This window comes from Burkholderia sp. SCN-KJ, assembly GCF_024656005.1.
Classification (GTDB): Bacteria; Pseudomonadota; Gammaproteobacteria; order Burkholderiales; family Burkholderiaceae; genus Burkholderia.
In genome coordinates this window covers 1-115,343 of the sequence record NZ_JANKOG010000023.1, presented here as the reverse complement: position 1 = coordinate 115,343, position 115,343 = coordinate 1, and the positions used below count along the sequence as shown (strand labels likewise).

Annotated in this window: 90 protein-coding genes and 21 pseudogenes (1 of these 111 running past the window's edge); 57 read left to right on the top strand and 54 right to left on the bottom strand. The window is 59.4% G+C overall.

Annotated features, from left to right (window positions below):
* The 5 genes from NQV17_RS29995 to NQV17_RS29975 all read left to right on the top strand — a co-directional run.
* Window positions 1-1,765, top strand: partial view of an efflux RND transporter permease subunit gene (locus tag NQV17_RS29995; RefSeq protein ID WP_257775056.1) — the 3' portion only. The gene continues 1,430 nt to the left of window position 1, outside the view; only the last 1,765 of its 3,195 coding nucleotides appear in the window; its start codon lies off the left edge, out of view; its stop codon occupies window positions 1,763-1,765.
* 7 nt (window positions 1,766-1,772) lie between these two features.
* Complete coding sequence (locus tag NQV17_RS29990; RefSeq protein WP_257775055.1) at window positions 1,773-3,305, top strand: efflux transporter outer membrane subunit; 1,533 nt, start codon at window positions 1,773-1,775, stop codon at window positions 3,303-3,305.
* 5 nt (window positions 3,306-3,310) lie between these two features.
* The gene (locus tag NQV17_RS29985; protein WP_257775054.1) at window positions 3,311-4,285 is read left to right on the top strand and encodes an AraC family transcriptional regulator; all 975 of its coding nucleotides are present in this window, start codon (window positions 3,311-3,313) and stop codon (window positions 4,283-4,285) included.
* Window positions 4,286-4,612: 327 nt separating this feature from the next.
* A complete protein-coding gene (locus NQV17_RS29980) occupies window positions 4,613-4,771 on the top strand; it encodes a hypothetical protein (protein ID WP_257775053.1) in 159 nt (52 codons plus the stop codon).
* A gap of 337 nt (window positions 4,772-5,108) precedes the next feature.
* The gene (locus NQV17_RS29975; RefSeq protein ID WP_257775052.1) at window positions 5,109-5,381 is read left to right on the top strand and encodes a hypothetical protein; all 273 of its coding nucleotides are present in this window, start codon (window positions 5,109-5,111) and stop codon (window positions 5,379-5,381) included.
* A 21-nt stretch (window positions 5,382-5,402) separates the two neighbouring features.
* Here NQV17_RS29975 and NQV17_RS29970 read toward each other — a convergent pair whose 3' ends face one another.
* Both NQV17_RS29970 and NQV17_RS38160 read right to left on the bottom strand, forming a co-directional pair.
* The gene (locus tag NQV17_RS29970; RefSeq protein WP_257775051.1) at window positions 5,403-6,431 is read right to left on the bottom strand and encodes a hypothetical protein; all 1,029 of its coding nucleotides are present in this window, start codon (window positions 6,429-6,431) and stop codon (window positions 5,403-5,405) included.
* A 315-nt stretch (window positions 6,432-6,746) separates the two neighbouring features.
* Window positions 6,747-6,968: pseudogene (locus NQV17_RS38160) on the bottom strand (glutathione S-transferase); the annotation flags it as partial.
* A 1,211-nt stretch (window positions 6,969-8,179) separates the two neighbouring features.
* On the opposite strand from NQV17_RS38160, the gene NQV17_RS29960 reads away from it, so the two are divergent.
* Window positions 8,180-8,680, top strand: coding sequence for a pyridoxamine 5'-phosphate oxidase family protein (locus tag NQV17_RS29960; protein WP_257775050.1), 501 nt, complete (start codon window positions 8,180-8,182; stop codon window positions 8,678-8,680).
* Window positions 8,647-9,359 (top strand): annotated as a pseudogene (locus NQV17_RS29955) (IS3 family transposase); the annotation flags it as partial. The gene NQV17_RS29960 and the pseudogene NQV17_RS29955, both read left to right, overlap by 34 nt.
* 555 nt (window positions 9,360-9,914) lie before the next feature.
* Here the strand turns inward: NQV17_RS29955 and NQV17_RS29950 are convergent.
* The 12 genes and pseudogenes from NQV17_RS29950 to NQV17_RS29895 all read right to left on the bottom strand — a co-directional run bounded on the left by NQV17_RS29950 (window position 9,915) and on the right by NQV17_RS29895 (window position 26,244).
* Window positions 9,915-10,220 (bottom strand): carboxymuconolactone decarboxylase family protein, encoded by a 306-nt coding sequence (locus NQV17_RS29950; protein WP_257775049.1) that lies wholly within the window; start codon window positions 10,218-10,220, stop codon window positions 9,915-9,917.
* 1,886 nt (window positions 10,221-12,106) lie between these two features.
* A complete protein-coding gene (locus tag NQV17_RS29945; RefSeq protein WP_257775048.1) occupies window positions 12,107-13,018 on the bottom strand; it encodes a copper resistance D family protein in 912 nt (303 codons plus the stop codon).
* The gene (locus NQV17_RS29940; RefSeq protein WP_257775047.1) at window positions 13,018-13,392 is read right to left on the bottom strand and encodes a copper resistance protein CopC; all 375 of its coding nucleotides are present in this window, start codon (window positions 13,390-13,392) and stop codon (window positions 13,018-13,020) included. The genes NQV17_RS29945 and NQV17_RS29940 overlap by 1 nt, the downstream gene beginning before the upstream one ends.
* Window positions 13,393-13,394: 2 nt before the next feature.
* Window positions 13,395-14,327, bottom strand: a complete 933-nt coding sequence (locus NQV17_RS29935) for a hypothetical protein (protein WP_257775046.1) — start codon at window positions 14,325-14,327, stop codon at window positions 13,395-13,397.
* Window positions 14,328-14,432: 105 nt separating this feature from the next.
* On the bottom strand, window positions 14,433-14,789 hold the full coding sequence (locus NQV17_RS29930; RefSeq protein WP_257775067.1) for a DUF2946 domain-containing protein: 357 nt from the start codon (window positions 14,787-14,789) through the stop codon (window positions 14,433-14,435).
* A gap of 217 nt (window positions 14,790-15,006) precedes the next feature.
* Window positions 15,007-16,187 (bottom strand): annotated as a pseudogene (locus tag NQV17_RS29925) (IS3 family transposase).
* A gap of 810 nt (window positions 16,188-16,997) precedes the next feature.
* A complete protein-coding gene (locus NQV17_RS29920) occupies window positions 16,998-18,653 on the bottom strand; it encodes an MFS transporter (RefSeq protein WP_257775045.1) in 1,656 nt (551 codons plus the stop codon).
* A gap of 47 nt (window positions 18,654-18,700) precedes the next feature.
* Window positions 18,701-20,179: an aldehyde dehydrogenase gene (locus tag NQV17_RS29915; RefSeq protein ID WP_257775044.1), complete on the bottom strand. Its 1,479-nt coding sequence runs from the start codon at window positions 20,177-20,179 to the stop codon at window positions 18,701-18,703.
* A 73-nt stretch (window positions 20,180-20,252) separates the two neighbouring features.
* Window positions 20,253-21,860: a GMC family oxidoreductase gene (locus NQV17_RS29910; protein ID WP_257775043.1), complete on the bottom strand. Its 1,608-nt coding sequence runs from the start codon at window positions 21,858-21,860 to the stop codon at window positions 20,253-20,255.
* Between the two features lie 157 nt (window positions 21,861-22,017).
* Window positions 22,018-23,691: a dihydroxy-acid dehydratase gene (locus NQV17_RS29905; RefSeq protein ID WP_257775042.1), complete on the bottom strand. Its 1,674-nt coding sequence runs from the start codon at window positions 23,689-23,691 to the stop codon at window positions 22,018-22,020.
* A gap of 37 nt (window positions 23,692-23,728) precedes the next feature.
* The gene (locus NQV17_RS29900) at window positions 23,729-25,105 is read right to left on the bottom strand and encodes an FAD-dependent oxidoreductase (RefSeq protein WP_257775041.1); all 1,377 of its coding nucleotides are present in this window, start codon (window positions 25,103-25,105) and stop codon (window positions 23,729-23,731) included.
* 119 nt (window positions 25,106-25,224) lie between these two features.
* Complete coding sequence (locus tag NQV17_RS29895; protein WP_257775040.1) at window positions 25,225-26,244, bottom strand: LacI family DNA-binding transcriptional regulator; 1,020 nt, start codon at window positions 26,242-26,244, stop codon at window positions 25,225-25,227.
* A 201-nt stretch (window positions 26,245-26,445) separates the two neighbouring features.
* On the opposite strand from NQV17_RS29895, the pseudogene NQV17_RS38155 reads away from it, so the two are divergent.
* The 4 genes and pseudogenes from NQV17_RS38155 to NQV17_RS29875 all read left to right on the top strand — a co-directional run bounded on the left by NQV17_RS38155 (window position 26,446) and on the right by NQV17_RS29875 (window position 30,284).
* Window positions 26,446-27,234, top strand: a pseudogene (locus NQV17_RS38155) (IS5 family transposase).
* Between the two features lie 104 nt (window positions 27,235-27,338).
* The gene (locus NQV17_RS29885) at window positions 27,339-27,557 is read left to right on the top strand and encodes a hypothetical protein (RefSeq protein ID WP_257775038.1); all 219 of its coding nucleotides are present in this window, start codon (window positions 27,339-27,341) and stop codon (window positions 27,555-27,557) included.
* Window positions 27,558-27,648: 91 nt separating this feature from the next.
* Complete coding sequence (locus tag NQV17_RS29880; protein ID WP_257775037.1) at window positions 27,649-27,909, top strand: hypothetical protein; 261 nt, start codon at window positions 27,649-27,651, stop codon at window positions 27,907-27,909.
* 605 nt (window positions 27,910-28,514) lie between these two features.
* On the top strand, window positions 28,515-30,284 hold the full coding sequence (locus tag NQV17_RS29875; RefSeq protein WP_257775036.1) for a bifunctional diguanylate cyclase/phosphodiesterase: 1,770 nt from the start codon (window positions 28,515-28,517) through the stop codon (window positions 30,282-30,284).
* Between the two features lie 1,200 nt (window positions 30,285-31,484).
* Here the strand turns inward: NQV17_RS29875 and NQV17_RS29870 are convergent.
* Complete coding sequence (locus NQV17_RS29870) at window positions 31,485-32,468, bottom strand: AraC family transcriptional regulator (protein WP_257775035.1); 984 nt, start codon at window positions 32,466-32,468, stop codon at window positions 31,485-31,487.
* A 141-nt stretch (window positions 32,469-32,609) separates the two neighbouring features.
* Between NQV17_RS29870 and NQV17_RS29865 the strand changes: the two genes are divergently transcribed.
* From NQV17_RS29865 to NQV17_RS29850, 4 genes are all read left to right on the top strand, one after another.
* Window positions 32,610-33,134, top strand: a complete 525-nt coding sequence (locus NQV17_RS29865; RefSeq protein ID WP_257775034.1) for a DUF4142 domain-containing protein — start codon at window positions 32,610-32,612, stop codon at window positions 33,132-33,134.
* 26 nt (window positions 33,135-33,160) lie between these two features.
* Window positions 33,161-33,493 (top strand): cupredoxin family copper-binding protein, encoded by a 333-nt coding sequence (locus tag NQV17_RS29860; RefSeq protein WP_257775033.1) that lies wholly within the window; start codon window positions 33,161-33,163, stop codon window positions 33,491-33,493.
* Window positions 33,494-33,580: 87 nt separating this feature from the next.
* Entirely contained in the window at window positions 33,581-33,961 is a 381-nt protein-coding gene (locus tag NQV17_RS29855) for a copper resistance protein CopC (RefSeq protein ID WP_308237279.1), read from the top strand.
* Between the two features lie 2 nt (window positions 33,962-33,963).
* Complete coding sequence (locus NQV17_RS29850; protein ID WP_257775032.1) at window positions 33,964-34,851, top strand: copper resistance D family protein; 888 nt, start codon at window positions 33,964-33,966, stop codon at window positions 34,849-34,851.
* 77 nt (window positions 34,852-34,928) lie between these two features.
* Here the strand turns inward: NQV17_RS29850 and merB are convergent.
* From merB to NQV17_RS29825, 6 genes and pseudogenes are all read right to left on the bottom strand, one after another.
* Window positions 34,929-35,060 (bottom strand): annotated as a pseudogene (gene merB / locus NQV17_RS38150) (organomercurial lyase); the annotation flags it as partial.
* 30 nt (window positions 35,061-35,090) lie between these two features.
* Window positions 35,091-35,297 carry a hypothetical protein gene (locus NQV17_RS29845; RefSeq protein ID WP_257775031.1) on the bottom strand — a complete coding sequence of 69 codons (207 nt, stop codon included), beginning with the start codon at window positions 35,295-35,297 and terminating at the stop codon, window positions 35,091-35,093.
* 58 nt (window positions 35,298-35,355) lie between these two features.
* Window positions 35,356-36,639 (bottom strand): annotated as a pseudogene (locus NQV17_RS29840) (mercury(II) reductase).
* Window positions 36,624-37,052 (bottom strand): annotated as a pseudogene (gene merC, locus NQV17_RS29835) (organomercurial transporter MerC). Before merC ends, NQV17_RS29840 begins: the two co-directional pseudogenes overlap by 16 nt.
* 25 nt (window positions 37,053-37,077) lie before the next feature.
* A pseudogene (gene merP, locus NQV17_RS29830) lies at window positions 37,078-37,359 on the bottom strand (mercury resistance system periplasmic binding protein MerP); the annotation flags it as partial.
* A 19-nt stretch (window positions 37,360-37,378) separates the two neighbouring features.
* Window positions 37,379-37,730: pseudogene (locus tag NQV17_RS29825) on the bottom strand (mercuric ion transporter MerT).
* A gap of 71 nt (window positions 37,731-37,801) precedes the next feature.
* Between NQV17_RS29825 and NQV17_RS29820 the strand changes: the two are divergent.
* Window positions 37,802-38,212 carry a MerR family DNA-binding protein gene (locus NQV17_RS29820; RefSeq protein WP_257775065.1) on the top strand — a complete coding sequence of 137 codons (411 nt, stop codon included), beginning with the start codon at window positions 37,802-37,804 and terminating at the stop codon, window positions 38,210-38,212.
* 372 nt (window positions 38,213-38,584) lie between these two features.
* On the opposite strand, the gene NQV17_RS29815 is transcribed toward NQV17_RS29820, so the two are convergent.
* Window positions 38,585-39,112, bottom strand: coding sequence for a hypothetical protein (locus NQV17_RS29815; protein ID WP_257775030.1), 528 nt, complete (start codon window positions 39,110-39,112; stop codon window positions 38,585-38,587).
* A 2,221-nt stretch (window positions 39,113-41,333) separates the two neighbouring features.
* Between NQV17_RS29815 and NQV17_RS29810 the strand changes: the two genes are divergently transcribed.
* From NQV17_RS29810 to NQV17_RS29800, 3 genes are all read left to right on the top strand, one after another.
* The gene (locus NQV17_RS29810; protein WP_257775029.1) at window positions 41,334-41,948 is read left to right on the top strand and encodes an H-NS histone family protein; all 615 of its coding nucleotides are present in this window, start codon (window positions 41,334-41,336) and stop codon (window positions 41,946-41,948) included.
* 358 nt (window positions 41,949-42,306) lie between these two features.
* Complete coding sequence (locus tag NQV17_RS38145; protein WP_374692773.1) at window positions 42,307-42,468, top strand: SET domain-containing protein-lysine N-methyltransferase; 162 nt, start codon at window positions 42,307-42,309, stop codon at window positions 42,466-42,468.
* Window positions 42,469-42,474: 6 nt separating this feature from the next.
* Entirely contained in the window at window positions 42,475-42,843 is a 369-nt protein-coding gene (locus NQV17_RS29800; RefSeq protein ID WP_257775027.1) for a DUF3331 domain-containing protein, read from the top strand.
* A 556-nt stretch (window positions 42,844-43,399) separates the two neighbouring features.
* Here NQV17_RS29800 and NQV17_RS29795 read toward each other — a convergent pair.
* On the bottom strand, window positions 43,400-43,678 hold the full coding sequence (locus tag NQV17_RS29795; protein WP_374692775.1) for an HU family DNA-binding protein: 279 nt from the start codon (window positions 43,676-43,678) through the stop codon (window positions 43,400-43,402).
* Window positions 43,679-44,446: 768 nt separating this feature from the next.
* Between NQV17_RS29795 and NQV17_RS29790 the strand changes: the two are divergent.
* Window positions 44,447-44,693: pseudogene (locus tag NQV17_RS29790) on the top strand (ProQ/FINO family protein); the annotation flags it as partial.
* A 71-nt stretch (window positions 44,694-44,764) separates the two neighbouring features.
* Here NQV17_RS29790 and NQV17_RS29785 read toward each other — a convergent pair.
* On the bottom strand, window positions 44,765-45,124 hold the full coding sequence (locus tag NQV17_RS29785) for a BON domain-containing protein (RefSeq protein ID WP_257775025.1): 360 nt from the start codon (window positions 45,122-45,124) through the stop codon (window positions 44,765-44,767).
* Window positions 45,125-45,559: 435 nt separating this feature from the next.
* Entirely contained in the window at window positions 45,560-45,706 is a 147-nt protein-coding gene (locus NQV17_RS29780; protein WP_257775024.1) for a hypothetical protein, read from the bottom strand.
* Between the two features lie 200 nt (window positions 45,707-45,906).
* Between NQV17_RS29780 and NQV17_RS29775 the strand changes: the two are divergent.
* From NQV17_RS29775 to NQV17_RS38140, 3 genes and pseudogenes are all read left to right on the top strand, one after another.
* Window positions 45,907-46,465 (top strand): annotated as a pseudogene (locus NQV17_RS29775) (recombinase family protein).
* Window positions 46,347-46,736 carry a DUF4158 domain-containing protein gene (locus NQV17_RS29770; protein ID WP_257775023.1) on the top strand — a complete coding sequence of 130 codons (390 nt, stop codon included), beginning with the start codon at window positions 46,347-46,349 and terminating at the stop codon, window positions 46,734-46,736. The pseudogene NQV17_RS29775 and the gene NQV17_RS29770 overlap by 119 nt, the downstream one beginning before the upstream one ends.
* 21 nt (window positions 46,737-46,757) lie before the next feature.
* Window positions 46,758-47,342 (top strand): Tn3 family transposase, encoded by a 585-nt coding sequence (locus NQV17_RS38140; RefSeq protein ID WP_374692772.1) that lies wholly within the window; start codon window positions 46,758-46,760, stop codon window positions 47,340-47,342.
* Window positions 47,343-47,431: 89 nt separating this feature from the next.
* On the opposite strand, the pseudogene NQV17_RS29755 reads toward NQV17_RS38140, so the two are convergent.
* Both NQV17_RS29755 and NQV17_RS29750 read right to left on the bottom strand, forming a co-directional pair.
* Window positions 47,432-47,916, bottom strand: a pseudogene (locus NQV17_RS29755) (transposase); the annotation flags it as partial.
* Between the two features lie 416 nt (window positions 47,917-48,332).
* A complete protein-coding gene (locus NQV17_RS29750; protein WP_257775022.1) occupies window positions 48,333-48,818 on the bottom strand; it encodes an EamA family transporter in 486 nt (161 codons plus the stop codon).
* 264 nt (window positions 48,819-49,082) lie between these two features.
* Here NQV17_RS29750 and NQV17_RS29745 point away from each other — a divergent pair, with 264 nt between their 5' ends.
* The gene (locus tag NQV17_RS29745) at window positions 49,083-49,973 is read left to right on the top strand and encodes an IclR family transcriptional regulator (RefSeq protein ID WP_257775021.1); all 891 of its coding nucleotides are present in this window, start codon (window positions 49,083-49,085) and stop codon (window positions 49,971-49,973) included.
* A 172-nt stretch (window positions 49,974-50,145) separates the two neighbouring features.
* Here NQV17_RS29745 and NQV17_RS38135 read toward each other — a convergent pair whose 3' ends face one another.
* The 9 genes from NQV17_RS38135 to NQV17_RS29705 form a co-directional block, all read right to left on the bottom strand.
* Window positions 50,146-50,301: a hypothetical protein gene (locus tag NQV17_RS38135; RefSeq protein ID WP_374692771.1), complete on the bottom strand. Its 156-nt coding sequence runs from the start codon at window positions 50,299-50,301 to the stop codon at window positions 50,146-50,148.
* A 266-nt stretch (window positions 50,302-50,567) separates the two neighbouring features.
* A complete protein-coding gene (locus NQV17_RS29735; RefSeq protein ID WP_257775019.1) occupies window positions 50,568-50,903 on the bottom strand; it encodes an NIPSNAP family protein in 336 nt (111 codons plus the stop codon).
* 70 nt (window positions 50,904-50,973) lie between these two features.
* Window positions 50,974-51,264, bottom strand: a complete 291-nt coding sequence (locus NQV17_RS38130) for an FAD-binding protein (protein ID WP_374692774.1) — start codon at window positions 51,262-51,264, stop codon at window positions 50,974-50,976.
* 13 nt (window positions 51,265-51,277) lie between these two features.
* Window positions 51,278-52,042: an FAD-binding protein gene (locus NQV17_RS38125; RefSeq protein WP_374692770.1), complete on the bottom strand. Its 765-nt coding sequence runs from the start codon at window positions 52,040-52,042 to the stop codon at window positions 51,278-51,280.
* A gap of 110 nt (window positions 52,043-52,152) precedes the next feature.
* Window positions 52,153-52,554 carry a cupin domain-containing protein gene (locus NQV17_RS29725; RefSeq protein WP_257775017.1) on the bottom strand — a complete coding sequence of 134 codons (402 nt, stop codon included), beginning with the start codon at window positions 52,552-52,554 and terminating at the stop codon, window positions 52,153-52,155.
* A gap of 33 nt (window positions 52,555-52,587) precedes the next feature.
* Complete coding sequence (locus NQV17_RS29720; protein WP_257775015.1) at window positions 52,588-53,433, bottom strand: YunC family protein; 846 nt, start codon at window positions 53,431-53,433, stop codon at window positions 52,588-52,590.
* 47 nt (window positions 53,434-53,480) lie between these two features.
* Window positions 53,481-54,167: an EthD family reductase gene (locus NQV17_RS29715; protein WP_257775014.1), complete on the bottom strand. Its 687-nt coding sequence runs from the start codon at window positions 54,165-54,167 to the stop codon at window positions 53,481-53,483.
* Window positions 54,168-54,199: 32 nt separating this feature from the next.
* On the bottom strand, window positions 54,200-55,102 hold the full coding sequence (locus tag NQV17_RS29710; RefSeq protein WP_257775013.1) for a fumarylacetoacetate hydrolase family protein: 903 nt from the start codon (window positions 55,100-55,102) through the stop codon (window positions 54,200-54,202).
* Between the two features lie 41 nt (window positions 55,103-55,143).
* The gene (locus NQV17_RS29705) at window positions 55,144-56,490 is read right to left on the bottom strand and encodes an MFS transporter (protein ID WP_257775011.1); all 1,347 of its coding nucleotides are present in this window, start codon (window positions 56,488-56,490) and stop codon (window positions 55,144-55,146) included.
* Window positions 56,491-57,233: 743 nt separating this feature from the next.
* On the opposite strand from NQV17_RS29705, the gene NQV17_RS29700 reads away from it, so the two are divergent.
* On the top strand, window positions 57,234-57,749 hold the full coding sequence (locus NQV17_RS29700; RefSeq protein ID WP_257775010.1) for a nuclear transport factor 2 family protein: 516 nt from the start codon (window positions 57,234-57,236) through the stop codon (window positions 57,747-57,749).
* A gap of 97 nt (window positions 57,750-57,846) precedes the next feature.
* Here NQV17_RS29700 and NQV17_RS29695 read toward each other — a convergent pair whose 3' ends face one another.
* From NQV17_RS29695 to NQV17_RS29675, 5 genes are all read right to left on the bottom strand, one after another.
* Complete coding sequence (locus tag NQV17_RS29695; protein WP_257775009.1) at window positions 57,847-59,025, bottom strand: porin; 1,179 nt, start codon at window positions 59,023-59,025, stop codon at window positions 57,847-57,849.
* 443 nt (window positions 59,026-59,468) lie between these two features.
* Complete coding sequence (locus tag NQV17_RS29690) at window positions 59,469-60,515, bottom strand: SDR family oxidoreductase (RefSeq protein WP_257775008.1); 1,047 nt, start codon at window positions 60,513-60,515, stop codon at window positions 59,469-59,471.
* Window positions 60,516-60,597: 82 nt separating this feature from the next.
* Entirely contained in the window at window positions 60,598-61,395 is a 798-nt protein-coding gene (locus NQV17_RS29685) for an SDR family NAD(P)-dependent oxidoreductase (protein WP_257775007.1), read from the bottom strand.
* Window positions 61,386-62,036, bottom strand: a complete 651-nt coding sequence (locus tag NQV17_RS29680; protein ID WP_257775006.1) for an MFS transporter — start codon at window positions 62,034-62,036, stop codon at window positions 61,386-61,388. Before NQV17_RS29680 ends, NQV17_RS29685 begins: the two co-directional genes overlap by 10 nt.
* A 378-nt stretch (window positions 62,037-62,414) precedes the next feature.
* Window positions 62,415-62,714 (bottom strand): hypothetical protein, encoded by a 300-nt coding sequence (locus NQV17_RS29675; protein WP_257775005.1) that lies wholly within the window; start codon window positions 62,712-62,714, stop codon window positions 62,415-62,417.
* 512 nt (window positions 62,715-63,226) lie between these two features.
* Between NQV17_RS29675 and NQV17_RS29665 the strand changes: the two are divergent.
* A pseudogene (locus NQV17_RS29665) lies at window positions 63,227-63,382 on the top strand (hypothetical protein); the annotation flags it as partial.
* Window positions 63,383-63,439: 57 nt separating this feature from the next.
* Window positions 63,440-63,756: pseudogene (locus NQV17_RS29660) on the top strand (DDE-type integrase/transposase/recombinase); the annotation flags it as partial.
* A 234-nt stretch (window positions 63,757-63,990) separates the two neighbouring features.
* Here NQV17_RS29660 and NQV17_RS29655 read toward each other — a convergent pair.
* A pseudogene (locus tag NQV17_RS29655) lies at window positions 63,991-65,277 on the bottom strand (IS110 family transposase).
* Window positions 65,278-65,359: 82 nt separating this feature from the next.
* Between NQV17_RS29655 and NQV17_RS29650 the strand changes: the two are divergent.
* Together NQV17_RS29650 and NQV17_RS38120 are read left to right on the top strand one after the other, a co-directional pair.
* Window positions 65,360-65,665 (top strand): annotated as a pseudogene (locus NQV17_RS29650) (transposase); the annotation flags it as partial.
* 87 nt (window positions 65,666-65,752) lie between these two features.
* The gene (locus tag NQV17_RS38120) at window positions 65,753-66,070 is read left to right on the top strand and encodes a nuclear transport factor 2 family protein (RefSeq protein WP_374692769.1); all 318 of its coding nucleotides are present in this window, start codon (window positions 65,753-65,755) and stop codon (window positions 66,068-66,070) included.
* Between the two features lie 513 nt (window positions 66,071-66,583).
* Here the strand turns inward: NQV17_RS38120 and NQV17_RS29640 are convergent.
* Window positions 66,584-66,835, bottom strand: coding sequence for a hypothetical protein (locus NQV17_RS29640; RefSeq protein WP_257775002.1), 252 nt, complete (start codon window positions 66,833-66,835; stop codon window positions 66,584-66,586).
* Window positions 66,836-66,867: 32 nt separating this feature from the next.
* Here NQV17_RS29640 and NQV17_RS29635 point away from each other — a divergent pair, with 32 nt between their 5' ends.
* The 16 genes and pseudogenes from NQV17_RS29635 to NQV17_RS29560 all read left to right on the top strand — a co-directional run bounded on the left by NQV17_RS29635 (window position 66,868) and on the right by NQV17_RS29560 (window position 88,824).
* Window positions 66,868-69,147, top strand: coding sequence for a sigma-54 dependent transcriptional regulator (locus NQV17_RS29635; protein ID WP_257775001.1), 2,280 nt, complete (start codon window positions 66,868-66,870; stop codon window positions 69,145-69,147).
* A gap of 374 nt (window positions 69,148-69,521) precedes the next feature.
* Entirely contained in the window at window positions 69,522-69,710 is a 189-nt protein-coding gene (locus NQV17_RS29630; protein WP_257775000.1) for a DUF1843 domain-containing protein, read from the top strand.
* A 48-nt stretch (window positions 69,711-69,758) separates the two neighbouring features.
* Entirely contained in the window at window positions 69,759-70,376 is a 618-nt protein-coding gene (locus tag NQV17_RS29625) for a DUF1842 domain-containing protein (protein WP_257774999.1), read from the top strand.
* 46 nt (window positions 70,377-70,422) lie between these two features.
* Window positions 70,423-71,010: a DUF1842 domain-containing protein gene (locus NQV17_RS29620; protein ID WP_257774998.1), complete on the top strand. Its 588-nt coding sequence runs from the start codon at window positions 70,423-70,425 to the stop codon at window positions 71,008-71,010.
* 129 nt (window positions 71,011-71,139) lie between these two features.
* Window positions 71,140-72,588, top strand: coding sequence for a GDL motif peptide-associated radical SAM/SPASM maturase (locus tag NQV17_RS29615; protein ID WP_257774997.1), 1,449 nt, complete (start codon window positions 71,140-71,142; stop codon window positions 72,586-72,588).
* Window positions 72,589-72,795: 207 nt separating this feature from the next.
* Window positions 72,796-74,646 carry a hypothetical protein gene (locus tag NQV17_RS29610; protein ID WP_257774996.1) on the top strand — a complete coding sequence of 617 codons (1,851 nt, stop codon included), beginning with the start codon at window positions 72,796-72,798 and terminating at the stop codon, window positions 74,644-74,646.
* A gap of 26 nt (window positions 74,647-74,672) precedes the next feature.
* Window positions 74,673-77,093, top strand: a complete 2,421-nt coding sequence (locus NQV17_RS29605) for an SAM-dependent methyltransferase (RefSeq protein ID WP_257774995.1) — start codon at window positions 74,673-74,675, stop codon at window positions 77,091-77,093.
* Window positions 77,090-77,875: a hypothetical protein gene (locus NQV17_RS29600; protein WP_257774994.1), complete on the top strand. Its 786-nt coding sequence runs from the start codon at window positions 77,090-77,092 to the stop codon at window positions 77,873-77,875. Before NQV17_RS29605 ends, NQV17_RS29600 begins: the two co-directional genes overlap by 4 nt.
* A complete protein-coding gene (locus tag NQV17_RS29595) occupies window positions 77,872-79,047 on the top strand; it encodes a hypothetical protein (protein ID WP_257774993.1) in 1,176 nt (391 codons plus the stop codon). Before NQV17_RS29600 ends, NQV17_RS29595 begins: the two co-directional genes overlap by 4 nt.
* 16 nt (window positions 79,048-79,063) lie before the next feature.
* Window positions 79,064-80,794, top strand: coding sequence for a hypothetical protein (locus NQV17_RS29590; protein WP_257774992.1), 1,731 nt, complete (start codon window positions 79,064-79,066; stop codon window positions 80,792-80,794).
* A 973-nt stretch (window positions 80,795-81,767) separates the two neighbouring features.
* Window positions 81,768-81,935, top strand: a pseudogene (locus NQV17_RS29585) (integrase core domain-containing protein); the annotation flags it as partial.
* 245 nt (window positions 81,936-82,180) lie between these two features.
* Entirely contained in the window at window positions 82,181-83,440 is a 1,260-nt protein-coding gene (locus tag NQV17_RS29580) for a GTPase-associated system all-helical protein GASH (protein ID WP_257774991.1), read from the top strand.
* Between the two features lie 5 nt (window positions 83,441-83,445).
* Window positions 83,446-84,426, top strand: a complete 981-nt coding sequence (locus NQV17_RS29575; protein ID WP_257775063.1) for a hypothetical protein — start codon at window positions 83,446-83,448, stop codon at window positions 84,424-84,426.
* A 1-nt stretch (window position 84,427) separates the two neighbouring features.
* Entirely contained in the window at window positions 84,428-85,279 is an 852-nt protein-coding gene (locus NQV17_RS29570) for a hypothetical protein (protein ID WP_257774990.1), read from the top strand.
* Entirely contained in the window at window positions 85,269-87,746 is a 2,478-nt protein-coding gene (locus NQV17_RS29565; RefSeq protein ID WP_257774989.1) for an effector-associated domain EAD1-containing protein, read from the top strand. The genes NQV17_RS29570 and NQV17_RS29565 overlap by 11 nt, the downstream gene beginning before the upstream one ends.
* 7 nt (window positions 87,747-87,753) lie before the next feature.
* Window positions 87,754-88,824 carry a caspase family protein gene (locus NQV17_RS29560; RefSeq protein WP_257774988.1) on the top strand — a complete coding sequence of 357 codons (1,071 nt, stop codon included), beginning with the start codon at window positions 87,754-87,756 and terminating at the stop codon, window positions 88,822-88,824.
* 38 nt (window positions 88,825-88,862) lie between these two features.
* Here NQV17_RS29560 and NQV17_RS29555 read toward each other — a convergent pair whose 3' ends face one another.
* Window positions 88,863-89,909 (bottom strand): hypothetical protein, encoded by a 1,047-nt coding sequence (locus NQV17_RS29555; RefSeq protein WP_257774987.1) that lies wholly within the window; start codon window positions 89,907-89,909, stop codon window positions 88,863-88,865.
* Window positions 89,910-90,364: 455 nt separating this feature from the next.
* Here NQV17_RS29555 and NQV17_RS29550 point away from each other — a divergent pair, with 455 nt between their 5' ends.
* From NQV17_RS29550 to ltrA, 4 genes are all read left to right on the top strand, one after another.
* Complete coding sequence (locus tag NQV17_RS29550; protein ID WP_257774986.1) at window positions 90,365-91,864, top strand: hypothetical protein; 1,500 nt, start codon at window positions 90,365-90,367, stop codon at window positions 91,862-91,864.
* Window positions 91,865-91,925: 61 nt separating this feature from the next.
* On the top strand, window positions 91,926-92,105 hold the full coding sequence (locus NQV17_RS29545) for a hypothetical protein (protein ID WP_257774985.1): 180 nt from the start codon (window positions 91,926-91,928) through the stop codon (window positions 92,103-92,105).
* Between the two features lie 133 nt (window positions 92,106-92,238).
* Window positions 92,239-92,523: a hypothetical protein gene (locus NQV17_RS29540; protein WP_257774984.1), complete on the top strand. Its 285-nt coding sequence runs from the start codon at window positions 92,239-92,241 to the stop codon at window positions 92,521-92,523.
* Between the two features lie 855 nt (window positions 92,524-93,378).
* On the top strand, window positions 93,379-94,626 hold the full coding sequence (ltrA, locus tag NQV17_RS29535; RefSeq protein ID WP_257774983.1) for a group II intron reverse transcriptase/maturase: 1,248 nt from the start codon (window positions 93,379-93,381) through the stop codon (window positions 94,624-94,626).
* 345 nt (window positions 94,627-94,971) lie between these two features.
* On the opposite strand, the gene NQV17_RS29530 is transcribed toward ltrA, so the two are convergent.
* Window positions 94,972-96,333 carry a HEPN domain-containing protein gene (locus NQV17_RS29530; protein ID WP_257774982.1) on the bottom strand — a complete coding sequence of 454 codons (1,362 nt, stop codon included), beginning with the start codon at window positions 96,331-96,333 and terminating at the stop codon, window positions 94,972-94,974.
* A gap of 211 nt (window positions 96,334-96,544) precedes the next feature.
* Between NQV17_RS29530 and NQV17_RS29525 the strand changes: the two are divergent.
* Window positions 96,545-96,785, top strand: a pseudogene (locus tag NQV17_RS29525) (H-NS histone family protein); the annotation flags it as partial.
* A gap of 238 nt (window positions 96,786-97,023) precedes the next feature.
* Here NQV17_RS29525 and NQV17_RS29520 read toward each other — a convergent pair.
* Both NQV17_RS29520 and NQV17_RS29515 read right to left on the bottom strand, forming a co-directional pair.
* Window positions 97,024-97,863 (bottom strand): ImmA/IrrE family metallo-endopeptidase, encoded by an 840-nt coding sequence (locus tag NQV17_RS29520; RefSeq protein ID WP_257774981.1) that lies wholly within the window; start codon window positions 97,861-97,863, stop codon window positions 97,024-97,026.
* Window positions 97,860-98,186 (bottom strand): helix-turn-helix domain-containing protein, encoded by a 327-nt coding sequence (locus NQV17_RS29515; protein ID WP_257774980.1) that lies wholly within the window; start codon window positions 98,184-98,186, stop codon window positions 97,860-97,862. Before NQV17_RS29515 ends, NQV17_RS29520 begins: the two co-directional genes overlap by 4 nt.
* A 322-nt stretch (window positions 98,187-98,508) precedes the next feature.
* Between NQV17_RS29515 and NQV17_RS29510 the strand changes: the two genes are divergently transcribed.
* From NQV17_RS29510 to NQV17_RS29490, 5 genes are all read left to right on the top strand, one after another.
* Window positions 98,509-99,645 (top strand): hypothetical protein, encoded by a 1,137-nt coding sequence (locus NQV17_RS29510; protein WP_257774979.1) that lies wholly within the window; start codon window positions 98,509-98,511, stop codon window positions 99,643-99,645.
* The gene (locus NQV17_RS29505) at window positions 99,646-101,952 is read left to right on the top strand and encodes a ThiF family adenylyltransferase (protein WP_257774978.1); all 2,307 of its coding nucleotides are present in this window, start codon (window positions 99,646-99,648) and stop codon (window positions 101,950-101,952) included.
* On the top strand, window positions 101,949-103,097 hold the full coding sequence (locus NQV17_RS29500; protein ID WP_257774977.1) for a patatin-like phospholipase family protein: 1,149 nt from the start codon (window positions 101,949-101,951) through the stop codon (window positions 103,095-103,097). The genes NQV17_RS29505 and NQV17_RS29500 overlap by 4 nt, the downstream gene beginning before the upstream one ends.
* Window positions 103,098-103,250: 153 nt before the next feature.
* A complete protein-coding gene (locus NQV17_RS29495) occupies window positions 103,251-104,681 on the top strand; it encodes a hypothetical protein (RefSeq protein ID WP_257774976.1) in 1,431 nt (476 codons plus the stop codon).
* A 102-nt stretch (window positions 104,682-104,783) separates the two neighbouring features.
* A complete protein-coding gene (locus NQV17_RS29490; RefSeq protein WP_257774975.1) occupies window positions 104,784-105,593 on the top strand; it encodes a hypothetical protein in 810 nt (269 codons plus the stop codon).
* A gap of 529 nt (window positions 105,594-106,122) precedes the next feature.
* Here NQV17_RS29490 and NQV17_RS29485 read toward each other — a convergent pair.
* The 3 genes and pseudogenes from NQV17_RS29485 to NQV17_RS29475 form a co-directional block, all read right to left on the bottom strand.
* Window positions 106,123-106,383 (bottom strand): DUF6723 family protein, encoded by a 261-nt coding sequence (locus NQV17_RS29485; protein ID WP_257774974.1) that lies wholly within the window; start codon window positions 106,381-106,383, stop codon window positions 106,123-106,125.
* Between the two features lie 1,009 nt (window positions 106,384-107,392).
* Complete coding sequence (locus NQV17_RS29480) at window positions 107,393-108,310, bottom strand: LysR family transcriptional regulator (protein ID WP_257774973.1); 918 nt, start codon at window positions 108,308-108,310, stop codon at window positions 107,393-107,395.
* 71 nt (window positions 108,311-108,381) lie between these two features.
* A pseudogene (locus tag NQV17_RS29475) lies at window positions 108,382-109,952 on the bottom strand (molybdopterin cofactor-binding domain-containing protein); the annotation flags it as partial.
* A gap of 52 nt (window positions 109,953-110,004) precedes the next feature.
* Between NQV17_RS29475 and NQV17_RS29470 the strand changes: the two are divergent.
* Window positions 110,005-111,204 (top strand): annotated as a pseudogene (locus tag NQV17_RS29470) (IS3 family transposase).
* A gap of 166 nt (window positions 111,205-111,370) precedes the next feature.
* On the opposite strand, the gene NQV17_RS29465 reads toward NQV17_RS29470, so the two are convergent.
* From NQV17_RS29465 to NQV17_RS29455, 3 genes are all read right to left on the bottom strand, one after another.
* A protein-coding gene (locus tag NQV17_RS29465) for an IS3 family transposase (protein ID WP_257774972.1) occupies window positions 111,371-112,512 on the bottom strand; the annotation gives its coding sequence in 2 pieces (ribosomal slippage) (window positions 111,371-112,275 and window positions 112,275-112,512; 1,143 coding nt in all).
* 143 nt (window positions 112,513-112,655) lie between these two features.
* Window positions 112,656-113,135: a DUF1348 family protein gene (locus NQV17_RS29460; protein ID WP_134256696.1), complete on the bottom strand. Its 480-nt coding sequence runs from the start codon at window positions 113,133-113,135 to the stop codon at window positions 112,656-112,658.
* A 126-nt stretch (window positions 113,136-113,261) separates the two neighbouring features.
* The gene (locus tag NQV17_RS29455) at window positions 113,262-113,510 is read right to left on the bottom strand and encodes a hypothetical protein (RefSeq protein ID WP_257774971.1); all 249 of its coding nucleotides are present in this window, start codon (window positions 113,508-113,510) and stop codon (window positions 113,262-113,264) included.
* A 165-nt stretch (window positions 113,511-113,675) separates the two neighbouring features.
* On the opposite strand from NQV17_RS29455, the gene NQV17_RS29450 reads away from it, so the two are divergent.
* A complete protein-coding gene (locus tag NQV17_RS29450) occupies window positions 113,676-114,263 on the top strand; it encodes a TetR/AcrR family transcriptional regulator (RefSeq protein WP_124489441.1) in 588 nt (195 codons plus the stop codon).
* A gap of 482 nt (window positions 114,264-114,745) precedes the next feature.
* Here the strand turns inward: NQV17_RS29450 and NQV17_RS29445 are convergent.
* Window positions 114,746-114,978 (bottom strand): annotated as a pseudogene (locus tag NQV17_RS29445) (transposase); the annotation flags it as partial.
* Window positions 114,979-115,343: the final 365 nt, after the last annotated feature.

Here is a 115,343-nt window from a genome sequence, read left to right as displayed (position 1 = left end):
TATCTCAACTGTTATTTCAGCGTTCAACTCACTCACGCTTTCTCCGGCGCTGTCTGCTCTACTGCTCAAAGGACACCACGATCCGAAAGACTGGCTCACTCGTGCCATGAACACGGTATTCGGCCCGTTTTTCAATGCCTTCAACAAGGTTTTTCATCGCGGGTCCGAGTCTTATGGGCGAGGGGTGTCCAGAGTCGTCAATCGCAAGGCCGTAATCCTCGCAATCTACGCTGTGCTGCTCGGTCTGACGGTTCTGATGGAGAAGCTTGTGCCGAGCGGTTTCGTTCCCGTTCAGGACAAGCAATATCTGGTCGCCATCGTGCAACTGCCCAATGGCGCATCCCTCGACCGGACCGAAGAGGTGGTTCGCCAGGTCGGGGACATCGCCATGAAGACACCCGGTGTCAAGTCTGCCGTGCAGTTCCCGGGTTTATCAGTCAATGGCTTCACGAATTCATCGAGTTCTGCGGTTGTCTTTTTCGCTGAAACGCCCTTTGAAGAGCGCGAAGGCAAATCGATGACGGGACTTAGCATTGCCGCGGAATTGAACAAGCGATTGTCTGGAATCAAGGGGGCGTTCGTCGCGGTCTTCCCTCCGCCGCCTGTTCTTGGTCTTGGCACGCTCGGCGGTTTCAAGCTTCAGATCGAAGATCGGCAGGCTGCGGGCTATACAGCGCTCGACAACGCGACCCAGGCTTTCCTCAAGGAGGCCGCGAAGACACGTGAACTTGGCCCAGCATTCTCCACGTATCAGATCAATGTGCCACAGGCGAATGTAGACGTCGACCGAGTGAAGGCGAAGCAGCTGGGAGTGTCCGTCACCGACGTCTTCAACACGATGCAAGTCTATCTCGGCTCGGTCTATGTGAATGACTTCAACCGCTTTGGCCGGGTCTATCAGGTGCGGGTGCAGGCGGATGCGCGATTCCGCGCGCACATGGACGATATTGGATCGCTCAAGACACGCAATGACAGGGGCGAGATGGTGCCGCTGTCGACCCTCGTGAAAATCACACCAACCTTTGGTCCTGATTCCGTCGTTCGGTATAACGGCTTCACGGCTGGCGACGTCAATGGTGGCCCCGCACCGGGTTACTCGTCGGGTCAGGCCCAGGCCGCCATCGAAAGGGTCGCCGCCAAAACGTTGCCACGAGGAATGAAGTTGGAGTGGACTGACCTGACCTATCAGGAGATTTTGGCCGGGAACGCGGCGCTCTGGGTGTTCCCTGTCAGCGTTTTGCTCGTCTACATGGTGCTGGCGGCAATGTATGAAAGCCTGACGTTGCCCCTGGCCATTCTGATGATAGTTCCCATGAGTGTCCTTTCGGCGCTACTCGGCGTCTGGTTGACCCGCGGAGATAACAACATCTTCACGCAGATCGGCCTAATGGTGCTGGTCGGGTTGTCCGCGAAGAATGCGATTCTGATTGTCGAGTTTGCGCGCGAGCTGGAGATGGAAGGGCGCTCGATCGTTCAGGCCGCTATTGAGGCTAGCCGACTGCGCTTGCGACCGATCTTGATGACATCGTTCGCGTTCATCATGGGCGTGGTACCTCTCGTCGTCTCCGGCGGAGCTGGTTCGGAAATGCGTCACGCAATAGGTATCGCCGTGTTCTTCGGAATGCTCGGAGTGACACTGTTCGGCTTGCTTCTGACACCCGTCTTCTATGTCTCTCTTCGAAAGCTCACGAGGACGGAGCATATCGTGGACAAGCACGGACATCACCCGCACGTTCGCGGTGTCGATGCTTCGGTTGACGCATGAGGTCACCATGTCGACAACTCAAATGAAACGTGTTCTGCTGGGTTCGCCGTCGCTTGCCGCCGCGGCACTGCTAACGGCGGGATGCTCGCTTGCACCGGAGTACAAGATCCCTGATGCCGCCAACCCCGCCGCTTTCAAGGAGACCGCGACCATCGCGGGCGCTTCGACCAGCTCGGCAACGAAAGGCGAGGCGGGCACCTGGAAGATCGCGCAACCTTCTGAGCAGATTCCTCGCGGGAAATGGTGGATGATCTTCGATGACGTGACGCTCAACGACTTCGAAGATCAGGCGCTTTCGGCCAACCAGAGTCTGGCCGCTGCGGCGGCTCGGGTCAAGGAGGCTCGCGCCGCCCAGCAGGCCACCGGTGCGGACCTGTTCCCGACTATTGGGGCGGGCTTTGGACCTACTAGGGAAAAGGTCTCGCCCGCCTCGCTGTTCCGGCCTAATAGCATAAACATACCGGCCCAGACGTTTTGGCGCGCCCAAGGCACCGCGACTTATGAAGCGGACCTTTTCGGAAGGGTGTCTGACGCGGTCAAGGCGAGTCGTGCAGAAAGCGAGCAATCGGAAGCGCTCCTGCTCTCGGTGCAGCTCGCGCTTCAGGCTGACGTGGCCGCAAACTACTTCGCAGTCCGCCAACTCGACGCACAACTGCAGGTGTATGCGCAGAACGTTTCGCTGCGCGAACAGGCGCTTCAGCTTGTGCAGTCGAAGTTCGGGGCGGGAGATATCGCCGAACTCGATGTAGCCAGGGCGCGGGCTGAGCTTGCGACTGCCCGTTCTGACGAAATGACAGCACAACGGAAAAGGGCAGTCGCTGAGCATAGTCTCGCGGTACTCCTCGGCGAGGCACCGTCGGGATTCTCGATGGCCGTGAACCCATTGCAACCTGTTCAGATTCGGATTCCCCCGGGGCTGCCTTCAGGGCTCCTAGAGCGACGGCCAGATATTGCAGCGGCTGAGCGGGCGATGGCCGCGGCCAATGCACGCATCGGCGTGGCCAAGGCGGCATATTTTCCTTCGTTATCTATCACCGGCTCCGCCGGATTCGAGTCCTCGACGCTAGCCGATCTTTTCAAATGGTCAAGTCGAGCCTTTATTCTTGGTCCCCTGGTTGGCACCGCATTAACGGTGCCCATTTTCGATGGGGGCCGTCGCGCCGGGAACCTTGCGACGGCGCGAGCCGTGTTTGAGGAAGACGTGGCCAACTATCGTCAGCAGGTCCTCAAGGCGTTCCAGGAAGTCGAGGACAATCTGTCGGACCTCAAGATTCTCGAGCTGCAGACCAGTACTCAGAACGAGGCGGTGCTGGCGTCGACGCGCGCAGCGCAAATCTCGCGTACCCAATACATGGAAGGCGCTGTCAATTACCTGGACGTGATTGACGCGGACCGAACGGTACTTCAGGCGCGAACAACGGCCGTCGAGCTTTCCGGCCTTCAGGCTGCCGCTACCGTGAACCTTGTCCGTGCGCTGGGTGGAGGGTGGGGTGATGCCGGCGCCGTTGGGACATCCAATACCAAACAGTTTTCCAGGTAGGTTCCATGAACAACCCGCGTCTTCGCGAAATTCCGATCTTGGAACGCTTTCTCGCGGCCGTGAATATCGGCATGGCGAAATTCACCCTCTGTGACATTCGAGATGGCTGGAGCGCACGATTCGACGCCTGCGCGACGGCGAGTCTGCATTACTGCATGGACGGGAGCGGTGTTTTGATAACGCAACAGGGGGAGAGTGTATCCCTCAGCTCACATAGTTTCGTGCTCTTGCCCCCCCGCGTCGCTTACAAGATAGAAGGCGCCAAATCGTGCACCCAGCCCGAAACGGATCGCGGACGTGTATGTGAGTGGCCTTGGCGGGAAACGGTGCCCAGCGTCCAAGTAGGTGGTGGGGCCGAAGGCATTTCGACCGCGTGCGGCGAACTTTGTCTTGACACCACTTCTGGCAGCGACCCGTTCAGGACGTTGCGACATCCTCTGGTGGCCCAGTTCGACGGCGAGTCAGGATTGAGGGATCAGTTCGTTTTGCTGCTAGCTGAATGCGCGCGCCCAGGGCTTGGCTCGCAGACTCTTGTCGAAGCTCTCCTCAAGCAATGCCTGATCATGGTTCTTCGGTGGCAGATTGACAACGGCGGTGTCGACCTGCCTTGGGCGGCAGGCATTGCTGACAGGCGCCTCGCGAGTGCGCTACAGGCTATTCTCGAACGATCCGCATCCTCATTGTCAGTCGAGCGTCTTGCCCACATCGCTGGAATGAGCCGCTCGGCCTTCGCGGCGCAATTCATGAAAGCATTTGGGCAGTCGCCAATGGCCATGCTGAAGGTCGTGCGCCTGAAGAAAGCTGCCGAATTGCTTGCTACCACTAGCTTTCCAGTAGCCGAAGTGGCGAAAATGGTTGGCTTTTCGAGTCGGAGCAACTTCTCATTGGCATTTAATTCATTGCACGGCTTGGACCCCAGCGCCTTCCGGCGTCGCCTTACCGGTGTCCACGACCGGACAAACCGGACGGCTCGCGAGTAGGCGCACATTGAGAGAGCTATCCTTGCTCGGTGTCGGCGATCGAAGCAACGAAAAAGCCGGGCCCATATGAAATCTGGGTGGCTAAGGCGGCTCGGGAATGCCATGTTCGCAACTGAGCTGAGATTCATCGCTCATCACGAGGATACTTCCGGGTTCAAGATCACCGTGTCTGACACGATCGTGTTTGGTCTTTGGGGGAGTTGCCATACGAGGACTAGGGTTCAACGAACGGACGGCGATCTGCAAGAGTCCGATCGAAGGATAAGCATCCCAGTGAGCACATTTGGAAACCACCGACGTGATCATCTCGGTCGGAAAAGGAAGACGGTGACCGGGCTGGCCGCCGGTGCGCCGGTGTACCGCCGCGACCCGCTCGACGAGCCGGAAGCCGAAGTCACCAGGTTGCGCACGGTAGTGGCGAGCGCGAAGCTGAACATTGAGATTCTTCGAGAGGTGGCGGCATACTTCACGAAAACTTTGCGATGACGTATGCGTGGAATGCCCAGCATCGCGATCGATACAGAATCGGCCCGGCTTCGCGGGATTCTTGCCTGATTGAGGGCGTGTCACGTACTGAGTATCGCCGGTGGCGTGCCCAGGCGCCAAGTTGGAGAGCCGAGGTCGGTCGCTAGGAGAGCGTTGAGGGTGCGCCCTTCATCCTGCCCGACGCGGCGACGTGGCAGCCCTTGTATCGTGCGGCAGCTGCGCGCCCAGGACTGGTCGCCGAGCGCCGAACGTGCGTCGCCGACCACAACATCAGGGACCGTGTCCGCTCTACAAGCATGCGTATCGGGTGTCCTTGGATTCGACGTGTCGTCCGCCGATGGCGATGAATTTCGCGGATCGTCGTTTCGTCGGCTGGCGACCGCGTCAAGTGTGGGTAAGCCACATCACGTTCGTCGGGCCCTGCGAAGGGCGGCTCTATCCTTCAGCGATTCCGGATTCGCTGAGCCAGTTCGTCATTCGCGCTTCGATGTCAGGGCGGATCAACGTAAATCCTATCTGGCAAGCGTGGCGCGGCGCGTGCCGTGAACTTGAGCCGGCGGGTGTGTTGCTGCGCTTCGATCGCGACAGCCAAGATGCCGGGCGATCCTGACTTCCTGGTGTGTGATGAGCCTCATATCCGCAGCCCAACCATGCCGGCAACGATGTCCGCCGCCCAGAGTGACGCGACGCCAATTAACGTCCAGCTAATTGAATTAGCGCGGGGCACCGAAACGCCGTGAGCGAGCATGACAGTGCGCAGGCCGCAGACGATGTGAACGAGAACCAACCATACGCCCAGAGAATAATGTGGAATCAGCCGCACATCCCATGCATCGCCGATGAGACCGTTTGGAAGCGCGGTCGCCCATGCATAGTCAGAATCGGTGCCGAAGTATCTCGCGAGCACGAACACCGCGTTGATATGTGATGCGATGAATACAACAAGATAGGCACCCGATGCTGTTTGTAGTGTGCCGAGCAGGTCCCGCTTCTCACCCAGCTTGGGCAACAGCAACACGAGACCGCTCACGATTTGGAACACGACGAGCGTGATAAGGATCGGTTCAATCCATCCGGCACGGTATACGTGACGCAGAACCAGCATGACCGCTTTATGCGTGTGTGCACCGAAAATTCCGAGCGCATGATTGCTCAGGTGTGGGAAAAGGAACACGAGAATGATCGTGGCTGATGCTACGCCATGCATAACTCGCACAGGTGCAAGGTGGCGCGCGCCGGCGACACGGTTATCTAGGGCCGAGTTCGCCAGCACAGCTAGCATAGTGAGACAGAGCGCTGCAGCCCAGATACCGAGCCATACTTTTCCGTCCGCACCGTTAATTTTCATCAGATATAGAAAGACTCCTACGATGACAAAGAGCGGGGGTGACGCAAACGTGAAATGTGCAAGACGTTGAAGAATGACACCGCGTGACGTTATCACCGGTTGTCGTGCAAGGGAGTACAGGCTGAAAAACGCGCTTGCCGGAACTGCGAGAACAGCAGTGAGCGCAGCGAGGGCTGAAAACGTGTGATGTACGCTGGCTGCGTCATAAAAGCTGGCTAGATACCACGGATAGCCCAGTGCTAGAACCGCAGGGGTCATGTGCCAAAAGGCGAACGTTGCTCGTGAGCCGGTGGCGGATACGACGTGTGTCATTGTTGAAACTCTGGTTGTTCTGGCAAAGCACACGCATAAAGCCTTGCCAAAGGGGTTTGCTGGTTGCCTTGTTTGCGCCTTACACTGCGACCAGAATTGGACGGGCGTTCTATGCGCGGCCCGGAATATCAATACCCATTCACAATAGAGGGAGATCAAGGAAGGCTGTGAATGCATGCATGACATGTGGAAACTCGGTGATGCCGACTAGATCGTTTGCCCCGTAAAAGACCACGAGATTGCGCATCCGCGCGAAGACGGCCATTTTTGGCGAGCATGTATGCGGCTCCCGTGATACAGGCGCGCCCGGCAAGGAACCTGTTCATTGGTATCGAAACGCACCAATCGTGGCTCATATGCTTCACCGGTTTCCTCGACTATGACCGAGACCTTGACCCCGTTCGGCGTCAGCGTCGAATAGAGCTGAGTGTCTCCGGTGCGCGGTGTCCGCCATTTGCGTATGATCGGAAAGGCGGAAAGATCATCCACAGGTGAGTCCCTCAAAAAAGCAGTGGCAAGCCGACAATAAGAGGCCATGCAGCTCGGTGCCCCATTGGGGGCGGTATCATCCCTCATCGCGGATCCCCTCGAAGGGTTAGCGCTTACCGAGTCGCCATGTTGCTGTACGATGACTCAGTCGCACAGGGTCATAAACCGTTAGTTTTTCTAGGCCATAACGTTCGCGGAATCGTCGAGATCAGTTTCGCCTGCGCGTTCAGATGAGTTTGAAAACGCAACTTCCGAGTCTCTCGACGGTGCTTTCGGAGACGATGTCGGCGTAGTCGCGAGGCGAGGCGGGTTCTTGCTTTTTGCCGATGCTCCGATCAGTCAGCGCCTAGGCGTACATGCGGTGACTCCATACGCACTCGGCGAGCGATCCGAGCCCCGGCACAACGTGCGCAATACGAGATGCATCGCTCCCTGCTGAAGATCGATCAGGATATGCGCCCCTGGGTTGGCTCCAGCCCCGTTGCCGCCGTCTCTCGGGGGCGGCCATCTCGTTTTCGGATGCATCGGATATGATGAGGATGAGCAAAATGACCTTCCGTCTAAAATTCGGTGCATACCGTCTATGTCAGTCCCGGCCCGCCATCCGAGAAGATCTGGCAGGTCCATTTGAACTGTTGGATCTGCGCTTCGGGTACCACGAGCTATACGAGGCGAAGGCCGGGAAATGAAGCCTTGCGGAACGTGCTCAGTGCATGCGTCCGTTGTGATTCGGGTTCTTGAGGAGGTACTGTGGATGGTTGACGTATCCGTTCGCTATCGAAATCATTCGCGAAATCCACGCCTGCTGTTGTGATGCCCGGGCAATCGATGCCGGACGCCGTGACCACGATAGCGACATGCAGGGAGGACTTTGATGCCCGTACGTACCAATTGCCGCGGGCAAGCGGCCCAGTTTTCGTTCGGTTCGCGACGAACAGTCCGTCGTCGGCGACCGGATCGATGTCGAGTAGGTCGTCTCAACGGTTTCGCTGAACAACTCCGATTCCTTCACGAGCGCAGGAGCCGACAGAATACGGTCCACCGATGCCGGGCGACAGTCCGCAATTGCGTTGCGAAACCGGGCCTAGATCTAGCGGCATAAGGGCTATGCGGAGGCCGTGTCGAGCAGAAACAGCGTACCTGTTTGCGCGCATATTATGACCCAGCGAGTTTGCCGAATCTTGGCTCTATCCGATATGGCGTCAGATTCGTAGTATGGGGTCTAGTGGCTGCCCGCCGCTAGTACTTTGGAGCCTATGATGCCGATTCTTACCGCCGACATGCGCAACGTCGTCCAGCGCGCGATTCTTTCGTTCGTCGCGACAGTAAATGAGGATGGATCGCCGAATCTTTCACCTAAAGCATCGTTAATCGTGCGTGATGACGCACTATTTTTCGCGGATATCGCCTCGCCTCAAACCATTGAGAATCTTCGAGGAAATCCGGCGATTTCAATCAACGTCGTCGATGTCTTCGCTCGGCGCGGTTATCGTTTCAACGGCGTCGCCTGGATCCTGCCTGACGGCGATCTCGATCGGACGTACATCTCCGAGTGGGTTTGGCGGACGAATGGTCATGACTATCCGGTGAACCACGTCGTGCGCATCGACGTTCGTGAGGCACTGCCCATACTTTCACCCGCCTACCGCTTCGGAGATGCGGCTTCGGAAGACGCTCTTCGCGAAACGTATATGGCGAAATACGGTGTCCGGCAACGGGAGGCCCCTTTCCCGCCGTCAACGATCGCGAAGAACGATTGATGCGTGAGAACGATATCCAGGCGCGGGACAAGTTCCGTTACCGCCTAACGATCGATTCGAATCGAAGCGCAAGCTGCCGGTTGCGCCCAACCCGTTGAATCGCGAGTTCACCCCCGCCGGCCCGAATCAAGTGTTCAGCTTGGACATAACGTACATCTGGACCGACGATAGCTGACTATACTTGACCGTGGTGCACGACCTGTTCGACCGAGACGTCTTTGGCTGGCTGATCGAGCCGGGCATCACGGCGGATCTCGTGACAGACGCGCTGACGAACGCGAGGCGTCGACGGTGTTCCGCTGCGGGCGCACTGTGGGACTCGGGTCGGGGCGGATAGTACGCGAATCACTAGTTCCAGCACAAATTGGCTGGCGTACGGTATGCGCTGCTCGATGAGCCGCACCGGAAGTTGTTGCGGTAACGCCCCGACGGCGAGGTTCTTCAACAGCTTGACGGTCGAATGGGTTCACATCATACACAACAGGTCGCGAAGGCCGATCCGTTTGAATGTATAGAGATGTTTTACAACCGCAGTCATCGTCATTTGTCTCTCGGCGTTGTTTCCTCGGAACGGTTCCTGTGGGACTGGATTCAAGCTCAGCAGACCAAGGACGCCTTTGCAAATCTCGGAACCGTTGAAGTGAATAAAAAGACGGCGGAACCTCAGTTTTCCTCATAATAGCAAGGATTGACGGCCACCGGTTGGTCCTTTCGCTGATCGCCACCGCGTTGATATCTAGTCTGCTCTCGAATTTGTTCGCGCGGCCGCACTATGAGGGGTTGACGCAGCGGCACATGAGGGGGTGAATCTCATTAATCTGTGTGCATCGTCGGCACACTCTCATGACGGTTCCCTGAAGAGGCAGTGGATGCAACATCGGTCGACTCATGTCCGCATTCCGCTATTGCCCCTTCATCTCGTCCGGGAAGGCGGAGTACGCGACCAGTATTTCCGAGTTAGTGCGTGAGCGACGTGCGGCGGCTATGAAGGCGGGTTGGAAATATCTGTTGCTGGCGCGTGCGGCTATTGGCATGTCCCGAGCGAGGGACACGATGGACGACTTTTCGGCCGTTAAATCTTCTCACGGGAACGTCGAATGAGTCCTCTAGTCAACGATCAGCGCGACGCGATGATGACCAAATATTGTCGAACTAAAACGGGAAAAGCCGGCCGAGATGTCGGTCGGCTTTGCCTCGCTGACTCGAGATGTGCAGTTCCAGCAATCGGAATGAATCACTCCTTGAACAAGTGTGAAGAGTGCGTCACTGCTCCGCCGGCACGGATTGCAGCGGCGACGAGAGCCGTTTCAGCAAGCTGTTCGTTGGTTGCTCCTGCGTCACGAGCGTCTTTGGTATGCAGTTCGATGCAGTAAGGGCATTGGGTTGTCAATGCGACTGCGACTGCAATGAGCTGCTTTTGCTGTACGGTAAGAACGCCCTCGGCGAACGCCGCGTCATTAAACGCCCAGAAGCTTTTCGCGGCCGCAGGCGCGTTTTCATTCAGCTTTTTCAGACGGCCGAGGTTCTTCATGTCGATCATCATTCTCTCCATATTCAAAGGTTGGTGACAGAATAGTATCGAGTTCGCGGTTCCATATGGTCTCGATTTGGTTCAAATTCGTCCCGAGATCAATCCTTCAGGGTGGCGACCTTGTGGTAATTAATTCACGATATTCGTACGCGTTGGATGGCAGGAAATCGTGGACATAGATTCTTGACACATGAACACGGGAGATGCGTACGTTAAACGCGTCGCTCTTTCATGTACTGCTCAATTACATGAAAGCAGCCAACGGCTCGGCCTTGGAGATACGGCGGTGGGTCGACAGCTGGCGTCGACTTCTGTCACGTGGGTCGTTTCCTTATCCCATACGATTCTTGATTGGGGAAGAGTCGCCACCGCTTCAATTGGATGTTAAGGTGAATATCGAACCTATCGTCTGGTCAATCAGTCGCGCTCGATTCGATATTTGATATTCGATCGAAGATTGACGCTCGAGATATCTCATAGCGTCGCGCCCAAAATGACACATTTATACTGCGTCGACGATCAGGGCATGATGCGGGATTCTTGCGGAGCGCGGGTTACCCCTCGAGCCGTTCGCGATGATCAAGAACTCACGACGATACTAAACGGCGTGGTCGTTCGCCGACGGGGCGAGAAGCGTGAGCGGCACTTCAGCACCGTCTGTTCGTGAAGGTCCATAGACAGCAATCTTGTTCCCACCAACAGACATTTGGACCTGAGTGACCGGCTGGATGTGCGGATTCAACCATATCGAGCGCCCGAAAGCCGAGATTCGTGGCGGGGTTGAGCATCGGTTTCGCGTCCGAACCCGCTAGTTCGTATATACGAAGACTCGAGACCGAGTTTTGAGGAGGTGGCTGCGCGAATTCCGACTGTGAGATAAGTGGAGCGGCCGGGGTCACAGCGAGTGATAACGCAGACAAAGGACCCCGGAAGATGATGAAGAGAACCCTACGGACGCACTCAGCCGCGTTCAAAGCGAAGGTGGCACTGGCAGCGGTCAAAAGCGGGCGGACTGTGCCCGAATCGGCACGGTAGTTCGGTGTACACCTGACCGCGATCACATAATGGAAACGGCGGTTGTAGGGGTGTGCCGAAGAAGTGTTCGGCGCCGCCTGCGCGCTCGAATGAGACGCCGCTACCTCCGAAGGCGCTGCACGCAAGGATCGCGACGCTGACGCTGGAGAGCGGTGTTTTAGAAGGCACGCTCACAAGAACCCGATTGTTGCGCGTAAAGCGATGATTGACCGCGGCTATGCGTTGCCGGTTTCAGAGCAGGCCCGATTCGTCGGCATCGAGAGATAGAGCGTATATTACCGGCGCAGCCGGTGAACGAGGCAGATCAGCTGTTGATGCGGCGGTTCGACAAGCCGCTCCCGGTGTTCCCGTTTGCCCGCGCGCGGAAGTGGCGCGCCTGCTGCGCCGGGAGGGGCGTGAAATCGGCCATCGACGCGTGGGCACGCTGATGAGGCGCGTGGGCGTGGAAGCGCTGTACTTCAAGCCGAACACGAGCCGTTGGGGTGCGTCTAGCCCTACCTTGTGCGTGGCATGATGATCGACCGGGCCAATCAGCCGTCGGCGCGGGACGCGAGCTACATTTCGATGGTGTGAGGCGCCGTGTACGTGACGGCGGCGGTGGAGTAGGCGAGCCGTAAGATTCTCGCGCAGTGGGCGACCACCAAGCGGGAAGCGGTGCATTCTGTTGAAGCGCTCGAATAAGCTGTGCAAGGCTGCACTAGACCAAACAGACAGCGTCGTATCGTGTGACTCAGTTCGGCCATAAACGGTCGGTCCGATGGCGTCCCCGAAAGCGGCCGGCCATGGACCTTTGGGGCTATGACCGGCGCTCGCTCACGGCTACAGCCACTGAACTATTTGCAGGTTCCGCGCCTCCATGGTCAACCGTCTACTGGCGCACCCGGCGCAGTATGGGCCAGTAGTACAGCGGCGATGAGCACACCAATCATGATGACTGCCTCGATCCTCAAGATCGTCAGGAACGAATGCGCAGCAGTGTTTCGCGTGCTGAACCGAACGCGTGGCAAATAGACTATTCGGTTGATGCCGCCCAACAGAGTCGCCGCTCCAGCCAGAACCAGTTTCGCGTCGAGGATCAGCCCCCAAACACTGTTTGTGAGCGGCACGAACGAGCCGCGGAGCCCACGATCAGCGTTGTGGGCTCCGCTCATCAGGACCACCGCCAATGCAAAGGTTGATGTCGCGGAAAGGCGCCCGGCGAAGCGCGGGAAGCCTTGGCTATTCGCGTGGTCGCGCAGCATCGGCAACACGCACACACCACCCGCGATCACGAGTCCAGCCCATGTTGCGGTCGCGCACAAGTGCACCCAGTGATTCCACTCTGGCAACACGAAGTTGCCAGCGTCAGCTGCATGACTGGACGCCGCCTTACTGAATGCGAAGGCGGCTGCGGTGAAGAGCGCGGCCCCCATCCAGATCGCCCCACCGCTTCGCCGTGCCCAGACCAGCATTCCGGTCCAGATAATTATGGCTGCGAAGCCGGTTGACCATGCCGCGCCGAAGTGCGATTGGGTCAGCACCGGGATCAGCGCCGCGAATGCGGTACCCGGTGCCGACCCGCTCATTAGTGCGGCTTCCAGTAACAGGTCGACGGTAATGGCAACGATCAGCGTGACAAGGCAGCCGGTTGCGAAGCGTTGCAACCGGCGGCCCGTGCCCGCCGGCGTATTATCAAGCATCAGTACCGACAGACAGGCGCCCACCGCACATGCGAACGCTACGTTAGCGACGGCGGCTACCACGATCGATGCGGAACCCGTCGCCCAGTCCATTACTTCACCTTGAATGAATAGTCGCCGTGCGTGCGATGTCCGTCTGGCGCTACTGCGACCCAATGCACCGTGTACGTGTCGGGCGGTAACGTTGGCAGCGGAACATGAATTGACTTCGTGTTGTTCGGATCGACCTCGGCCCGCGCGGTGTTCATTTGCTTACCATTCGAAGTGCTGACGTTCAGCGAGCTGAACGCAGGTTCAAGCGGTCCGTCGAACTCGATTGCCACCCTTGTCGGCGCCACCACTTCGGCGCCCGCCGACGGTGACTGCTTTTGCGGAAATACATGGGCGAATGCCGTCGATGCGATCAAGATACCTGTCGCGATGGCCGCTGCGCGCAAACCGTGACGATGTCGGTTGAATCTCGGCATGGCTATTCCCCTTTCCCGAAAAACGGCTTGCCAATCGAGTTGGGCATCACGTCGTCCAGAAACAGGTGTGCCTGAAACAGGACGCCTACGCCCTTTCCGCTCGCATGGTTGACCGGAATGACCGCTTCGGCGCCAAACTGGCCCCATCGGTTGAGCCAGAGCAGGCCGGGATTGATGCTGCCGGTCGTGTGTCCCGAACACGGACCGCCGGTACAGGTGCTCATCGGGAACTCGACGACCGGGATCAAGTTATTGAATGGCGCCTTGAGTCCCACATCCTGCACGAAGTTCTGCAGATACGGCAGGCTGTATTGCACGGTGACGCCCCAGCTTAACGAATCCGGGTCAGTGCTGTTCATCGTCAGGCGCGGACCGAGGGTCCCAGTGATCGCGAGTGGCTTCAGATACCTCAGGCTATCTGGCAAATCGCCGAATCCCTTGCCGACATAAAGCGTCGGCGTGATCGCGGAGTGTGGATCGGCGATCGACCTTGCTCCGGTGCCGCCCAGTTCCGCGACAGCGCCAACAGAGGCCATGAACTCGTGCTTTTCGTTCACGTAAAAGCGGTACTTGACGCCGATCGCGAAGTTGTCGAATCCGCGCGCCGGTCCACCGTTCGGCGCGTTGATGTTGACGTAGGTTCCCACCACTGAAAGCGCGAGATTGGGTGTGATCAGCTTGTCCCATTCGAGAGACGTCGTGTTGATGTTCTGCTCGTCGCCGTCGTCGGTCAGCGATTTGACGTGGCCGGATTCCAGATTGACTTCGTCACCGACACCAGGGTCATCGACCGCCATTGTCGCCGGGAAAACCCGATTGCCGGCGATGGCGTGCGCTGATGCAAGTGAGGGGAGCAGAAGCGGGATAGCGATAGCAGCCGGAGCGAGTAGGGCCGTAAGCATCGGCAAACAGCCGTGTGCAGGAATGGTGCGCATGATTCGATCCTTGTGTGAGGCGCATAGTGTGCTCGCGAGCCTGTCAAAAGGCACGCGAGGACGCGACGATGCAATGGCACTTGCATCGTCGCCGGGCTGACTCAATCAGGATGAAAATGGGGGCGCACGCGGCTGGGCCGCAGCGAAGTGGAAAGTGCTGTGGAGCGTTTGAAACGTGGTAGCCGAAGCGGGATGAACTGCCCAATCGGTCGGCGCGAATCCGGTGGTCCCGCCAAGTAACACGGGCATGTCGGCAAGCAGCTCGCAATACGCGCATGCCTGCCAGTGGGCTGCCTTCTGGGGCAATGGCGAGTGGTCGGGAGCAGTAATGTCCGTGCCGGTTCGCGCGGTACAGTACGCCCCGGATATAGCATCGAACTGGTGCTCGGACGAAAGGCTTTGCGATACCGTTGGCGCGAGCGTCGCCATCAGGATTGCAAGCAATCCCAGGATGCTGCCCATCTTCCTGCGAAATAGAGCGAACATGACCTTGGCGGAATCGCGTACCGGTCGGTACGTTGCCGGGATTATGGCATGGGCGCCAGATGGTCCAGATGGGTAAGTACCCTACTTGTCCGTAGGTGCGGTGGACACGATCCTCGCGGTCACGAAGCGACTGGACAAGATGACTTCACCGGGGGGAGCTTCCCTCGGTATTTCGCCTTCCTACGGTCCCGCGTTATGCAGCAGCGTCCTTGGTCTGCTGAGCTTTGATCCGGTCCCGAAGGAAGCGCTCCGGAGAAACAAAGCCGAGCGACGAATGATGGCGACTGCGGTTGTAAAACACTTCGATGTATTTGAACAGATCGGCCTTCGTGTCCCGATGCGCTCGGTAGCGCGTGGCGTGAACCCGTTCGTTCCTCAAGCTGTTGAAGAAGCTTTCCGTCGGGGCGTTGTCCCAGCAATTTCCCTTACGACTCATCGAGCAGCGCATGTCGTAGGCGGCCAGTTTGTGCTGGAACTCGTGACTCACGTACTGGCTGCCCCGAGCCGAGTGGCACAGTGCGCCCGGAACAGGACGGCGGCGAAACCATGCCATCGTCAGCGCGTCCGTCACGAGGTCCGCCGTCATACGCGGCTTGATCGCCCAGCCCGCCACCTCCCGGTTGAACAGGTCGAGCACCACGGCCAGGTACAGCCAGCCCTCGTCGGTCCAGATGTATGTGATGTCCGAACTGAACACCTGATTCGGCTCGGCGGGCGTGAACTCGCGATTCAACAGATTCGGCGCAACCGGCAGTTTGTGCTTCGAATCGATCGTTACCCGGTAACCGCGCTTGTGCCGGGCCCGGATACCGTTCTCACGCATCAGCCGTTCCACGCGCTCCTTGCTGGCCGGAAAGCCGCGCTCACGGATTTCCTCGGTCATGCGCGGCGAATCGTATGCGCCCTTGAACTCGGCGTGCACCGTCCGAATCAACGTCAGCAACTGTGTGTCCGTCAGCCGCGTTCGTCCCGGCGTACCACCACGCTTCCACGCGCGAAAGCCGTTCACGCTCACCGACAACGCGCAACACAGCGACGACAGCGACTATTGCCCGACTTGCCGGTCAATCCAGGCATACCTCACAGCAGGTCCCTCGCGAAGTATGCTGCCGACTTTTTTGCGATCTCAAGCTTCATCTGCAGGCGCTTGTTCTCCGCTCGCAGTCGAGACAGTTTCATCTGCTCTGGCGTGACCGGCTTCGCTCCGGCACCGTTGAGCTTGCCCGACGCCTCGGCCTTCGGCCAGTTGCGAAGCGTCTGCTCCGAAACGCCCAGCTCACGGGCCACCACGGCCACTCCCTGGCCATCCTTGACCGGCTGCACGGCGGCCCGCTTGAACTCCGCTGTGTACACCTGTTTCGATACCTTGAACATGCCTGATTCCCTTCTTTTCCGTCGAGTTTATACACGACCTCTTGGAAGGCGAAATTTCCGGGGAAGCTCAGGGCTTACACATCTCCAATCTGGAGAATGCGACATTCGTCACGCAGATGCTTCTCGAGTGGCTAGGCGAGCAGGTGGTGTCGGCGGCTTGACGACCGGACGGCACACGGCGTCGCAGACCACGCCAGCGGGCGAGCGGCCGAACGCTCCGCCGTGTGCCGATGCGTGGTGCCGCCTGGTAACGGACGGGCTGAACATGGCATGCTTCTGACGCCGTCCCGAGGACGGCGTGATTGCGCCTAGTGACTGTGGCGGCCGGCGCGCATTCAACCGGTCGTCACAATACCTTCAAACCGAAGAGTTTCGATGGGACTAGCAAAACATAGTCGCGGTCGATGGAACACCCGCCCCACACTAGTATTATTTGATAAGCCTTCGGTTGCGCATCGAGAGGACCGGTAGCGCTTCCGGAGGGCAATTCCGGAAGGCCAGGTTGGTGTTGTAGTTCACGTTGGTACGACGACTCGTGATCGTGAGGCCGTTGTGCGTCATCTCGGCGTGAACCTCGCGATGAGCGAGCACGGACCCCTGCTTGCGCCCTAAAGCGGTTCAGCGCCGCGATCGCTCCACCGTCCCGCCAGCCGTCACAGTCGCATCGCGGAGCGTCGGGTCGGGCACATGACCGGAGGTGCGGCTGCGACGACGCGGTCCGGTGGAAACTGCCGTACCGATGTGCTTGACTCGTTGTTGCTTAGCGTCTGTTTTTTTCAGGTACCGGCGTCGTCATTCCGCCGAGTGACCTCACGACATCGCCGCGATGTCCCTGCCACTTGTCTCTCTCAGCAAGAAAAGCCCGGCGATACCCGCGATCGCGGCCACGATCACCGGATACCAGAGACCTGAATAAATGTTGCCACGGGTCGCGACGATCGCGAATGCAGTGGCGGGCAGCAAGCCGCCGAACCATCCATTGCCGATATTGATCGGCAGGGACATCGATGTGTAGCGGACCTGCGTCGGAAACATTTCGACCAGCACGGCGGCGATCGGCCCGTACGTCATTGTAACGAACAGCATCAGAACAACGAGGATCAGTATGGTCATCGGGTAGTTGATTGCGTTTCCGTCAGCCTTGTCTGGATAGCCGTAGCGCCGCAATGCCTCACCCAGCGAGGCGTGAAAATTCGTCTTCGCTTGCCTTACTTGCGGGTCATTGCCGTTATAAGACTGGATCAAACTGCTACCGATCCGGATCGACGCGGGTTCTCCGCGTGCCGCGGCGCGGTTCTCGTAGCTGAGTCCTAGGGTTGCCAATGTCGCTTTCGCTACGTCGCACGAGGTCGTGAACTTTGCGCTGCCGACGGGATTGAACTGGAACGAACACTCCGCCGGATCGGCGGACACCATGATGGGTGAATGTTGCTGGGCGCGTGCGAGCGCCGGGTTGACATAGAACGTCAATGCCTTGAACAGTGGAAAGAAAGCGAGCGAGGCGATAAGGCAACCGCCGACAATGAGCGGTTTGCGTCCGATGACGTCGGACAGTGCGCCTGCGAGGACGAAGATGGGAACGCTGATCAGCAGGGCGATCATCATCAGCATGTTGGCAGTCCCGGTGTCGACCTGCAGCGTTTTCGTCAGGAAAAACATGACATAAAATTCGCCCGTGTAGCCGACCACCGCCTGCCCGGCGACGATCAGAGTGCCGAGTAGAACGAGGCGCAGGTTCGACCAACGGCCGAACGCGTCCTTTAGCGGCGCCTGCGAGCCCTTGCCTTCAGCGATCATTTTCCGGAATGCAGGGGACTCGTGAAGCTTGAGCCGTATCCAAACTGAGATTGCGAGCAGGATCACGGAAATCAGAAACGGCACCCGCCAGCCCCATGCCGTGAATTGCGCCTCGCCCACTCGATTGCGCACGCCCGCGATGATGAGCAGCGCGATCACGATCGCGAAGATGGCGGTTGCCTGAATGCAGGCTGTCCATGCGCCGCGCCGGTTGTTCGGCGCGTGTTCCGCGACATACGTCACGGCGCCGCCGTATTCACCGCCCATCGCGAGTCCCTGCAGGCAACGTAAGGTCACGAATCCGATCGGAGCCCAGATCCCGATCTGGGAGAAAGTCGGTAATAGGCCGATCATGAACGTCGCAAAACCCATGATCAGGATCGTTACCAGGAAGGTGTACTTGCGGCCGATCAGGTCGCCAATACGGCCGAAGATGATGGCGCCGATGGGTCTGACGACGAACCCGGCCGCGAAGCCGAGCAGCGTGAAAATAAATGCCGCGGTTGGATTCACGCCTGAGAAGAATGCGGTGCTGATGTAGGCGGCGAGCGATCCCACTAGATAGAAGTCGTACCACTCGAACATTGTGCCGAGCGACGACGCGATGATGACTCGCCGCATGGATGTATCGGTTCGCGCCGCCGTGGCGTACTGCGCTGAAATGTTCATCAAAGTCTCCGTTTTTTTATGAGGAGCCGGCAGGCACCGGCTCGGGTTCAACCGTGAAAGAGGCGCACGCTCTTCAACTGGGTGTCGTCGAGCATGGCCTGCAGCCCGCGTTCCTTGCCGATTCCTGACTGCTTGTAGCCGCCGAAAGGCGCCTCGACGACCGCCTTGACTCCGTAGTTGATGCAGACTGTTCCGGCCTGGGTCGCGCGGGCAGTCCGGATCGCCCGCGCGGAGTCGCGCGTGAAGACGCAGGCCGCCAGTCCATAGGGTGAGTCATTGGCGAGGCGCAAGCCTTGCTCTTCCGTGCGAAAGCACAAAACCGTTTGGACTGGGCCGAAAATTTCCTCGCGCGATACGCGCATCTCGTTGGACGCCTGGAGGAAGAGAGCAGGCGGGGCGTAGTAGCCGTCCTTCAGATCGGCGCGGGTTGCGATGTCCTGACAGGTGGTAAAGCGCGCACCTTCTTCGAGTCCAACCTCGCGATACCCTTGGATGCGCTCCAGTTGCGCGGCGTTGATGACCGGCCCCATCTCCGTTTCGTCGTTGCCGGGATCGCCGATGCGGACGGCCGAGAGCGCCTGCGTCAGACCGTCGACAAATGCATCGGCGACGCCCTCGTGCACGATCAACCGCGTGCATGCCGCGCAAACCTGTCCCGAGTTGCGGATGGAATCGACTTTCGCTACCTCGATGGCGGCCGGCAGGTCAGCGTCGTCGAATACGACGAGCGGCGACTTCCCGCCCAGTTCGAGCGTGACCCTCTTCAGGCCGGCCGCCGCGGCGGCATAGATGCGTTTTCCCGTGTCCGTGCCACCGGTGAACGAAATTTTGTCGATGCCCGGATGGTGTATCAATGCGTTACCTGTCGTGCCGTCGCCGAACACGATGTTGACGACGCCCGCTGGAAGCCCCGCATCTGCCACCGCCCGTCCGAGTTCGAGCGCCGATAGCGGCGTGACCTCGGAGGGCTTGAGCACAACGGTATTGCCGGCCGCGATGGCCGGCGCGATTTTCAGCAGTGCCAGCGTCAACGGGTAGTTCCACGGCACGATCAGTGCACAGACGCCGAGAGGCTCACGTAACGTGAAGTTGAGCACGTCACGTTCGGCGACCTGCAGTGTCTCACCTGTAAGACCGTGCAAGACGCTCGCGTAATAGTCGACCGTATAAGGCAAATCACGCATGGCCGCGCGGGAAACGCCGATCGGCTTGCCGACGTCGAGCGTTTCTAGCCAGGCGAGCCGCTCCGCTCGACGTTCTAGTTCGCTCGCGAGTCGTCGCATGTATTCATGGCGCTCGCGACCCGTCGTGCGGCCCCAGACGACCTGGAAGGCGTGCCTTGCAGCAGCGACGGCGGCGTCCACTTCCGCGTCGGTCGCCGCGGCGAAACGGGCCAGCGGCGTACCGTTTGCGGGGTTCAGTGTGACGTGGGCCTTTTCGCCTCGCGGTGCGGGGAAATCGCCGTTGATGAAATGGCCGTACGTGCCGGCCGCCTTAAGTTCCTGCTCGAGAGTCAGGCGGTTCATGGTTTGTTCCTTGACGGTAGTGACGGGCGCAAAGTCGGTGGGTGGCGCTCGCGATGAGCGTCCGCGTCGAGCATCACCGCGATTTCGCGAGAATCAGATCGGCCGCTTTCTCTCCGATCATGATGGCGGCGGCATTGGTGTTGCCCGACACGATGATCGGCATGATTGAAGCGTCGGCGACCCGGAGACCATCAATGCCGCGCACACGCAACTGCGGATCGACGGGCGCCGTGGCATCGCTTCCCATCCGGCAACTACCGACCGGGTGATATACCGAAAACGCCTTCTCTCGAATAAACGCGAGGATGTCGTCGTCCGTGCGGCAGTCCCGGCCAGGCGAGTACTCGTCCGTGATCAGCCGCTGCGTGGGTGCGCCGGCCATCACCGACCGCCCCAGCTTGACCGCCGCGATCATCGTCGCGACGTCGGCCGGGTGGTTCAGGTAGTTCGGCTGGATCGACGGCGGCATGAGCGGACTGCGCGATACGGCGTGTACGCTACCGCGCGCCTCGGGGCGCAGCTTGCAAACGGTGAGCGTGAAAGCCGAGAACGAATGCAGTGATGGGTCGGCACGGTCGCTGCTGTACGGATACAAGTGAAACTGGATGTCCGGACGAAGGAACGACGGGTCGGTGCGAGCAAAGCCGCCCGCGATACCTGCGAGCCACGTCAGCGGGCCGCGACGGTGTGTGATGTAACGCAGTACCATCCCGACTTTGCGACGCCAGCTGACCAAGTCGTCGTTGACCGTGATCTTGTCGCGGGTCTCGTAGATCAAGCGCGCCTGCAGATGATCTTGCAGGTTTTCGCCAACGTCGGGTGCCGCGTGAACGAGCGGCACGCCGAGGCGCGAGAGCACTTCCGGATGGCCGACACCCGATAGCTCAAGCAGTTGCGGCGTCTGCAGAGCTCCGGCGCTCAGGATGATTTCGCACCGAGCACGCGCGATATGAAGAGAGCCATCGTGACGCTGGTATTCGATACCGGTCGCGCGCTTGTCCGCAAACAGTACGCGTTGCACGTGCGCATGGGTACGCACGACCAGATTGCCACGCTGCATCGCCGGACGCAGGAAGCCAACGGCAGTGCTGCAGCGCAGCCCGTCACGTGCCGTCGCCTGGAAATAGCCGACGCCTTCCTGACCGTCTCCGTTGAAGTCGTTGTTGTAGGGAATTCCGTGCGCTATGGCCGATGCGATGAATGCGTCGGCGATCGGGTGCTTGTCATCGGGGAAGTCGCTGACGGCCAGTGGACCGCCGGTTCCGTGCCATGGGTCGGCGCCACGCTCCTGGTCTTCGGAGCGAATAAAGTAGGGCAAAACGTCGTGGTAACCCCATCCGTCGCAGCCCAGACTTTTCCAGTCATCGTAGTCCTCGCGCTGGCCGCGGACGTATAGCAGGCCATTGAGAGAACTCGAACCTCCGAGCACGCGTCCGCGTGGCTGCTTCACGCGTCGCCCGTTCAATTCCGGCACCGGCTCGGTTTCGAACATCCAGTTCAGCTTGGGATTGAACATCGTTTTGCCATAGCCGAGCGGCACGTGAATCCATATGTTGCGATCTTTGCCTCCCGCCTCGAGCAGCAGCACGCGGTACCGGCCGTCGGCGCTCAATCGGTTTGCGAGGACGCAGCCGGCGGACCCAGCGCCGACGATGATGTAGTCGAACTGTTCAGTCTGCATGGGCGTTTCCGTCCGTGGCACGGTGCGAGGCGCCGGCGTTGCCGAAGGAACCGCGGAAGGACGACTGCGCTGCTTGTTCGGCGTTGGCTGTCGCTCTCATCTGAAAATGCTGCATCGGAAGCGTCTCCTTACGTTTATTTGAGTATGCGATGTAGGCTCATTCTTTCGGAACAAGCGAGCCACCTTCCGAAAGCGGATGGACGAGATGCTGATAGATGCGCAGCCAGCCGCGAGGCGCCGACGGTTTTGCCGGGGCGGCCGCGGCGACGCGCTCGGCCAGTTCGTCGGTCGGAACATTCAGTTCGACCGAGCGGTTCTTCACGTCAATCGTGACGAAGTCGCCATTCTTCACGAAGGCGATCGGGCCGCCGTCGGCGGCTTCTGGCATCACTTGTCCGATCGTGAAGCCGTGATTCAATCCCGACAACTGGCCGTCGGTTATGACGGCGATGTCTGCGCCGAGCTGGGCGCCGTTAACTGCCGCAACAAACCACGATGCCGAGGCTACGCCTGGGCCACCCCGTGCGCCGAGCCCCCGCAACACGACCACTTCCCCCCTGCGGATCTGATTGGCATCGAGAGCATCGAGCGCGGCTTCCTGACTTTCGAACACCCGGCACGGTCCGCTGAAGCGGTCCGCCTTCCCACCGATTCCGAGCTTCATGATTGAGCCTTCGGGTGCGAGCGATCCTGTCAGAATCACGACGGAAGGCCCATTGGCCATCGGATGCTCGATGCTCCCGATCACGTCCGGACGGCGTACCCGATGCGGTCCAAGATTCTCCGCGAGGGATTTTCCGGTGACGGTCAATACGTTCGTATCGAGCATTCCGGCAAGCTGGGCCATGACAGCGGCTGAGCCTCCCGCCGCGTCGAGATCTTCGATGCGGTCCGGCCCGTTCGGCTTGATCGCACATAGCAACGGGACAGCGCCGTCTAGTTCGCGCACAAGCTGGTATACGTTGACGTTGACTTCGCCTTCGGCGGCCACGCCCTGCAAATGACGCAGCATGTTGATCGAGCCGCTGACCGCAAGGCCCACTGTGATGGCGTTGCGAAAGGCAGCAGGCGTCATGATGTCCCGCGGGCGGAGATTTTCCTCGATCATCGCGACGATCCTGCGCCCGGACCGTGCAGCCAGATCCATCATCGCAGGGCTGCCGGCCGCGACCGGGGCGCTGCCCGGCAACGTCATGCCGATCGCTTCGACCATGATGTGCATCGTATTTGCCGTGCCCATGCCGGCACATACGCCGGGACTCTTGATCGCTACGTCGCACATGCGCTTGACCTGGGCGAATGTTTTGTGGCCCATCGCGAGCTCGCCCGCGGATTCAAACACGTCTTCGATATCGACTTTTTCTCCATCTAATCGTCCGCTGCCCTGATAGCCGCCAATCACAAGGATCGTCGGAATATCGAGCCGCGCCGCGGCCATCAGATGTGCGGGAGCGGTCTTGTCGCAACTGCTCAGGCACACCATACCGTCGAGCTGTGCGCCTTCGACCGACGCCTCGATGTCGTTGACGACGAGGTCGCGCGACGGCATCAGATAGCGACCGCTACGGCCCGCACCAGTAACGAAGTCGCTGGGCGCGGTGGTCTTGATCTCGAATGGCAGGCCGCCCGCGTCGCGGATCGCCTGCTTGACGACCTTGGCGACCTCGTCGAGATGGCTATAGCAAATCGACAGCTCGGACGACGTGTTGATGACGGCGATCTTCGGCTTTTCCATATCGGCATCGGAAATGCCGAGTGCTCGCCACTGCGCGCGTCGGATAGCCCAGCGTGTGGTGCCGGGAGCGAAATTTGAACGGTAAGGTGTTGGCATCGGTGTGGTGGGTTGCGGAGCGAGGTAAGAACGATAATCAGGCTGGCTGAGTAAAGCGGTCTTCGCCGAGGAACGCTCCCCGGCGAAGCAAATCGGCGCGCACGCTGGCAAATTCAACGTCGCGCATCGAGGTTCCTCCGGACGCCGCGTGAGCGGCAACTACACCGGCGGCTTCGCCCATAGCGAAACACACGCCGGCGACCCGCATCGACGCGTGCGCGTCGTGCGAGGCTGACGCACAGCGACCCGCCACCAGCAGGCCCTCGAGGGCCTCGGGCAACATGATGCGAAGCGGGATCTGGTAGTAGGTGTCCGGAGCAAGAAAAACCCAGCGCGTGCCGCGCCCCGCGCCATGATCTTCCACCGGCCAAGCGCTGCAGGCGATGGCATCAGGGAAGCGGCCCTCATGCAGTACATCGTCGAGAGTGAGCCGGTAGTCGCCCGTCACTCGACGGCTTTCACGCACCCCGATCGACGCGCCGATGTCGGCGATGAAGGATTTTTCGTAGCCGGGCACGAACGCGCGAAAAGCGCGCAGATAGGTGCGCAACTGCCGCCGTCCTTCGACTTCTGCGGCGCTGATCTCGCGAGTATCCAGGGAATTTGGCGGAACGCCGTCGCGCAGGATGCGCGTAATGTTCAGATGCATCGCTTGCGGCTGGTTGCTGAACGCTCCGCCAGCGGTGCGAGGCAAGCTCAAGCCGCTAGCCACTGCTCGCTCGAGACAGGCGTGCAGTTCGGCACGCGAGATCTGTCTGGCGCGATCGAGATCGACGCCGCCGAGGCGGAACATCGTCGTGGGCGCCTGACCACGGACAACGTCGTGTTCGAAGTCAGCGCCGGCGAGCGCCGCGACCGTCCCATCACCGGTGCAGTCGATGATCGACGCTGCCTTGCAGGCCCACCTGCCGTCAACACCTTCGAATATCACACCCGTCACCCGTGCGCCCTCCTTGACAGCCGCTACCGCGCTGCAATGGAATGCGAGCTCGGCGCCCGATTCGGCTATCAAGTCGTCCGCAACTAGCTTGAAGGCGCTCGGATCATATGGAAGCGATGCGGTTTCCAGCCAGCGCATCGGCCCGCTGGTGCCGCCATATGCCTGCAGGCGTTCGACGATTTCAGCGCCGATACCGCGGACAATCGGCGTCAGGCGCTGTGGTGATACCGTGTACAGCCCGCAGATGCTGCCGAGCGTCACCATCGTCAGCGCTCCGCCGAGATAGCCGTTGCGCTCGGCGAGCAGGACGGACGCTCCGGCGCGAGCGGCCGCCGTGGCGGCGGCGATGCCGGCCGGTCCGCCGCCGACCACCAATACGTCCGGGCGATAACGAACGGGGATACTGCGAGCAGGTTCAGACAGAAAATCATGTGGCGGTTGTCGGCGCCGATCTTGATCAAGTTTCTCATTCATGATTAGGATGCCAAATTAAAAATTAAGACGATTTCTATTGAAACAGATACGCTCCACATCGCGGATCGTGTCCGCGCTCTCCTACCGCGTGATGGCTTCCTCGGTGCGGCCGATGTTTGTCATGAAGAGGTTGAGGCTCGCACGATCAGTTCGTTGGGGAGGCTTCGACGACGCGGGACGCCTTCGTGTCCGGCCATGCGGTCCAGCAGGAATCTGATGGTCTGGTCCGCCATCGCTCCGAGTGGCTGGCGTACAGTGGTCAGATTGAACGATTCCCACGAGGCCTGTTCGATGTCGTCGTAGCCAACAACCCACAAATCGCCGGGAATCGACAGACCGAGCGAACGGGCCGCGTCCATCGCGCCGATCGCCAGGATGTCGTTGACGCAGAACACGGCGTCCAGCCGTTGCCGTGCCCGTCCAAGCAGTTCCTTCGCCGCAGCAAAACCTTGCTGGTAGGAGAAGGTCTTGACGTCGATGCAGTGCGTGGGCGGCAGGGTAGCGCCCATGCTGTCGAGCCGCAGCCTAAAACCGCTCTGTCGCTCGCGAATCGTCGACGCCGCGGCAGGGCCGCCCATCAGGCCGATACGCTGTCGCCCGGCTTCGACGAAATGGTGCGCGACGAGCGCGCCGCCTTCGCAGTTGTCGCTCGTGACCTGATCGCAGGGCCAGCGTTCCACCGATCTGTTGATAAGCACCACTGGAGCGTTCAGCTGCAGGGTTTCGTACAGACGCGAACTTGCATCGGTCGCCGTCGTCATGATGACGCCGTCGACAAGGCTTTCGTACATCGCGTCTATCGCAATGCGTTCATCGAGTTCATCTGTACTCCACATGACCATGCGCAGCGAGTGCGAGGTCAGGTGTTGCCCGATCGCTTCCAGCATTTCCGGATACAAGGGGTTTGTCAACCGGGAGACCACGACGCCGACGTTGCCGGTTCGGCTGGTGCGCATGGCGCGGGCATTGCCATTGGGCCGATATTTGAGTTCGCGGGCCGCTGCGAGTACTCGGCTGCGCGCCTCGGGATTTACGCGATCATTACCTGTGAGCACGCGTGAAACCGTCGGCTGCGAAACGCCGGCGCGACGGGCGATATCGTGGCTCGTGACGGTTCGCTTCGGGCCGTGTGGTTTCACTATCACCTCGTGACATAGCGGAGATCAGTGAGACCAGTATATTGTGAATACGTATTCACGCAAGGGGCGGTCGCAGCGGGTTATAAAATGTCTGCGCGCAATACGAAGCATATACGGAATTCGCAACGAATCCGCCGCAGCTTGACTTCGAGCCGCGAACGCAACCGGACACGGCGCGCGGTCGCTTGTATCGTGCTGCGCATGGCAAGAACAAAAATCCGCAACGTGTTGTGGACGGCTCTCGGACCGTTGATTCCAGGATTTGAGCATTCGCCCGGGAAGGTCGATGTCGGTCCGTTGACGGCTGTGCTGCGTTGAACGGTATTATGAATGCGCTGCAAACGTGTGTTTCTTGGGAGGATTTGCCTCAAGAGCTCGGCTACAGAAGTGGCGCGTACAGTTGCGCGATTGGCAGGCGGAGGGCGTGTGGGAGAAGTTGCAACTGGCCAGCCTGCGCTGCCTGCCCGAACATGACCAAATCGATCGGAAGCGCGCAAGCATCGACGGTGCGAGTGCGCGTAGCCCCCGGGGCCCCAGGAAACTGGCCCGAACCTTATCGACCGAGGTAAGCTGGGCCGCTAGCGTCACGTTATCGTCGATGCGCAAGGTGCTCCGTCGGCGATTACCATGAAAGAAGCAAATCGTGATGATTCGACGGCTTTCGATTCGACAGTGAATGCCATTCCGGCCGTGCTGACCCTCGGAGGGCGACCACGCAAGTGTCCGGACAAACTGCACGGTGGCAAGGATTACGACTGCCGTCGATGCCGAAATGATTCGCGCCGACGCGACATCATGGCACAAATCGCCTGAAAAGGCATCGACAGCGAATACCGACTCGGGCTTTACGGATGGGTGGTGGAGCGCACGCAGTCGTGGTTTGCCGGATTTGCCAAGCCGTGAGTCCCTTTCGAGTGGCGGCTCGATATTCATTTCCTGCTATTCAAGCTCGACGCCGCCGTCATTTGCTCCCGCTTCGCGGAAGACTAGTGTTGCCGGCTCTTATCACGAAACCGCCGGATTTTATTGAGGTGGATCCGACGCCCCTCTTCGAAGCGCACTGACGGGCTTCGCCGGATGTCCGGAGGTTCATCATGGAAATCGACATGCTCGGTATTGATCTCACGAAACAGGTGTTTCAGCTACATAGTGCCGATCGTGGCGATCGAACTGCCCATCGGGTGAAGGTCTCGCGCCGCGCGCTGCTCGAATTCGTTCGTACGCTCAAGCCGTCAATGGTGATCATGGAGGCGCGCCGCGGCGCCACCAACGGGCCCGGCGGCGCCAGGCGCCGGGCATCGAAGGTGGGGTGATAAGCGCATTACGTCGTACCGTTCGTCAAGATGAACAAGAACGACCGCGCCGATGTCGAGGCGATCGTCGAGGCCGCGAGCCGATCCAACCATGCGCTTCATGACCGCCAAACCGATCAAGCTGTTGGGTATCGAACCGGAGCACCGTATACGCGTCATCCTGCTACGCGAGAGCAGCACGTTGATGAACCAGATTCTCCGGTTGCTCCGCGAGCTCAGACTCGCGATCTCCCGGTCGCCGCACGCTTTCGAAACCGCGATGCCCGATGCGCGGGAGCGGCGACGAGCCGACTTCGCTCTGCTGAAAGCTACATCGATCAGCGCGAGTGCCTTTCTCGGCCTGCCCGGATGACACGCCGTTACGTACAAACGAAATCGCAATTGATCGAAGACCCCATCATGATCGAAAACGACCGCGTGATCGAGACACTCGAACTAGACACGCCGGGATGGGGCAAGTGCTTCTACGTTTGAGGCGTTACGCAGTAACGTGTCGAAAATCGTGATCAAAGGAAGAAAAGATCGGCTCATCGTGACCGCATCTCCTACAATTTGAACCGCGTAACACCGGCCCCTTCACAACGGTCACGTTGCGGTGGAATAGGCCGTTGCGTTCACCGGAATACGCACGACTCCATTGACACTGTCGGCCGATGAACCTGTCATGCAGTGGTCACCAACTGACTTAGCTCCGCGAACAGTGCAACGGAGCCACGAACTGAGTAGAAGAGCATATGCGCAACGAATGAACCATCCACTCGATGCGCGGTGCCCAAGATAACGACATCGTGTCGGCAGGCGATACGTGGTGCACCGGCTAAATCACCTATGATCCCTGGATTTGGCGGGCGTGCCTGATCTTGCGGTTGGACGAAAATTATCGCGACTTGCCACACGCCAGTCATTGCTGACCGGCCTTTCTTTGTCATCGAAGAGCGATGACCGAAGCCTAATCCAATGAGCGAGGAAATGTCCCGAGCTAATCTGGCCAACGCTTGGTCCCCAAGTGACAATACGAGCGGCGAACCGCGTTCGTCCGACGCGCAGGCGTGTGCGTTGCGTTTCGAACAGGCGGCGTTCCAGGCTGCGCATCCGATGTTTCTCTGTGACGCCGACGGGATGCTGAGATGGGTCAATCGTGCGTTCGAAGCGCTGACCGGTTATCCGGCTGCAATGCATGTCGATCGCTCGAAGATCCAGGAGCTACTTGTCTCGACGGGCGGTGTGTCCTGTAATGCGCACGTCGTGCAATTGAATCGCAGTCGTTGGTTCGTAAGCGGGCGGTTGGACGCATTACGTCTCGTGCAGGTCGACATATCGCAGCTTAATGGTGCGCCTCCGCCGGGGGCCGCCGCGACCGCGGGTGAAGAGCACACCTTCCACGCACACTCAATGGTCGAATACGTCGGTATCCTGGTCGAATGCGGGCACGAGCAGATCTCGGACTACCAACGGTGGTACGCGTCGAATTTCGCGGATTCGATGCAGTTACCGAACCGCAGACTGTTCGCCGATCGGCTCGACCTACGCATTGCGCATGCGCATGCTGTTCGTGAACGTTTCAGCGTCTTGATGTTCGCGCTGTCCGGGCTTGAAACGATCCGCAATGTATTTGGGCAGCCTGGCGTCGAAATGATCGTGAAGGTGATCGGCGAACGATTGCGGTCGCGCATCCCGCGCGCGCACGCACTCACAAGTATCGGCGAGTGGAAACTCGCGCTGCTTAGTGATGAGGCATCGGAGAAATTGATTGACATGGTCGTTTCGCATGCATGCGAGCCGGTTGAGTTCTCCGGTGCGCGTCTTCGCGTAGCCGTTCACGGGGGTATCGTAACGTATCCCGACGACGGTGAGGATGTCGGCACACTGATGCGCCGTGCGGAGGTCGCGCTGTCGTCTGCGCGCGACGCGGAGGCGAACGGTGTCGTACATTTCTCCTGTGCGCTCGACGTGCGTGCGGCGCGGCGATTCGAGCTCGAGTCGATGCTCGCCTACGCGCTCGAGCGACGGCAGTGCTGGCTGACGTACCAGCCCCAAGTGACGGTAGAGACCGGGCACGTCGCGCAAATCGAGGCGCTGATACGCTGGAAACATCCGTCTCACGGCGAGATCAGTCCAGACGAGTTCATCCCGATTGCGGAGCAGTGTGGAATGATCGACAAGATCGGTGAATGGGTGATCCACACCGCGTGCCAGGAATTCTGCGAGCTACGTCGCGTCGTCCCGCATTTGATACGCGTGTGCGTGAATGTATCGCCGCAGCAGTTCAAGCGTGGCAATCTCCTCGAGATCATCCAGGCCGCGCTTCGTCGCAGCGGACTCGCACCTCAGTGCCTCGAGATCGAGATCACCGAAGGGGTGCTGTTCACCGACACGCAACGCGCGCTGCAAACGATTCGTGCGATCCGTGAACTTGGCGTCGAGGTCGCGGTCGACGATTTCGGAACTGGGTATTCGAGCCTGTCCTACCTGACCCGCTTCCCGATCAACCGGGTCAAGATCGATCGTTCGTTCATCGCGGGGCTACCTGACGACGCGGGAAGTTCGGAACTCGTTAGCGCAATCATCGTAATGGCACATGCACTAAAAATGCGCGTGACGGCCGAGGGCGTCGAAACGGTCGAGCAGGCCGACCGGTTGCGCAAACTTGGATGCGATGAAGCACAGGGCTTCTGGTACTCGCAACCGCATACGATCGGGACACTCAGGACCATTCTGACAAACTGACCGATGGGCCGTGCAGATGTGCGTCCCGCTTGAAGACGCTACGACGGACGTATCGGCTTGGCCCTCGATGCCATCGGCTACACGATACTGTGCGGGCGACGAATCATTATCGATTCCATCGTAGACGGTCGGGTGCCGGTAGCGAGAGCGTCGACCAGTATCTATAGCTAACGAACATTTCAAAAAGCTTCATTCGCGTTGTTGGATGCGCATTCATCCGGCGGATCGCGATATACGATGGGTAATCGGAAGGCGTGAAGCTAGTCGACAAGGTGACTCGGTTGGCGACGGATTGATGAAGGTAACTGTTTTGGCTACGGCTTAGCAATCATCCAAGTGGCAGTGCTAGCGAAGACGCCAATAAACACGCACGCAACATACCTCATGGCCCGGAGGGGTTCCAGGTACTTCCATTCAGCGTGATCTCTCGCCTTCTTCGGCTGAAATGCGAGGTGAAAATAGTCACCACCATGAGAGGCACAGGCTCAAAAATGCCGTGAACACGCTGTATGACGGGTAGGAAAATACATTAGCGCTGAGATGATAAAAACGACAGTCAGTAATGACCCATTGTTCTTCCGAGGCGCATCATAATGTGTAGCGATAGTCTGCTTGACGAGAGGAGGAGCTTGCTCGGTTGCAATTTATGGCATAAGAGCTCGCTTCCGCGTTGCCTGCCGCATGTGTTGGGTTGCATTCGCGCGGAACGACACCGTGTGATCGTGACGCGAATGCGACGTACGCCCAGATGGATCCGCCAGCTATTCAGTACCGTGCTGGGCAGTACTTCCCATTCGTATCGGAGAAGACTATTTGTTGGTGCAGAAGTCTGAAAGGGGTAATGCTGGGCGGTTGACGCGAACGGTGCTCTCGCAAAGGAGAACGTAACCAGCACCTTCCGGTGATATCACCCCTTTTCAGTAGATCCGATAGTCGCGCGTGTTATGCAGCCCAACGCTGTCGAGACGCGATTACCATACCGTGCAAATACATGACCCCAGCTGTGCATTGCTCAGCGCAGAGAAACGTCACGGTCGTGAGAGAGGATCCGCCCTGCAGTCGAGGACAATCCGCGTCATCACATCAAGCGAAGCAAAAACCGCCCGTATGGTACTCAAGTACTTAATTGTTCGTCGAAGCGAGTGACCTCAGCGTCAAGGATGAATGTCCCGACTCGTCGAGGCGATTTGCGATCCACCGTCAAATGTCATTCGCCCGGCGCCTCGCGACGCTCAGGCCATTTTCCGACTTTGACCGGCTCCGGAAGGCCGTTGGATCGACTCCGTGTAGTTTGTGGAAAGCCTGAGAGAAGTTGCTCCGGCTCGAGAACCCAACTGACCGGGCCACTTCGGAAACCGGCATGGTTGTGGTGGCCAGTAACTCGCCCGCCTTGCGAAGCCGCACGACCTTCAGCATGGCCATCGGTGGTTGCCCAAAAGCTCTTTCGAACCGGGCGGCAAACGCCGATCGACTCATCCCGGCGATGTCAGCCAGTCTCTGTACTGACAAGGGCGATGCAGGACGTTCGAAAATCACCTCAAGCGCACGAGCAAGCTGTTGATCGGCGACGCCGGCCGTCCAGGGTAGTTCGGCGTCTCCACTGTCGATCTGGCGCCGAAGCACCATGACCAGGCACTGCTTGAGTAGCGCCTCCACCAGGGCCCTTGAACCGAGTCCGGGACGAGCGCATTCTGCCAACAGCATGACGAACTGGTCCCGCAAACCTGACGGTCCATCAAATCGTGTGACCAACGGGCGACGCAGTGTTCTGAACGGATCTGCACCGGTGCCGGCATCAAAATTCAATTCGCCGCATGCCGTTTCGATTCCCTCGATGCCTTCGCCAACCCTGACTGTCGGGACTGTCTCGCGCGAAGACCAGGCACTGAGCCGTGCGCGGTCCACCCTCTGTGACGGCGACGAATTGGCGCTTTCGATTCGGTAGGCGACGCCAGGTGGTAACAGCACGAAGCTGTGTGATCTCAGCAAAATTCGCTCCCCGTCTTGCACCTGCAACGTGCCACATCCTCCCATGCAATAGTGAAGACTGGCCGTTGTGCACGCGTCAAAACGCACACTCCAGCCATCTCGTATGTCGCAGAGCGTGAAGTTGGCCACGCCGATGTCAAGCGCGGCCAGAAAACGATCGAGTACCTGATGACTTGCAAGGGGATGTTTAACCATTGGACGAATTGGAACCAAGTCGAGACCACATGGAACCTGACCGTAGCTACCATGGTCACTCGGGCCATCGATTCTTGGAGGATTCCATGTTCGATCGGGCCGTGAATTCCTTTAGCCATATTAAACTAGGATGACTGCAAAATGTTCAACATCAAGACTTCACTGCTGGCCGCCGTCACTCTGATGTCGGTCACTGGTTTCGCTCATGCCCAAACTGGGCTGAATGACCTCGAGGTCGCGCACGCCGCGTACACGGCGGATGTCATCGATATCGATTATGCGAAGATCGCCCTCGCAAAGACGAAGAACCCCGAGGTTCACCGCTTCGCCGAACTGATGATCCGCGACCACACCGCGGTGAACGACGGGGCATCCGCGCTGCTCACCAAGCTGAAGGTTCAACCCCAGGATAATGCGTTCAGCCAGGCCTTGATCGCGGGCGCCAAGGCGAAGAAAGCTGAACTGAACGCCCTCGACGGCGCGGCGTTCGACCGCGCCTACGCTGCGAACGAACTGTCTTACCACCATACGGTAAACAAGATCGTCGGCGAAACCTGGATTCCGACCGTCCAGAATCCGGACCTCAAGGCTTTCCTGAGTCAGGCGCTCGTCACGTTCCGCGTTCACGAAGAGCATGCGGGTCACATGGTCAGCGCGTTGAAGTAGATCACGTTCGGCACCGGAGAGATGAAATGCTGAGCAGACGCCAATTCATGCTGGCACTGGCGGTTGGGGCGTGCGCCCCACCGCTTCGTGCCCGAACCGCCGCACCGTCGATCCATCGGATTGAGATCAAGAGCTTTGCCTTTGAGCCATCACGCGTTGAAGTGCGCGTTGGCGACGTCGTCGAATGGGTCAACCGGGATCTAGCTCCGCATACGGCGACAGCGGACAACGATAGCTGGAACACCGGCTTGCTGAAGGGCGAGGCAGCAAGTCGCCTTGTAATGACCAAGCCGGGCGAGCATGCTTATCATTGCACGTACCATCCGCAAATGAGAGGCGTAGTTGCCGTCGTGAGCTAAGCGTTCGCCAACGGGCTGGTACGGCATTTGTTGTGTACCTGGAGGGCAGTTACGTCGCGCGATTTACGATGTAAGACGAAGGCAATCATGACTAAATTTAGTATCCCAAAGCTGTTGCCGGCGACATATCTTGGAGTTTTAGGCGTCGCCATTGCCTTTCCAGGAGTGACAAATGCTCATGTGTTTCCTATACAGGAGGAACCGGGCGCCGGCGCGACAGTCCGATCTCCGACGCAAGTGAGCATCAGATTCGCCGGTCCGTTGGAGCCCGCGTTCAGCTCGGTTCTCGTAACGAACGCCGCGGGAAAGCAGGTGAATGCGGCCAGTGCTAGCGTCGACCCGCGACACCCGGCTAACATTTTCGTACGCCTGCCGGAGCTTACGGCAGGCCGTTATAGGGTGCACTGGGTAGCTGTATCGGATGACGCGCACCGCACGCATGGCGACTATACATTCAACGTGATGTGAGCATGTGGCAAGCAATGAACGTCGTTGTCATCGCTCAAATTGTCGTCGCTGCCGCGGGGGACATCGCGTTCGCGTTTTCAGTCGGGGCGACGCTTCTTACGTCTGCAGGAGCGCAACGCCGGACTGTCGTCAGGACAGCGCTGCTCGCCTGGTTGGCAGCACAGTGGCTCGCTTTACCGCTTCAAGCGAGTTCAATGTCTGGTAGGCCGCTCACGGAGGTCGGGGCTGCGATTCCACTCTTGTTGACTCATTCGCATTATGGTCTGATGTGGGTCACCGGGTCGGCAGCTGGGGGGCTCGCTCTGATCGTCTCGCGGTGGATGATCGCAAGGAGGAAAGCCGACACAGCAATCTTGGTCACACTCGCCATCGCCGGCTTCGCCCACGCTGCAATGACTCATGCAGCCGACGCACGCGAGTTCTCGATTGCGGAAATCGTGCATACAGCACATCTGATGGCAACTGCCGGTTGGGCTGGTGTCGTCATCACTGCTGCGTGGCCGTTACGCCAAGCGTTTAGTTCCTCACCATCCGATGTGAGCCCACACACGGATCGGTTGTCGAAAGTCGCCACGCTCATGTTCCTGGTTGTAGTTGTGACCGGGGGTTATGACGCGCATCGCGGGCTCGGCAACTCGTTATCGTCGATGAGCACGAGTCTTTGGGGCATGTTGTTAGCTGTTAAGACATTGACAGTGATCTGCATAACCTTCATTGGGGCCATCAATCGCTTCGTCTACCTGCAGTCGATACGCGCAGGCCACCGTGGCAGCCTCGTTGCCTTCGTCCTGCTCCTGGAGGTTGAGGCCGTGCTGATGGTCATCGTTCTCACAACAGCAACAATCCTGGGGCATAGCGTTCCACCCGCTGACTCGGTGCCGCCGGTCTGAAAGACTAGAGAGTTTTCGATTCGCGCGCTCGAAAGGCCGTGTAGTGTCGGTAGGTCCACAGATCCCGACCACGTGGTCACGGCGCATCGTGAGGTCACGCGAGCCGATCGACCGATCAACGTCGGGAAGGACAAGGTATCGAAGGCGCACCACGTGTACAGGCGCCGACCATCGACTTGGAAGACACGGTCGGTTTCGAGCGACGTCAAGCCGTAACCAATGATGTCGCCGTCCTCGTCCTACGCGGTGTTGGCCGACTGTTCGAGTCCAACGATCACCGGCTCGATCGGCCAGCCCGGGGCTGAGGCGAGCGCCGCGGGAGAAACGGGTGCCCCGTTGCTGAGGTCACGCAGCGGTACACCAAAAAGATCTGAAAAGACTTCCGACTGGTTGACCATCGTTAGGCGATCGACGAGTTCGGCTATGTAGCGCGCATGGTTCATCATAGTCGCCTGAGGGTTATCCGGGAAAGCGCGAAAGCTTCTTCACGTCCGTCGAGAAGGTCTACGCGGCGAGCTTGAGCCTCTCGACCATCGTCAAGTCCGGGAACAATTGGTTGGCGGAGTCCGACAGAGTCATCCGTGTGCGGATCGTGATCGAGGCCGTCTTGACGAGCTCCCCCGCGTCGGGCGCCGCAGCGTGCACGCAAATCAGACGGCCGCTGCGGACTTCCGTCACCAGCTTGATGAAACCGAGCGTATTTAAGTTCACCAGCCTGCGCGGCACGTTGTTGAGCGTCAGCGTGCGACTGTCGGTCTTAATGCCCGCCTGATTCGCCTGCGCGTCGCTATAGCCGACAGTGGCGACCTGCGGTTCGGTGAAGACGACCGCCGGCGTCGCATCGAAGTCGAGGCGCGCATCGGCCCCGGTCATGTTGGTCGCCGCGCGTGTACCTGCGGCCGCCGCGACATAGACAAACTGTGATTGGTACACTCGCCGGCGGTATCGGTATCCGGTGCGCTCCTTCGCATACCAGCGTCGACCGCGGTGGCACGACGCTCGTCGCGCTGCACACCGGCGCTCGTGAGGTTCAGACTGCCAGTCTGCGGCGAGCGGCCGGTTGCCACGGGCAACTGGTCGGCCCGCACTTAGTCGTGGTTCGTGCTGAGGACGAATCCGTCATCGGCGTGCGACACCAGTCTCGCCTCGGTCTGCGTCAACACCTCGATGCCTTCAGCAAGGAAGGCGGCCATTACCGCTTCGCCGATCGCGAGGTCCTCCTGCTAGAGCAGAGTGTGTTGGACCAAGATCGTGACGCGACTGCCTGCGCCAGTTCGACAGCGACCACTGACGAGCCGACCACAGCCAGCCGCGCGAGAATCGTGTCGCTCGTCAGTGCTTCGATCGAGATCCGGTACGGCGTGTCCTTCAAGCCCGGAACCGGCAGCACAGTAGCCGTTGCTGCTGTAGCGATCAGGCAGCGATCGAACGGTATTGTGCGCTCTCAGCCGGCGACCAGCGCGACGGCGGGGGTATGGTCGTCTGCGAAACGCGCCTCGCCGTGCGTGGTGGTAATGCTCGGGTTCGACGCCAGGATACCGTCATACTTGTTGCGGCGCAGTTCGTCAACGCGTGCCTGCTGCTGGGCGAGCGGGCGCGATCGATCACCGGCGCCACAGCGCTGACCCCGACATCAAAGGGACTCGACTGCCGAAGATGCACGATGTGGGCGGCACGGACCATGACTTCGAGGGCACGCACCCTACATCGACGCAGATGCCCCCAAGGGCGCCGCGCTCAATCAGCGACCGGCGCGCCGTTTTCGGCGGCGTTCAGCGCAGAGGCCATGGTTGCGCCACGCGCGTATCGGTGGAGCAAACGCGGTGGGCCGGGGCGGTCAGGTCCCAGCTCGACGTCGCCAGCATAAGAACGCGACCGGAATAGAGTAGCCAGCCGCTGCGCAGCTCATAGGCCCGCATCACAAAGACTGCGCCCAGCACATATGCCGGGCCGATCAAGCCGAGCGCGATAGGGCGCTACTGTCGATGACTCAGCCACCGGATCGCATTGGCGAAAAGCGCAACACCGGCAAATGCCGACAGCAGGATGCGAATGAACAGACCTTCATACTGGCTCAGAAAGCCGAGACCAATGGCTGCCTCCACACCGGTGATCGCAGGAAAGCAGCTCGCAGAGCCCATCGAAGACACGATGCTTCCGAGCAGTCCGGCCGTATCGGCCGCGCGCATGATGAACGACATGACAGATACTTATACGAGGTCGGGGCTTGTCCGAAGACGGATAGCCCGCGTCAGCCGTAGCCCGCGTTAATGTCTGGACATTGGCCTTGGTGTCGTCGAATGTCACGATCACCTCCCTTTGCTCGAAGCGGACATCCGCCTTTTCGACGCCGGCGACCTTGGACGGCGCGTGTTTGACCGTAATCGGGCAGGCGGTGCACGTCATGCTGGGCACCGACAGCGTAACCGTCCGGGTAGCGGCCCAAACCGGGTCCGCGACGAGCGCGAGTGCACCAAGCAGCTTTTTGGCTCGCGTTGAAACTTGCATTTTCATGATGGACTCCGGGTCAATAAAACATCGGGAGCACGTCGGGGAAACCAAACGCCACCAGCATCAGCGCGACGACGATCCAGAACACGAGCTTGTAGGGGGCGTGCACCTGCGGCACCGCGCAGACCTCGCCGGCCTCGCACACCGCGGCGGGCCAGAGGATGCGCCGTCCGGCGAAAAAAAAATACCACCAGCGCCGCAACGCTAAGACCCGGCCGCCAGGAGTCGAGCAAGGTGAGGTTACCGATCCGGGCGCCGCGGACACCCAGCGCGACGAGCACCAACGGCCGGAGGCAGAGGGTCGACTCGAGGATCGAGGCCAGTCCCCCGGCGGCGAGTGCGCCACGCCCTGTCGGTGGTTTCGCCATACGCTTGATCTTCCGTTTTTCCAATCAGTAGCGTAACGTTACTTTCGTACCTAAGTACGGCGTCAAGCGGTATAGAAAATGGTAGCGAAAGCCTGACCATTGGGGCCTTCGCGAAGGCGGCGGGCGTCAATGTCGGGACACTCCTGTTCTATCAGCGCAACGGCGTCCTGCTCGAGCCGGAGAAGCCATACGGCAGCATTCGCCGCTACGGCTCAGGCGACGTCACGCGGGTATCGTTTGTCAGATCGGCGCGGCGGTTCGGGCTCAACCTCGACGAAATCGGGGACCTGCTGAAACTGGAAAATAGGACCCGTTGCAATGAGACGAGCATCCTGGCGGAGCGCAAGCGGTGTGACATTCGGGAGAAGCTCGCCGATTTGCGGCGCATGGAAGCGGTGCTTACTCAGATCGTATGCGCGTGTCATTCGCGCAGGGGTAACGTGTCGCGCGCGTTGATCGCCTCATTGCAGCGAGGCGAATAACAACCGACTTCTCAGGTGTGCTGAATTGAGCGGTTACAGAAGTCCAGTTGCGAAATTCGATCGTACCGCTCGGCTCGCTGACCTTCGGCCAGGCCGATACTCTAGCAGCGCCTGACAGGGAACGTCCGCCGCTGAGGTGCGGGGCCGGCGACTTGGCGTGGCCAACGGGGCTCCCTTGACTTTGGCACGTCGTGTTCCGAGAACGTAAGTATCAAATGACCGACACCTGCGATGCTTTTCCAAAGATGAGGGACGAGCGCTGAAGTCGGCTTGCGGGAACAGGCTTCAAACCTCCACAAGCTCAGTGGGTAACGCCCGCCAAGGTGGGCATTGGTGGAAAGGTTTGACGCTGACGTTCTTGGCACACGACGTTCAGAAATCAAGGGTAGGCCTCCCACAGACTCTCAAGAGGACCGCTTGGCGCAAAAGTTCCAGAGCTTTCAATTCGTCCAATCGACCCGTCCGTGCTTTAGCTGCTAGCGTCGCAAGCAACGCTTCCGCTATCGGTTCAATACCATGAAGATCATCCAGACTGGTCACCGAAGCGAACGAGAGCGGTGCCGGGTTTCGCTGAGGTTTTGCCGAGACGGGGAACGACTCAACCTTTGCTGGTGTGGCTGCCTGGGCCTCGCCATCACTTTCTTCAAACGTGCGGCCGGCAACGTTGACTAGGAAATCATTTACATGATCTTGCGGGCTGACGATGCTCGTCTCTTTCTCACCTGCGACATCCGCTGAAACAGCTGAGGGGCGTTTGGAATCTCCCAGGACGCCCGCCCGCGCATGCACCGCGTCCGCATTCTCATCGGCGAGCCTCCTTCGCGGGTCGTCGTTTGCTGTGACCGCAAGCGGCGTTTGGTGTTGAGAGAATACGCGACCGCGCAACGCGGGCGTAAGCATACGCCACACCGACTCCGAAATTTCAGCTTCGGAGCGCGGGGTGTCCAACCAGCCATCTGGCAATCCAAGTCGCGCCGTGAATCAGTTTACTTCGACACTGTCCATGCGTTTCTTGCCATGTAGCCGACGGGTCATGTTGGATCCACTCGTCGCCATGACCACACCAAGTCTTGCTTTCGATCCGTTGCGACTGGTGAGAACGTGGAGGTTAGCGCGTCGAGTGTTTTCTACCTCGGCGCTGACGCTTAATGCCAGCGATTGCTATTCGTGCGCTCTGGGAGACCTCTTGTATTTCGACGGCGAAGCTTTAGCGGCGCATCGGGTTTAGGCTGTTCGGCGATTTCGTGCCGACTGTTCTTGACGGCTCTGGGTGCCCTCCCAGCTGCTTTATTTGGCATTTTCGCTTCCTCGGAAAAACCAACTTTAAGAAATAGTTGTTGATCGACGTTCGGAGCGGCGGCCGGCTTAAGTGCTTCAGACTCTACGCCTGGTCCGTCATCCGTTTGAAAAAAATCGAGTGATGACTTCAAATGAGCGATGGTCTCGGCTGCGAGCGCAGGACTTGCGGGGCAAAAAAGCCATGCGGCAACCCAAGCGTGGATTCCATGTGAAAGACGGTCTCGGGCGTGAACCTCTCGCCCTTCATTAGCTCGGCCACTCGCGTCATGTTCAATTCAAGTGCTATCGCGATATTCTCTGCATCGACCGCATCGACCGCATCGACCGCATCGACCGCATCGACCGCATCGACCGCATCGACCAGAAACTGAAACGATCGTGTATTAAAAACGGAGGCGGTCGAGCTGGAATCTCAAGGAGGCGTCTTTACATACGGTTCCCCCCACCGGTTGGACGGGGATTATTTTACGTGGCGAGGTTGCCGTTGACTGCTGCCCGGAGATCCCGCATATCGCCCGCGGGCTTGACTCACAAAATAGGGCTCCATGCGATCGTTCTGAGTTGTTCACTATAAACGAGGTAATGTCGGAATTTGACTCGTCGGTAGCTCCATGGGGCGTAAATGCCGCCCTTGGAGGAGTTCAACAGGGTGATCCGGTTGCAGCAACGTAAGGTATCAGCGTTCGCATGTCCACTGCGTTCCGGCAAAGCGTCACCCATTTGGTATCCCATAGTGTCTTGTACGGCCCGTCACCGGAAACCAACCTATGATTGATGTGCGCGGGTCCAAGCTCAACTCCAGAGTGCAAGGTAGAGATTGTTGCCGGTTCTTCGCGAAATCGACACACCTAGCGAAAGCTTGCCAGAGCGATCGTGCGTTAATATGGCAACCTCCTCCTTACTCATGCAGCCCGTCACGATCCCCCCAGAGATGGCGGTTTCGGAAGCAGCCGTTGCGAACACCGCCACGCCGCCGTATGCAGCAGCAACCGTGTATAGAAGATCATCTCGCGGCCTTACGCGTCAAGTCGAGGTGAAAGTCCGAGATTCCGCAGGTGATTCGCCCTGAGACTCCCCGTGCAATTCACCCTGAGACTCCCCGTGCAATTCACCTGATTGGTACTTTCGGCCCGGATGGCGGTCCCACACGATGAAGAATTGCGAGTCCATCCCTACGACCCACCGCTTGCCGGAGCAATGACGTTCGGTACGTGCGCGTTCGTCTCGGGTCCCGACATTTGACGCTTGGGATCAACACTCAGCCGATATGGTGCCGAACATCTCCATATCCGCGATACGACATCCCCAGCGGCCATTCCGTGCGACTCTTCGAAATTCGCGCCTCGGAAATCGCCACCACGGCGAACGCAAGCGTTTTTCGGCGCTGGTGCAAGCTAATTTGGCTCGATAGCGGCAACCGACGCTTCCACGTATACACCCAATGGGAAGCGCGATCGTAGGAGCGAATAGATTGGGAGAAGGGGTATCGTACGCTCAGCGTGCTCGTTCGCGAGTGGGCAGTTGCGGTGCAAACGCGGAGAACTCACCCATGCTCCGGGCGACGCGCGCCGTTGACTTTAAAACCAGAAGTGCTTCTCAAACACGTCCGTATCGTGTCGGAGAGATGTTTTGGGGGCTGTTTTTCATGAAATAGTCAAACGCTGTCGATGTTTTTGTAGCGGCAAACGCATCTGAGTATGCTTGTATTGCGAAATAATCTATGCTGTGTGTATTCTTCGCTTTCGCACGCGCACCGACGCGAGTCATATCGCGGTCGGCAGAAGCGCGACGAGCCAAGAAAAATTCCGATAGGGAGGTAGCAATGGTGACGTTGGAAGTCATTCAGTCGAAGATCGCGAAACTGCAAAAGCAAGCCGAGACTATGGTCGCGAAGCAGGCCTCGGCCGGCCTGGAAAAAATCCGCGAATTGATGGAAAAGCATGGATTGACGGTCGCGGACGTTGAGAGCTTCGTCGGTCGGAGGCGTGGCCGAAGAGCGGGCACGGCCGCGGGGGTAAAAAAGGCGGCCGCCGCCGATCAGTCGAAGCGTGTCGTGCCGGCCAAATATCTTAATCCGAAGACTGGCGAAACGTGGAGTGGTCGGGGCCGCGCTCCAGCATGGATCAAGGACGTGAAGAACCGTTCCCTCTTCCTGATTGACGCCGCTAACGAGAAAAAAAGCGCCACCCAAGACACCCCGAACGGAGCCGCAGCCAAGAGGGCAACGGCGAAGAAAGCGGCGTCGAAGACCCCAAAAGCGGAATCGAAACCCGTGAAATCGGCGCGCGCAACCGCGGCTCGTAAGCAGGGGCGACCGTCGAGTAGCGTTCCCGTCAAAAAAATGCGTAGTCGACGGTCGATTGCCTCAAAAAAAACGGCTGGAAAGACTGATGCGGTTGTCATGCCCAAAGTCGTCACGGAAGCCGCGAGCGAGTAACGGTCCGGGTTGGGCGGATAAGCGGTCGGGGGATGTGGCCCCTGGCCGCCACGTTCATGCTTCCGCCGCCGCTCTAGTCGTCTTTGGCTCCCGTTACTGCGCTCCAAGAACGAGGTAGGAACGACCTGAATTCGCTTCATACGATGATCACGCGTCCCTCATCCTCTCGCTCAGTCCGCATCGTGGTACGGCGCTCCCCGTTTCATGGCCGCGGGTCTTTACGCCCCCAAGCTTGACGCGCTTGAAATGCTCCTCGAATACACCGGTGAGCCTGTCGATTGGGAGGTCGCCGTGGCGAGACTGCCGATCGATCCCGACCACACCTTCTTCTTCGATCTCGGCAGCGGCCACGTGATCGATGGCGCGGCAGGGGAGTTCTTTGCGTTGGATCAACCGTTCGTGTGCGCCGAACTGCGACGCGGAAGGTCGGGGCGGCTGGATCTTCATTCGGACTTTGCGTCCGATCAGTCCCGGGGAAAAGATCAGCATTGACTACGCGTCACGGGCAACGGGCGCGTGAGGAACGATGCTGCCCGTACGGGTGCGCCGCGAGCGCGGGCGCGAACTGGGAGCCGCCGGCACGGCGCAAGGTGGGTATCAGCCGTCATCCCCAGCACGTCCCGACACTGTCCGGCCAACGGTCCACGCTCTGGAGCGACCCGGACCCGACCGAATCGTTAAGTCGTGGCGGCAAGCCGGAGGCGTCTCCTATCGCAAACAACTCTGGATCGCGGCGACCGCGACCGTCGGTGGCATCTGTGCGATGTCGGGCCGGGTTGACGAACTCGGTCACGCAGGATTCAAGCCCATCGGTTCACCGGTGCCCTTCAACATTGCGGAGCGCTTTCGCGCAAGCGGCGTCGTGCATATTCCTGACGACGAGATCGTGCAATGACGCTTCCATCGGCGCGTATACCGAGGTCGAGATGAAGTGTCTAGACGGTGGCGCAACCGACAGCGGCCACGTTGACGCACTCCGCCGCGTCGAGCCGGCTCGCAGATTGGACCTGCTTCGACGTGCGAACGCCCAACCTACAAACATCCCGCGCACGTCTTCGTGATTTCGATCGACGAGGCACGGGTGGTGATTGTCGTGTTGGCGCCACGCCTGGGCGGGCGCCAGACGTCTTCCAGCCCGGCATCGCGCTGCCTTCCGGATGGGAATACTGAATTCGCGTCACCTTGCGAATGCGCACGCCGGGCCACGCGCAATTTGAGTGCAGTGCACGCGAGCCGGACCGGAATGGGACCATGCCGGCAGTCGGCCAAGGCCGGGTGATAGGACAACGGCGGCTCGAGTACGGAAGTTTTGTCCATCAGCAACAACATCGAGTTAGCCAGGGGCGTCGGGGCGCGAGGCGCCTCCTCAACTGTGCTTCGAACTCGTCTTGCGTGATACCGCACTACGGGGAAAATCGTCTTGTCTGGCTCGGTCGTTGAACTGCTGTCCATCAGCCGTTTACGGCATCTTTGAAGGCTTTGCCCGCAGTAAACTTGACCGTCTTGCCGGCCGGGATCGTGATCGTTTCGCCGGTCGATGGATTGCGGCCGTTCCGCTCGGCGCGCGCACCGGTTGAAAAAGAACCAAAGCCGACCAGCTCCACCGAATCCCCACGCGTGACCGACAGCGTCACTGCCTCGAGAATGGCGTCGATGGCGGCCCCAGTGCTGGCTTTGCTGTCGCCCGTGGCGGCGAAAACGGCTCGTTCATCCGACAATTCCTCGATCAGGTCCGCCAGACGCGGACTATGCCACTACCCTATTACATTCACCGCCGATCACGCAACCTCTGAGCCTTCGGCCATCACCAGTTTCGGTATCGCCGTCGACCAGAAGGGTAAGGTCAACGTGAACCAATTCGTCGGCCGGGTCGCCCCGTGACCGTCTTCCGAATTGGCCGTCACGAGTCGCAGATTCGAGCGCCGAACGTCGCCTGACGATAGCGACCGCAGAGACCGCGGACGGTTTGTGCGTTTCGCGCACGATGATCCGACGCAGTTCAGCGCCGCGTAATGGACGACGGCTTTACATTTATCGCGACCGCTGCAACGGGCGAGCCTTCAAATCCCTCAGAAGAGTGGCAAAGGGCGATGACCCTGCGTGATTGGGGTTTCCGCGACGGTCAGTTGATGCGAAGTCCGGACGCCGGAAATGGGACGACGGATGCGCGATCCTCGTGGTGGGAGCTCATCAAGTGAGCAACGGGGGCGGTGGCCGATTCAGTCGACCTTGTCTCAGCCACTGCGCCGCATCGTCTTCGGTTGCCGCCCTATGATCCCGCCTGCTGCGCATCGTGCCGGCGAGCAGGCCAAGTAAGGCGCCATGCGCTTGCGCATCTCGATGCAATACGACGCGTGAGGTCGGTTCCAGGCACCGGTCACCTCGAATGGCGGTGTGCCCCGTTAAGGCGATCCGCAGAAGGCCTGTTGGATTGTGTGAGCCGACTCCGAATCGCCGACAGCTACAATCTCCGCTGATTTTTCAATGGGTTTGACGGGATGGGCTTCGAACAACTTGTGACGTTGCGCGACCAACTTGTGAGCAATACCGAACGGGAGCAGGCGGCCAAGATGCGGAGAAAGCCGGGCGCCTTGCAGCCGCCATCGTCGAGTGCCCGGGATTCGGTGATGTTGACGATCGCGAAGCTCCAGAAGCGGTTTCCCGAGAGCTTCCCGTGAAATCCTGCCCCAAAAGGTGCCTCTCAAGGTCAGCATTCTCGAGGACTTGATCCATCGGGCCCAGTCGGGACCGGCGTCGGCGCCTGAGGGGCACCACGTTTTAATCTCACCGTGGGTCGAGCCGGTCCGCGCCCAGGATCAACGGCCTTCCTCGCCAATACTGAGCTTGTTAGTGACGGAAGTGACGCCGACGACATTCTGCGCGGCCTGAGTCGCCAGATCCGCCTGTCCGCTGTCTGGCACCTTGCCCGCTAGCGTCACGGCGCCGCCCTTAGCAATCACGATAATACCCGATACGTTGACGCCCTTCGTTTTCGACAGCGCGAGACGCACGTTCTTCTCCAACTTGAAATTTGCCGCTCTCGGCGATGAAGCGCTCGGGGCGGCCATCGGCGCTGGTGTCATTGCACCGGTATCGCTGGTCTGGCCGTATACGTTGCATGCAACGATCACCGCGAGGACGCCGCTCGCCTGCTTGATAACGTTGATTGCATCCATGCTGTTTCTCCTTGTCGGCCGCTGTACTGGCGACCGTCTGAACTCAGAGCGACTTGCCCTGACATTGACGGGCGCTCCGATAGGGCACCCATTTTCGGATGTTCATTGTGGGTTTCGTGATGTAGTGATGCCGACCTGCGCACCCGATGGGCCGCGCTACTGCTGCCGCGCCACCAGGGTGATGGACATTCGATCGAATCGACCTCATACGCGCCGATCCGCTCAATCTGTCGCCACCAAAGGACTCGAAATTGAGTCGTTGCGCCTCTGAATACAGCATGCCGAGCGTCTGCGACGACTTACCGGACACTGACATGGCGGTGAAGACTATGAGCACATTGCGCGGAATGACTACATCAACGTTCTTCAGGTTAGTGTCGCACGAGAGGCATCTGCTTGTTGCTCATGAATTGGTCTCCCGTAAGTTGAGTAAATTTAAGCACTGTCGTCGGGCTTCGGCTTATCCTGGCCGACCGGGCCAGCTTGACGTGCGTCGGCCAAGAGGACCTTGTTGGGCAACGCACTGTCGGTGATCGGACTGACGATATCGGCCCGCCGTTGCGGGGCAATGGCGTTTGTCATTCCCGATTCCCTCTATTGATACACATATGAAACGTAGCAGAAGCCAACGCCATATCAAGGAATGTCCGATTGGGCTATACCCTATCCTGAGTTAGGTATAGGCGGTCAGCATCGTCAGGTTAGGGGGCAATTTGCGGTTTATCGGCGCTTCCACTCCCGCGTCATAGATTTCCGCATGACACATTCACCAGAAGGCGGTCATCAACGGGCGACGCGTGGGTTACGTACGGGTCGGCACGTTCGAGCAGAATGCTGAGCGCGAGCTCTGCGGCGTGACGCTGGACCGCACCTTCACCGACAAAGCGTCGGGCAAAGACACGAAGCGCCCACAGCACAAGCGCTTCTCATCTTCGTGCGCGGTGGCGACACGGTGGTCGTATGCCGTATGAACCAGCCGGCGTGGAACCTGGACGACCTGCGACATATTGCTCAGTCATTGGCGCCGCGTGGCGTGCGGATCGAATTCACGAAGGATTGCCCGACCTTCACTGGTGAGGTTCGCCGACGACCAACCTGATGCCGCCAGTGATGGGCGCGTTCGCGGAATTTAAGAGCCCGCCGCTTCGCGAGCGGAAACGCGAGGGTATCGCGCCCGCGGGCAAACGCGACGCGTATCACGTGCGCACGCCGGCGATGCCCGGTGCGCCGATCGCCGATCCACGGCGTTGGATCAAAGCCGTTGAACTCAAGGCGCATATCGCACGCGATTACGGGATCACCCACGAAACGCCGTACCGGCACCCTCGCGCGGAGAGGTGAAGCGCGCCCCGCCGCGAACTGCTTACAGCTTACGCCCGCACATCGCCTCGGGTTGTTCGCGTTTCCCGATGACGAAAGCGAACTTATCCGCGTCGCCACCCTGTCGAAGGAAGACTTCGCGTTCGTGTGTCAGCACCGCGGCGATCACAGCCGCGTCCGCGTCGCGACGCTCATGCTCTACCTGGTCTATCCAGGACACGTGCTCGTGTTCCCGCTACCATTCGCGATGCAAACCGCGCGGGGCATTGGCCTCGCGGCGGCTGTCGACTAACTCCGGCGCCAGCATGCGCTGTTGCCGCCGGTTGCTGCCCTCGAAAAGCTCCGTGCCCCTTTCGTCACACGCGCACAACGCGAGGGATACCATCTGCTCACTGCGCCACCGAGCACCGGACGGCACACGACGCTCGATCAGTTACTGCAGCCGTTTCAACTTCACGCGATCAGCAAGCCCGCGTCGCTTCAGGTCCAGGCATTGCGTCGACGTGTATCCACCGGCTCGAACAAGGGCGAGGCTCGCAACTCGCTGGCGCGAGCGGTCTTCTTCTACCGCCGCCGGGAGATCCGAGACTGCTCGTGTGAAAATCAGCGCTATCGGGCGAGTGGCCCCAACGTCAGGTTAGCCGCAATTACGCATTTGGAATTCGGTGTATCTGGAACGGCCGGTCGCGACCTTACGACAGCAACAGAACTTCGACGGCAACATGCTGACGCACCTTGCGTCGCTCGGGTGGAACCACCTCAACCGGACCGCCAGACTACGTCTGGTACGTCAACAACCGTGTCACGAAGGGACGCTTCAGGCCGCCGCGGGCGGACGGACCAGCCAAGCCGGGGCCTTAGTGTACGAAAAAATCCGTTTCTCGACGACGCCCCATGAAGCGCATCGCCGAAGCTTGGGGTCTGGAGTGGGATGCGTATGACAGCGTTCAGGCAGTGGCGAAGCTGCGTGTAGGATTGCGATATCGCCAACTTCGAACGTAACTGCAATTGCTCTTCGCAATACGGCCGGTACGCGCGGTCTTGCCCAACTGCAAGCCTTCGCGGCACAACAACACGTGAACACGCCGATAGACGTAACGCACACGCGCGTAGGCAATCTCGCGCATGCGTGCGCGCAGCTCAGGACGGGAATTCTTGATGCTCCGGTAGTACTGAACGCCGCGCGGCTGCTTCACGAGCCGACGGGCCCGCTTGAACGTCGATCCATAGGGCTTACTACGTAGTCCATCGCGTCTCGCCTCGGGGCAGACAGATTTTTTTATGACGATATCTTGGAGTTGGTTCGGTTCGCGGACCTGGTTTGATTCCACGCCCGCGTACTGCTTCTTCCAGCGGTAATACGTCTGCTCGCATATCCCCGGTTGCCGGATCAGGTCTGCCACCGGCATGCGCAGCTCGGCCTGCTTGAGCGCCGCCACGATCCGATCCACCAAGTACTGTTTGCGTTTCATCGCCAACCTCCCGATCGCATTGGGAAAAATTGCTCCGAAACACTAACACTCATTTCCGTCCAGGATTTCTATAGCAGATCAGTAGTCTTCCGGGTATTGCTGAGAATATGGGAGGAGTTTCGTTACCCCGCTTTCGACGGGCGCGCGTTTGTGTTTCGTGCGACTGGTGTAATAGCGATGACTGCGCTTATCTGAACGGTTTTCCAGACACGCAGGGATTGCGTGAAGCACCAATAAGCTGACACGGTGTCGATGCAGGTTAGGAGCAGCAAGGCATCGTCGATTCGAATGTGGAGCAAGTCACCTTGATGACCGATTGGGGCAAGGTGGAGAGTCGAGACGGTATATCCGAGCATCAAGACGTTGGTGGAGTCGATCTTCGCGATTTGACGTTTTTGCAGGAGTGCAAAGACGTTTCATGAAATCGCAGAGGTGATCATGATGAAAATCCCGAATGACGAGGTCGACTCGCTGGGAAAGGTTTGCGATAACGGTTGGCGCACGAACGTGACCAGACCGACAAAGATCAGCGCGAAACACAACGACTGCGCTCGAGTTACTGTCTCACGAAAAAAGACGTGAACGCCCACTGCGAGAAACAAAGGGTCAAGCTGCAAAAGTAAAGTGCAAGCTTCCGGCGCGAGGTACGCCGTGCCCCGGGACGCGAAGGCATAGTTCCTCGCCAGCGCGAAAGATGCTGCGATCAATAGAATTAAATCGGCACCCTGCATTCTGCAAACCTGCAACCACGACGATGTTCTCCATGTTGTGAGAGCCATGAACGTGCCACTGAAAGTGAAGCGCACCCAGGTAAAGGTAAGCGGATCGGTGATCGGATGGGTCAGTTTGAGAAGAAGGGTAACGCTGCTCCATGAAACCACAATCAGCGTGCTGAAGAGCAATCCGGCACTGATTCTTCTGTCCGTCGAGCTTGTCACTGTTTGAGGTTTAGTGTTTGGAGCGTTGCAAGTCCGAGACGGTGCGTCGTCTACGAATCACACCGAGGCCTCACCTCTTTCGAATGGCAGATAGAGGTGGCAACTCCCCGAGTACGTCTCGATGAGACAGAGCCGAAAAAGTGAATTAACGGGAATTCTCTTATTGCGAGACTTTTATATGTGTGATAGCGTCGGATTGTGTCTCTTCATGTAGACGGTGCTCATTCCATGGCAGCAAAGAAACCTGAAACCGAACAGTCCTCGGGACGCCCCGATAGCAGCACGGAGCGCGTCCTGGGTCTTCTTGACCTTTTCACGCCTGAGCATGCGATTTGGACCGCTGACATGCTTATCGAGCACCAAGGTCTGGGGCGTGCGACGGTCTACCGATACTTGCGGGCGCTCACAGATTCGGGGTTTTTGACCCCGGTCGGTGGCGGAGGCTATGCACTCGGTCCCAGGTTCATCGAAATGGACAGACAAATTCGTCTGGCTGACCCGCTGTTGCAGATCGCGCCGCCATTGATGGAAGCCATGCGTGACCAAGTTGCCGGTAGTCAGCTTCTTTGCCGTTACTATGGATTGCGAGTCCTGTGTATTCATCAGGAGCAAACTGACGCTCGGATTCATTCCGCGTTTCAACGTGGAAAACCGTTTCCGTTGTTCAAAGGATCGCCTTCGCGGATTATCCTCGCGAATCTTCCCCAGCCGCGCTTGCAGAAGCTCTTCCTGTACCATTCTGACGAGATTAAGGCTGCCAACTTGGGAGATTCCTGGATCGAATTCCGTGACCAAATGCGCGCGATCCGTAAAACGGGATACTCCGTCGCTAGCGATTTGGACAAAACGCTCGTCGGTGTTTCCGCTCCGATTTTCGTGGGCCCGGACGAAGTGACCGGCAGCTTGTGTCTCGTTCGTCTACGCGCGGAATGCGACGACAAGGACATTGAGCGCCTCGGCGAGTTCGCTATGGAAGGCGCGAACGAAATCACTTCTCGGTTGAAAACTGGGCGAGTACCTCCGGCTGAGACCGCCGCCGTTACTGAACCGAAAGAGCGCTCGAAGCGGCCTCGTAAGCAGGCTCAGGCGCACTCGGAGCGCCAGCGGGAACGTGCGTAATCCGGCACGAGGGCGTATTCACACAAGTGAGTCGCTGTCGTAGTTTACGACAGTGACCTACCAGAAAACCGCGTTCAGTTATTTGGCATCAGGCCTCCACCCACGGCATTGTTCTGCAGGGGGTTGAACGTGCATCGTCGTGGCTTGCAAAAAACCGCCGTCCACAACGTTTTCATGGCCACTGATGAATGGCTTCATCGTCGCCCGCAAGAAAAGTCACCGCCTTGGCAATGTCTTCGGGCGATCCGAGTTTTCGGCTAGCAACCGACCGGAAGCGCCGGGCAATTATCTCTAGCGAGCCATAGCTCCCCTTGCTCAAGTCGGTCATGATGAAGCCGGGCACACTGCATTTGCCTGGATTCCACGTGAACCGCCATTCAACGTCGGTGTGCCGCGTGAATTCCTGTACGCTGGCTTTCGTGGTGCCGTAAGGGGGCAACCGTTCGGCGAAGATCCTGAGATAGAATCGATTTTCACGATGCTTCTGCGTCCGTGATCCAGCATCAACCTTCCGATGTGCTTCGTCATCAAGAAAACACTACGGAAGTCAGTAGATGTCTTTGAGCTCATGATCTTGCCGCGGCCGGCACAGAATCAGTCTTGGTTCAAGACCTGAGGTACGGTGAACGGCGTAGGGGTGAGGAGGCGATTGTTCATCGTACGAATCATCGGTCGGACTTTTGCGAGAAATTCCTGCCATTTCGGTTCGGTCGCGAGACGTGCACGACGCTGTTGACGTTCCTCGAAGCTATCGTATTTCCAGAGGCTAACGAGCGCGTTTAGTTCGCCTACCTCAGCCGTGTAATAGCCCAGAAAGCCCCCTAGGATGCTCGCTTGCAACTCGCGGGCACCGCGCTCGTACTCGTCGAAATAGTCTTTCGGTCCGAAATGGGTATGGAGCACATATACGCGTTCTTCGACAATAGCCATGTTTTCCTCATTTTCTCGAAAGAAGGGTGTTGAATTTGAAACAGAACTAACGGCCTCGATCGGTCGATGCCTATCGAAAGTTCGGAAGGCAGCGCCCCGGAGGCGCAACTTGTGCCGCGTTATCTGGCGCTGATGATTTTATGGGAGCGGAGTAGCCGATCGGAGCTTCCCCTGCCGCGGTCTTCTCGTTTTCGACATGTTCTCCAGCGACAAACCCGAAGGTCATCGCGGGACCAAGCGTGATGCCACCGTCGAGGTGGCTTCGTCCCATTGCGCTCACCGCGTCGTTGCCCACGGCATACAGACCGTCGACGACCTTTCCACCTTGAACGAGGACACGCCCGTACTCGTCCGTCGAGATGCCTGCGAAGGTCTTAAGATCGCAAGCCCGACGTGGATCGCGTAGAAAGTGCGACGCGCGATGTGAGCGACGCAGTGATTCGGCAAACGACGTGAGTCACACAGGAATCGGTTGTATGCAGATTCACCGCGACCGAATTGCCCGTCACCGCCTTGTCGGGCACCTTTGGTGAATTCGTCGAGCGTCTGCTGCAGACCGGCGCTGTCCATGTCGGCTTGGCAACGTAGCACACTGAGCGCATTGATCGCGTGGCGTTGAAGAAGTGCTTAATTTCCTGTCCAGCATTGAACATCATGCCGACGAAAGTATTCTCTGGCAGCGGCGGTCTCAACCAACCTAAGCGCTTCCCGAGCGCGCGTCCGTCGAAAGGGGCTGCAAGGATTGATCGCCCTCCGGGACGGCCATCGGCCGCGGGAGGGTGATAGTCTGAAAACTCGGGTACCGCTACGAACTTTACCGATGTCTCTTTCTGAAACCAGTCCACCATTCGGGAACCGTTTCGGACGAAAGCCCAGAAACGGTTTGCATCGAAGGCTCGTCCGGCTTCATGCTTGAGGTACGACGTTACATGTTCTTCCTCATCAACAACGCCGGCTGCCCGAGACAGGCTATTGTGAGGGATCCAGAGCACGCCTCCGGAGCGTACGGTGGAGCAACCGATGGCTTCGTCCTTCTTAATGACCAGGACGGACGTACCGTGATTTCGAGCAGTAATCACCGCGGCCGTACCCTCGGCTCCGCTGCCGACTACCACTACATCGTAGGTTTCAGTTGCCATCGATTCGACCCAGAATATGGCGAGCTTTTGCCACGTGACTCAATGCGAGTCAATTGCGCGACCGAAGCGCCGATTTCAGTCGGCGCGTCGGCCGCGCATGGCGCCGCGGTTTACTTCAATTCTTGACCAGCAAACTCGCCCTGCAAGAAGACGTTCGGCTTCAGGAAGAAGGAGATGACCAGCGCGCCATTGGGGGAGCGGGCGAGGTGACGATTTCCCTTCGGGCGCCAGACATAGTCACCGGCGCGTACTTCGCCTTCATCGTCCACGATGCTGCCCTTGAGAACGTACGTTTGCTCGACTTCCACATGCTCATGCAATGGAAGCCGCGTGCCGGGCTGCCAGCGGAATAGCGCAGTGAGCAGACCCGTTTCCGGCTCTTCCATCAAGATCTTCATGTCGATGCCAGGGGTCGGCGTCGGTTTCCACGGCAACTTGTCGACTTCAACGTACCGCGATTCGAGCGGACCCAATCCGCTGTGAGCCGGCATCAGGGGAGTAGTGATGGTCATGATTGATCTCCGTGATTTAGATAGAGATGCGCCTTAGCTCAACAGGTGACGAGCGGCCTCGCGCGCCGACTGCCCGACGCGGACGCCCGCGGCTTCAGCGAGCTTGTTCATGTGACTGATGACGCCGTCGAAATAGGTGCTCTGGCCATCACCCATGCGCGCCGTGTTGGCATCGACCGAAGCGCCCGGTATGCCGTCGGCATCCATGATGTCGAGCGCAGAGATCCCCGACTGATTTTTCCCGATACCGCCGTCCGAACAGATGAATGCCCACGGGCGGAAGCTGCGGAAGTATTCGATTACGCTGCGACCGGTGTGACCGGCCGTACAAAGGACATTTCGTTCGAAATCTTCGGGCAACGCGAAGGCGATGCTGTCCGTGCAGACGATGCTGCGGCCGGTCGATTCGTCCTTTTCGATGACGAGCCGGCGCGCGGGATCAAAGGACGCGGGTCTGCGCGATCCAGTCAAGAGGGCCTGTGCTGCGTCCTTCACCGACATACCGACCTCGAGCCCGAGTTTCTGGGCCGCATCATTGAGTCGCGAGATGACACCGCATTCGTACATGTCGGCGCCATTGCCCATCTCAGCCGTCATGACATCCGTTGCTGCGGCAGGAACGTTGAGCGCTTCATAGAACCACAGGCCGCTGATTCCGGCGCCGTCCTTGCCGATAGCACAGTCCAGTCCGATGGCCGCCCGGGGCTTGGCCTTTATGATCATCTTTGCGCAAAGTACGCCTGCGTAGGACGCAGCAACGATAACGTCGTTTTCCGATGGGCTATTCTTGAGATAGTCCTCGACGTGGGTCGCCGAGTCGAAGACAAGCACTCGACCGGTGTCAAAAGTTTTTACGTCGGGGGGAGTCGAATTGCTCACTGTGCTCTCCGTATCTGATTAGGCGATGTGCTCGGAGGTCGCCGAGATCAAACGATGGTCCTTTCTTCGATGACGTAGACTCCGATCGTCTTGAGAAGCGGATCCTCGTGGATCAGTTTCTTGCCTTCGGTCGACGCGACCCAATCCTTGGTCTCCGAGGCATCGCCGAACCACGCTTCCGTGATCGCCTCAACTGGCAGCGAGCCTTGGGGAACTCCAGCGAAGACGGGGTGCGCGCGATCGATGACGAAGTTCTGGATCAGGCCTTTGAAAGCACCGGATTTCCGGAATTGCTCGCCGGACTCCGACGCCCATTTATCTCGAAGGGGCGCGCCGCTTTCGTCGCCTCGTGCGACTGACATCCAGAGCAGCTTCGTGCGAAGCATTGCATCTCCCTTCGGTGGCGGTTCGATCACGACTTTCGGGACCAGTACGAGGATCGTGATCGCGCCTTGGAAATTGCGAATGTCTTCTTTGGCGGCTGCGTACTCGGGGGACACTTCCGAGCGCTCCATTGCGGCGATATCATCGAACGCCAGCTGCGAGATACCATCAATGTCATGATCGAGAGGTTCTGAGGTCTCGTACAGCCTTTCGACGATGTGGTTCTGGCGATAGGAATGCAGACCTGGCATATCCTTCGCGAGCACGCCGTGGACGTTGATCCAGTGTTGCTTGAATTCTTCTGCGGTCAGACCGGACTTTCTGCTAAATACTGCGGAACGGTAGATCAATTGAGTCACCTTACTGTCGAAGTGCCAATCTATTAGTCAACGATACGATTCATCAGGTCGCCAATCCCCGAAATCCTCGCGAGCACCATGTCACCAGCGACAAGCCGCCGAGGAGGCGTCATGGCGAACCCGACACCGCTGGGCGTGCCGGTGGCGATGATGTCGCCCGGCTCAAGCGTCAGACCCGCAGAGAGCTGTTCGATGATTTCTGGCACAGTGAAAAGCATGTCTATAGTGTTTGCGTGTTGCCGAAGCTCACCGTTCACATACAACTCGAGCTGCAGCTCCTGCGCGTTCGGCAACGCGGATCGATTTACGACCACCGGACCGATCGGACACGTGGTATCCAGCGCTTTTCCTTTAAACCACTGTCCGTGGCTCTTCTGCAAATCACGGGCCGTGATGTCATTGATAACTGTGTAGCCGAAGACATACTCCAGAGCTTCCTCGCGCCGGATGTTCGTTCCTCGACGGCCGATGACAATGCCGAGTTCGACTTCGTAGTCCAACAGTTCCGTCACATCTGCATGTGCCCTGACGGAAGCGCCGTGACCGACCACCGTCGTAGGCGGCTTGCTGAAGAACTCGGGCGCCATCGGGAAGTTGTGTGGATCTCGTCCAGCAGCGCGATTTCCTTCGATGATGTGCTCTCGATAGTTGCGGCCGACACAGAACACGTTCTTCTTCGGGAACGCGATCGGCGGCATGAATTCGACATCCGTCGTCGACAGTACATGATCAGCGTCGTGAGCCTTCGAAACACGCTCTTTGAGCTCGCACACGTCGATGTTCGACGAGATCAAATCTGCGAGGTCTCGCGGCGCCTCGCCTGTGAAGAGGTCGTTCCAACTGCGAGTGAGGTTGTAGACGGTGCTTTCGTCGAGAACGAGCCCAAGCTGCGGCTTGCCGTCAAGCTTGAAAGTCAAAAATTTCATGTTCGGATCGAGTTAACGGAGTCAAAGGAAACAACAAAGAATCAAGAGACTCCGAGCACTTCACCCGGCTGCGTCGACTGACGCCGCTCGTGCTTTCGAGTGATGGAAGTACTGACCGCAAATGCCAGGAAGGCTGAAAAGAAGAAGAATCCCGACATCACATAGAGGCCCGCACGGCTGTTACCGGTGAGTTCAGTCAAAAGCCCAAGGATCCAGGGACCGGCGAGGCCGCTCAGGTTGCCGAGCGAATTGACCATCGCCAGTGCAATTGCGTTCATGGCGCCTTGGAAAACAAGCGACGGCATAGTCCAGAACAGCGGCACTGCACCCTGCATCCCGGCGGCGCCCAGGCAAAGGCCGATGAGTGCGATAACCGGCGACTGAACGTAGGCGCTGAGGAAAAGTCCGAGGCCTGCTGCACAGAGAAGCACAAGCATGTGCCAGCGACGATCGCCCGTCCGACTCGAAGTTTTCGACACGATGAGGATCACCGCGACCGCAGCGACCCAGGGGATCGCGGAGATAAGTCCCGCGTCGACTGCGCCTACGTGGAATCGCTCCTGAACAATCTTGGGAAGGAAGTAAGTAACCGACCAGAAAGCGATAACGAACGAGAAGTAAAGTGCGGAAAAAACCCATGAGAGGCCGTCTTTTGCGATTTTGAGGAGAAGCGTTGTCTCGCTCTCGTGGCGTTCAACGGGGACTGCCACCTGCTGATTGATAAACTTGGCCTCGTCGGGCGTCAACCAGCGCGCGTCCTGCGGGCGCGCTGGCATGTACTTGAACATGTAGAAGCCGAGCGCCACCGCCGGCACCCCCTCGAGGACGAACACCCACTGCCATCCGGCGAAACCCCGCGCACCATCGAGCAACAAAAGTCCGGAAGTGACAATAGATCCCGCTGCCAGCGCGATAGGTACGCACACTTCAAAGATTGAGTAAGCACGATGAAGTGAGCGCTTCGGGTACCACAGGGTCAGGTAAAACAACACGCCGGGGTAGAAACCCGCTTCAGCCACCCCGAGCAAAATCCGCAATACATAGAACGACTTGGCTCCCTGCGAAGCCGCAAGGGCGACCGTGACGAGCCCCCACGTGATCAGAATTCGGCTAAGCCATACGCGAGCGCCGTACTTCGTGATCGCAACGTTAGAGGGAATCTCGAAGAGGAGGTAGCCGATATAGAACAAGCCAGCAGCGAGGCCGAATCCAGAAGGGGTCAGACCGAGTGCTTTCGTGAGCGGCGTGTACATCACGCCCACATTCGCTCGATCGATGAACGAAATGAAATAACCGAGCAACAGCAGCGGCATCAGTCGCCAACTGATCTTGCGGAACAGATTCCGCTCCAACTGCTCATTTGCAGATACCTGCGGGCTTGCGTCCATTTGTCTCTCCATGACAACTCGAGGGGGCACCCTTGATCAGTGTGTACTGCACGGTCAGAACGACCAAGTGCACGACACATGAACGTTCTCTTTCCGAGTGTTTTTATTGTGATCTCTTATTGTGAGACTTTCAATAAGTATCGTTCGTGTTCAGGGTAATTCCTGAGTCTCGGCCAACTGAGACAACGGATGCGAAGATCTCCGCCTGGACACACGAGGGAACTCGAGTTGGCGCGCCGATTCGGCGCGAAGCGCACGCCGTGTCGGTAGGTCCAGCAACGCATATAATATCGAATGTGGAGAATTTAATGTAGTCTCGTATATGCAGATGTGCCCTAAGTTCGAACGCGAAGATCAAAGTGACTGCCCGGGATCTCCGGTTGCGAGGTCGAACCACGCGTAAAAAGCGGGCCGGACGAATTCGTCGTAAGAAACGACGCTCGCGAAACGATTTCAATCCGCCAGAGATGGCCACAGGTAGGAGAGAAGATGCAGTTCGCAAATAAGGTATGTGTAGTGACAGGCAGCTCAGTTGGTATCGGCGAGGCGATTGTTCGAGCGTTCGATGCTCAAGGGGCGCAGACGGTGAAACGATAAGCCCCGACGGCGGACTCATCACCATCTAAGCGGCATCCGCGCGGTAACCCTGAAGATCCCGCGCGTCCTCGGGTACGCCGACTCCGCGTCAGCATCCAGGCGTGCCGGCCGATGCGACCCAACGACAAACATTATTGGAGGTTCTTTTGAGCGTAACCGACATCCAGCGGCAGGTTGACATCACTGCAATCAGCCAACTGAAGGCTAGATACTGCCGCTTCATCGACACCAAGCAATGGGAGCCGCTTCGAAGCCTTTTCGCGCACGACGCGAAGTTTGAGGGTTTCGGATCCGCACCGAATGGCGCTGATGTCGACACGTTCGTCCGCGGCGTATCGGGCCGCTTGGAACAAGTTGTGAGCATTCACCACTGCCACATGCCCGAAATTGTTTTTCTCGACGAGAACAACGCACGCGGCATATGGGCGATGATGGACTATCTTGAATGGCCGGAAGGAAAGAGTCCCCAAGAGGCGCTGGGCGCTCGCGGCTTCTGTGGATACGGGCACTACGAAGAGCAATATCGCCGAGACGCTGACGGCTGGAAATTCAGCTTCCTTCGGCTTACGCGACTGCGCGTTGATGCGCTTTCAGACAATCACTCGGAACTGCGGCCAGTATCACGACCCCATGATCCTCGGTGGTTGGACGCCGGAGACTGAGTAGCTTTCCGTTGGCGGAGAGACGCCACGGCGTCCCTCCGCCAAGCGAGGAGCGCTATGCCAAACAGTACATAGCGCTCGCCGCGGCGTCACCGTGTCAGAACTTGTGACGCATTGCAACTCGGACCAAAGTCTGATGGTCGTTTGAGGAATCTCCCGAGTTACCGATGTTGGCCACCGCTGCCGTACCTGTCGACGACATACCGGAAGCCTTCTGAAATGCTACTTCCGCATAGACATCGGTCCGCTTCGACAGCAGATAGTCAGCCAGCAAGCTCACTTGATTGATGTGCTGGTTACCAACACTAGCTCCACTCGGTGAAGTGACGCTGTTCCCCTTTGTGTATACGTAGGCAGCTTCGAGAATAATCGTCGGAGTAACCGTCCATCGCGCTCCAACGTCCACCGTGTTGAAATGTGCAGCCGCGTTGCCCAACGCGCTGATATTCGCGTACTGCACGTTCGAGTAATAAACGCCGAAAAGCGCCGATCCAAGAGCGTATGTCGCGCCGGCGCTGGCGACTTGATAAGCGTTGGCCGTGACATAGCCGGAATTCAGCTTTCCGGTGAGAATGGTTCCGCTCGCGTTGCTCGTGAAGAAACCTGCACTTGGGGTGCTTGCGGTCGGATTCTTGAAGTACAGGTAGCCGGCCCCTAAGGTGAAGGGACCATTCGCATAGGATACCCCGGCCGAGTAGCCAGTGCCGGTCGTGAAACTTCCGGGAACACCGCCGATGCCGATTTCGGCGCCGAAGCTCAAACCATGGAAGCTTGGGCTTGCGTATCGGACGGCGTTGTTGGCGCGAAGGGAGTTTGCAGTGTTGTCGATATCGCCCGGGTGTTGGAAGATCTGACTGCCCAGGTAGCCCTGAATCGACACCGGCTGTGTGTAGATGACAATCGCGTCGTACTGTCGACCGAGGGTGACGTTACCATAGGATTGGCTACCAAGGCCAACAAAGGCCTGTCGGCCGAACATCAGGCCGCCTTGACCAAGTGCACCGTTGTTCAAGTTCATTCCCGACTCGAGCGTGAAGATCGCCTTGTTGCCGCCGCCGAGATCCTCACTTCCCTTCAAGCCCCATCTACTTCCGTTGATCCCGTTCAGCGAGTCGAGATACCATTTTCGGCCGCCCGCTGGCGATGTAGATGTCACATTGTTATTGAACATAAAGCCTTCGTCGAGCACGCCGTACAACGTCAGCGTACTCTGCGCATATGAAGCACTACTAAGCGATAGAACCGAAATCACTACAATCGACGGCAAAAATCTCACGACCTATCTCCTTTGTGGTTTTACTAGATGAACTTCAAGGGTGGTTCGTCCGATGATCCGGCGGAAACGTTCTATGAACGTAGACACGAACCGGCATTCCGGAAGAAATGCAGAACTGAGCTGCCTCTATGGACCGGCGTCGCGCTTAGATCGTCGCGGTGCTTCGACAACGTCCGGGGCGGCACTGCGGCGAGATATCTTGCTACTCGGAATGAATGACGTGACGGCGGAGATCACAAAGCTCCCCATGATCCAGAGTCCAACTCTGCCGCTGCCTGTCATTTCGGTGAAAAATCCTAGCCCCCCGGGGACCGGCGACACCGCTGAGGTTGCCCAATGAATTGATCATCGCGAAGACCGCCGCAGCCAGCCTCGTGTCACCTTCGGCGCGGTCGAGCGCGAGGTGAGGCGACGCAAGCCGGAATAACAGGTGGCTCAGGCAGTCACGGAATGAGCTTCTTTTCGCGCAGTTCGCGGAAACGCATCTCGAGTGCGGTCTCGGCCGATACGGAACCATTGAAGCCGGCTCGTCGGATCTTCCCAAGTTCAAGCACCACGTCGTTGCAGAACGCCGAGTTGAACATGTAATCGGCCCACTTCCAGTCCACTAGCTTTGTGATGTCGGGCTGACGTAGAGCGTATCGCTCCGCGATCTTCTGCCATGTTCCCTGCATACACAGCGCTAGTTGCTGGAGTGGAACCGGCAGGGGTTCCGCAGTATCGAGGCCAAAGAAATCCGCCAACGTTGGCCAAACATAGCGCCAGCGCCCCGGATCTCCGTTCGCGATATTGAACATTTCGTTCGCGGCGGTCGGTGCTTCGGCGGCCCAATGCGCTGCGTCCGCGATCACGTTCGCGTCTGCGAGGTGGTGAAGCGAGTTCCAAGCACTGGTCGGTCCTGGAAAGCGGAGCGGAACGCCCGACTCTCGAGAAAGTGTGGCGAGCACCGCGATCGCCATCACGAGATTCATTGGAGACCGTTCCGAGAACCCGGTCACATATGGAGGGACGAGGTTGGTCCAACTCCACTGGGCCGCCGCGGCGCGCTGCTCGAGATAATCCTGCTGGTTGTAGTAGAAGTTGGGGCCCAAATGCCGCGGATCCGTTTCCCGAGCCGGCGTCTTGATGGCCCCCCATTGCACACCGTAGTATTTGCCACCTGTGATAAGCACAACCCGCTCGAGCAGAGAGCGAGCCTCGGCCAAGTCGATCGCGTGGCGCAGCATCGTCACATTGGGCTCGATTTCTTCGAACCGATTCGGCCGGGACTGATATGCCGCGAAGAAGAGATGGGTGACGGGCCGGATGTTGCTCGCAGCTCGCGTGACCTGGGCTTCGTCCATTATATCCACCGCGACGCCCTCGCACCCGTCGAGGGAAGTACCCGCACGGGTGACGCAGGTGACATGCCACTTCCCAGAGGAAGCCAGTTCCCGTGCGATCGCACCACCGATTACTCCTGTCGCGCCCACCACCAAGGCGTGTTTCATATCGTCTTCAGCTCCAACAGCAGTTATTGACCGTTACCCAATTTTTGGTCGGCCTCCGCCGACATCACGTGCGGAGACGCTCTTACTCAGAAAATCCACCATATTGATGTTCCGGTCGCTGCGCGTGCATCAACGTCGTTTGCAGGAAGCCGCCGTCCACCGTCACGTCTTGGCCGGTGATATATGCGGAGGCGTCGCTTGCAAAGAAGGTCACTGCCTGCGCAACCTCGTCGGTTGAAGCGAGCCGGCGAAGAGGAACCATGCCCACGCGCTTTTCGTACAAATCAGTGGTGTACTGCGCCTCCGAAAGGGGTGTTCGTACGAAACCGGGCGATACCGAATTGCAACGCACCCCACGCGGCCCCCATTCGACTGCGGTGTGGCGGGTCAGCGCCAACACTGCCGCTTTCGTCACCCCATACGGTGCAGAAGTGTTGGGACTGTGTGCCGCCGTCGATCCAATGTTGACAATACTGCCTCGACGGACACGAAGCATCATCTCTCCAAAATAGCGCGTACAGTGAAACACGCTCATCAGATTGACGGAAAGAGCTTTTTGAACGTCACTTGACGACAGGGTTTCAAGAGACGATGGCGGCGGAAGGATTGCAGCGTTATTGACGAGGATGTCGCAATTGCCGTAACGCTCACTGACCGCGTTCGCCGCGTCGCAGACCGCCTGTTCGTCGGAAACATCGCAGACCACGGCGAAAACATCGTGCCCCTCCGTGCAAAGGGTTTCCACGAGGGGAGCCATCGCTTCGGCCGAGATGTCGACCAATGCGACGGAAGCCCCTTGCTCCACTAGCAGTCGCGTAATCGCTTGTCCAATTCCGCCAGCGGCACCGGTGACCGCCGCGACCTTTCCCTTCAGTTCCATTCAGCAACTCCTCGTAGTAACAATTGTGGCGCATCATCCGCAACCGCGCGCCGGTTCAATTTCGAATCGTTATCGCTTGATAGAAGCAGATCGTCGGTGCGCACCATGAAAGCGCCAAACAGACCACGCTTGTTGGATGGAGCACGTTCCATCGTCACCAGTTGTGCGCCAGTGGCTTCGCCGCCCAGCACGAAGCCTTGGATAAATCGTAAGACCACGAAAAAGACCGGAGCGACCAGCCCGAATGTGGCGTACGTTGGAAAACAATCGATGAGGAACGATGAGATGCCTGTTACGCAGAGTGTGTAGGGCAGAACGTTTCTTCGGCCCTGCCGATCCTCGAGCATGCCGAAGAACAGACTGCCCAGCGGTCGCGCAAAGAAACCGACACCGGACGCCGCAAACGCTGCCAGGATCCCCATGTTCGGATCCATCGACGAGAAGACGATTGTCGGAAAAGTGGTGGCTGCTACCGCACCGTAGGCCGTGAAGTCGATCCACTCGACCGCCGAACCGATCGTGCTGGCGATGGTCGTGCGTTTGGCCATTGAACTGGCCGGCGCCTCATCTGCCCCTGCCTTCTCTACCTGAGTCTCCATCACCTCAGCCCCCGGCTGTTCTGCGGACGTGCGTCCGATCACGCATCAAGACTTCCTATTAGGTCGACACATCGGTGACCCTGGTCTCAACACGGCCTTCAATTCTTTGCGGGACGGAGGTCCAAGTCGAGCATGCTTGGGAGGAAAAGAGGGCGTTACGCCCCAACGACATTCCTGAGCCGCCGGCGCGCCACTGGCCTTCCGTACCGTCAGTCCGAGATCGGAGTGTGCAAGTCCGACGCTACGGACACAAGATGGTAGTATCCCGTATCGAGGATATTACATTGTCTCGAAATACGGGACTCTGTAGAGCCCGCGTTGTCGGATCAACGGTGGCGGCGGAAACCCAATCGCCCTGTCTTGCGCGCAATTTGAGTGGATAAATACAGCGGTAACTAGTACAACATCCCGCAAATGGGTTTAATAATTATCCGGCTGCAAGTACGGCTGCAGCAGCGTGACGACCACCCCGGCCATCTCGTCGAGCGTGCCGGTGCCTGGCATGGGTGCCCAACGTCCACTATGGCCGCGAAAGGGGGCACCCAAAGGATTGCGGCCGAGTTCGGTCAACCGAGCCACCACGGTCGGCTCCTCGTCATCCATACGTTTGATCAGCAGGTGACGCGCGTAGGCTTGCGTGACGATCTGCTCATGGCCGAGCAGACTGCGCAGTTGCCGCTGCGGTGCAGCAACGTAGTGTTTGGCAGGTGAAGCTGACACGTCGGCCCCTCGACGACGATGCGCCGCCTTGTAGCGGATAGCGCCGGAAACTCCATTTGAAGGGGCGTGTGGCCTGATTCTGTTCGTCGACGAACTGCTCGGTGCGCTCGCGAACGTGCGCGGTGCCGGTGTGACTGGCGTAGCGCAGCACCCGACGCGTGTAGCGGGCAAACCAGAGTTCGATCTGATTGACCCAGCTCGCGTGCAACCGCGTGAAGTGGAAGCGAAACCGCTTGCCGTGCTGCTTGTTGAATGCCTGCCAGACGGCCCGGGCGCGATGCGTGTTCAGGTTGTCCCAAAGCCACGTGCATCTGTTTGCCCAGGTATGCGCCTGCCACACGCGCCAAGAAAGGGGGCGTCAGATCCATCTCAGTAAAATCTGACAGTGTCGCCCGAACGCCTTTTGTAGCAAAGCTTCACCGCCGATTCCGACTATCGTCGGCAATCTCGGCGGTTATCTGCGGTAAGCTATCTACCCGTAATTTCCGATTGCGACCTGGACAGGTCTGCAGATGCCGGGGCTGGGATTTCGCTATGTGGGGCAGTATCGCTTGTTGACACGTCCGTCGGAGTTTGACGTCGAGCGTTACTTCGCGCTGAGCGACAGTGACCTGGCCACGCGCAACGAACGTTTCAGGCGCGATCGCAGAGCGGGTGACGCCATCCAACTGGCCTTTCTGCGGGCCAGCGGCCACACGCTGGACCATGTCCGCAGCTTGCCACAACATCAGGTCAGCAAGAATCGGCTGTACCGCTGTATCGTGAGGAAGGGGCTGTCGCTGCGCTACAGACCAAATCGCAAGCGACGTGCACAGATGAGCCCCCCGGCACGTGCAAGGTCGACGGCGACAAATCGCGCGTGGGGTTTGGACTTCGTCGCTGATCAGGTTTCGAACGGCCAGAGGTTCCGCGCGCTGACCGTCATCGACGTCTTTACGCGTGAAGCACTAGCCATCAATGTTGGTCAGCGACTGAGCGCTTCAGATGTCGTGCGTGCACTGGATGACTGAGGTGCAAACGCGGAGCGCCCCGCACGCTGTTTTTGTGACAACGTTCTAAATGCAAGCGGAATGTGCAACGCAAGGTAAAACGGGGCCGCGCACACGGCGAGATGCAGTGCGCGAGCTGTCAAAGAGCGAACGACAACCAACCAGTGGTCTTCCGCGGCATCGGGGAGGCTTGCTGACCATAGTGGACACAAGATTCATCGCACATGGCGTGATCTTCACCGTACCTAAAACAGCATAGAAGCCCCAGCGGAAGGTCCGAGCATTATCTACGGGGTCGCCTGCGCCCCAACGGCAGCCGAGAGAGGGATCGATCCACTGGGTAAACCGAGTTCGAAGAACTGCCTGTAAGGCTGGTTCTTCTTGATCATGCTGTAAGCCACGCGAGCCATCTTCGCTGCCACGGCGGTGAGCGCCTTGCGCTTGAGGTCAGCGTCGTCCGGATCTGCATGGACGTAACGTTCATATTTCGAGCGGAATGAGTTCTCCTTCATGCGCACGGCAGCCATGCCTGCCATCCAGAAGGCCAGCCGCAATCGTGCATTGCCGCGCTTGGAGAGTTGCTCGCGCCCCCGCTGGGTACCCGACTGTATCTTCGCCAGGTCGAATCCACAGTACTTCAGGAACTGACGGTGGTGACCGAAGCGGCGCAGGTCGCCGGCCTCGGCGAGGATAGTCATGGCGATCACCGAGCCAATGCCAGGCAGCGTCTTCAAATGGGCGAAGTCGATATTGTCGTGAAGCTCCGCCTCGGCGCGCGCTTCGATTGCCGCTCGCAGTACGTTGAGCTCCTGGTACCGGCGAAGGGTAATACGGAATGTCTCGACAGCCAGGCAATCCGGCGCGTGAGGCAAGGCAGCGGTGTGTGCAGCTGTTTCCCATATCTCTTCGAGTTTGGCGCGTTTGTTCACCTTGCGGCCGACCAGATCCCATGCAGCAGCCACAAAGCTCTCGCGATCCAGGGCGCGTACGTGCGTCGGCGTCGGAAACTCGAGCAGGAAACGCACGAACTATTCGTTGCGGGTGGTGCACCAGTAGCGGTGCATCTCCGGGAAGTACAGGGGCAGGCTGTGGTTGATCAGAGAGTGCTGCACCTTGGTGCGTGCACGGGAAACTTGGTAGTAGGTCTTTGCAAGTTCCTGCAGGTCATGATGGCCGGCGATCTGCGGGTCCACGTAACGCTGATATGTGCCACGCCTGAGCATTTCCAGGATGACCTGCGCGTCCTTGGGATCGTTCTTGTCCCAAGAGTTGAACATTGCTTCGCGATACCGCGCCTGTGCCACGGAATTGATGCTGACCACCTCGTGCCCGGCCGTGAGCAGGCGGTGAGCCAGCGGGCGATGGTAGTCGCCGGTCGGCTCAAGCGCTACCCGGCAATTGCCGGGTAGCGCTTGAAGGTAACTCAACAGCCGGTCGAAGTCAGGAGCGCTGTTGGTCATCCGGAAGCGCTGACGCTTCCCGTCCGACAACTCGATCAATACAGCGTTCGAATAACGGGCGATGTCGATCGCAACCAGGTTCAGGGGCAGCGTACCTTCCAGCAAGTCGGCCATTTCGGTTCCCTCCGGCGGGTGGTGAACGGGCAATCCAAAGGATGCCCGTTACCCCTGACGGCTGACATTCTGCATGTACTACGGCGCCGAATTTACCGCTGCCAAGGTCATGCGCTGGCTGCGAGCTGCTGCCATCGGTCCTGCCTTCATCGCACCGGGCAGTCCGTGGCAAAACGGGTTCGTCGAGAGCTTCAACGGCAAGCTGCGTGACGAATTGCTGAACCGGGAATGGTTCCGCAGCCGCGCCGAGGCCAAGGTGCTCATCGAACGCTGGCGACAGTTCTACAACGAGCGCCGGCCCCATAGCGCACATCGCTATCAACCTCCCGCCAAGGTCCGTCGAGTCTGGCTGGATTCCGATAATATCGACGCGAGACTCACTGCTTGACTGGCTACAAAATTCCGCCGCAGGTCACTCCTGCTTTCGGCCGTTTTTGGAACAGCTCTTTTGGGCTGTAATTCAGCGAGCGAGGATATGACGGCTATACCACAACCAATCGTCAAGTTTATCGATAGCAGCAATCGCGGCGACGCAGCCGCGGTGGTCACATGTTTTACGCCGAGCGCCATCCTCCACGATTGGGGGCGACATTTCGAGGGCCATGAGGGGATTGCCGCTTGGGACCGAACCGACAATACAGGCGTCCAAGCCCACATCGACCCGGTGCGCGTCAAGACCTGCGGTGATACCGTTGTAGTAACCGTGAAAGTCAGTGGGAATGGATTCAATGGCACCGGTCACATGCACTTCCAACTTGAGGGTGAGCGGATCGCGAGGCTTGACATTAAGTGAGCATGCTCATGGTGGGCAGTCCAGGATGGGCCACGCGCGCAAAATTCGGGCGGCGTTCGACTGTTGGAAATTTGATTTATAGGTGAATGGATGGCGCATATTCATGCTTGGTTGAAAAAAATGTGGGGAAACTAACACTGCTTGATTGTAAGTGTATTGAAATAATGTGGTCACACAAGAATTTGTATCGGGATCCATGTGACCTCGACACTTATTCGACAGCACCAAACCGTCGCGATGGTCGCGCGGCGGAACTCGACATCCTGCTGATTTTGCAGCAATCGATCTCCGCTCCAATGCTCGGATTGACTTGAAAACCGCAGTGAACGTACCCGGCACTCCGTATCGTCGGCACTGGAGAATTGTCCCTGATCAACTACGCCGGTCAGCCTGCGGCACGTCGTGAACAAAAATGACAATTATTACGTGCCACGCCAGCGGACGTTTAAAAATATTCCATCCCCATTTATTTTAATCCTTGTCTTACGAATTCACGCTACACTGTTTTAAACTTCAGCCAACATCCAGCCGTGACGATTTAAGAATCAGAAATCTGACGCGATAAACGTGCTGCAGGTTGATTCGACAGGTGCCGCCGTTGTGCCTTGTCAAAAAAAGACTGGAAAAATCGCTCTCGAATTCGACCGAATAGGAAAGAGCATGCCAAAACCGGGGACAGAAATCGGCAGCGCGGGCAGATTGCCCGCGTCTGAAGCGACGGCGCGAGCCGGCACCACTGTTCGGCGGGCCGACGTCGTCCAGCACCGGCGTGCATTGCGATTTCCGCGCATCACGCGATGAATTCGATATGGAACAGGGCCGCCTCCGGCCCGGACGTGTGCGCACTCGACCCGGGCGCACCTGAAGCACATGCGCTGATCGGCGTGTCGTCCGCGTTCCGCCAGATGGTCGGGATGATCGACCGTGTCGCGCCGACCGAGCACACGCTGCTCATCGTCGGGCCGACCGGATCCGGCAAGGAGCTCGTCGCGCGGCGTCTTCACGCAAACGGACCACGTCGCGACAGGCCGTTCATCGACGTGAATTGCGGTGCGATCCCCCACGACCTGATCGAAGCGGAGTTCTTCGGTCATGTCCGAGGTGCCTTCACGGGCGCCGTCGACCACCACCGCGGCCTGTTCGAGCAGGTAGGTTCGGGCACGCTCTTTCTCGACGAGATTGGCGAGCTCCCCCTTGCGCTGCAACCCAAACTGCTGCGCGTGCTCGAAACGCGCACGTTCCGGCCGATCGGGGCATCTGCAAGCCTGAGGTTCGAGGGGCGCGTCGTCGCGGCGACGCATCGAAACCTGCTGGAAGAAGCGCGCGCCGGCCGATTCCGCGAAGACCTGTTCTACCGGCTCGCGGTATTCATCCTCAACGTGCCGGCGCTCGCGCAGCGAAGCGAAGACATCCCACTCCTTGTAGCCCACTTTGCGGCCCAGCAAGCGCGCGCGATCGCGTTCACGCCGGCAGCAATGAAGCGGCTGTGCGAACAGCCGTGGCCAGGCAATGTCCGCCAGTTGCGCAACGTCGTCAGTCAGCTGAGCGTGTTTGCGCAGCATGCGCGGATCGACGCCGAGACCTTGGCACCGTTTCTGGCGACGGAGGCGCTCGACGACGCCGCGCGTGCGCATCTCGCGGATCGCCTGCTGGAGCTTGGCGGCGACGACAAGCTGGCCGCGGCCGAACGCTTGCTGATCGATCGCGCGCTGGAGAGGACGTCGAATAACAAGAGCGCTGCGGCCGCGATGCTCGGTGTCGGCCGCAAGGTCATCGAGCGCCGGCTCAAGGCACGCGAAGCGCAAAACGGGGAAGCGAGGCAGTGTCTGGAGCGCGCGGAAGCGCTGGCCGGCACCGTCCGGTTTCGCGACGCCGTTGCGCTGCTGCGTCGCTGCCTCGATCTGCTGCAAAAGGCCAGCCAGACCGAAGACAGCCGCCGACTGCAGTTCGGCGCGTATCACCTGCTTGCAGTCAGCCTGCGCAGCGTCCATGGCTGGCAGTTTCCCGAGGCAATAGCCTGTTACAAAGCGGCTTTGTCGATCGGCGACGGCGTATGCGACCCGTGTGAACTCGCGGCGGTTCAATTCGGCGTCTGGACGACACAACTGGTGACGCTGCAGCTCAGCAAGGCGCGCGCCACGGCTCAGGAACTTCTTCAGCGCGCGCATGCGATGGGGGAGCGGGCCGCGCTCGACGAGGCCCACGTCGCGCTGGCCAATACGCTGTACTGGCTCGGCGACAGCGAGGAAGCGCTGGCATCGCTGTCCCGCGGCGGGTTGCGCGGCATCGGCCGCGCCGACCGCCGGCTCGGGGTCCAGGGCGTCGATGTCGCGGGACTCGCCTTGACTGTCGAGGGGCTCGCCGCATACCAGACGGGGGCGGTCGACGACGCGCGCCGTGCGATGGACGGTTTGATCGCGCGAACGGAGGAAGAACATCCGCATTCGCCCGGTCGCGCGGTCGATCTGCAAGGCGCTGCATGGCTCGCGATGCTCTTCAACGACACCGACCGGCTTGGGGATCTGACGAGCGCGCTCGACGCTGCATCGTCAGCCGGTGGTCCGGCTTGTTGCAGCGGAGCAGCCCGAATATTCAGGGCCTGCTATCTGAGCGCGGCCGGCAAGCACGGCGAAGCCGAGGCGATGCTGCTGGACGGCTACGACAACGACATCGCAAAGCATGGCGGCGCGCTGTTCTATTCGATCAAGACCTGGAAGCATGGCGAAATCCTGTTGAGCACAGGGCGTGCGCGACAATGCGAAGCGCTCGCTTCCGAGGCGATCGACGAAGTGATACGCAGACAGGAGCGTGCTTATCTCGGCGAGTTGCTGATCGTCAAGGCACGTGCGCAATGGATGCTTGGCGACACCGGCGCGGCCGAGCAAGGGCTGCGCATCGCGATCTCGACGGCGTTGGCGCTCGGCTCGGTACCCGCGCGGCTTGCCGCGACGACGTATCTCGCGGATCTGCTGCGACAGTCCGCGCGGACGACGCCAGCCGTCGAAGCGCTCGAGCGACCGTTACACGTGCCTGTGGCTGCGCTCCCGGGCCTGATCCAGGCGCCCGGGCTGCTGTAGAGATTGCGTCAACGCGACTTTCTGAATGTGCAGCACGACGGGTTGGGTTCCCTGCCCCTGGAGTCGTGCATTCCTCCTTCGCTGATCGATCTTCTCCAGCCGCCGCGCTCGTGGCGATCCATCCATACCGTCTTCCCTCGAGTCTCCGGTCTTGACTGTCATCGCGTCCGATAGGCGGAACTATCTAGCCGCACATGGACGAACTCGTCCGGTCGCTTGCTGCGCGATGGACGAATTCGTCCTTTGATCGGCGAACCGCAGCGGGGATCCTGTGGGCGCATGCCGGACGCGCGGCAACTGGCACATGCGTTGCTTTGTCTGGTGCTCGCGGAGGCTCCGCGAATCGGGGCGACCATCTTTTCAGCGAGAACGGTATGAACAGGGAAACCGGGCATGTCATTCCGCCTTACGGCGTAGCAATCCACCAGGCCATATCGGAAGGGGACCTGACAAAAATGAAGGCTTTGCTGAGCCAGGCCGAAGAGGTCCTGAAGCAGCACGGGGATCTTGCCGCTGCGGTCGGCAAGCTCAAGCAGGAAATCGTGAAGCGCGAACGGTCCTGACCGGTCGTCGCGCGCATCGCCGTTTCGTTCACCACCCAGGAGGACCAGATGTCCGAAAGCACACGTACAGGGCTTTTCCCGGCCGGCTACCTCATCGGCCCGGGGTTGCCGGGCGCTCCGACTCTCAGGCTCGCGCTGCTCGTCGACACTCCCGAGCGCAGTGTGGTCGGCACCGCGACAGTCACGCAGGCAGTGAACCCGCCCGTCGAGTTTCATGCCGACGTCTGGGGCAACTACACGTACCTGGCGCTGATGCCGCCCGTCAACACGCGCATTCTGGTGACGCTGCAGGGCAATGATGGCGGACCGAACGCGAATTCCATCGTGACGTTCCGGCTCCATCTCGTGCTGGAAAACGACTGGCAAAGCGGTGTGGCCTCCTACAGCTATTTCGACAATGGCAGCTGGCACGCAATCGAGAACGTACCGGCAAAGATCGATCGGGAATTCGTGCCGCTCGAGCCGGGCCCGGCGATCCTGGAGCCGCACGGCGGGCCGCGGCCGTTGTACGGGGCGCCCATTCAACAGGCGACTGCCTCGGGCGATCTCGCACACATGAAGACGGTGGCCGCTGCCGCGAATCATCAGTTGCAAAGCCGCGACGAAATCGCAGCGGCGCTGGCTGCGCTGAAGGCGGAAATCGCCCGTCTGGAAGCTGGACAGTGAGCCCGGCCGGGCTTTTCCGATCACTATTCGCTACAGGAGCTACGTAATGTCCGCCGCTCTCTTTCCCGTGAATTTCCGCGTCGCAACACCAGCAATAGGCGCACCTGTCCTCACGCTGGCGCTGCTCGTCAACCCGCCGGCCAAGAAGGTCAGCGGCGTTGCTCGCATCACCCAGACAACCTGGCCGCCACTTGAATTTCGTGCGCAGGTATGGGGCCAATACAACCAGATGGTGCTGGCGCCTGGCGCCAAAGCGCAACTCGTCCTCAGCCTGCAAGGCAATCCGTCGGGGCCGACCAGCGGCCTGGCCGAAACGTTCCGCCTCCAGGGCATCGTCGAGGCGGACTGGAAGTCAGGTGTCGCCAGTTACCGGTTCTTCGAGGGAGAACGCTGGCACGAAGTCGAACACGCGATCATGACTGCGACCGGCGCGCTGCAGCCGCTCGAGCCACGACAACAGCCGGTGACGCCGCTGTACGGTGTCGGCCTGCAGCAGGCACGGCAATCGGGCGACCTCAGTCGCATGAAGGCGCTGGCACGTGTGGCCGAACAACAGCTCGCTGACGCCGGCCGCATCGAGGAAGCGCTCGCCGGCCTGAATGCCGAGATCGCGCGGCTGGAAGCGAGGCGCTGAGCATTTGCAACGCGGGGAACGCGTGCCGCTGTCCGCGGCGCGCGTTGCGGGCAGAGGGCAGGAAAGTCCGCGGACAGTCGGCTCGACAAGACGCCGACGCGGGCGAAACGACACGGGAAGGACATCGGCATGGACGAGACCCAAGTACACCCGGTTCGATTCCTGGGCGATGAGGACTACAAACGTTTCATCCCGGTTCATGTCGTTTGGGAAATCACGCTGGCTTGCGATCTGAAGTGCCTGCATTGCGGATCCCGTGCAGGCCGCCGGCGCACCAACGAACTGTCGACGGACGAGTGTCTCGAGGTGATCGAGTCGCTGGCCAGGCTCGGCACGCGCGAGGTGTCGATGATCGGCGGCGAGGCCTACCTGCGCAAGGACTGGACGCAGCTCATCAAGGCCATCCGCTCGCACGGGATGTATTGCGCGGTCCAGACGGGGGGGCGCAACCTGACGCCGGCACGGCTTGCTCAAGCCGTCGAAGCGGGGCTGAACGGCCTGGGCGTGTCGCTGGACGGCCTGGCACCGCTGCACGACAAGGTGCGCAACGTCCCGGGTTCGTTCGACCGGGCTGTGGATGCGCTCAAGCGCGCCCGCGCGCATGGTCTTGCGATCAGCGTGAATACGCAGATCGGCTCGGCGACGATGCGCGATCTGCCGGCGCTGATGGACACGATCATCGAGATCGGGGTCACGCATTGGCAGATTCAGCTGACGGTCGCAATGGGCAACGCGGTCGATCACGACGAATTGCTGCTTCAGCCGTACCAGCTCGAGGAGCTGATGCCGTTGCTCGCCGATCTCTACAAGCGGGGTCTCGATCGTGGCCTGCTGATGAACGTCGGCAACAACATCGGCTACTTCGGCCCGTATGAGCATCTGTGGCGCGGTTTCGGGGACGAGCGGGTGCACTGGACCGGATGCGCGGCCGGGCAGACCGTCATTGCGCTCGAAGCAGACGGCACCGTGAAGGGTTGCCCGTCGCTGGCGACGGTCGGCTTCGCGGGGGGCAACGTCCGCGATCTGTCGCTCGAGCAGATATGGCGGACGAGCGACGCGATTCATTTCGGCAGGCTGCGATCCGTGGACGACCTGTGGGGATTCTGTCGCACGTGCTACTACGCCGACGTGTGCCGCGGCGGCTGCACGTGGACATCGCATTCGCTGCTCGGCAAGCCGGGCAACAACCCTTACTGCCACTATCGCGTGCTCGAACTGAAGAAGCAGGGCCTGCGCGAGCGCATCGAGAAGATTGAGGATGCGGCGCCGGCGTCGTTCGCGGTGGGTCGCTTCGATCTCGTCACCGAACGCATTTCGGACGGCGCGCCCGTGTCGAGCATTTCCCGGTCGGGGCAAACCGTCGAACTCGCGTGGAAACACAAGGGCAAACGTGCGCCGGATGTCGGGAGAATCCCGCCCACGCTAGGTCTATGCCGTGCCTGCAACGGCTACGTTCACCCCCATGAACGCGAATGTCCGCACTGCGGCGCGGACATCGAGGCCGCTGCGCGCGCTTACGAGCAGGATGCGCAACGACGCAGTGCGCTCATCCGGGAGGTCGAGCGCCTGCTGAGTTGACCGGCGCCGGCGGCGCGCGTCCTTTCTCGGGGCACCGACCGTACGCACCGCGATGCCGAGCCACTTCGCCCGGCACTGTCGTGCATCGGGACGGAGTCGGCGCGGTGTTGCCGTCGAAGCGGAATCCGCAAGATGCGGGCGCCCTGTCCGCCGGTCCGACAGAGCGCGAATCAACTTCCACAGGAGGTCAGCAATGGATACGCGAGTTTGTCAGCGGTCCGATCGGTCGTCGTGTTCACCGTATCGCGCAAGGGTGCAATGAACATGGCCACTTACCCGATCAACATCACCAGCACGTACGGCGCGGCGGTGAATGTTTACACGACGATGTCGCCGACCCCGACCAATCCGCCGTCGACGGATCCGTCGGCGTACATCCCGACCTACACTCTGCTCGGCAGCGTCCCGGCCGACGGTACCGGCCACTTCACGACCGACGAGCCAATCGCGCGCGTCGTGATCACGCGCCAGACGGACGAATTTCCGCTCAAGGTGGCCGTCGCGGAAGCGCTCACGCCCGGCTCGCAGATGATTCCGCTCGCACAGGCCGACGCGGACATCGCGCAGGCAGGCTGGAATTTCTACCGGAATACCGTGAGCCAGCCGTTTGCGCCGATGGCGCTCAACTTCAACGCGCTGGTCGAGAATACCCCGGTGACCAGCCTGCCGGATGCGGCGGCTACCTATTTCTCGCAGAACGGCGCAGCGGGGCTCACTTTTGGCCTCTACTCCGCACTCGGCTACTGGGCGACGAACCAGCTCTATGCGTTCCCCGGCACATACTATTGCTACGAACCGCCGGCAGCGAGCTCGATGGGCTTCATCCTGCCGACGACCTGCGTCGGCACACTGACGATCACCGGCGGCAAGGCGACGTACACGCCCACCGAAGGCGCGTCGATTCCGCTCGATTTCGCGACCTCGCAGCTATCCAGCGCAGGGGCAACCGCGAAGAACGGCATGCTGCTCACGGCCGTCATACGCGACCTCGCGTGGGAAGGGCACCCGGACACGATCACGTGGGCGTTCGTCGGCACGTACAACGGCCAGCAGTTCATCGCGCAGTCCTACCAGGACCCGAATCTGCCGTGGTACGCGGTGCTCTACGACCTGGTCTACGGCGCGTTCTTCACTGTCCAGCTCGCGATGGCGGTCGATGCGGCGATCAACCTGCTGGGCGCGATTCCCGGCGGGCTGCAATGGCTCGCGAATAACGTCGGCGAGATCGCCGGCAAGATCCGCGGCGCGCTGAACGCGAACGGCGACAGCGCTGCGCCGGACAGCGCGGTGGGCGACGATGCCGATCCCATCAACGTGGACGTCGACATTGACATCGATATCGACGTGGATGTGGACGTGGACATCGATATCGACGTGGACGTGGACGTGGATGTGGACATCGACGTGGACGTGGACTTCATCGCAGTGGTTGATGTGGACGTGGATGTCGATATCGACGTCGATATCGATGTCGTGACCGACAGCGACATCGACATCGACGTGGACGTGGACATCGACACCGACGTCGATGTGCAACCCGGGACGGTGTCGCGCGTGCTCGGTGCGGTCGGCAACTGGATCATGACGAAGGCGCTGCCGACGCTCGTCGAAGGCGTCGCGATCTACGTCGCGTTCCAGACTGCCGGGAAGCTGCTCGACGCATGGCGGCAGCAGGACGAGCGCGACATGCAGAATCTCCAGCCGCGCCAGACGTCCGGGCTAGGACTGCTCGTCAACTACATGCTGAACGATCCGATTCCGGTCGACACGCGCTGGACCACCTTCAGCCAGTACGTGCAGGAAGTGCAGGGCGATTCGACAACGCTGCAGGTGACGCTGTCGACGATCCTGCAGACGAAGAACAGCCAGGCGGATACCGAGGCGCAGAACTGGCGCTGGCCGCAGGATGCCCAGAACGCGCTCGTCGCGCAGATGAAGCAGAACACCGGCGCCAACGCGTATCTGGCGTTCCAGACGCTCGCGAAAGCGACGTACCAGAACCGGCCGCTGCCCGTGAAAACCGGGGCGTCCGTTGCGATGGTCTACCTGAAGGGCTAATTGCCCGTCCGTCACGAGGATCGATCATGAGCACTGCCTGGTTGCAGCCGGACCATGAACGCTATCCCGATGCGGAAACGCATCGCCGCCGCTGGCGGCACCTCGCGCGCGAGATCGCGGCGCGCGCGGCGTCCATTACCGACGATCCGGCCGCGATTGCACCGCCGGCCCGGCCGGGTTCGCTGGAGATCCTCGGCTCCGGGATCGAGGCGAGCGGTTTCACCCGCGCCGACGAAGCGCGCATTCGTGCGGCGGAACATGTGTTCTTCTGCGTTGCGGATCCGGCGACGAAGGTCTGGCTGCTGCGCGAGCGGCCCGACGCCTACGACCTCTATACGCTCTACGACGACAGCAAGCGGCGCTACGTCACGTACATGCAGATGGCCGAGGCAATGCTGCATCCGGTGCGACAGGGGCAGCGGGTCGTCGCGATCTTTTACGGTCATCCGGGCATCTTCGTGCTGGCGACGCACCGGGCTGTGCGGATCGCGCGGCGCGAAGGGCATCGCGCCGAGATGCGCGCGGCGGTCAGCGCGCTCGACACGCTTTGCGCGGACCTCGGCGTCGATCCCAGCCAGCCCGGCATGCAAATGTACGAGGCGACGGACATGCTGATCCGGAGCCGGCGGCCCGATACGGGATTGCACCTCGTGCTCTGGCAGGTCGGGCTGATCGGCGAGCTCGGGTATCGCCGGCAGGGGTATCTGAACAGCAACTTCTCGGTGCTGCTCGACTATCTCGAGGCGCTATACGGCGCCGACCATCCGGTCGTGAACTATGTCGGTTCGCGCTATCCCGGCGTCGATCCGCTGATCGACCGCCAGACGATCGCATCGCTGCGGGATCCGTCGGTGCAGAACTGGGTGACGGGCATTTCGACCTTCTACCTGCCGCCGAAGGACGCGGCCCTCGCCGATGCGGCGATGCTCGACCGGCTCGGGTTGCTGCACCCCGGCCAGCCACTGCGCTCGACTGCCGATGCGTTGCGCGTGATCGATCGCTATGGTCCGCGCGAACGCCGGGCATTCACCGATTTCGCGACCTTCGACGTGCCGCAGAGCTACCAGTGGCAGCCCGACAGCGCGGCCGCGCAGTTCGTGCTGGCGTTATGCGACGATCCGCACCTGCGCGAGCGCTATCGCGACGATCCCGCCGCGGCCGTCGCCGGCTGGCCGGGCCTGTCGCCACGCGAGCGCGAGCTGCTGAGCCGGCGCGACGCCGGCGCGATCCAGCTCGCCGCGAAAGGGCTGCGTGCCGGCGGGGAGCCCGAAAACCGCCGGCTGCTGAGCCTGCTGCTCGACCTCAAGTCGGCGAGCGCGACACTGCTCGCGGGGGTCAAGCGCGCGCCGGCCGGCCGCGTCCAGGCGGCGGCCGCGTCGTGGAGCGGCGCACGCGGCATCGCGGCCGAATGGGCCACGCTCGCCGCCGATTTCCAGCAACTGCTGCGTCGCGACCTGGCGGTGTGGAGCGGCTTCTATCTGGCCACCGGGCACGCGCTGTCGCTGTCGGTGTTCGGCCGGCCGGACGGCGGCGTCACGCGCATCGACCTGAACGGCGTGCGCGTGCAGGGCGCGCGCTTCGACAAGGGCGTGCTCACGTGGTCCGGCGATGCCGGCAATCCGTGCTCGGGCTACCTGCAACCCGACCTGCGCCCCGGCGGCCAGCGGCGCTGGGTCGGACTGATCTGGCCGGCAGGCGCCCATCCCGATACGTCGCACAAGCTCGTCGTGGACGAGTGCCTGGCGCGCCCGCGACTGCCGGCAAGCGCGATCGCAGGCATCTATCGATGGCTCGCGCCCGATGGCGACGAGCACCGGGTCGCGATCCTGCCGACGCCGGCCGGGATGAGCGTCACGCTCGACGGCACGCCAGTCGACGAACCGCTGACGATCGGCCGCGACCACTTCACGCTCGGCGAACGCCGCGTGCCTCTCGCAGCCCGTATCCGCGACGATGCACCCGTTGCGCACCTGCATGGCGAATACCGGTTGCTGCTACGGCATGGGGCGCTGGCCGAGGTGACCTCCGCGTGCGTCGATGCCGGCGGCTTCTCGATCGGCGGGCGGCGCGTAGCGGCGACGTTCGACGGCGACGCGATGCAATGGCGCGACGGGCCGCCCGCGATGGCGAGCGGATCGCTGACGTTCACGCTCGACCCGGTCACGTTGCGTCCGCTCGTGCACGGCACCGCGCACGGCGCGAGCGGCGCGAGCATCGCGTTGCGCGGGATGGCGGTTGTGAGCGACGCCGACGCCGCCGTGCTCGCCGCGACGCCGCGGTTCGGGCTGCCCGACTGGGCGTGGGCGCATCTCGTCGCGATCATGGCCGGAGCGAGCCGCAAGGGCGGGCTGTTCCTGTGGCACGGCTACGAGCGCGCATCGACCAATCTCGCGCGTGTCCGCCAGGTGCTTGCGCGACTGCATCGGGACGGAGCGGACCACGCATGAGCACCGTCATGGCCACCGACGCGTCGATTGCCGACGTCGATCGTGCGCAACTCGTACGCGACGCGGGGCCGCGGCCGCGACGCACATGGGTGCTGCTCGACTACGACACGGCGCGCTTCCCGTTCGCGGCCGTACTGAGCCGCGACGTGTACAAGGTACAGCGCCTCGACCGGCTGCATGCATACCTGCTCGACCATCGGCGGCGCAACGGTCGCAGCGCGCGGATCGGCCCGCGCGACAACCTGATGGTGAGCGCGATGATGGAGCGCCAGCCCGCCGACGCCGATTTCTGGAAGCTCTACCACAGCTTCATGCTCGCGCAGCTCGCGCCGCTGGTCGGGCGTGGGATTTCGTACACGAGCCATCCGAAGCTGCGCATCCACCTGTCCGGCACGGCCAGCATCAGCTCGTTCCATCACGACATCTGCGTCACGCGCCGGATCGACCAGATCAACTTCTGGATGCCGTTCACCGACGTGTTTGACGGCGCGGCGCTGTGGCTCGAGCGCGACTACGGCAGCGGCGATTTCGAACCAGTGCCGGTGCGATACGGCCAGGTGCTGATCTTCGACGGTGGCTATCTGGGCCACGGCACGGTCGCCAATCGTTCGGGCGTGACGCGCGTGAGCCTGGACATGCGGTTTTCTTACAAGCGGGCGACGACGCGCGCCGAAGGCGTCGCGCTGATGGACCGGATCGTCGACGTGCTCGAGCGGCCGCGCGGCAGCGGCGACGACGCGGGGCCCGTCGAGCGATCCCTGACCACGCAGGAGGCACCATGATTCAGGAACTCGGGCAGCAGCCGCTGGCCGTCGCGGCGGACGTGACGGGCCTGGGACGCAACCGGCCGCGATCGGTCGGCGCGGTGCATTTCGGCCCTGACGGCGCGAGCGTCGCGACCACCGGCCAAGCCAGCTACGCGAACGTGTCGGACGCGGGCGGCACGATCCGCTATGCGGCGTCGCTCGCGGGCGGCGCACCCCATTCGACGTCCGACATCGTCATCGATGCGCAAGGCCGCGCGGTGTCGTCGGCGACGCGCCTGCTCACCGCCGACGGCACGCTGCGGCGCACGGTGCAGGGCATCTATCGCGCGCTGGCGCTCGACCCCGCCGGGTGGCCGACCGACGGCGTCGCGCACTTCTCGCTCGCCGGCCCCGACGGGGCGCCAAGTCATGTCGCCGAGATGACCTACGCGAACGAACGGCCGGCGCATTACTCGCTCGTCGACCATTCATCCGGCGGGACCGGTGCGATCGCGGGCCGCCTCGAGATCGATTTCGCGAACGCCGTGCTGGTCGGCACGCGGCTCGCAGGCGGCGAACTGACGATCGCCCGCCATGCCGGCCCGGCACTGACGCTCGCGAGCACCGCGCGCTCGATCCTGACCGCGCACGGAACTCCCGGCCGGCTGCTCACCATCAACTACGCGGAAGACGGGGCAACCGTGCGCCAACGCGTCGAGTCCGACTACGGCGGCGTCGCGTTCGATGCGCGCGGCAAGATTCTCGACGGGCATTTGCTCGTCGCGCTGCAGCCGGCGGGCAGCAACACGCAGATGCTGACGCTGTTTCGCTTCACGAACGGCAAGCTGACCTCGACGCGCGTGTTGAAACCGGGGGACCCCGTGCCGCCGCCGCGCGAAGCCGCGCCGGCGAGGCCCGTGCCGGGGCCCTGGCAGCCGACGCGTGCGCCGGATCGGACGAGGCGGGCGTTCCGCGCCGACGGCAGCCTCGCTCAAGTGCGCGACGAATGGATGTCGGGTGGCGGCGCCGCGCCGTGGCGCTCGCTCGTCACGGGTTTCGCGACCGACGGTCGGACCGCCGTGCGTGTGACCGACGTCGACTATCGCGCGGCTCAGTTTTCGACCGACGGGCAGCCGATCGGCGGCACGATCATCTCCACCCGATTCGAAGGGGGCGTGCGCTCGAGCACGACCCGTGTCGTGTACTAGACGCAAGGCGGCGCACATGCCGCGAGCGACGTCATCACCGTCAACCCGCGTTGTTCCTACACATTTACGGAGAAAAGCGATGGCTATCAACAAGAACTGCTCGATCACCAACAAGTCGGGCAAGAGCGTCGTCGTGCTCAATGCGTTCAATTCGTCGACCAACGTCGCGCAGAACTCGCCGAAGCAAGGTTATCTGCAAGATCTGACGCTGCTAGCGCTGTCGTCGGGCAATAAGGTGCTGGCCAACGGCGCAACGGGTGCGGTCACGCTTGACGGAACCTACACCGATTCGAAGGGGCAAACCAAGCCTTGCTTCATCTACCAGTTGCTGATTTCGCAGCCGGACTCGCTGTTCCCGGTGATGTCGGTCGGCGAAGCGCTCGATTTCAGCACACAGGGTTACCCGCCGATCTCGGTGACCGAAGCTGCTGCCACCAACATGGCCAAGGCGCTCAGCTTCTGCCAGAACATCATGACGTCGCCGACGTCGAAGATGGCGACAGGATTCCAGAGCGCGATGACCGATGCGTTCAAGTTGCCGTCCGTGTCAGACAGCGAGAAGGCGATCGCCGCCTTCTTCAACCAGTACGACCTGTTCAAGGGGCTCGACTTCCCGAGCTACGTCGCGGTCAGCACCTGGCTGCGCGGCTATGCGTATCTGTGGGGCATGGACGACAACGGTCAACCGGGCCGGACCTACTATGTCTATTCCGCGCCGGGCGACGGCAAGACCGGCGCGACGTCCGAAGGCACGATCGTGTTCGCTAGGAAGTCTGGTGCACCGTCGCCGGCTGACCCGGCCGACCGCTTGAGCGGCATGACGATCACGCTCACCGGATCGAGCGGCTCGACCAGCACGCTGTCGTTCGACAATGGGCAGATCGTCGATACCGCCGGCGCGGTTGCCCTCAATGCGGCGTTCGGCTTCAAGGGCACCTTCACGGGCAAGGAGAGCGATACCACCGCGTGGCCGATCCTGACCGGCACGATGCTCAACAAGAAGGTGATCGCGATCCCGCTCGCGCCGGAGTCGGGCTGGGACAAGTTCTGGTCGAACCTCACGTTCGAGAAGGTGCTCGGCTACTTTCTGCAGGCGATGGGCGTCTGGATGGCGATCGATTTCCTGAAGCAGAAGCTGACCGGCAAGGACAACAAGCTCCAGGATGACCAGGCCAACGAGAATCGCGGCGATGCGCCCAACCAGCAACAGCAGCAGGATGCGCAGGATGCCGGCAACGAGATCGGCAACGACGCGCGGCAACAGGACCAGCAACTGGCCGACCGGGCGGCGGGCGACGGCAACGTGCAGGTGCCGGCGGACGATGCCGCGTTCGCGAACGATGTGAGCGCGGCGCGTCAGTCGGGTTCCGACGCATACAGCGACGTGGCCGGGGACAACATCGGCGGCGGGATCGACAGCGCAAGCACACAGCTCAAGGATCTCGCGCAGATCGAGGTCAACGAACAGATTGAGGAGGCCGAGGGCAACCTGGTAGACGCAAGCTCAAAGCTCGAAGCCGGTCAACTGAGCGAAGCGAACCAAAGCCTCGGCGACGTCACGCAGTCGCTTCCCGACATCGTCGAGAATCTCGGCGACCAGGTGAGCCAGCAACTGAAGGAGCAGGTCGAGGAAGCCGTCGAGGTGCAACAAGAGGCGTCTGACGTTGCCGAAGAGACCAGCGATAACGCCGACGAGGCGGGCTCCGGCGAAGAGGAGCCATTTGACGACCCTGTCATTCCCGAGTGAGCGGGAGCGGGGATTCGTCGATCCGTCGGGCCACCCGTATGGGTGACCCGACATTCGCGTGTCCGGCTGCACACCGGTTCCGATCCGGTCGCAGCCGGTTCTCTTGTCACTCCCGCAGCGGTCAGCGCAGTGGGAGGAACGCATAAGCGCGCGAGGCGACGCACATGATCGCGGGGCCGGCGGCGGTCATGCCGCATTTGTCATAGCCGGGCGAATTATCGAATCTGCGCGACGGCGCACACATGTGCGGCGCTCGCGCGCCACGCACAATGAGCGACGAACTGGATTGAAATGAGCGTCGCGATATCCGAGCATCGTGGGCGAACATCTTTCGATGCCGCAAGCAGGTCGCAATTTACGGGAATGCGGCGCCCATGAGAACGACTGAATTTGGCGCAGCCGGAACAGAGATGGCGTCAGCAAGATAATCTCTCTTATCACTACAGCACGATTGATGTGCAAAACTGGCCGGCCGGAAAATGTGCCCGACCTCCGTACTTCGAGCGATCCGGTCTTCAAGAGCTTGCCTAACATCGACGAACTGGCCGCGCTGCGTGTCTGGGATGCCGGCACCGCCAATAGCAAGACGGGGAGCGTTACATGCCGGAGTGGATTCGGGGAGGGCAGTCCGCGCGCGGCGTGCTCGGCAGTCTTCACTGTCAGGTGGTGAAGGTCGCACGATAGGCGAGGCCGCGCGATCTTGCCAAGGTGCTGATCAATCCAGACGGTGAGCATTTACGGGAAGCGAACACGATTGCCGACGCAATGGAGCGGATTCGGCATGTGCGCGCGACGACGCCCGTGCGAGCCACTGAACGAAGACGGCCGGATCGGCGGGCGCCGGGCGGCGTGCCTGCGAATGGTTTGTGTTCGCCAGCGTCCCTTTGTGGGACCGGAAGCGGTGCTCGAATAGGGCCGCTGCCCAAGACCGAGAGCGTCAGGCTGACGCTCACATGCCCCGCCAGCCTGAAGGCAGACCATGAAGCACAATTACGTCGCCTATATGGACAAGCCCGACGCGCCAACGGCGCTCTCGCGTCTGGCCATTGCGTTTGAACATTACAATGAGCGCCATCCGCACAAAGCCCTGAAATACCGCTCGCCTCGCGAGTTCAGGCGAGCAGCGGCGTCATCAAGCTAACGGTGTCCAAGTGTTCTGAGTTACAGGGGCAACTCCACCTGGCAAACCGGTAAAGCCGCATATTTGAGGTGTTATCAAGGACTTGGGCGAATTCGATGACGGGCAGAGAGCGGAGGCCACCGTCACTGACCGGATCCAGGATGTGGACAGGATGGCGTATCCTACGTCTTCGAATCGGCGGTGAGCGAACGGGCGTGACCCGGTTTCGAAGAGAACCGCGAAAACACTAACAAGAAAGGTTAAGAATGGCAGTCGACATCGTTGCACAGTTCCTGAACACACGGGCGCTGGACCTCGGTCCCGATGATGCGCGTCTCGAAAAGGTGAAACTTGCCGCGGAGCAGGTTAAAAACCGTTGTCTGGAAAACAGAGCGTTAGCAATTCCGTTGACCATGATCCCGTTTGCAGAGGCGATGCCTGCTGATGACTCGACTGTCCAGATCGTCCGTCAGGCAGTTTCAGACCACTGGAACACATACCTTAGCTTGTTTCCTGATGAGCCCTGGACTCTCTATCAGGCAGTTGCGCTTCAGGCTGTCGTGAGCGCCGCTGAAGAGGATAGTGATGTGCTTGCCGCGGCGGTGCTGTCTTCACGCAATGCCTATCTTTGCGCATCGACACGACAGGCGCAGGCCATTGCGAACGCTGCGTTTTCCGAGCTTGACCGGAAGTATGAGGCTGCGGCTAGGTCTCAATGGGCCCTGACAGAGGTTCAGATCAGCAAGTTACCGACGATAAAGCCGCCGGCTGACCAAGTAGGGGCTGGATTCGACGAGGAGAGGTTGAAGACAGGCCTCGTGGCGGCAGCTTCACCAAATCCACATCATCCGCAGAACAATATCAACGCATGGGCGACCGAGTTTGGTAGCCGGGCGGCGAACGCGATTGCGGGCGCGTTTGACGACGGTGAAGGCGAGATAGGCACAGTGCTTGACAGTCTGTCAAAGTCTGTCGCGGCAGAAGTGAATCGTTGGGCAAGAAGTGTGTCGGCTGCCATTGCAGGATCTTCGCGAGCTGTCAATAAGCGCACGAGCCTGCTGTGGTGGAAGGAAGCGATGTTTTCACCGAGTCTGTCCGAGGGGTATCGAAATCTGCTACCGGCCGTTGCCGCGACCGCGGCGAGTGTTGACCTGCAGTCGCTTGTTGATGCGGCACATCCTCTAAGCGTCGAATTCTTCCTGCGAGGGATGGTGAGTGTCGTTACCGGTCAATCCGGTGCTGACAAAAAGTCGTTCGGCGCCTGGCTCGGGGATGTGCTGGACGATGCGCGCGGACGACAGTTGTTTGAACGGCTCGTACTGGACAAGCCGCAAGGAAACGATATCGCTCCCGTTGTCCGACTGATTGCTGGAGTGAGCGGCGGCTCCGTGAGCCTCGCAGAGGTCTTTACGCGTTACCCACAGTCGATAGAGGAGATGGAGATTTCCGCAGAGGACTTCTCTGTCTGGCTATTTCGCGAACTGCGGGCGCTGGATTTCTCGAACGTGACGACGGTAGAAGCTTGAACACCATGGACAGCGAAAAGACCTGCAGTCAGGCAGACTGCTACCCCGAGGATGTTGGTTGTCAGCTTGGAGACCAGCCGGAGCGTTGCGAACATTTCGCGGGTAACAGCGCAACGGCCAACATTGACAGCGTGATTACATTCACTGAGTCCGCGAGGGGACGAGTGTTACCTTGGTCCGGAAGTGCGCTTGGTGCGACCGACCTGCAATTTCTGGCGGCGCGTGCAAAGCCAATGATCATTGCGATAGTTGGGCCGCACAATGCGGGAAAGACAACCTTGCTGTCGATATGGTACTTCCTCCTTGGTCGCAGGCCCACGCTGGCAGAGGGTAGATTCAGGTTTGCCGGCTCGTATACGCTGCAGGGCTGGGAGCAGATTGCTTCTCCCCTGCGTTGGACCTCTTCTTCCGGGTACCGATTTCCTGCACACACGCCGGCTACCGCTGACCGCGTACCGGGTCTTCTGCACCTGTCATTTCGCGACGATGCGGGGCGCATCAAGGATTTCCTTTTCGCCGATACGCCGGGGGAGTGGTTCCAGCACTGGGCTGTCGACCGCGATGCAACCGATGCCGCGGGTGCTGCCTGGCTCGGGCAGCGCGCCGACGCCTTCGTTCTTGTGGCCGATAGCGAGGCGCTGGCTGGTCCCCTGCGCGGATTGGCGAAGCAGGAGTTCAAGTTACTGGCTTCGCGGCTCGCTACGGAAAGGCCGGGCGCGCCGGTAGCGTTGGTTTGGACCAAGGCGGACATCGCAGTCCCACTTGCAATCAGGAGAGATCTCATGGACGCCATGGTGCGATATTTCCCCAACTTTGACGAGTTCTCAGTTGGCGTCAAGCCGGGTGACACGATTCCACGCGATGAGATTGCAGCCCGGTTCACGTCGGTTATTGATTGGGTCGTGATGTATCGTGAGCCGCGCGGATTCGTGCAGACAACGCAGACGGTCGACAGCGACGATTTGTTCTTTGCGCTCGGCAAATAGCATGGAACTCAAGAAATCAAAGCGTATCCTTGTGCTGGGCGAGTCAGACGTAGGAAAGACGAATTACGGCGTCCAGCTGTTGTTGCGTCTGGGAGGCGACAACGGCGCGTTGCAGCTCGTTGGTGCCCCGAAAAACGTCAATGCGTTCAAGTCTGGCATCGCTGACCTGAGCTGCGGAAAGCCCGCGCAGCACACCTCGTCAGGGGTATACGAAGAAAGTGAGTGGGTCGTCGCCGACCAGAACGGGAACCGGGCGGAGCTTTGCTGGCCAGATTATGCTGGTGAGCAGCTCACAGCTATATCCGGCACTCGCGTCGTTTCGCGCGAATGGGCGACGAACCTCCAGAACAGTGATGAATGGATGCTGTTCCTTCGCCTACAGACAATTTCCGGCCAGGAAGACATTCTGTCCAGGCCAATCCTGCTCGTCGATGAGACCGGACCCAAAAGTTCGCCATCGCAGTCGCACGACGTGAAGCTTGTCGAGCTGTTGCAGATACTACTCTATGCGCGGGGCGTAGGAGTTGCAGCGCCCTTGGCCGTGCCTCGAATGAGCGTCGTGCTCACATGCTGGGATGAGCTTTCACGCCCAGTGCAGGAACTGACTCCACCTGAGGCGTTGCATCACCATCTGCCGCTTTTGACCTCGTTCCTCAGTGCGAACTGGCAATCGCCGGCGCTGAGTGTCAGGGGTTTGTCGGCTCTGGGGAAGCCCTTGAACAAGGACAACCCCGACCAGGAATACGTTGATCTCGGCCCTGAGGCCTTCGGGTTCGTTGTCCTGCCGAACGGCGATTTAACAAATGACCTGACCGAACCGGTGGCCGCTTTGGTGAGAGCCGATGAGAGCTGAGATTGCCCTTTACGGACGAGGCCCAGCGGGCCACTCGCTGATTTACTATTCTGGCGACGATCCTTCCGTCGCCCGTGCACTCACGGGAAAGATGGACTTGCCATCTGGTGTGCCTCCGGGTGTCGAGTGGCAACCCTACCTGAGCGGCATGACCGTCGGCGAGTTCTATGTTCTGGCTCGAACCTGGCCAGACACCGAGGCAGCCCGGGGCGGTTTCGTCAGGTCGCTGGCTCTATTTCTGCCCATTGAGCAGGCGTCGGAAATTGCAGATCTAGGCAGAATTGCGGCCCATCTGGAGCTTACTTCGCCGGAGGTGACGCCTGTTCCGCTAGAGCTTGCCTCGGTGGACACGAAAGTGGGACCAGCGGAAGTCTCACTCGAGGCCATTGGGGTCCTAGACCAGTTAATCCTGGCCCGAGACGGAGGGGTGGCGTTCGCAGGCCAGGCGCGGTTTGATGCGATTGTTTTCCAGGTCTGGGCAGCATTGCCTGCGTGGTTTCGTCGCTCGTTCAGCTTTCGCCTCGTTTTTGGCGCCAACGATGTCAAGGACCGGCCGACAGCGTTGGTCTGTTTGCCCGATTCGCTGGCATCGCGCTGGCCGGGCCCGGTCGTGATTGAAGGTCAAGTTCCGGTCGCAGAGGCCGAACACCCCTCGGACTTCTTCACCAAACCAGATTCCGAACTTCGGAGCTTCATTGATCGTATGGGCATTCGCGTTCGGTCATTTGATGACCTGCGCCTTGTGACCATGTGCTATGGGTACGCCGCCAAACGGGACGAAGACTTCGGGACCGCGCTCGCCGCATTGCGGTTTGCGCTCAAGTTGTGCCCAGGCGAGGCAGATTGCGGCGATATAAAACACGAGCTTGTACGCAAACTGCTAACGACCGCCCCGCGATGGACTACCGTCAACCTGTCCTCGCTGCGGAATCTGCCTTTCAGCGGTATTCCCGACCGCCCAGAGATACTAGCCGCGGTATCGTCGGGTATAGCACGTCATGTTCGTGGGACGTCAGATGCAGCGGACGTTGCGCGGACGATAGCAGACGCGCATTCAGATGTGAGTGTTGACGTCTGGCGGGTCGCAGTTTTTCAAGGTCTCGAAGAGGTGACGCGCACGCCGTCAGCGCAGATTGCGTCCCGGCTTTGGGGTTTCGTTTGCGCTGATGAATCACTGCTTCCAGCGCTCTCTGACGTCTGTTCTCGTGACAGCACATGGGAAGAGGCGCTAGCGCATTCGCTACCGAAACGCCTGACTGGCGCACTATTAGGTAACGCCATTGCGGAGGCCGCAAATTCGGGCCAGTGGTTGCTACACGCGTCACTGTTGCTATTGAAGTGCCAGCCGGTGGACGCTTTGCGCATCCATCTTTCCAAGGCGCCATCCAGTGCGGACTCAGCCGATGTGCTTGTCATTGCCAAAACCGTTGAGCCGGCTGACCTTGTGGACCTGTATGAAGCGACATCCGACGCGCGAATCATATCGCTCTTGGCTGCGAAACTGGAGACAGGTCCGTTACCGTTTTCGCTTGCCTCCCTACTCGGCCTCCGCGTCGCAGCAGAAGCGATCAAGAAGCGACTTGCTTTCACAGACTCGAGCTCTGTCAGAACTCTGCGGACCTTCGTTCTGGATCAGTTGCTCGCTGGACGCAGAGTCGACGCGGACGTCCTGTGCGAAATTGGCCGTCTCGACGGGGGACTGACGGCTGAGGTGCGGAGATCTGAGCTTTGGCCTGTCCTTCCGTCGTCAGCCCGAGCTATCTTTCTTTCTGCGACAGTCCAGCAACTACTGGAACAGGCGGTTGCGGGTCAGTTGCACGCATCGGACCGGTTGGAGCCTGAACTTCGAGCCGCTCTTTTGAACCCGGTTAGTTTGACGCCGTTTCTTCGCGAACGAACACTCGCCGATGCGCAACAGGTGGTGCGTGTATTCACTGCCATGCCGTTTCTTGACGAGGCGATTTTTCGAGGTTGGCTGGATGAAGCGTCAGCGCAACGCGCGATGGTAATCTCGCAAGACAGTGAAGCGATCGGCATATTGATAAACAACAGGCAGTGGCGGGCATGTGCGTCGCTCGTGTCGAAACTCGCGGACCGTCGTCGTGATCTTGAGCCGGCGCTCCGGCGTTGCGATTCTTTGGTCAGTATTTACGACAAGTTGTCGATATGGCCGTTCTCCGGTCTCTTGAAAATAGCACAGGACGATGTATATGCCGAGCTGCTCAAGGTGTGTACAAAACTCTACCAGACCGGTCCCGATGAACGTGATATCTGGGAGCGGGCTGGAGGGGACCGGGCTGATCTGAAGCATTGGATGGCCGGACGCGAGCAATGGCGCGCCGCGTTTGATCTGATACGGAAGGGCGGGTCCGGGGTAAGCTATGGCCGCCTGACAAGCGAGATGCTTGGAGACTTCAAGGGTAACTGGGAACTTCAAAAGCTTGCCACATACTTTCGGGATTTATAGCTAGAACATGCAGAATCTTGTCATTGGGCATGCTTTGTTGATTGGTGTCAGTCAATACCACCATGTTGACGGCCTTCCGCGCGAGGTTGCAGGAGATGCTCTTGCCGTCGAGCGCTTTGTTCTTCAACACCCGGAAGCCGGGTACGTCAGGCAAAGGGTGCGCACGCTGACCGATGGCGGCGCGACCCTCGAAGCTATCCGTGAGGGTCTGCGCTGGCTGGCCGCGGAGTCGCATGAAGGTTCGACCGTAATGATCTTCTTTTCTGGACACGGCGCAATCGTTGAGGGAAGGGAAGGCTCGTACCTGCTTCCGTGCGACGCCGATCCCGAAGACCTGACAGGCTCGGCAATAAGTGCGAATGAGCTTGAGCAGTCTTTGCGAGAAATCTGCGGAAGCAGAGTGGTAGTCGTGCTGGATGCGTGTCACGCCAATGGCGTTGTCCGTAAAGGGAGATCGTCACAGGTCAAACTGGGGTTAAAGACTTCGGTGTACGACGCACTGTCTAACGGGGAAGGCACAGTTGTGCTTGCGTCATGCAAGGACAATGAGTTTTCTCACATTGTCAATGGCGCACAGAACAGTGTCTTCACGGAAGCGTTTCTCGAAGCGATAAGTGGGGGCGCTGCCATTCGTGACGACGGATTTGTGAGGGTCTTCGACACATTCCACTACATCGTGGCGCATGTGCGAGGCAAATTTTCCCAGACGCCTGTTCTATCTGCACGGCAGACCACAGAAAATTTTGCGCTTGCAAGTGCTTCGAATACACCGATACTTTCACGGCAAAAGGCGGCAGTCAGTCAGATGCTGTCTTTGGATGCGAGCTCTCAATTGAATGCATTGCTGAACAGTATGTATCCGGCCGGTCCAAGGGAGCGGGATTTGTGGGAGCGCGCCGGCGGCGACCTTTCGTCGCTGGATCTTCAGGCTAGCGGAAAAAGCCAATGGTATAAGGCCGTCCGGATGCTGTCGCTGGGCGGAGGAGGGGCGGCACTTTCAGTCAGATCGCTCCTTGAGGCTGTGCTGGAAGACTTTCCGAAGAACTTCCAGGCCGAAAAGCTATTATCGACTTATTGAGACCACCGCCTGCGCAGCAGCGGACAAGGGCGTCGAACCTAGTTTGGTCCAGCGCTGGGATTCTCCATTGCTTCCTTGTCCCCAACGTCGCCGGACGAACCAGAATTCGCTTCCGCTGACACGGTGCTTTTCAACGGATCTTGCGCCGTGGCGTGCTGCGCTGGCGAGCTTTTCTCGGCACCGACGGAGTGAGGCGCCTTGCCGCGCTCCTCGAGTTCTTTCTCTGTTCTCTTCATGCTTTCTTCGAAGCGACTTACGAGACTCGGTATGACTCGCTCACTGATACCAGCCAGCGCCGACAACAGAAGCAGTGTTGTGAGGTGGCCGTGCCCATCTGCCAAAGGTGCGAGGATCAGCTTGGACTTGAGAGCCATGACAAGCAGTGATGCGCTGAGCATCCCTGCGAACAACCGGGCGTGGGCCTCCAGTTCATGGCTCCGTTTACCCGCGAGGGCGTTGAGCGAAAGATGGCTTGCTCGCGAACTGATTGAGAATAACGCTCCAATTGCACCCGCGATCGCACAAAGCGTCAGTTCGAACGCGGTTTCGCCGAGATACGTCGTTACGCATGGCTTGTGTCGGCTGAACCAGAGAAGGGAACCCAGGAAAGCCAGCAAGACGCAGGTCATCAGGGCGGACTGGAAGTACCAGCCGTATGAGACGTCCTGGCTCTTCTGTGCGAGGACTGCCCGAGCCAAGGCGAGCGGTTCGGCCGCGGCGTCGCTCTTCCCCGTCGACAGTACCTGCGAATACGCTTCACCCAGGAGGGACCGAACGTGAAGCAACGCTTCGCGTTCCCCCTTAAGGAACGTCGACGCCTGTTCGAGGTAGGTAACCTGCGTCTGGACCTTTCCGAACTCAGTTACGTTTATCTCTTTGTTGATAAGGAACTGGACATCGTAGTGGCTATCCACATATACCGCGAATTCGCTCGCGTTTACGATGATAACCTTCTTAACCCGCTTGTTCAGTTCCGGGTCGTATCTGCCTTCGCGTAAGTAGAGAAAACGTTCCTCGTCAGGCGAAACTGTCGGCGGGGCCTCGTTACGCGGGCCCTGGAAGAAATCACGGATGGCGCCAAGCATGTTGTCTTTTCGTGGTTTGTTGCAACCGAATAATGCGCCTGCCGTCGAGCCTCCGAGATCTGCGGCTAATTGTTCCCCGCGCGACGTTGCGAGGGAGGCTGGCCTTCCATACGCGCATCTCCAAGTGTCTGACACGGTTCCCCGATCGTTGTCAATCCAGGAGTAGGCGTCGGCAGGATTATACCGGAACGTACCGTCGACCGTACCGCTGGGCACTGGGGAGCGTTAGCCCGCGCAGTGTGAGGAAGACTTTTCGGAGACACCTCGGGGAGGGGTGGCTTGCAGTGAACAAGGTCCCCATGCGAACGCCGCGAATCCTCCTCCTCCAGCGCCGGAGGGACATCAAACGCGGACAATTCACGCTATAGTGGCGATCCTTTCCAGCGTCAGGCTGGGCTCCCTGCGGCCTTTTCGCGTCAGCAAGCTTAGCCGCCTGGCAAATTATCGGAGAAGATGTGTTTGCTTGGTACAACGTCGATTCGCCGGCGACTCTTGCGTCGGCGCTTTCCCAAGTTCCGCCCGAGTATGTGAATGAAGGAGTCGCGACTATCTTGTCGGAAGGCCTCTCCGATAAGGTGCGTGGCCTGCTCGTTGAGACCGAATATGTCGACAAGGACTTTCGCAGCGTCTTCTACAACTTCTATTCAAAGAAGGGCGAGGAGGTCAAACGGAACTGCGTGCGATTGCATCTTTTTCGTGAGGGAACAAACTTCGACGTAACGAGCGCCAGCCTGAAGGTCGCTCCTGAAGAGAACGCCGACGAGGATGCACTGGATGATGCATTGTCCGAATACTATCTCGGCTTCATTGTTCTGCGGCCTACCGGCAAATGGAACATCGGGCGTTCGGTGATTCATCCGGAGGCCCTCCGGAACGCGAGTGGTGCTCTTATCATGTCGGCGCACAAGGTGCACATACTCGGCCATCGGCTCAGAGCACTCGGCTTTCCGTGGATGATGCAGCACAGTGATATTTCGGTCTGTGCCCACGTGGCCTGCTGGTCAATCATGCGGCATTACAGCGAGCGATATCAGAAGTACGCTGAATTGCTTTTGCATGACATCACGAAACTCGCTCAACCATTCGATCCGGGCGGGCTGGTGCCATCGGAGGGCCTGCATGTCGGTCATGCAGAGCGCATTTTTTACGCTGCGGGCACTTTTCCTGTGGTGGTGGCCAGGCCGCTGGAGCCGGACGACCAGTTCGCCGAGGCAGATGACAAAGCCTTCGAAAGTCAAATGCTTGCCTACCTCGAGTCGGGATTCCCTCTGTACGCGGCCATGCCTGATGTCACGCACGCAGTGGCAATTGTTGGGGTTAGATGGAAGGAGGGTACGTCAGACCGTGTGACCCGTACCTCGGTCGAGGATGCGTACCGGAGAGTCGATGCGCTGATCGCCTCCGACGATAACCATCTTCCTTACGTGCGCGTGGGTCTTACGGACCCAATCGCGCCGGTCGACTACAGTGTCAAGCAGGTAGAGGCCTTTATCGTGCCGCTACCGGACAAGATCTTCTATCCGGCGCTTGGCGTCTACGAGATGATCGAAAAGGCGCCCAGAACCCTCAAGCTCGACTTTCCACCGTCCTCGGACCGGATAACGCGCTACTACATAACGACAGCTGCCGCGCTGCATCGCGAATTTCTTTTAAATTCAACATCTTATGATCAGAGGCTCGTGCAGGCGATGACGGGTGTGCCAATGACCCAGTTCGTCTGGGTGATTGAATATGCAACATCCGAGCAGTGGCAGCGCCGCGAGGTAGCCGTTCGGGTCGTCATTGACGCGACCGCGACCGAACAGGATAATGAGCCGCTGTGGCTGGCGTTCGACCAGGCGAAGGCACTTATTTGGCGCGAAAAAGGAGGGCCAGTTCAGCGGATGACGACATTGGCACTGCGTCCAGCGAAGAAACCGTATTACCGCATCCAGTCGAATCTGCGCTCGTTTTAAGGACGTGGAAATTTTCGAGCGGGCTATACCTCGGACCGTCTTGATGAGAATTGGAGTCTAAATGGCACTCGTACAACCAAAGGTGCTCGATTTTTGGGCAAATGTCCCGAACGGCGAAGGCGCTGACCAGCGCAAAGTGCTGCGTGAGGATATGGAGCGGCTAGTCGTAAGCCCGCTTGCTCAGAAAATGAAGCGAGCGCGGCGGCGCGTTGCGCGAGCACGCTTGTTCCCGGTGGGATGATTAAAAGCGCTCCAAACGGAGCGTTTTTTGTTAGGTCATATTCTCACCTGGCATTGGGTTCACATAGCCACTGTCGGTGTCGTGCGGCTGAAGAACGCATGACGACTGCTTCATTTCCTTAAAGCCGGGCCGAATGGGCAAATTCACAATTCGCGTCGAACTCGTCGGCGCAACCCCTGAAGAGTATGAAGTCCTTCACGACCAGATGCAGCTCCAGGGATTTAGCAGGCTGATTGAATCGGGCGACGGGGAGCCGTATGAACTCCCGGATGCCGAGTACGATTTCGCGGGCGAATTTAATCGAAAAGAAGTGCTAGGCAAGGCGAAAGCAGCAGCTGATGCAACCGGGTTGCGTTATCGGGTCCTTGTGACCGAGTCGAAGGGGCGCGTCTGGTACGGGCTTCGCCGAAAGGAATAGCTCGTCTGGGCTTGCAATGTGGCTCCTCGCGCAACGCGGGTGCCGTAGACCAGTGCATACTGTCGGCGTCCTCCGTCCCCTCAGGTTTTACTCGCAAGTAGTCGACCGCTTCCTCGTCAAAGCAAAGATCAACGTGAGATGCCCGGCCTTACGGGTTTTCAACGAAAGTGCGTCTAAATTTTCCGATGCGATCTCTCCAGGACCGGTAACTGCCTGTCGGATTCTTCGATATCTCTGACGGCATCATCGCTACCCGACCGGCTGAAAACCCGTCCCCACAAAGCTCCATCCCCCCAATTGACAATCGAGTGGGGTGTGCCAAGAACGCGAGCGTCAGATGACCGATGCTTGCGGTGCTTTACCAGAGATGAAGGAAGGCCCTTCGGAGTCGGCCTGCAGGGGCAGGCTCCAAACCACCACGAGCTGCGCGGGTAAAGAGTCCGCGTGGTGAGCGTCGATGGAAAAGGCAGAGTTCAACTCTGTCAGGTAAGGATCGAAGAGACGAACGCGAGTGAACCGCTGAAGACGTGTCGAAATTGTCCCAGAAGATGTCGAAACCGGAGAGCCCACTTGCTCCGGGACAAGATCGGGCGATGCCTGCCGACGGCCCGATCGGCATCCGGCACATAGGCGGCCTGACTTCGATTCAGGCTTTGGTAAGGAACTTGGGAACCTGTCGTCCCGATGTGAAGGGAGAAATTCAAGTGGAAGGACTCCACAAGGATGAGAGTACCGATGCGGGGCACAGGGGCGGAGACGCCTATAGTAGGGTTGAAGGTCCTGTAATGGGACTGGACCGAAGGGGCGTCATCGTCTGGCTTTATGCTGCGGGCAACCCGCAAGGGGAGGACCTGCGTGGATAAAGCAAAGCCGTTTAGTATTTCCAAACATGAGGTATGGGAAGCATATAAACAGGTGAAGGCCAACCGTGGTGCGGCGGGCGTGGATGAACAGTCGATGCAGGAATTCGAGGCGGATCTGAAGAATAATCTGTACCGAATCTGGAATCGGATGTCGTCCGGCAGTTACATGCCGCCACCGGTACTGCGGGTTGACATACCGAAAGCTGGAGGTGCGGGGACGAGGCCGTTGGGTATACCCACGATCTCTGATCGCATCGCTCAGACGGTGGTCAAGCGATATCTGGAACCGCTTGTGGAGCCTGTGTTTCACGACGATTCATATGGATATCGTCCTGGGCGGTCTGCGCATCGGGCGCTTGACGTGGCTCGGCAGCGATGCTGGAACTACGCTTGGGCGCTGGACCTCGACATCAAGAATTTCTTTGGTAGCATCGACTGGGAACTCATGATGCGAGCGGTGCGCCGCCACACGGATTGCGCATGGGTGCTGCTGTACGTCGAGCGCTGGCTCAAGGCACCCGTGCAAATGCCGGATGGGACCGTGATGCAACCGGACAAGGGCACCCCGCAAGGTGGTGTCGTCAGTCCAGTGCTGGCCAATCTGTTTCTCCATTATGCTCTCGACCGATGGATGCAAACGCATCACCCCGATGTGCCATTCGAGCGTTACGCGGACGATGCCATCTATCACTGCAAGAGCGAAGAGCAAGCTCGGTTGCTGCGGCAGGAAGTGGAGGTTCGGCTTGCGGAGTGCAAGTTGGCCTTGCATCCAGAGAAGACCAAAATCGTGTACTGCAAGCAGGCCAATCGGCCTGTGGAATATCCAACCTGCCAGTTCGACTTTCTGGGCTATACGTTCCGGCCACGGAGCGTGATGAATCGGATGGGCAAACTGTCTGTCGGTTTTACTCCGGCGGTGAGCAATAAAGCAGCCAAGGCGATGCGCCAGGAGTTGCGTCGCAAGCCGCTGTGGCATCGTTCCGATCTGACGCTGGATGACCTGGCGGATTACACTCGTCCGATTCTGCGGGGCTGGATTCAGTACTACGGGCGGTTCTCACGGTCGGTCCTCGCGCAGGTGCTGCGATATGTTGATGCGGCGCTGGTGCGGTGGGCACGGCGGAAGTACAAGTCTCTTTCCAGACGTCCGGCGCGCGCCTGGGCGTGGCTGTCGGGGATCCGATCCCGGCAGCCCGGGTTGTTTGCCCACTGGAGCGTGGAGGCGGCGGTTGGACGATAAGAGCCGGATGAATCGAGAGATTCACGTCCGGATCCGTGAGAGCGTGAGGGTGCAATTCCCTTGCGCTACTCGACGGCCGGAAGGGGTCGGGTGCTGCCACCCACGTTGGGCGGCTGTCGGCCCAGACTGTGTCAAAACACCGGGAGAGCTGCGGGCGTGAGGACGTGTACGACGCCGCCGAGTTGTTGTGCGCGGAATCGGAGGAATTACTGAAACCGATATTCGGGCATAGAAACACGAACGCCACCTTCAACGAATCGCTTCATTTCGCTCATCCTTCGCTATCGGACGCGGAATTCTAGCCATTCAAAAAGATGTTTTGACACAGTCTGGGCCGTCAACTGCCTACAGACCACCGTCCCGATATTTTCTTTGGCGCAAGGTCGATTGAAAGGCGTCAACACTGCTGAGATTTAGCTTTTTCGCTAAATGAATAAAATTCCATATCGTGTCACGAACAAACGCACGCGTTTCCCGGAGATCCTTAGCCGATACTGATGTAGAACCAGTATGCGCGATTTTGGAGCGCCGACCGTATAGCACCTTAACTTTCCTTTCGATCGCCAGACATTCCTCTATTGACCTGCCGTTCAAATATGCGCACTGTTCCGCAATACTAGACATGATTGAGGGTGTGATTATGCCTTTCTCGTCTATCTTCAACAACGCTTCCAATGCTATGACCGTCTTGAGATAAGCGCTGGATCGATTGCTGTCCGAGTAGGCCTCTCCAGTCCATTCGACGGCCTTGGAAATTCTCTTCTCTAGATCATTTTTTGGTGATATGACGATGTCAAGAAATTGATCAAGCATGCCCTCTCTGCCATTCGGGAGAAACATTGATAGATTCGAGATATCAAGGAGGTCGTTTGGCAAGTTCCTCGCCTCGTCGCCAGAAAAAATTCCACCGCGAGTGCTTATTATCGCGTCTTGACGGGACGCGAAGTTCATCCGCAAAATACCTAGCGAACGGTCGGTATATTTTTCACTTAGCAAGAACGCGATCAGCAGGTCGAAGGCATTGAACACGGTGTTGGCCAACTCCAGTGCTTTTACCTCGTCTCTCGCTTTCGTCGAACACTCAATGACTGTCCTTTTGTGCTTTTCGTCCCGAATCCCTGAGTGGTCAGCCCATGGCAATAGCTTCGCAATTTCGTCCACGTGGCGCGGCAGCTCATAGACAACGAGCGATCCAAATTTTACCGGAACGTCACTACCATTTATCGTTACGCCGTGAAATGACTTTACCACCTTGTAGTCAACAAGCGGCAAACTTTTGAGTTTATTCGAAAAGCTTTCGATTCTCGCGGCGATCAGAGAATCGCAAAATTCTTTGCATTCGACCAAGCTTCTTCGTATTAATCGCAGCAATCCCTCTTGGGATAAGTGCTTACCTTCCTCCGACGCCAGGAATTGAGCGATTGCATCGTCGAACTTTTCGGGGTCATTGATATCAACTATCTCGGGAGGGGCGTAAATTGCGTTTGGTAAATCTCTGTAAATTTCACGATTTAGAGTGCATGCTTCAAACATGCTGTGAACACTTATTGGCATTTTTTTCATGGCAGGTTTTTGTTCGTCATTTTTACGCTCTTTCCGGTCTCGACCGGGTTTTCCGCTCGCCCCGCATGCACTACATCTAAGGCCGACATAGGCCGATGGTCGGCCGGACAGCCCAGAGAAGCGAACGGCTGTTGTATTTTGCAAGCGGACATTGTATGCGCTCGCTGACGATCGACTGTTAAGAGTCGGCTACGGAAGTTCGATGTTCGATGCTACGATGCGATCAGTGATCACCGGCGGCTCGTTTCCGAGTTCGGCCACGAACGGACATCGATCCGATGGCCCTAGATTGGCTATTATCTGGCGCACCGAATTTTAGGCTCTGAGAATGTCTATTGCATAAGAGAAGGCGGCGGTGCTCGCCGAGATCCGGGAGAAGGTGAGGAGTACGGCATCACCGAACTGGAGCTCCTGAGGGCTGCTGGCTTTATAAAAGAGGTACCCAAGAAGTTGCAAGCTAAGTACTACGATTCCTCGTCCGGGAAATCATAGTCCGGCCAGGCGCGCTCCCGAAATGGTTGGTCGGCAAAAATTTAGACGATTACCTCATCGACAAACCGATGCAACAAGCGAAACCGTGGTGGCCGGGAGAGACCGGAGATGTTGGTCGTTGCTTCGCTTTTTTGATGATCTTCAGCATAGCGGGAGCGGATGCGAATTGGCCACATAAATCAGCAAGTTGAAATTTATGTGAATAGTCGTTAAAAATCAATGACGTATCGACATGTCAGCCTAACCTCGCAAATTTTCGGTTTCCTTGATGTGGGAGGAGCTAGCTGCATTCAATCCGTTGATGCCGCAGCTTGCGGCGGGCTGGAGCGGGAGTTCCGATTCTTACTCGTCTTCCTCTTCCGGCAGTTCGTCGACAAAAAGCAGCGTGACGCTGTAGCCGTCAAGTTGCTGTAGCGTTTGCTCTAGGATGGTTTCCGGTAAGGGCGGTCGCTTTTTTTCTTCAAGCCAAAGATATGCGGGCACGTTTTCCCACTCGAGACTCCGGGCGGTGGTAGATCGTCGGCGCGGAAGGGGATAGCCTTTTCGAACGCAAAGTGAGAACGGAAAGTCGGGGCCTTTGGTCCAGTAGCGCACGACGTTGTTATGGGCGAAGACAAATGCGACTGGATAGTCCGACAGTGCCTTATATCTCCAGATAGTTGCCTCAACGCTTACGTCAAACCGCGAACTCAAATCGACGACGTGCTCGAGTTCCGGCTCGCCATTAGCGTTCATCATTTTCTTGAAATCGTGGCGAGGCATAAGCAACTCCGCAGCGAATGCGTTTGCCTCGATCTCGATGTCCGGTATTTTCCCGCTCTTCGCGGCGACGGCCGAGGAGATGCTGATGTCAGCGGGTCTGCATTCGAAACGCTCTTGTTTGTGCCATGGAAGAAGGAAGTGACCTAGTTCATGGCCAACGGTGAATCTGCGTCGACGCGGATCAGTGCCTGCGCGGACAAAGATGGCTCCTCGGGACTTCTCCGCGTTGGCTACAAGCATCCCGGCGAATCCATCGCTTTCGAGTTCGCTGATTGACTCAATGCCGGCAAGTTGCGATAGCTCTTCAAGTGGCACGGGGGACGGCATCCCCGGATTCTGCCGGAAGATTTCGTCGGCGAGCGCCTCTGGGCTAGCTTTCCCATCGAGCTCCATCAAATCTAGCGTTACCGAACGGGTCATTTGTGATCCAGGCTTTCCTTGAAATGCCTGATCATCTGCTTGACCGTAGCCCGGTCCCTTTCAGAGAGCAGTTGGAGGTCTCGGAAGAACACTGTTGCCTCGTCATCTTCAGAGGGTGTGTCGCGACCGGTATCTAAGAGGAAATCCACTGTTACTTCAAAGTGAGCCGCCAATCTGGCAAGCAATTCAGCAGTCGGATTGGCGCTCTTGCCCTTTTCCAGCTCCCATATATGGGTCTTGGTTACACCGACTGCATCCGCCGTGGCTTGCAAGGACTCGGCCTTTCGCAAGCGTAATGTGTTGAGTTTTGCCCCAAGGGACATGGCTACATCTCCAGCGCTTTGGGTTGGCGAAATTCTTCTCATTATCTACCGTAAGATACACCCGAACGAACCTGTTGTCACGAGTTGCATGTGCGGGGCGTTAGATGTATCTTACGGATACGGCCGGTTCATCCACACGAGACCCAAGTAATAAGGGTTCAATGAACTAGGAGGTCGAGCGCTGCACGTGGCTCTCGTTCTGTTCTAACGGGAGCTGACTGACGCAGTCGACGCAGCCTTCTGGCGAGCGGTTTCTCGCTAACAAGGCTTCCCACTGGATCGTGTACCGGTGAGGCTCTGCAATCATGGACGGGAGTTCCAAGTGGCACAGCATGTACGGTTCTATCCAGTAGGGGACGGCGATACCAGTCAGATCATCCTCGAGAATGGCAAGCGCCTATTGTTCGATTTCCGTCACCTCAAAAAGACGGAGATTGGCGAATGTCCGGAAATCAACCTCAAGAAGCGTCTTCTCGACGAACTGGAGGCGGATGGACGGGACTATTTCGACGTCGTCGCGTTCACTCACGGTGACAAGGACCATCTCGAAAATAGCACGGAATTCTTCGAGCTTCGCCATGCCTTGAAGTATCAAGGGGGCGATCGCATCAAGATCAAAACGCTGTGGGTGCCTGCCGCCATGATTCTCGAGTCCGGCACCAACGACAATCAGTTTTCCGAATTTGTCATCTGGCGGCAGGAGGCACGTTATCGCCTTCGTGAGGGAAAGGGCATCCGGGTGTTTTCGAAGCCTGATTTGCTCAAGGAATGGCTGGAAGAAAATGGCTTGACGCTCGAATCTCGCAAGCATCTGATCACGGATGCGGGGCAGCTTGTGCCTGAATACACGCTCGCCGAAGATGGGGTTGAGTTCTTCTGTCACTCGCCGTTTATCAAACACGTTGACGAAGGTGACGACCTGCGCAACGAGGCGTCGCTGATCTTAAACGTTCGTTTCGAGAAGGCGGGGCAGCGGTACGACTACCTGGCGGTGGGTGACTCGACGTGGAACGTGCTCGAAGACATCGTTGCGATCACGAAATTCCACGGTAATGTGGACCGGCTCGAGTGGGATCTCTTTAACATTCCACACCACTGCAGCGCATACGCACTCAGCGACGATAAGGGGGATTTCGAGACAGTACCCAAGCCGGGCGTGAAGGAGTTGTTGCTGAAAGGCAAAGCGGGTGCGTACATCGTAAGCTCCAGCAGTCCGATTCTCGACACGCGCGAGGGTCGCGAGCAGTCGCAACCGCCCCATATCCAAGCGAAGAAGTGCTATCAGACCCACCTTCGCAAGGTCGGGGGAGCGAGGTTCCTTGTGACCATGGAAGAGCCCAACGCGTTCAAGCCGGAACCGATCGAATTCAAGATCGATATCTACGGCATTACCTGCAATATCGCCAAGGCATCGGCCGCCGCGCTTGCCACGGCTGTGGCCGCACCTCGGGCGGGCTAAATGGGGACGGCGTTCGCTGACTTTGGCACGCTGCTACCTGGCGTCAATGCCGGGCAGCTTCAGACAGAAGCTGCTCGGCGTCTTCTGGACACTTGCAAGAAGACCGCCTCGTTCGACGTCGTCGCGTTGCGTGCATTCGAACTCAATCAGAACGGCACGAACATGCGGGTCGCCGAAGCTATCGAGGTCGACTGCTGTGACGGTACCGTCCCCTCGCGTAATCCTGTCGGCATTAATCCGCGGGAGCGACTCCTGCTGATATATCGGCCGGGAGAAGGGATTCCGTATGACGTTCGCGCGTTGCGCGCTGATTTTCCAAGGACGCTACATCAAAATCACGTTGGCATTGACGAACCTCGTTCACTGTGCCTGTACTTCGAGCCGTGGAACACCGTCGAGCGTGCTTGGACACCCGAACGACATCTCGCTCGCATCACGTGGTGGCTCAGGGAAACTTCGCTTGGAACGTTGCATCGCAACGACCAGCCGTTGGAGCGAATGTATTTCGTCACGCCGTGGCAATTGGTGCTCCCGCCGGATTTCCACGCCCGGTCGCTTTCGTCGGGTGAAGTGTTATCTCTTCATGCGGTTGAATCCGGCGCGGGCAGCGCGGAGGTGTTCGTCGGACAGTTCGCGCCCAGGCAATCGGTCGGGCAGGCTGGCAAAACTGTTGCGGATGTTTTGCCGATTGCCATCGCACCCATCGTCCATCACGCGATCAGTGACTATCCGCACACACTGGGAGAATTCGAAGATCAACTGGTCGAGCGAGGTTCGAGCCTTATTGGCGAACTGAACCGCATGATCGAAGTTGGCACCCCGTCCGAAGGGCTGGAGTTGAAGCCGGGCGGTCTGGGGACCGTTATTGTCGTCCGAATGCCGGTGGTTGCTGCGGCGGATGTTGAGCCAGCGCGAGTGGATCTGCAAGGATTCCTGGTCAAGGCGAGCATCGCGCAACTGGGTATCGCTTGCGGGGTGCTCATCGACGGAAAGGATGGAAGGGCCTACATCGACTCGATGGCGAGGCTCGCGCCTGTCGTTGATGGAGCGGAAGTAGTCAAAGATGGGTGGCGCGCTTTTGCAGTCGAGCCGTTGGATGTTCGTATCGCACCGACCAAAGCGGATGCGCGAGCAATTTCAGGGGTGAAGAACGAAGGCGCTGAGTTTGACGGTCTCATCGCCGGCGTTGGGGCCTTGGGTAGCGCGATGGCAGACATGTGGTCGCGAGCCGGTTGGGGCAAGTGGACGGTGGTCGATGACGATGTGCTGAAGGCGCACAACGTAGCGCGGCACCAAGCGCGATACGATCAGGTTGGGCGGTCAAAGGCGATTGCCGTTGCGGAATTGATGCAAAGGAACTTCTTCCCGGGCGTTGATGTAACGACTGGAATACATGCGAAAGTTGCTGACGCCGCTCCGGCCGTGAAGGAAGCCATTAAATCGGCGGCCTTGCTGGTCGATGCCACGACGTCTTTCAATGCGCCACGGGATTTGTCCTCTAGCGATGAGGTCCCGCGTTCCGCGTCAACGTTCTTGACACCATCGGGTTTCGGCTCAGTTCTCCTGTTGGAGGACGACCAGCGTAGCGTAAGGCTTTCTTCACTGGAACCACAGTATTACCGCGCCGTTCTAGAGAGCGATTGGGGGGCACAGCACCTTGCGGGCCACTACGGACAGCTATGGGTCGGCGGCGGATGTCGAGATATATCGGCCGTGATTTCGGCTGAATTGATAAACCTGCACGCGGCAACCCTCGCTCGTCAGTTGCGCCTGAGTGCTGGGTTTCCAGAAGCACGAATGTCGGTTTGGACGCTTGACGATTCAACCAGCAGCTTGCTCGCAACCGATATTCCTGTCGCCAGGCCGCTGTTCGGGGAGAGTGGCGGATGGCGGGTCGTCTGGGATGATGAGCTCCTCGCCAAGTTGCGCACGATGCGCGGTCGCCGCCTGCCCAACGAGACCGGAGGTGTTCTGCTCGGATATTGGGATCTTCCGCTGAATACCTGCTTTCTCGTTGATGCCTTGCCGGCTCCTTTGGACAGCGTTGAGGAGCGGACCGGTTTCATACGCGGGACTGCCGGACTGCAGGAAGCTCTCGACGAGTGCCGTCGCAGAACCGCGCGCATCGTTGATTATGTTGGCGAGTGGCACTCGCATCCTGACTTCGTCTCCAGTCGGCCCAGCACCGAAGACTACGCACTGCTTGACCATATGGCGACCGTCATGGCAAACGACGGCCTGCCAAGCGTAATGCTCATTGTCGGCGACTCCGATGTCACCATTTTGACCGGCCTGGAGAAATCTTGACTACTGGAACGCAAGGACAGGTAGAACTCGGCCTCGCACTATCGGGCGGTGGAGTGAGAGCGGCGGCATTTCACGCGGGGGTGCTGCAGTATTTTGCAGAGCAGGGGCAGCTCGAGGACGTCGGTCACGTGTCGTCCGTCTCCGGTGGAAGTCTCTTTGTCGGGCTTGTAATGAGCAGGTCAAAGTATGAATGGCCTACATCGGTTGCCTATAGGGACCAGGTGTTCATGGATATCAGGACCGTTCTGACTACGACCTCGCTGCAGCGCTCGGCGCTGTTCCGTATGCTTGGCAATCCGCTGAACTGGCGATTCCTGACGTCGCGGGCCAACATCATTGAGCAGGCTATCAGGGCCGTCTGGAAAATCGACGTCCCGATTGGAAGCCTGAAGCACATCCCTGTCTGGTCCATCAATGGAACTAGCGGCGAGACCGGTGTACGTTTTCGATTCAAAGGTGGCCGGATGGGCGACTATCAATCCGGTTATGCGTCAGTTTCTCACCTGAACCTCGCTTCCGCCCTTGCGGTGTCGGCCGCATTCCCCGGCCTTATCGGCCCGCTTGCAATCCGGACGAGGGATTTCCAGTGGATGAAGCGCGAACATTGGAATTCGCCAGACGGCGAAAAACCTTATGACATGCCGTATGCGCGACTGCATCTCTATGACGGTGGAATTTACGACAACCTTGGAATTGAACCTCTTTTTGATGTTGGTAAGCAGCGACTCAAGAATTCAGGTGACGAGCGCGTTTCCCGGTTGATCGTGTCCGATGCGGGAGCGGCGTTCTTCCGGAAGCCGATACCACACCCGCTGAACCCAAGACGCTTCCGGCGAATTGCCGACATCGCTTTGGAGCAGACTCGGGCGCTGAGGGTCCGAAGCTTCGCCAATTTCCTTCAATCAAATGCAGGCGCTGGTTTGTATCTACGCATCGGCGACGACGCTGAAACAGCTTTCAGAAAGTGGAAGGACAGAGTAAGCGGGACATCTTTGAATGAGCATAATTGGCTCAGCAAGGAACTCGCGACTCGAGCAGCGCGCGTACCGACAACTTTGGATCGGCTTGATGAAGAGGTGTTTGATCTGCTTGCCCGGCACGGCCGCGAAACAGCTAAGTGGAACAATGAAATGTGGTGTCACTGAGCCGACCATGAGTCCAGCTGCACGTGTTGGAAGAGCTTTTCGAGGGGATCTCGAATAGCTTACTCCCCAGCATGGAACAATCACTCTCTGTTCGCGCCCGTCGCTTTATCGCCACCTTGGGCGATCACCCCTCAAGAGCCAATATTAAAAAAAATGAAGGACGTCCTTTTTACATTCCTGTGGCCTTACGTTTCCACTTTGCTAGGAGCTGCGTACAACATTCAACAAGCGTTTGACGGTCTCGGGTTGCGCTCCATCAACTTCGTCCAGCTCGATCCACACGGCAGGATTGTGGCGAGCTACTGGTCTGCACAAGAGGCGGCCATGCCCATTCTCGGCTTACTCATTGTGACAACGGTCTGCATCGCTTGTTGGACGATGCTGTCAGGCTATGTCGTTGCAAGAAAGAGCGGTGCTGTGTATGCGACTGCGCTAATCGTATTACCCGGAACCTTGAGCCTTGCCTCGCTTTGGCCCCAGCTTTCCCCCTTGCCGGAAACGTACTATGTCGGAGGTGCTGGCGTATATGGGAGTACGATTGGGACGGTGACGCTGGTCGTTACGGGAATGTTGCTGGGGTGGAGCACGTCGATTCTGCTCGTCGACATTTGCCGCTTCAAAAAGAACTTTTGGTACTTGTACGACCACGTTTGGACTGCATTGGGCCTTTTGGCGGCGATTTTCTTTGTAGTAGACGCGCAGACGAATGATCACGTCGGCCAATTGCGGGCCAGCTCCAACACCTCTCAGGCCGCAAGCGCGTACCTGCTTAAGCAGACCGTAGCGTATGAGACTTGGTGTCGCGAAACTGAACATGACAGCACGTTGTCATGTCAATGGGCTTCAGGCGTACAACAAACGCTGCTCGATTATACGACCTCCATCCCGGTGATTTTTGAGACGTTTGGCCCGAAGTCGTCGGCAGATGTGTATAGGGCGAACGGAAGGCAATTTGATGCCCAAGACATCCTGACCATCCGACGAGAGATTGCTGCATACAACAGGATGATCTGCCCCATACAGGATCTCGGCAACGGCATACAGAAGCTCGCGCCTACGTCTGAACGTTGTCAAATGACTCCCCCCACATTCTGTCCGGCATATCCCGATCCTATCGATGGCAAGATCGATAAGGACGGCGTGCTCTCGACTATGGCGGTTTCGAGCGAATGCATCATTCCTGCACTGGTCGCCCTTCGCAACACTCAAGAACGCCTCAATAAAAAGGTTAGCAGCGACACGAAAGGGAAAACCTATAGGTGGCTTTACTTCCTGATCTTTTCGGCTCTCGTCGGCGCAAAGATTGCAGGCTCCACGGTCAAGCTGGTCGCGATGGACGATAGAGACGACTCAGAAACACGACGGAGCCTTTATGCCTTGCGCAAGCTCACCGTGTTGCCGGCGCATTTCATTCGCTACATGTGGCCATGGATTTGCGCGTTCTTTGGACTGATGTATAGGCTCGCATCAATCCTCATTCGCAGCTCGCGATGCTTATCGGCACGGATGTGCAGGGTGTTCACGACACGCCGCAAGACTGAGTCAAAAATCAGGGGCCCGGCGCGCAAGCGCGACTCGGAATAGGGAAGCGACACAGCCAGCGCAGCGTGGAATATCGGCGAACCCGCCCACGCCAAGAAGGGGCCGTTACGCAGCAAGGGCCACTGTTTCCCGCTTGGTGTTCCGGTGTATCAGACGAACCTCGAAGACTCCATTGAGCTGGTCCAGCACCGGCGAAACGCGCAAGATTACCCGTATGAGTCAGCCTCGCAATTAACCGCCATGAAATCGACCATCTTGAACGCCGCCGAAAGCTTGCGGAACCCCGAAAACACGGCAGACCCAGACCCGCGCACAACGACGTTCCCTGGGCAGGCTCTGCCGTCCCTGGTCGCTCACCACCACGACATCGAGGCCATTCAGCTCATCGTCGACGTTCCGGAAGCCGTGGCCATTCAGTTCGAGACGGCCCGTAACCTCTACCTTTATGCTTGGCACGTATACCGCTTCTTTCCAGTGGCTCAAAGCCAAGTGCTATTCACACTGGAGCTTGGGCTCAGATTACGGTTTCCCGCTCGACTGCCTCCGCCATATCAGCGTCCAAGGCAGCCACACGCAATGCTGTCCGGCCTGCTGGACTACGCAATAGATCAAGGCCTCATCCGAAACGAAGGTTTCCGTCGGTGGCATCGAGTCGCCGAAGACCGTGCGCGGGAGCGCCGATCAATGGAAATCTTCCAAACGATGATCGACCAGCAACTCGACGCCATAGAGGTCGACGACGACGAGTCACTCAACGCTACTCCAGAAGATCAGGGTTGGGACTTGGTGAGGATACTGCGAAGGAGCCTTCCCAGTTTGCGGAACGAATTGGCCCATGGCTCGTCAATGTTGACGAACCAAGTGCTGGGGACCATTGAACTGGTCGCGGAAATCCTGTCGCAAATCTATGCACCGGACTCGGGCGCAACGGTTTCTGGGACCAGCCAACGGTAGCGGTTCGCCCGAACGGTACAGCGTCCGCACATCATCGGCATGGCACCTCATTTTCCGCTACGAGGCGTGACGCCGTGGACTGTCCCCGCGCGTAGTCAGCGGCAACCGCGTAGCCGTTGGCGTCGCAGCGGTGGGATGTCGACGGGCTCAGTCGAAGAAGTGGACGCCCTCGCTCGGCATGCAGCGGCGGTCAGTGCCGTCGCGACGCGACGAGCATGCGGCGCGTGACTCGTGCATCGGCACCTGACGCCTTTTCGATGCGATGCAGTGTCTCGTCGCAGCGGCCGTTAAGGTCGCTGTGGACGGCGCAAAGTGCCACCGGGTCGGCCGGTGGGCAGGGGCGTTCATGGTCGCTCCACGGCACGGCTGCGGCTACGCAGAGGTGTTGAGGTCGCTTAATTTCGCTAGACGAGACGATTAATCGGCCAGCTAGCTCAATCAAGCAGCCACAACGGTAGTGTCGAGGCGGTACAGATCGCCGCGACGAGCCCTGCTGGACAGACCCGTCGTGCGACCAGTACGGTTGCCACTACATGTCAGGGTGATCCAGATCGCCCTGTACAATGCGCTCACCCATTACCTGGGCGGCCGCAAGCGCCTCCTGCTGCGTTGAAAACGGACCGATATCCGGGGCTCCGTCGAACGGGAAGAGAAGACGACCGTCGGTCTTGCGCACCACACGGAGCACGCCAAAAAATCGGCGATAGCCACGCAACCGGCTACCGGCCGACACGTCGAAATCGACTTCCGATTTTGCGGGAATGCTGGGAACGAACGTGCTGGACGGCATGGCAAAACCTGCTGCGTTTAGTGCGATTGGCGGAGAGCCGCTATTTTCTCACGCATCTTCTCCGGGGGCACGCAGGGTGGTCGGCGAGCAGCATGTTCGAAGGGATCCGGCATTGGTGGGGGGCCAACGCGTGGTAGGCCGCCCAGTTGGATTTCGCAGCATCACACACCCTGGCGGTGAGCATATACGGGACGCAAATGTGGTCCCGGATGTGAGCGAGCAGTCGTGGAATGTGGACATACCATGCCCCCAGATCAGCGACAGTATCGGCCTCTAGCTGGCGGCGAGCGCAAGGCATCACCACATTAACGGACCTCACACTTGGATTCCAATCCGGCGCCGGTGGTGGACAGCGATCGCCAGCCTCAGCGCGAGCGGCGTGCGCGCACACATCGTCGTAGATGACTCGCCGACCACCGCTACATCAGCAATCCAGCGTCGCTCGGCAAAGCGTTATGAATTCTTAGTTAACCTGCGTGAAATCGTCGGCGAGTCCACTTAGCACCCGCGCGTCCCCAAGATCGTCGGCGTTCGGGTGACGACGGAACTCCTCGGGGACGACCCAGATACAGCCAGCCGTCTTGCCGTCGAACGACGTGTGGTCGCCCAGTTCCTTAGATAGCATGTACCATGATATAGAGGCGATGATACGCTTGGCGCAAGGTTCGCAACGCTAAATTTCACGTAATTGATAAATGACATCTTTTATCGGGAGATCAGCCTCAAATTGTAGTGAGACTTGAACCCGGAGCTGTTTGACGATGGCACTTTATCGGGGCTGTTATACCGACTCGATAGACTGAAGTGGAGGACAGTTATAGTTCCGCTCCTTCATTTCAGGACACACCGGAAGGAGCGGATAGAGCTGCTGGCCCAATTGCAGGCGCTACCGGGGAACCGCCGCCAGCACCGATGGCAGCGGCGCGTTCCAAGGCGGGCGACGCGTTCGCCGAGTGAGGTCAGTCCAGTTGATCCGCATGGTTGGTGCCGGTGGCGCGTCAGTCGCCGCTCAGATTCGCTTGCCCTGCAGCGTAGCGATCTGTGCATACAGGCTGGCCAGCCAGTCGACGAACAGCTTTAGCTTCGCCGGCATGTGACGATTCGGCGGATACAACACGGAGACCGGCCGCGGTGGCGGACTGAAATCCGCGAGCACTTCATGCAGCGCGCCGGACTTCAGGTACGGCTGAACGAAAAACAGCGTGGTCTTGATCAGACCGAGACCTGCGAGCCCGCACGCGATGTAGGTGTCCGCTTCATTGACGGCGACGATTCCTCGCATTTGGACAACGCGGGTCTCGCCGTCGACGACGAAATCCCAGATCCGCGGGCGGCCGGTATCGGCTGAGACATGACAGACCGCGATGTGTTGCGCAAGTTCGTCGACCGTTTCCGGGACTCCGTGTCGTTCGATATACGATGGTGCCGCACAGATGCAGGTTGTGAGGCTGCCGATCCGCTTCGCGATCATCCCGGAGTCATCGAGTGCGCCGACCCGCACGACGCAGTCGACGCCCTCGCCGACGAGGTCGATCTGACGATCGGTCACGCCGAGTTCTACCGTGATGTCCGGATGGGCGGCGAGAAAGGCGGGCAGTGCAGGCACCACGATCTGCTTCGCCATCGCCGGCGGCAGGCTCACTTTCAGGCGACCTCGCGGCGCGTTGCGCGCGTGCGAGACCGACGCTTCCATATCGTCGATCTCGCGCAGCACGGCGACACAGCGTTCGTAGTATTCCTGGCCGTCCTCGGTCAGCGATAGGCTGCGGGTCGTTCGGTTCAACAGCCGGCAGCCGAGATGTTGTTCCAGCGTACGCAACAGCTTGGACACATACGGCGTCGTCATGCCAGTCGTGTCCGATGCGCGCGTGAGGCTGCCCGTCTCGACGATGCGCGTGAATATGCGCATCGAAAGCAGTGTATCCATCGGTTGCGGATGCCCTCCTGGTGGGTCATTGGCGTCGGTACAAGCCGACGCCTCAATACATTCTTGTGTGTCTATGTTTCGATGCGCTTCCGGAGTTCGTCTCCTGCGAATGGGATTTCACGCTTGCGCTGCCCCGTCGCATTGAAGATCACGTTCGCGAGCGCGCCTGCGGTTGGCCCCATCGAGCCCTCGGCCGCGCCGAGAAACGGCGAACCGGGGCGGTTGATCAGGTGAACCTCGGGCTACGGGGCGCCGCCGAGAAGCGCTGGATCGAGTACCCGTTCCTGTCGAAGCTGCGGATCCGCTTCGAGTTTTCAGTTCCTCGTACCGCGTCCGGCTCACTCCCTGAATGATACCGCCCTCGATCTGATTTCGGATACTGTCGGACGACATGACCTGCCCGGCGTCGACGGCCACGTCTGCGTACTCGAGTGTCACGTGGCCGGTTTCAGGGACGGCCCAGATCTCGATCGCCATCGCGACATACGCCATGAGGCTCTTGCACCTCCCGAACGGGAAGTTGAGGCCATGATCGCGCGCCCGCGGCGGCCGCGCCAGCCGAAGTGCGCCGCCGCCTGCTGGACCACGCGCCGTGCGCGTGTCCTTCGTGTTGGGGTGGCCGGAACTCGACCGGATCGACGTCGGCCACGTGCGCGAATTCATCCGGAGGCTCTCGATCGGCCACACGTTCGTGTGCACGCCGAGCGAACGCATCGCCGAGGTCTGAGGTGGCATCGTCGGCGAGAAGTTGTTGACGATGTGCATCTTCGGGAACGTGTACAGAGGAATCGCGTTGCGACCGCCGCCACCCTCCTGCCGCAGCATTGGCATCGACAGCGCGGACACGGGCAGCGTCTCGAGCATCAGCGCGGGCAGCAGCCGGCCGGCTTTGACGATCTGCGCGTTGTGCGAGCTGCTCCACTGCGCGTACCGCCAGTCGACGATGTGGTCGCTCGCGTCGATCGACGCGCTGATCTCGGTGACCATCGCGGGCGTGAATTGATCCCACGCGCCTTCCTGCTCGGGCACCCACTGGACCCTGAGCCTCTTTTCCGGCATCGCGGCCGCGTCGTCCGCGCCGTTGTGCCGGCAGCGGCCGGTGCCTCGGTGTAAATGCAACGGATGCTCGGCTTCGCCATCGAAAGACTCTCGGGGAGCGCATCGCGCAGCGGATAGGCGCCCAGAGAGTGGGCCCACACAGTCAGCACGCCATTCTCGAGCTGCTCGACCGAGTACCATGGCCCGATGGAACCGTGCAGCAGATAATTCTTCCGGAAGGTCGCGGTCAGCGTCTTTGAGGCCGGTGGGGTCGCCGCATGCGTATTGACGACCTCGATCGGTTGCGTCGCGAAGCGCTTCAGGTCCTCGTGAACCTTGACGCGATCGGGCAGCGGCGGCCCGCGCGACCATTTGCAACTTGCGGCGCGCGCACGCTGCCCGACGCTCGCCTGCCATTCGCCGCGCGCGGCGACCGCGAGCATGCTGCCGTCGACGACAATCCGAATGACGCCGGGCATCCGCGCAATTGCAAGCTCGACGAACGAAAGCAGCATCGCGTCGTAGACTGGCGGTATCACGACGCGAGCGTGCAGCATCCCGGGCAGCTGCATGTGATGTACGAGATGACGCCGCCAGTCACCTTGACCCTGCCTCGATTCCACGTACAGCGAGAAGTTTGATAACTTTTTACCTGTATGGTGAAGAACATGGCGGAGCACGTGGTACCCAGACGGCAGTACACGAAGGAATTCAAGGTTGAGGCGGTGCGGCTCGCTGAGAGCGTCGGTCAGCGTGAAGCCTGCTCGCAGGCTGGGCGTGCCGGTGGCGACGCTGGGGAACTGGTGCCGTGATCAGTGCGATGGCATTGCGCAGGTCGCAGCGGCGCCGGCGTCGAGTGCACCGAGCTCAAGTCCTCGTCCGGTTAGCGACTTGGAGGCCGAGAACAGCCGTCTGCGTAAGGAACTGGCCAGCGCAAAGCTGGATATCGAAATTCTTCGAAAGTCGACGGCGTACTTCGAAAAGGGGGCGCGGTGAGGTACGCCTGGATTGACGCACATCGCGTCCAGTACAGCGTAAGTCGGCTTTGCCGGGTTCTGGGTGTGTCGCGCGGCGTATATTGCCGGCGGCGCGGCAGGGAGCCAAGTCGGCGGGCACCGGCCAATGCCATGTTGGACGCTGAGGTCGCCGCCGTTCATCGTGCCAGCCGCGGCAGCTATGGCCGTCCTCGAATCGTGCGGCAGTTGCGAGCTCAGGGCCGGCCGGTGAGCGCCGAACGCGTGCGTGCAGCCTGCAACGCCAGGGGGCTACGTCCGGTCTCCAAGCGCCCGTATCGGGTGACGACGGATTCGACGCATCGCTTGCCAGTGGCGCCGAATCTGTTGGATCGGCGTTTCGACGGCTGGCGGCCCAATCAAGCCTGGGTAAGCGACATCACGTTCGTGAGGACCGGCGAGGGCTGGTTGTATCTGGCGGCGATCCTGGATCTGGCGAGCCGGCGCATCGTCGGCTGGTCGATGTCCGAGCGGATCAACGTGGATCTGGTCTGCCAGGCGTTGCGCAGCGCGTGCCGGCAACGCAAACCGCCACAGGGATTACTGCTGCACTCCGATCGCGGCGCCCAATATGCCAGTCGCGCGTACCGGAAATTGACCGCCGGGTTCAAGATAAACGTTTCAATGAGCCGCCGTGCCAACGCCTGGGATAACGCCCCGATGAAAAGCTTCTTCAAGACGCTGAAGGTCGAAAGAATCTACCAGACTCACTACGAAACGCGTGCTCACGCCCGCCTGGATATCGTCGATTGGATCGAGGGCTATTACAATCGGCAGCGCCTGCATACCTCGATCGACTTCCTTACCCCCGTCGACTACGAGGCCAGCTTGATCGCGGCATGAGTTGCTGTACGTGAAAACGAGGCAGGGTCATCACCAGTGTTACGCCTTCGACGACAGGCCGCCCCTCCTACCATCCGGCAGTGCTGCCGAAAATATACATCTACGGCTACCTAAACCGGATAGACGCCTGGAGCGCGAATTGGACCCGCCAGAGTTTCATAGACACTCACGAGCCGTTTAACGCGTAGCGCCGCTCAAACTCAATCGGTGAAAGATCGCCGGCGGAACCATGCCGACGAACCGGGTTATAAAACATTTCGATGTAATCGAACAGGTCCGAGGTCACCGTCGCCCGACTCGGATAGATGCGCCGCTTGATTCGCTCCTTTTTTAGGGCGCTGAAGAAGCTCTCGGCCACGGCATTGTCGTGGCAATTACCGCGCCGACTCATGCTTGGCACCATATGGTGCGCCTTCAGGAATGACTGCCAGTCATCGCTCGTGAATTGACTACCCTGATCGGAATGCACCATGACACCGGGTCCCGGTTTGCGTTTCCAAACCTCAGCCGACAGCGCCTGTAAAACGAGATCGCTGGTCATCGTCGAGCGCGTAGCCCAGCCGACGATCTGGCGCGAGTACAGATCCATAACAGCCGCCAAAAACAGCCAGCCCTCGTAGGTCCGGATGTACGTGATGTCCGTTAGCCAGACCCGGTTCGGTGCGGTTGGCGCGAACTCACGGTTCAGCACGTTGGCGATTACGCCGACCGGACCACCCCGATAGCCGGGCTTGCTGCCATAGCCCACTTCTGCCCGCAGACCTTCGCCTTTCATGAGGCGATGGACGCGGTGACGGCTGCACGTTTCTCCCGATTCACGCAAATCCACCGTGACCTTGCGGTAGCCATAGACGCCGCCGCTGGCCAGCCAGGAATGCTTGATCAGACCGAGCAATCGATCATCCTCACGCTTGCGGACACCGACGGTCTGCCGCTGCCGGACGTAATAACCGCTGCGATGCACGCCAAGGACTCGGTACATCGAGTGCAGGCGGAACTCGCCGAGATGGGCTCGCATGAACGCGTACCTTGCCGCTATCCCTTTGCAAAGTACGCGGCGGCTTTTTTTAGAATGTCGCACTCCTCGGTCATGCGCTTGAGCTCGGCCTTCAGTCGCCGAACCTCGGCGCTCTGATCCAGCTCCGCTTGCCGCACGACGTCGGGCTTGCCGAACTTCAGTTTCCAGGCGTAAAGGCTGTGGGTTGTGATGCCCAGCCGCTGCGCCACATCCGCCACCGAATGACCCCGTTCGGTTACCTGTTTGACTGCCTCGATCTTGAGCTCATCCGTGTACCGCTTGACGCTCATCCTGACCTCCTCGGTTGCCATAAATTATGACTCGAAGATGTCTACGAAAGGCTGGCCGGTCCAACAGTCGTCGCAGAGACTGCCTCACCGTTGCCATTTTTCCCCGCGTTCTTCCAGCTGAATCGATACGATCAGCCTAGCTATTAGAGGCCGAGATCCGACAAGCCGGGATGATCATCCGGACGACGGCCGAGCGGCCAATGGAATTTCCGCTCCTCTTCCTTGATTGGCAAATCGTTGATGCAAGCGTAGCGATTCAGCATCAGACCGTCCTCGCGGAACTCCCAGTTCTCGTTACCATAGGACCGGAACCAGTTGCCGGAGTCGTCATGCCATTCGTATGCGTAACGCACGGCAATGCGATTGCCGCCGAACGCCCACAGTTCCTTGATCAGACGATACTCGTGCTCCTTCTTCCACTTGCGCTCAAGAAACCCTCGGGCTTCATCGCGGCCGTTCGCGAATTCAGCACGGTTGCGCCAGCGAGTATCCAGGCTGTACGCGAGGGACACTTTGGCAGCGTCGCGGCTGTTCCAGCCATCCTCGGCCAGGCGCACTTTCTCGATGGCGGATTCGCGTGTGAAAGGAGGAAGCGGCGGACGGAGTTCAGTGTTAGTCGACATGGTGTTACCTCAATGGCTGGTGGATGAAGACCCGATTCCGGGCCGAAGGGTGGATAAGAGCAGTCCTGCGTGTTCTCGATCGCTTAGTCTGGCGACTAGGCCGCGTGCATGGCGGACTTCGCTCGCTTACACCGCGAAGGTGATGTAACCGCCCGAGTGCGTCATGATGTGCGCCCAACGCACGGCCGCGTGCAGGCCCTCGGCGCATGCAAAGTCGCTGCCGTCAATCGCGACGACCCACTGGTCTTCTTTGAGGCGAAGCGCGAGTCGTTGGTGGTCGACCAGCTCGCTGTACCAGCGCCATGTGGCCGGATTCAACTTATCGGCCTGCAGAGCTTGATGAAGGGCAGTGACTTCGCAATCCGAGGGGCACATGGCAGTCTCCTTGACGTACCCATCTTGAATGATTGAGACAGGTCTGTATCAATAGTGGTGTAGACAGGTCTGTCTGTCAAGAAATTTCTGTGCCTCTCGACGCCTGTCCAGAGACAGGTCTGTCTGCCATAATGGAAACATGATTTGGCAAAAAAAGGGGCCGAAATGTCACAACCCTCCGCACGCGACCGGATATTGGAAACCGCGGCGCACCTGTTCTATCAGGACGGGTTCCGTGCCACGGGCATCGACAAGATCATCGCCGAGTCAGGCGTCGCAAAAATGTCGCTTTACCGGCACTTCGCCTCCAAGAGCGAACTTATTGCAGCGTTCCTGGATCGTCGTCATGAGTTCTGGATGCGCTGGTTTGTCGAAGAGGTGGAGGCTCGTTTTGCTCAGCGAGCCGAGCTGTCCGTCATCGCGGAAGCCTTGGGTGAATGGTTCGCGCAGGAAGACTTCCGTGGTTGCGCCTTTATCAATGTGGTCGCCGAAGCCGGGTCGACGGGAGACCCGGGGCACCTTCAGCAGGCCGTATCCCATAAGCACGCACTTGAGCAGTACATTTCTGAACTTGCTGGCCGCCTCGGGCTCCAGTCGCCTGCTACCGTCGCCGCAGATGCGATGCTCTGCGTAGAAGGCATGATTGTGCGCTATCAGGTGACACATGATTCGACAGTGATTGATTCGGGCAAGCGCGTACTGGCGAGAATCGAAGAAGGCGCCTCAACAAGGCGCAGGTCCAAAGCTGCCTGACACTGACGTCTAGGACAAAGTCGCCGCGAGGGCCACGGTCGGGACACTATTTTGCAATATGGGATTGCATAGCCAATTTTCCTAGTTCGTCCGCTTTGCAGCGAGGAGCTGACGTCTGCATGTCCCAGCGAATGGATGATCGAATGTCGCCTGGTGGCCGACACCCGCCCGACGCGGTCGGCAGTCCCCGACCCGAAGCGGTCTATCTATCGCAGAAAATCGAGTGGCCGGTATGCGAACTCAACCGGCCGCTCGACCCAGATCAGAACCTGTCCCCCATGCAGGATGGCGGCATGAATATGGTTTCGTGGCTCTGCGCGGCAGGCGCGATTATTCTCAGGTCGTCGGAGCGTTGTCAGGCTGGCGGAGATGGCCAGGTCACGGGGTAGATAATAGGAATCCCTATCAATGAGCGTTGACGACTGCTTCGTCCACCGTCCAAGACATGCCACGCAACTAAGGCCGCGTCGTCCAGCCCGAGGCACGCGGCAGAACCATCGATACGCAACGTAAGATGTACCTCTTCACATGAGCTGCGTCCGGACCGGACACCGAAGCAATAGCCCACGATCAACTCGCGGATCATGAGCCCTGGATCAATCGATGGCCATCCCATCGGGCTGTAGAATAGCGCGGGATGCTGACGTCGATCACGAAGGTCGAGGAAGCAAGCGACGCCTCTTAACAGATGCTCGCGAGGGACATGCTTGTCGATGTCAAAAGAGTTCCGGTGTGCCGTTGCCCCATCTTTTCATCGGACTTCACGGGCGTATCTCCTTCGCCGAAACAGCCTCAGTGGTGCCTGGCCTGATGCTGGAGGCGGTCGACGTAGCGCGACCGCCGGCCCCAACAAGTTCCGCCGACTACTATCGATGGCACCGCGGTCGCCCAGGTGTATCCTGATATGGTCATTGCTTCCGTGGGAACGAATGTAGCGTCTCACAACCCATGACGGGCGGCGGCATGATGGTAGCCTTCGCCCGATAAAGACCTGCATAGGGTTCCGATGCCAATGGGTAACAGCCTCCAGATCCTGTGGGACGATGGCGAGCGCGTCTTCTGTCGACGGCGACGCCCGGA

Bases quoted from the DNA above. Each gene is read 5' to 3' on its own strand.
- NQV17_RS29990 (WP_257775055.1), top strand. From the start codon at position 1,773: ATGTCGACAACTCAAATGAAACGTGTTCTGCTGGGTTCGCCGTCGCTT.
- NQV17_RS29985 (WP_257775054.1), top strand. From the start codon at position 3,311: ATGAACAACCCGCGTCTTCGCGAAATTCCGATCTTGGAACGCTTTCTC.
- NQV17_RS29975 (WP_257775052.1), top strand. From the start codon at position 5,109: ATGGCGATGAATTTCGCGGATCGTCGTTTCGTCGGCTGGCGACCGCGT.
- NQV17_RS29970 (WP_257775051.1), bottom strand. From the start codon at position 6,431: ATGACACACGTCGTATCCGCCACCGGCTCACGAGCAACGTTCGCCTTT.
- NQV17_RS29960 (WP_257775050.1), top strand. From the start codon at position 8,180: ATGCCGATTCTTACCGCCGACATGCGCAACGTCGTCCAGCGCGCGATT.
- NQV17_RS29950 (WP_257775049.1), bottom strand. From the start codon at position 10,220: ATGATCGACATGAAGAACCTCGGCCGTCTGAAAAAGCTGAATGAAAAC.
- NQV17_RS29945 (WP_257775048.1), bottom strand. From the start codon at position 13,018: ATGGACTGGGCGACGGGTTCCGCATCGATCGTGGTAGCCGCCGTCGCT.
- NQV17_RS29940 (WP_257775047.1), bottom strand. From the start codon at position 13,392: ATGCCGAGATTCAACCGACATCGTCACGGTTTGCGCGCAGCGGCCATC.
- NQV17_RS29935 (WP_257775046.1), bottom strand. From the start codon at position 14,327: ATGCGCACCATTCCTGCACACGGCTGTTTGCCGATGCTTACGGCCCTA.
- NQV17_RS29930 (WP_257775067.1), bottom strand. From the start codon at position 14,789: ATGGGCAGCATCCTGGGATTGCTTGCAATCCTGATGGCGACGCTCGCG.
- NQV17_RS29920 (WP_257775045.1), bottom strand. From the start codon at position 18,653: ATGAACATTTCAGCGCAGTACGCCACGGCGGCGCGAACCGATACATCC.
- NQV17_RS29915 (WP_257775044.1), bottom strand. From the start codon at position 20,179: ATGAACCGCCTGACTCTCGAGCAGGAACTTAAGGCGGCCGGCACGTAC.
- NQV17_RS29910 (WP_257775043.1), bottom strand. From the start codon at position 21,860: ATGCAGACTGAACAGTTCGACTACATCATCGTCGGCGCTGGGTCCGCC.
- NQV17_RS29905 (WP_257775042.1), bottom strand. From the start codon at position 23,691: ATGCCAACACCTTACCGTTCAAATTTCGCTCCCGGCACCACACGCTGG.
- NQV17_RS29900 (WP_257775041.1), bottom strand. From the start codon at position 25,105: ATGAATGAGAAACTTGATCAAGATCGGCGCCGACAACCGCCACATGAT.
- NQV17_RS29885 (WP_257775038.1), top strand. From the start codon at position 27,339: ATGGAAATCGACATGCTCGGTATTGATCTCACGAAACAGGTGTTTCAG.
- NQV17_RS29880 (WP_257775037.1), top strand. From the start codon at position 27,649: ATGCGCTTCATGACCGCCAAACCGATCAAGCTGTTGGGTATCGAACCG.
- NQV17_RS29875 (WP_257775036.1), top strand. From the start codon at position 28,515: ATGAGCGAGGAAATGTCCCGAGCTAATCTGGCCAACGCTTGGTCCCCA.
- NQV17_RS29870 (WP_257775035.1), bottom strand. From the start codon at position 32,468: ATGGTTAAACATCCCCTTGCAAGTCATCAGGTACTCGATCGTTTTCTG.
- NQV17_RS29865 (WP_257775034.1), top strand. From the start codon at position 32,610: ATGTTCAACATCAAGACTTCACTGCTGGCCGCCGTCACTCTGATGTCG.
- NQV17_RS29860 (WP_257775033.1), top strand. From the start codon at position 33,161: ATGCTGAGCAGACGCCAATTCATGCTGGCACTGGCGGTTGGGGCGTGC.
- NQV17_RS29855 (WP_308237279.1), top strand. From the start codon at position 33,581: ATGACTAAATTTAGTATCCCAAAGCTGTTGCCGGCGACATATCTTGGA.
- NQV17_RS29850 (WP_257775032.1), top strand. From the start codon at position 33,964: ATGTGGCAAGCAATGAACGTCGTTGTCATCGCTCAAATTGTCGTCGCT.
- NQV17_RS29845 (WP_257775031.1), bottom strand. From the start codon at position 35,297: ATGATGAACCATGCGCGCTACATAGCCGAACTCGTCGATCGCCTAACG.
- NQV17_RS29815 (WP_257775030.1), bottom strand. From the start codon at position 39,112: ATGCTTACGCCCGCGTTGCGCGGTCGCGTATTCTCTCAACACCAAACG.
- NQV17_RS29810 (WP_257775029.1), top strand. From the start codon at position 41,334: ATGGTGACGTTGGAAGTCATTCAGTCGAAGATCGCGAAACTGCAAAAG.
- NQV17_RS38145 (WP_374692773.1), top strand. From the start codon at position 42,307: ATGGCGCGGCAGGGGAGTTCTTTGCGTTGGATCAACCGTTCGTGTGCG.
- NQV17_RS29800 (WP_257775027.1), top strand. From the start codon at position 42,475: ATGCTGCCCGTACGGGTGCGCCGCGAGCGCGGGCGCGAACTGGGAGCC.
- NQV17_RS29785 (WP_257775025.1), bottom strand. From the start codon at position 45,124: ATGGATGCAATCAACGTTATCAAGCAGGCGAGCGGCGTCCTCGCGGTG.
- NQV17_RS29780 (WP_257775024.1), bottom strand. From the start codon at position 45,706: ATGACAAACGCCATTGCCCCGCAACGGCGGGCCGATATCGTCAGTCCG.
- NQV17_RS29745 (WP_257775021.1), top strand. From the start codon at position 49,083: ATGGCAGCAAAGAAACCTGAAACCGAACAGTCCTCGGGACGCCCCGAT.
- NQV17_RS38135 (WP_374692771.1), bottom strand. From the start codon at position 50,301: ATGACCGACTTGAGCAAGGGGAGCTATGGCTCGCTAGAGATAATTGCC.
- NQV17_RS29735 (WP_257775019.1), bottom strand. From the start codon at position 50,903: ATGGCTATTGTCGAAGAACGCGTATATGTGCTCCATACCCATTTCGGA.
- NQV17_RS38125 (WP_374692770.1), bottom strand. From the start codon at position 52,042: ATGGCAACTGAAACCTACGATGTAGTGGTAGTCGGCAGCGGAGCCGAG.
- NQV17_RS29725 (WP_257775017.1), bottom strand. From the start codon at position 52,554: ATGACCATCACTACTCCCCTGATGCCGGCTCACAGCGGATTGGGTCCG.
- NQV17_RS29710 (WP_257775013.1), bottom strand. From the start codon at position 55,102: ATGAAATTTTTGACTTTCAAGCTTGACGGCAAGCCGCAGCTTGGGCTC.
- NQV17_RS29705 (WP_257775011.1), bottom strand. From the start codon at position 56,490: ATGGACGCAAGCCCGCAGGTATCTGCAAATGAGCAGTTGGAGCGGAAT.
- NQV17_RS29690 (WP_257775008.1), bottom strand. From the start codon at position 60,515: ATGAAACACGCCTTGGTGGTGGGCGCGACAGGAGTAATCGGTGGTGCG.
- NQV17_RS29685 (WP_257775007.1), bottom strand. From the start codon at position 61,395: ATGGAACTGAAGGGAAAGGTCGCGGCGGTCACCGGTGCCGCTGGCGGA.
- NQV17_RS38120 (WP_374692769.1), top strand. From the start codon at position 65,753: ATGACGGCTATACCACAACCAATCGTCAAGTTTATCGATAGCAGCAAT.
- NQV17_RS29635 (WP_257775001.1), top strand. From the start codon at position 66,868: ATGAATTCGATATGGAACAGGGCCGCCTCCGGCCCGGACGTGTGCGCA.
- NQV17_RS29630 (WP_257775000.1), top strand. From the start codon at position 69,522: ATGAACAGGGAAACCGGGCATGTCATTCCGCCTTACGGCGTAGCAATC.
- NQV17_RS29625 (WP_257774999.1), top strand. From the start codon at position 69,759: ATGTCCGAAAGCACACGTACAGGGCTTTTCCCGGCCGGCTACCTCATC.
- NQV17_RS29620 (WP_257774998.1), top strand. From the start codon at position 70,423: ATGTCCGCCGCTCTCTTTCCCGTGAATTTCCGCGTCGCAACACCAGCA.
- NQV17_RS29615 (WP_257774997.1), top strand. From the start codon at position 71,140: ATGGACGAGACCCAAGTACACCCGGTTCGATTCCTGGGCGATGAGGAC.
- NQV17_RS29605 (WP_257774995.1), top strand. From the start codon at position 74,673: ATGAGCACTGCCTGGTTGCAGCCGGACCATGAACGCTATCCCGATGCG.
- NQV17_RS29600 (WP_257774994.1), top strand. From the start codon at position 77,090: ATGAGCACCGTCATGGCCACCGACGCGTCGATTGCCGACGTCGATCGT.
- NQV17_RS29595 (WP_257774993.1), top strand. From the start codon at position 77,872: ATGATTCAGGAACTCGGGCAGCAGCCGCTGGCCGTCGCGGCGGACGTG.
- NQV17_RS29590 (WP_257774992.1), top strand. From the start codon at position 79,064: ATGCCGCGAGCGACGTCATCACCGTCAACCCGCGTTGTTCCTACACAT.
- NQV17_RS29580 (WP_257774991.1), top strand. From the start codon at position 82,181: ATGGCAGTCGACATCGTTGCACAGTTCCTGAACACACGGGCGCTGGAC.
- NQV17_RS29575 (WP_257775063.1), top strand. From the start codon at position 83,446: ATGGACAGCGAAAAGACCTGCAGTCAGGCAGACTGCTACCCCGAGGAT.
- NQV17_RS29570 (WP_257774990.1), top strand. From the start codon at position 84,428: ATGGAACTCAAGAAATCAAAGCGTATCCTTGTGCTGGGCGAGTCAGAC.
- NQV17_RS29565 (WP_257774989.1), top strand. From the start codon at position 85,269: ATGAGAGCTGAGATTGCCCTTTACGGACGAGGCCCAGCGGGCCACTCG.
- NQV17_RS29560 (WP_257774988.1), top strand. From the start codon at position 87,754: ATGCAGAATCTTGTCATTGGGCATGCTTTGTTGATTGGTGTCAGTCAA.
- NQV17_RS29555 (WP_257774987.1), bottom strand. From the start codon at position 89,909: ATGCTTGGCGCCATCCGTGATTTCTTCCAGGGCCCGCGTAACGAGGCC.
- NQV17_RS29545 (WP_257774985.1), top strand. From the start codon at position 91,926: ATGGCACTCGTACAACCAAAGGTGCTCGATTTTTGGGCAAATGTCCCG.
- NQV17_RS29540 (WP_257774984.1), top strand. From the start codon at position 92,239: ATGGGCAAATTCACAATTCGCGTCGAACTCGTCGGCGCAACCCCTGAA.
- NQV17_RS29520 (WP_257774981.1), bottom strand. From the start codon at position 97,863: ATGACCCGTTCGGTAACGCTAGATTTGATGGAGCTCGATGGGAAAGCT.
- NQV17_RS29515 (WP_257774980.1), bottom strand. From the start codon at position 98,186: ATGTCCCTTGGGGCAAAACTCAACACATTACGCTTGCGAAAGGCCGAG.
- NQV17_RS29505 (WP_257774978.1), top strand. From the start codon at position 99,646: ATGGGGACGGCGTTCGCTGACTTTGGCACGCTGCTACCTGGCGTCAAT.
- NQV17_RS29495 (WP_257774976.1), top strand. From the start codon at position 103,251: ATGAAGGACGTCCTTTTTACATTCCTGTGGCCTTACGTTTCCACTTTG.
- NQV17_RS29485 (WP_257774974.1), bottom strand. From the start codon at position 106,383: ATGCCGTCCAGCACGTTCGTTCCCAGCATTCCCGCAAAATCGGAAGTC.
- NQV17_RS29480 (WP_257774973.1), bottom strand. From the start codon at position 108,310: ATGGATACACTGCTTTCGATGCGCATATTCACGCGCATCGTCGAGACG.
- NQV17_RS29460 (WP_134256696.1), bottom strand. From the start codon at position 113,135: ATGTCGACTAACACTGAACTCCGTCCGCCGCTTCCTCCTTTCACACGC.
- NQV17_RS29455 (WP_257774971.1), bottom strand. From the start codon at position 113,510: ATGTGCCCCTCGGATTGCGAAGTCACTGCCCTTCATCAAGCTCTGCAG.
- NQV17_RS29450 (WP_124489441.1), top strand. From the start codon at position 113,676: ATGTCACAACCCTCCGCACGCGACCGGATATTGGAAACCGCGGCGCAC.